The sequence below is a fragment of the Pseudomonas sp. Z1-12 genome, assembly GCF_051132015.1.
Taxonomy (GTDB): Bacteria; Pseudomonadota; Gammaproteobacteria; order Pseudomonadales; family Pseudomonadaceae; genus Aquipseudomonas; species Aquipseudomonas zanjanensis.
The window spans coordinates 2126206-2240331 of record NZ_CP071647.1 but is presented as its reverse complement, the minus strand read 5'-3'; the positions used below and the strand labels follow the sequence as shown (position 1 = coordinate 2240331).

The 114126-nt window shown below is 60.8% G+C and carries 103 protein-coding genes, 3 tRNA genes and 1 pseudogene (1 of these 107 only partly in view); 38 read left to right on the top strand and 69 right to left on the bottom strand.

The features are described from left to right. The first annotated feature begins 90 nt into the window (after positions 1-90). Positions 91-639: a cytochrome b gene (locus tag J3P85_RS09970; RefSeq protein ID WP_434705662.1), complete on the top strand. Its 549-nt coding sequence runs from the start codon at positions 91-93 to the stop codon at positions 637-639. A 6-nt stretch (positions 640-645) separates the two neighbouring features. Here the strand turns inward: J3P85_RS09970 and J3P85_RS09965 are convergent, their stop codons facing one another. Next, positions 646-1554: a 1-aminocyclopropane-1-carboxylate deaminase/D-cysteine desulfhydrase gene (locus J3P85_RS09965; RefSeq protein WP_434705661.1), complete on the bottom strand. Its 909-nt coding sequence runs from the start codon at positions 1552-1554 to the stop codon at positions 646-648. Between the two features lie 166 nt (positions 1555-1720). After that, positions 1721-3760, bottom strand: coding sequence for an FAD-dependent oxidoreductase (locus tag J3P85_RS09960; protein WP_434705659.1), 2040 nt, complete (start codon positions 3758-3760; stop codon positions 1721-1723). A gap of 241 nt (positions 3761-4001) precedes the next feature. Between J3P85_RS09960 and J3P85_RS09955 the strand changes: the two genes are divergently transcribed. From J3P85_RS09955 to J3P85_RS09945, 3 genes are all read left to right on the top strand, one after another. Then, the gene (locus J3P85_RS09955; protein WP_411385133.1) at positions 4002-5219 is read left to right on the top strand and encodes a DUF3422 domain-containing protein; all 1218 of its coding nucleotides are present in this window, start codon (positions 4002-4004) and stop codon (positions 5217-5219) included. A gap of 172 nt (positions 5220-5391) precedes the next feature. Next, positions 5392-6522, top strand: a complete 1131-nt coding sequence (locus tag J3P85_RS09950; RefSeq protein WP_434705658.1) for a carbon-nitrogen hydrolase family protein — start codon at positions 5392-5394, stop codon at positions 6520-6522. Positions 6523-6524: 2 nt separating this feature from the next. Next, on the top strand, positions 6525-7562 hold the full coding sequence (locus J3P85_RS09945; RefSeq protein WP_434705657.1) for an AraC family transcriptional regulator: 1038 nt from the start codon (positions 6525-6527) through the stop codon (positions 7560-7562). A gap of 34 nt (positions 7563-7596) precedes the next feature. Here the strand turns inward: J3P85_RS09945 and J3P85_RS09940 are convergent, their stop codons facing one another. The 11 genes from J3P85_RS09940 to J3P85_RS09890 form a co-directional block, all read right to left on the bottom strand. Further along, complete coding sequence (locus tag J3P85_RS09940) at positions 7597-7731, bottom strand: hypothetical protein (protein WP_264083855.1); 135 nt, start codon at positions 7729-7731, stop codon at positions 7597-7599. 119 nt (positions 7732-7850) lie between these two features. Continuing rightward, positions 7851-8747, bottom strand: coding sequence for a DUF2242 domain-containing protein (locus J3P85_RS09935; RefSeq protein WP_434705655.1), 897 nt, complete (start codon positions 8745-8747; stop codon positions 7851-7853). 229 nt (positions 8748-8976) lie between these two features. Next, positions 8977-9249, bottom strand: a complete 273-nt coding sequence (locus tag J3P85_RS09930; RefSeq protein ID WP_434705654.1) for a DUF971 domain-containing protein — start codon at positions 9247-9249, stop codon at positions 8977-8979. Beyond that, the gene (locus J3P85_RS09925) at positions 9246-10208 is read right to left on the bottom strand and encodes a HEAT repeat domain-containing protein (RefSeq protein ID WP_434705653.1); all 963 of its coding nucleotides are present in this window, start codon (positions 10206-10208) and stop codon (positions 9246-9248) included. The genes J3P85_RS09930 and J3P85_RS09925 overlap by 4 nt, the downstream gene beginning before the upstream one ends. Continuing rightward, positions 10205-11053 (bottom strand): ABC transporter ATP-binding protein, encoded by an 849-nt coding sequence (locus tag J3P85_RS09920; protein WP_434705651.1) that lies wholly within the window; start codon positions 11051-11053, stop codon positions 10205-10207. The genes J3P85_RS09925 and J3P85_RS09920 overlap by 4 nt, the downstream gene beginning before the upstream one ends. Beyond that, the gene (locus J3P85_RS09915; RefSeq protein ID WP_434705650.1) at positions 11053-11835 is read right to left on the bottom strand and encodes an ABC transporter permease; all 783 of its coding nucleotides are present in this window, start codon (positions 11833-11835) and stop codon (positions 11053-11055) included. The genes J3P85_RS09920 and J3P85_RS09915 overlap by 1 nt, the downstream gene beginning before the upstream one ends. 127 nt (positions 11836-11962) lie before the next feature. After that, positions 11963-13369 (bottom strand): ABC transporter substrate-binding protein, encoded by a 1407-nt coding sequence (locus J3P85_RS09910; protein WP_434705649.1) that lies wholly within the window; start codon positions 13367-13369, stop codon positions 11963-11965. A 238-nt stretch (positions 13370-13607) separates the two neighbouring features. Continuing rightward, a complete protein-coding gene (locus J3P85_RS09905) occupies positions 13608-13853 on the bottom strand; it encodes a 4Fe-4S dicluster domain-containing protein (protein ID WP_003180418.1) in 246 nt (81 codons plus the stop codon). A gap of 24 nt (positions 13854-13877) precedes the next feature. Continuing rightward, positions 13878-15608: a fumarate reductase/succinate dehydrogenase flavoprotein subunit gene (locus J3P85_RS09900; protein WP_434705647.1), complete on the bottom strand. Its 1731-nt coding sequence runs from the start codon at positions 15606-15608 to the stop codon at positions 13878-13880. Further along, positions 15605-16357 (bottom strand): GntR family transcriptional regulator, encoded by a 753-nt coding sequence (locus J3P85_RS09895; protein WP_434705645.1) that lies wholly within the window; start codon positions 16355-16357, stop codon positions 15605-15607. The genes J3P85_RS09900 and J3P85_RS09895 overlap by 4 nt, the downstream gene beginning before the upstream one ends. A gap of 84 nt (positions 16358-16441) precedes the next feature. Further along, positions 16442-17485 carry an AraC family transcriptional regulator gene (locus J3P85_RS09890; protein ID WP_434705644.1) on the bottom strand — a complete coding sequence of 348 codons (1044 nt, stop codon included), beginning with the start codon at positions 17483-17485 and terminating at the stop codon, positions 16442-16444. A gap of 207 nt (positions 17486-17692) precedes the next feature. On the opposite strand from J3P85_RS09890, the gene J3P85_RS09885 reads away from it, so the two are divergent. Then, the gene (locus tag J3P85_RS09885; RefSeq protein ID WP_186710591.1) at positions 17693-18637 is read left to right on the top strand and encodes a SphA family protein; all 945 of its coding nucleotides are present in this window, start codon (positions 17693-17695) and stop codon (positions 18635-18637) included. A 196-nt stretch (positions 18638-18833) separates the two neighbouring features. Here J3P85_RS09885 and J3P85_RS09880 read toward each other — a convergent pair whose 3' ends face one another. The 3 genes from J3P85_RS09880 to J3P85_RS09870 all read right to left on the bottom strand — a co-directional run bounded on the left by J3P85_RS09880 (position 18834) and on the right by J3P85_RS09870 (position 21846). Then, entirely contained in the window at positions 18834-20132 is a 1299-nt protein-coding gene (locus J3P85_RS09880; RefSeq protein WP_434706347.1) for a D-arabinono-1,4-lactone oxidase, read from the bottom strand. 116 nt (positions 20133-20248) lie between these two features. Further along, the gene (locus tag J3P85_RS09875; RefSeq protein WP_434705643.1) at positions 20249-20620 is read right to left on the bottom strand and encodes a c-type cytochrome; all 372 of its coding nucleotides are present in this window, start codon (positions 20618-20620) and stop codon (positions 20249-20251) included. Positions 20621-20961: 341 nt separating this feature from the next. Then, positions 20962-21846, bottom strand: coding sequence for a LysR family transcriptional regulator (locus J3P85_RS09870; protein WP_434705642.1), 885 nt, complete (start codon positions 21844-21846; stop codon positions 20962-20964). A gap of 130 nt (positions 21847-21976) precedes the next feature. On the opposite strand from J3P85_RS09870, the gene J3P85_RS09865 reads away from it, so the two are divergent. After that, positions 21977-23620, top strand: a complete 1644-nt coding sequence (locus tag J3P85_RS09865; RefSeq protein WP_434705640.1) for a GMC family oxidoreductase — start codon at positions 21977-21979, stop codon at positions 23618-23620. Positions 23621-23824: 204 nt separating this feature from the next. Continuing rightward, entirely contained in the window at positions 23825-25447 is a 1623-nt protein-coding gene (locus J3P85_RS09860; RefSeq protein WP_434705639.1) for an MFS transporter, read from the top strand. 141 nt (positions 25448-25588) lie between these two features. Here J3P85_RS09860 and J3P85_RS09855 read toward each other — a convergent pair whose 3' ends face one another. Further along, complete coding sequence (locus J3P85_RS09855; RefSeq protein WP_434705638.1) at positions 25589-25996, bottom strand: response regulator; 408 nt, start codon at positions 25994-25996, stop codon at positions 25589-25591. A 239-nt stretch (positions 25997-26235) separates the two neighbouring features. Between J3P85_RS09855 and J3P85_RS09850 the strand changes: the two genes are divergently transcribed. Then, positions 26236-28182 carry a DNA topoisomerase III gene (locus tag J3P85_RS09850; protein WP_434705636.1) on the top strand — a complete coding sequence of 649 codons (1947 nt, stop codon included), beginning with the start codon at positions 26236-26238 and terminating at the stop codon, positions 28180-28182. 635 nt (positions 28183-28817) lie between these two features. Beyond that, positions 28818-29147, top strand: coding sequence for a hypothetical protein (locus tag J3P85_RS09845; protein WP_186710489.1), 330 nt, complete (start codon positions 28818-28820; stop codon positions 29145-29147). A gap of 62 nt (positions 29148-29209) precedes the next feature. On the opposite strand, the gene glsB is transcribed toward J3P85_RS09845, so the two are convergent. Next, positions 29210-30118, bottom strand: a complete 909-nt coding sequence (glsB, locus tag J3P85_RS09840) for a glutaminase B (protein WP_186710491.1) — start codon at positions 30116-30118, stop codon at positions 29210-29212. Positions 30119-30440: 322 nt separating this feature from the next. Here glsB and J3P85_RS09835 point away from each other — a divergent pair, with 322 nt between their 5' ends. Then, the gene (locus J3P85_RS09835) at positions 30441-30635 is read left to right on the top strand and encodes a hypothetical protein (RefSeq protein ID WP_053123348.1); all 195 of its coding nucleotides are present in this window, start codon (positions 30441-30443) and stop codon (positions 30633-30635) included. Positions 30636-30644: 9 nt separating this feature from the next. Here J3P85_RS09835 and J3P85_RS09830 read toward each other — a convergent pair whose 3' ends face one another. The 12 genes from J3P85_RS09830 to J3P85_RS09775 form a co-directional block, all read right to left on the bottom strand. After that, positions 30645-31649, bottom strand: a complete 1005-nt coding sequence (locus J3P85_RS09830; protein WP_434705635.1) for a hypothetical protein — start codon at positions 31647-31649, stop codon at positions 30645-30647. 223 nt (positions 31650-31872) lie between these two features. After that, positions 31873-33279 carry a saccharopine dehydrogenase C-terminal domain-containing protein gene (locus J3P85_RS09825; RefSeq protein WP_434705634.1) on the bottom strand — a complete coding sequence of 469 codons (1407 nt, stop codon included), beginning with the start codon at positions 33277-33279 and terminating at the stop codon, positions 31873-31875. Between the two features lie 115 nt (positions 33280-33394). Continuing rightward, positions 33395-34204 carry a DUF3618 domain-containing protein gene (locus J3P85_RS09820; RefSeq protein ID WP_434705633.1) on the bottom strand — a complete coding sequence of 270 codons (810 nt, stop codon included), beginning with the start codon at positions 34202-34204 and terminating at the stop codon, positions 33395-33397. Next, on the bottom strand, positions 34201-34632 hold the full coding sequence (locus J3P85_RS09815) for a phage holin family protein (protein ID WP_434705632.1): 432 nt from the start codon (positions 34630-34632) through the stop codon (positions 34201-34203). Before J3P85_RS09815 ends, J3P85_RS09820 begins: the two co-directional genes overlap by 4 nt. After that, positions 34632-35285, bottom strand: a complete 654-nt coding sequence (locus J3P85_RS09810) for a hypothetical protein (protein ID WP_186710501.1) — start codon at positions 35283-35285, stop codon at positions 34632-34634. Before J3P85_RS09810 ends, J3P85_RS09815 begins: the two co-directional genes overlap by 1 nt. A 343-nt stretch (positions 35286-35628) precedes the next feature. Then, complete coding sequence (locus J3P85_RS09805) at positions 35629-36129, bottom strand: ferritin-like domain-containing protein (RefSeq protein ID WP_434705631.1); 501 nt, start codon at positions 36127-36129, stop codon at positions 35629-35631. 154 nt (positions 36130-36283) lie between these two features. Further along, positions 36284-37213: a ZIP family metal transporter gene (locus tag J3P85_RS09800; RefSeq protein ID WP_434705630.1), complete on the bottom strand. Its 930-nt coding sequence runs from the start codon at positions 37211-37213 to the stop codon at positions 36284-36286. 64 nt (positions 37214-37277) lie between these two features. Next, positions 37278-38159 carry a manganese catalase family protein gene (locus J3P85_RS09795; RefSeq protein ID WP_434705629.1) on the bottom strand — a complete coding sequence of 294 codons (882 nt, stop codon included), beginning with the start codon at positions 38157-38159 and terminating at the stop codon, positions 37278-37280. Positions 38160-38417: 258 nt separating this feature from the next. Further along, a complete protein-coding gene (locus J3P85_RS09790; RefSeq protein ID WP_186710506.1) occupies positions 38418-38795 on the bottom strand; it encodes a general stress protein in 378 nt (125 codons plus the stop codon). A gap of 528 nt (positions 38796-39323) precedes the next feature. Beyond that, on the bottom strand, positions 39324-39572 hold the full coding sequence (locus tag J3P85_RS09785) for a metallothionein (protein WP_411385153.1): 249 nt from the start codon (positions 39570-39572) through the stop codon (positions 39324-39326). Positions 39573-39599: 27 nt separating this feature from the next. Next, positions 39600-39866 (bottom strand): hypothetical protein, encoded by a 267-nt coding sequence (locus J3P85_RS09780; RefSeq protein WP_434705628.1) that lies wholly within the window; start codon positions 39864-39866, stop codon positions 39600-39602. Positions 39867-39928: 62 nt separating this feature from the next. Further along, positions 39929-40438, bottom strand: coding sequence for a ferritin-like domain-containing protein (locus tag J3P85_RS09775; protein WP_434705627.1), 510 nt, complete (start codon positions 40436-40438; stop codon positions 39929-39931). Between the two features lie 177 nt (positions 40439-40615). Between J3P85_RS09775 and J3P85_RS09770 the strand changes: the two genes are divergently transcribed. Beyond that, complete coding sequence (locus J3P85_RS09770; RefSeq protein WP_434705626.1) at positions 40616-41443, top strand: NAD-dependent protein deacetylase; 828 nt, start codon at positions 40616-40618, stop codon at positions 41441-41443. A gap of 118 nt (positions 41444-41561) precedes the next feature. Here J3P85_RS09770 and J3P85_RS09765 read toward each other — a convergent pair whose 3' ends face one another. Continuing rightward, positions 41562-42452, bottom strand: a complete 891-nt coding sequence (locus J3P85_RS09765; protein WP_434705625.1) for a LysR substrate-binding domain-containing protein — start codon at positions 42450-42452, stop codon at positions 41562-41564. A 219-nt stretch (positions 42453-42671) separates the two neighbouring features. Between J3P85_RS09765 and J3P85_RS09760 the strand changes: the two genes are divergently transcribed. From J3P85_RS09760 to J3P85_RS09750, 3 genes are read left to right on the top strand one after another with little or no spacing between them, the layout of a single operon-like run. After that, positions 42672-43370 carry a CoA transferase subunit A gene (locus tag J3P85_RS09760; protein WP_003200117.1) on the top strand — a complete coding sequence of 233 codons (699 nt, stop codon included), beginning with the start codon at positions 42672-42674 and terminating at the stop codon, positions 43368-43370. Between the two features lie 35 nt (positions 43371-43405). Then, positions 43406-44071: a CoA transferase subunit B gene (locus tag J3P85_RS09755; RefSeq protein ID WP_003180355.1), complete on the top strand. Its 666-nt coding sequence runs from the start codon at positions 43406-43408 to the stop codon at positions 44069-44071. Between the two features lie 11 nt (positions 44072-44082). Next, entirely contained in the window at positions 44083-45264 is a 1182-nt protein-coding gene (locus J3P85_RS09750) for an acetyl-CoA C-acetyltransferase (RefSeq protein WP_434705624.1), read from the top strand. 1143 nt (positions 45265-46407) lie between these two features. On the opposite strand, the gene J3P85_RS09745 is transcribed toward J3P85_RS09750, so the two are convergent. The 3 genes from J3P85_RS09745 to J3P85_RS09735 all read right to left on the bottom strand — a co-directional run bounded on the left by J3P85_RS09745 (position 46408) and on the right by J3P85_RS09735 (position 49860). Continuing rightward, positions 46408-47295, bottom strand: coding sequence for a DMT family transporter (locus J3P85_RS09745; RefSeq protein ID WP_434705623.1), 888 nt, complete (start codon positions 47293-47295; stop codon positions 46408-46410). Positions 47296-47380: 85 nt separating this feature from the next. Next, positions 47381-48616 (bottom strand): aromatic ring-hydroxylating oxygenase subunit alpha, encoded by a 1236-nt coding sequence (locus J3P85_RS09740; RefSeq protein ID WP_434705621.1) that lies wholly within the window; start codon positions 48614-48616, stop codon positions 47381-47383. Between the two features lie 275 nt (positions 48617-48891). Next, positions 48892-49860, bottom strand: coding sequence for a LysR family transcriptional regulator (locus J3P85_RS09735; RefSeq protein WP_434705620.1), 969 nt, complete (start codon positions 49858-49860; stop codon positions 48892-48894). 333 nt (positions 49861-50193) lie between these two features. Here J3P85_RS09735 and proV point away from each other — a divergent pair, with 333 nt between their 5' ends. The 8 genes from proV (at position 50194) to J3P85_RS09695 (ending at position 60123) form a co-directional block, all read left to right on the top strand. Continuing rightward, a complete protein-coding gene (gene proV / locus J3P85_RS09730) occupies positions 50194-51354 on the top strand; it encodes a glycine betaine/L-proline ABC transporter ATP-binding protein ProV (protein ID WP_434705619.1) in 1161 nt (386 codons plus the stop codon). 94 nt (positions 51355-51448) lie between these two features. Beyond that, positions 51449-52402 (top strand): glycine betaine/L-proline ABC transporter permease ProW, encoded by a 954-nt coding sequence (proW, locus tag J3P85_RS09725; RefSeq protein ID WP_186728273.1) that lies wholly within the window; start codon positions 51449-51451, stop codon positions 52400-52402. Between the two features lie 54 nt (positions 52403-52456). Next, a complete protein-coding gene (gene proX, locus J3P85_RS09720; RefSeq protein ID WP_434705618.1) occupies positions 52457-53485 on the top strand; it encodes a glycine betaine/L-proline ABC transporter substrate-binding protein ProX in 1029 nt (342 codons plus the stop codon). 313 nt (positions 53486-53798) lie between these two features. After that, on the top strand, positions 53799-55118 hold the full coding sequence (locus tag J3P85_RS09715) for an NAD(P)/FAD-dependent oxidoreductase (RefSeq protein WP_434705617.1): 1320 nt from the start codon (positions 53799-53801) through the stop codon (positions 55116-55118). Between the two features lie 132 nt (positions 55119-55250). Beyond that, a complete protein-coding gene (locus J3P85_RS09710; protein ID WP_434705616.1) occupies positions 55251-56153 on the top strand; it encodes a dihydrodipicolinate synthase family protein in 903 nt (300 codons plus the stop codon). A 1-nt stretch (position 56154) separates the two neighbouring features. Further along, positions 56155-57645, top strand: coding sequence for an aldehyde dehydrogenase (locus J3P85_RS09705; RefSeq protein WP_434705614.1), 1491 nt, complete (start codon positions 56155-56157; stop codon positions 57643-57645). A 164-nt stretch (positions 57646-57809) separates the two neighbouring features. Continuing rightward, on the top strand, positions 57810-59156 hold the full coding sequence (gene dddP / locus J3P85_RS09700) for a dimethylsulfonioproprionate lyase DddP (RefSeq protein WP_434705612.1): 1347 nt from the start codon (positions 57810-57812) through the stop codon (positions 59154-59156). Between the two features lie 10 nt (positions 59157-59166). After that, positions 59167-60123: a GlxA family transcriptional regulator gene (locus J3P85_RS09695; RefSeq protein WP_434705611.1), complete on the top strand. Its 957-nt coding sequence runs from the start codon at positions 59167-59169 to the stop codon at positions 60121-60123. 165 nt (positions 60124-60288) lie between these two features. Here the strand turns inward: J3P85_RS09695 and J3P85_RS09690 are convergent, their stop codons facing one another. From J3P85_RS09690 to J3P85_RS09670, 5 genes are all read right to left on the bottom strand, one after another. Continuing rightward, positions 60289-60909, bottom strand: a complete 621-nt coding sequence (locus J3P85_RS09690) for a dimethylsulfonioproprionate lyase family protein (protein ID WP_434705610.1) — start codon at positions 60907-60909, stop codon at positions 60289-60291. A 40-nt stretch (positions 60910-60949) separates the two neighbouring features. Beyond that, complete coding sequence (locus J3P85_RS09685; RefSeq protein WP_434705609.1) at positions 60950-61948, bottom strand: Ldh family oxidoreductase; 999 nt, start codon at positions 61946-61948, stop codon at positions 60950-60952. Between the two features lie 85 nt (positions 61949-62033). Continuing rightward, positions 62034-62933 carry a glycine betaine ABC transporter substrate-binding protein gene (locus tag J3P85_RS09680; protein ID WP_434705608.1) on the bottom strand — a complete coding sequence of 300 codons (900 nt, stop codon included), beginning with the start codon at positions 62931-62933 and terminating at the stop codon, positions 62034-62036. Positions 62934-63280: 347 nt separating this feature from the next. Continuing rightward, positions 63281-64216, bottom strand: a complete 936-nt coding sequence (locus tag J3P85_RS09675) for an electron transfer flavoprotein subunit alpha/FixB family protein (protein WP_434705606.1) — start codon at positions 64214-64216, stop codon at positions 63281-63283. After that, positions 64216-64965 (bottom strand): electron transfer flavoprotein subunit beta/FixA family protein, encoded by a 750-nt coding sequence (locus J3P85_RS09670; protein ID WP_434705605.1) that lies wholly within the window; start codon positions 64963-64965, stop codon positions 64216-64218. The genes J3P85_RS09675 and J3P85_RS09670 overlap by 1 nt, the downstream gene beginning before the upstream one ends. Before the next feature lie 211 nt (positions 64966-65176). Here J3P85_RS09670 and J3P85_RS09665 point away from each other — a divergent pair, with 211 nt between their 5' ends. The 3 genes from J3P85_RS09665 to J3P85_RS09655 all read left to right on the top strand — a co-directional run bounded on the left by J3P85_RS09665 (position 65177) and on the right by J3P85_RS09655 (position 68998). Beyond that, positions 65177-67213, top strand: coding sequence for an FAD-dependent oxidoreductase (locus tag J3P85_RS09665; protein ID WP_434705604.1), 2037 nt, complete (start codon positions 65177-65179; stop codon positions 67211-67213). Between the two features lie 218 nt (positions 67214-67431). After that, on the top strand, positions 67432-68556 hold the full coding sequence (locus J3P85_RS09660) for an S-(hydroxymethyl)glutathione dehydrogenase/class III alcohol dehydrogenase (protein ID WP_434705603.1): 1125 nt from the start codon (positions 67432-67434) through the stop codon (positions 68554-68556). A 58-nt stretch (positions 68557-68614) separates the two neighbouring features. Further along, a complete protein-coding gene (locus J3P85_RS09655; protein ID WP_186708349.1) occupies positions 68615-68998 on the top strand; it encodes a VOC family protein in 384 nt (127 codons plus the stop codon). Positions 68999-69335: 337 nt separating this feature from the next. On the opposite strand, the gene J3P85_RS09650 is transcribed toward J3P85_RS09655, so the two are convergent. From J3P85_RS09650 to tig, 12 genes are all read right to left on the bottom strand, one after another. Continuing rightward, positions 69336-69605, bottom strand: a complete 270-nt coding sequence (locus J3P85_RS09650; RefSeq protein WP_186728263.1) for a hypothetical protein — start codon at positions 69603-69605, stop codon at positions 69336-69338. 96 nt (positions 69606-69701) lie between these two features. Beyond that, positions 69702-71813 (bottom strand): ATP-binding protein, encoded by a 2112-nt coding sequence (locus J3P85_RS09645; RefSeq protein WP_434705602.1) that lies wholly within the window; start codon positions 71811-71813, stop codon positions 69702-69704. A 222-nt stretch (positions 71814-72035) separates the two neighbouring features. Next, positions 72036-75113: an error-prone DNA polymerase gene (locus J3P85_RS09640; RefSeq protein ID WP_434705601.1), complete on the bottom strand. Its 3078-nt coding sequence runs from the start codon at positions 75111-75113 to the stop codon at positions 72036-72038. Then, complete coding sequence (locus tag J3P85_RS09635; RefSeq protein ID WP_434705599.1) at positions 75110-76531, bottom strand: Y-family DNA polymerase; 1422 nt, start codon at positions 76529-76531, stop codon at positions 75110-75112. The genes J3P85_RS09640 and J3P85_RS09635 overlap by 4 nt, the downstream gene beginning before the upstream one ends. 7 nt (positions 76532-76538) lie before the next feature. Further along, positions 76539-77171 carry a translesion DNA synthesis-associated protein ImuA gene (gene imuA / locus J3P85_RS09630; protein ID WP_250963988.1) on the bottom strand — a complete coding sequence of 211 codons (633 nt, stop codon included), beginning with the start codon at positions 77169-77171 and terminating at the stop codon, positions 76539-76541. Continuing rightward, positions 77171-77788 carry a transcriptional repressor LexA gene (gene lexA, locus J3P85_RS09625; protein ID WP_434705598.1) on the bottom strand — a complete coding sequence of 206 codons (618 nt, stop codon included), beginning with the start codon at positions 77786-77788 and terminating at the stop codon, positions 77171-77173. Before lexA ends, imuA begins: the two co-directional genes overlap by 1 nt. 564 nt (positions 77789-78352) lie before the next feature. Continuing rightward, positions 78353-80224 (bottom strand): SurA N-terminal domain-containing protein, encoded by a 1872-nt coding sequence (locus tag J3P85_RS09620; protein WP_434705597.1) that lies wholly within the window; start codon positions 80222-80224, stop codon positions 78353-78355. A 224-nt stretch (positions 80225-80448) separates the two neighbouring features. Next, a complete protein-coding gene (locus J3P85_RS09615; RefSeq protein WP_002552737.1) occupies positions 80449-80721 on the bottom strand; it encodes an HU family DNA-binding protein in 273 nt (90 codons plus the stop codon). 149 nt (positions 80722-80870) lie between these two features. After that, positions 80871-83267 (bottom strand): endopeptidase La, encoded by a 2397-nt coding sequence (gene lon / locus J3P85_RS09610; protein ID WP_014339302.1) that lies wholly within the window; start codon positions 83265-83267, stop codon positions 80871-80873. 161 nt (positions 83268-83428) lie between these two features. Continuing rightward, positions 83429-84712 carry an ATP-dependent Clp protease ATP-binding subunit ClpX gene (clpX, locus tag J3P85_RS09605; RefSeq protein ID WP_063322129.1) on the bottom strand — a complete coding sequence of 428 codons (1284 nt, stop codon included), beginning with the start codon at positions 84710-84712 and terminating at the stop codon, positions 83429-83431. Positions 84713-84824: 112 nt separating this feature from the next. Next, positions 84825-85460 carry an ATP-dependent Clp endopeptidase proteolytic subunit ClpP gene (clpP, locus tag J3P85_RS09600; RefSeq protein ID WP_186609760.1) on the bottom strand — a complete coding sequence of 212 codons (636 nt, stop codon included), beginning with the start codon at positions 85458-85460 and terminating at the stop codon, positions 84825-84827. Positions 85461-85553: 93 nt separating this feature from the next. Further along, positions 85554-86864, bottom strand: a complete 1311-nt coding sequence (tig, locus tag J3P85_RS09595; protein ID WP_122568033.1) for a trigger factor — start codon at positions 86862-86864, stop codon at positions 85554-85556. A gap of 264 nt (positions 86865-87128) precedes the next feature. Here tig and J3P85_RS09590 point away from each other — a divergent pair, with 264 nt between their 5' ends. Then, positions 87129-87278, top strand: coding sequence for a hypothetical protein (locus J3P85_RS09590; protein WP_411387019.1), 150 nt, complete (start codon positions 87129-87131; stop codon positions 87276-87278). Between the two features lie 9 nt (positions 87279-87287). Here J3P85_RS09590 and J3P85_RS09585 read toward each other — a convergent pair. The 3 genes from J3P85_RS09585 to J3P85_RS09575 all read right to left on the bottom strand — a co-directional run bounded on the left by J3P85_RS09585 (position 87288) and on the right by J3P85_RS09575 (position 87624). Further along, a tRNA-Leu gene (locus J3P85_RS09585) sits at positions 87288-87372 on the bottom strand. Between the two features lie 58 nt (positions 87373-87430). After that, positions 87431-87506, bottom strand: a tRNA-His gene (locus J3P85_RS09580). A gap of 41 nt (positions 87507-87547) precedes the next feature. After that, a tRNA-Arg gene (locus J3P85_RS09575) sits at positions 87548-87624 on the bottom strand. 281 nt (positions 87625-87905) lie between these two features. On the opposite strand from J3P85_RS09575, the gene folD reads away from it, so the two are divergent. After that, positions 87906-88760, top strand: a complete 855-nt coding sequence (gene folD, locus J3P85_RS09570) for a bifunctional methylenetetrahydrofolate dehydrogenase/methenyltetrahydrofolate cyclohydrolase FolD (RefSeq protein WP_053120836.1) — start codon at positions 87906-87908, stop codon at positions 88758-88760. A gap of 340 nt (positions 88761-89100) precedes the next feature. Next, the gene (gene pbpG, locus J3P85_RS09565) at positions 89101-90039 is read left to right on the top strand and encodes a D-alanyl-D-alanine endopeptidase (protein ID WP_434706346.1); all 939 of its coding nucleotides are present in this window, start codon (positions 89101-89103) and stop codon (positions 90037-90039) included. Between the two features lie 941 nt (positions 90040-90980). Here the strand turns inward: pbpG and J3P85_RS09560 are convergent. Together J3P85_RS09560 and J3P85_RS09555 are read right to left on the bottom strand one after the other, a co-directional pair. Continuing rightward, positions 90981-91178, bottom strand: a complete 198-nt coding sequence (locus J3P85_RS09560; RefSeq protein WP_053183400.1) for a DUF6021 family protein — start codon at positions 91176-91178, stop codon at positions 90981-90983. 101 nt (positions 91179-91279) lie between these two features. Next, positions 91280-91957 carry a peptidase C39 family protein gene (locus J3P85_RS09555; RefSeq protein WP_434705596.1) on the bottom strand — a complete coding sequence of 226 codons (678 nt, stop codon included), beginning with the start codon at positions 91955-91957 and terminating at the stop codon, positions 91280-91282. A gap of 224 nt (positions 91958-92181) precedes the next feature. On the opposite strand from J3P85_RS09555, the gene J3P85_RS09550 reads away from it, so the two are divergent. Beyond that, on the top strand, positions 92182-92346 hold the full coding sequence (locus J3P85_RS09550) for a hypothetical protein (RefSeq protein ID WP_434705595.1): 165 nt from the start codon (positions 92182-92184) through the stop codon (positions 92344-92346). Between the two features lie 87 nt (positions 92347-92433). On the opposite strand, the gene J3P85_RS09545 is transcribed toward J3P85_RS09550, so the two are convergent. Together J3P85_RS09545 and J3P85_RS09540 are read right to left on the bottom strand one after the other, a co-directional pair. Then, on the bottom strand, positions 92434-93183 hold the full coding sequence (locus J3P85_RS09545; RefSeq protein ID WP_053120828.1) for a TerC family protein: 750 nt from the start codon (positions 93181-93183) through the stop codon (positions 92434-92436). Positions 93184-93209: 26 nt separating this feature from the next. Continuing rightward, a complete protein-coding gene (locus J3P85_RS09540) occupies positions 93210-93461 on the bottom strand; it encodes a hypothetical protein (protein WP_024619156.1) in 252 nt (83 codons plus the stop codon). A 138-nt stretch (positions 93462-93599) separates the two neighbouring features. Here J3P85_RS09540 and nhaR point away from each other — a divergent pair, with 138 nt between their 5' ends. Next, positions 93600-94496, top strand: coding sequence for a transcriptional activator NhaR (nhaR, locus tag J3P85_RS09535; protein ID WP_092472701.1), 897 nt, complete (start codon positions 93600-93602; stop codon positions 94494-94496). On the opposite strand, the gene J3P85_RS09530 is transcribed toward nhaR, so the two are convergent. Next, a complete protein-coding gene (locus tag J3P85_RS09530; protein WP_434705594.1) occupies positions 94493-95653 on the bottom strand; it encodes an MFS transporter in 1161 nt (386 codons plus the stop codon). The two genes, nhaR and J3P85_RS09530, sit on opposite strands and share 4 nt — an antisense overlap. A gap of 282 nt (positions 95654-95935) precedes the next feature. On the opposite strand from J3P85_RS09530, the gene sstT reads away from it, so the two are divergent. Beyond that, positions 95936-97168, top strand: a complete 1233-nt coding sequence (sstT, locus tag J3P85_RS09525; RefSeq protein ID WP_434705593.1) for a serine/threonine transporter SstT — start codon at positions 95936-95938, stop codon at positions 97166-97168. A 209-nt stretch (positions 97169-97377) separates the two neighbouring features. On the opposite strand, the gene J3P85_RS09520 is transcribed toward sstT, so the two are convergent. Next, the gene (locus J3P85_RS09520; protein ID WP_434705592.1) at positions 97378-97887 is read right to left on the bottom strand and encodes a DUF1993 domain-containing protein; all 510 of its coding nucleotides are present in this window, start codon (positions 97885-97887) and stop codon (positions 97378-97380) included. A gap of 130 nt (positions 97888-98017) precedes the next feature. Between J3P85_RS09520 and J3P85_RS09515 the strand changes: the two genes are divergently transcribed. Then, positions 98018-98665, top strand: a complete 648-nt coding sequence (locus J3P85_RS09515; protein WP_053120815.1) for a YceH family protein — start codon at positions 98018-98020, stop codon at positions 98663-98665. Positions 98666-98671: 6 nt separating this feature from the next. Here J3P85_RS09515 and J3P85_RS09510 read toward each other — a convergent pair whose 3' ends face one another. Then, complete coding sequence (locus J3P85_RS09510) at positions 98672-99493, bottom strand: shikimate 5-dehydrogenase (protein ID WP_186728259.1); 822 nt, start codon at positions 99491-99493, stop codon at positions 98672-98674. Between the two features lie 256 nt (positions 99494-99749). Between J3P85_RS09510 and J3P85_RS09505 the strand changes: the two genes are divergently transcribed. Next, positions 99750-100100, top strand: a complete 351-nt coding sequence (locus J3P85_RS09505; RefSeq protein ID WP_063322141.1) for a hypothetical protein — start codon at positions 99750-99752, stop codon at positions 100098-100100. A gap of 110 nt (positions 100101-100210) precedes the next feature. Here the strand turns inward: J3P85_RS09505 and J3P85_RS09500 are convergent, their stop codons facing one another. From J3P85_RS09500 to J3P85_RS09480, 5 genes are all read right to left on the bottom strand, one after another. Then, positions 100211-101731 (bottom strand): nucleobase:cation symporter-2 family protein, encoded by a 1521-nt coding sequence (locus J3P85_RS09500; protein ID WP_411387013.1) that lies wholly within the window; start codon positions 101729-101731, stop codon positions 100211-100213. Between the two features lie 123 nt (positions 101732-101854). Then, positions 101855-102679 carry an arylamine N-acetyltransferase family protein gene (locus tag J3P85_RS09495; RefSeq protein ID WP_434705591.1) on the bottom strand — a complete coding sequence of 275 codons (825 nt, stop codon included), beginning with the start codon at positions 102677-102679 and terminating at the stop codon, positions 101855-101857. 101 nt (positions 102680-102780) lie between these two features. Continuing rightward, on the bottom strand, positions 102781-103575 hold the full coding sequence (xth, locus tag J3P85_RS09490; RefSeq protein WP_434705590.1) for an exodeoxyribonuclease III: 795 nt from the start codon (positions 103573-103575) through the stop codon (positions 102781-102783). Positions 103576-103645: 70 nt separating this feature from the next. Further along, positions 103646-106222: a bifunctional diguanylate cyclase/phosphodiesterase gene (locus J3P85_RS09485; protein WP_434705588.1), complete on the bottom strand. Its 2577-nt coding sequence runs from the start codon at positions 106220-106222 to the stop codon at positions 103646-103648. A gap of 204 nt (positions 106223-106426) precedes the next feature. Continuing rightward, positions 106427-107998: a diguanylate cyclase gene (locus J3P85_RS09480; RefSeq protein ID WP_434705587.1), complete on the bottom strand. Its 1572-nt coding sequence runs from the start codon at positions 107996-107998 to the stop codon at positions 106427-106429. A 278-nt stretch (positions 107999-108276) separates the two neighbouring features. Between J3P85_RS09480 and chrA the strand changes: the two genes are divergently transcribed. After that, on the top strand, positions 108277-109635 hold the full coding sequence (gene chrA / locus J3P85_RS09475; RefSeq protein WP_434705586.1) for a chromate efflux transporter: 1359 nt from the start codon (positions 108277-108279) through the stop codon (positions 109633-109635). A 156-nt stretch (positions 109636-109791) separates the two neighbouring features. Here chrA and arsN2 read toward each other — a convergent pair whose 3' ends face one another. Beyond that, positions 109792-110223, bottom strand: coding sequence for an arsenic resistance N-acetyltransferase ArsN2 (gene arsN2, locus J3P85_RS09470; protein WP_434705584.1), 432 nt, complete (start codon positions 110221-110223; stop codon positions 109792-109794). Positions 110224-110352: 129 nt separating this feature from the next. Here arsN2 and J3P85_RS09465 point away from each other — a divergent pair. From J3P85_RS09465 to J3P85_RS09455, 3 genes and pseudogenes are all read left to right on the top strand, one after another. Then, positions 110353-110667 (top strand): annotated as a pseudogene (locus J3P85_RS09465) (type II toxin-antitoxin system RelE/ParE family toxin). A 2-nt stretch (positions 110668-110669) separates the two neighbouring features. Continuing rightward, positions 110670-110957 carry a helix-turn-helix domain-containing protein gene (locus tag J3P85_RS09460; protein WP_058545613.1) on the top strand — a complete coding sequence of 96 codons (288 nt, stop codon included), beginning with the start codon at positions 110670-110672 and terminating at the stop codon, positions 110955-110957. Between the two features lie 144 nt (positions 110958-111101). Next, positions 111102-111590, top strand: a complete 489-nt coding sequence (locus tag J3P85_RS09455) for a hypothetical protein (protein ID WP_434705583.1) — start codon at positions 111102-111104, stop codon at positions 111588-111590. A 46-nt stretch (positions 111591-111636) separates the two neighbouring features. Here J3P85_RS09455 and J3P85_RS09450 read toward each other — a convergent pair whose 3' ends face one another. Continuing rightward, entirely contained in the window at positions 111637-111876 is a 240-nt protein-coding gene (locus J3P85_RS09450) for a hypothetical protein (RefSeq protein WP_434705582.1), read from the bottom strand. 143 nt (positions 111877-112019) lie between these two features. Next, a complete protein-coding gene (locus tag J3P85_RS09445; RefSeq protein WP_434705581.1) occupies positions 112020-113237 on the bottom strand; it encodes an MFS transporter in 1218 nt (405 codons plus the stop codon). A 230-nt stretch (positions 113238-113467) separates the two neighbouring features. On the opposite strand from J3P85_RS09445, the gene J3P85_RS09440 reads away from it, so the two are divergent. Next, positions 113468-114126: the 5' portion of an AraC family transcriptional regulator gene (locus tag J3P85_RS09440; RefSeq protein ID WP_434705580.1), read on the top strand. The gene runs 259 nt beyond the window's last position; 659 of the gene's 918 nt are visible here — the first part of the coding sequence; it begins with the start codon at positions 113468-113470; the stop codon falls past the right edge of the window.

The following is a 114126-nucleotide window of genomic DNA, read 5'->3' as shown; positions in this document are numbered from 1 at the left end:
TGGCTCAAGCAAACCCAACGAAACGGGCATACAGTGGAGACACAACGCCGCTCTAGACGGCGCTTTGCCCTGATTGTTGGAGATACCGCGATGCCCTGGAAAAACTCGGAAAACCGCTACAGTACCGTCACGGTAACCTTGCATTGGCTGATGCTGGTGCTGCTGGCCGTGGTTTATGCCTGCATTGAGTTGCGGGGAATTTTCCCCAAGGGCAGTGGTGGCCGGACCCTGATCAAGGAAGCGCATTTCATGCTTGGCCTGACCATGTTCCTGCTGGTCTGGCTGCGCCTGTTCGCCCGCAGCAGGGGCAAGGCACCGGCAATTTTCCCGGCCTCCCCCGCCTGGCAAACCCTCCTCGCCCGCCTGATGCACTGGGCGCTGTACATATTCATGATCGCCATGCCGCTGCTGGGCTGGCTGATCACCAGCGCCGAAGGGCACCAGGTGATGTTCTACGGTTTCGATTTGCCGTTGCTCATCGATCAAGACAAGGATTTTGCCAAGCAATTGGAAGGCTGGCACGTGCTCGGCGGCACCATCGGCTATTGGTTGATTGGCCTGCATGCCTTGGCGGGGCTGTATCACCACTACGTGGTACGCGACAACACGCTGTTGCGGATGATGCCCAAGCGCGGCTGACCGGCGTCAGTCGAACCCTCGGCGGCCTTGCAGGCCGCCGGTGTGGACAAAGATCAAACGGGTGCCAGGAGCAAACCTTCCGGCCTCGACCTGCGCCTTGAGCGCCATCAAGGCCTTGCCGGTGTACAACGGTTCCAGTTCGATGGCCGCCGTGGTTTCGATGAAGGCAGCCAGTTCGGCATCGACCCGGGCGAAGCCACCACGGCTGCCGTCGAGCAATTCATAACGCGGATGACAAAGCCCCGCCTCCCCCACGATGCGCTCGACCTGCTGGGCCACGCCATGGTCCGGGGGCACCGCCAGCACACCGTAGACCGCACGCTTGCCCGCTTCGGCCAGTACCAGCCCGGCCAGTGATGTTCCCGTGCCGCAGGCCAGCCACCAGCCGTGATAATCCGCCCACCCCAACGCCGCCAATTGTTGATCGACACTGGCCGCCCAGGCCATGCAGCCTTGTGCCCCGGGCAATCCCGAACCGCCCTCGGGCACCGGGTGCAAATGTGGATAGCGGGCCTGCCACGGCCCCCAGAAACCTGGGGCATGTCGCTCTCGGTATCCGCCATACCCCAACCAATGCAATTCCATGCCGAATACTTTCAGGTCGCGCACCGTCGGCGTGTCCTGGGGCTGACCGCGCAGCAGCCCGACCGTGGGAAACCCGAAGCGCTTGCCGGCCGCCGCCAGCGCATGCAAATGATTGGAATAGGCACCGCCCAGGCTCATGACCCCCTCGGCACCGGCCTCATGGGCGGCGCGCAGAGGGTGGACGAGTTTGAACCACTTGTTGCCGCTGATCAGTGGATCGATCCGGTCCAGGCGCAACACCGCCACTTCGACACTGGCACGGGCGAGCCAGTCCAGGTGAAGGGGTTCGAGTCGGGGTTGGGGATGCCAGTCGAGGGCGGGAAGCAGCATGGCGGCAGGTCGGAGGAAATAGGCTGGCATCTTACCAGCTTGGTCGCGAAGGACCTGACACCAAAAGAATCTGTGGGAGCGAGCTTGCTCGCGATAGCGGCAGGTCAGCCAATATCCAGATGGCTGACAAGCTCGCTCCCACAAAGGATTTCCTGGGGTTGTGGGTTTACAACTGCGCCGCCAACCGCGAGCCCTGGTTGATCGCCCGCTTGGCATCCAGCTCAGCCGCCACATCGGCACCGCCGATGAGGTGAACGGTCTGCCCTGCCGCTTCCAGGCCTTCCTGCAACTCACGCAGCGGATCCTGGCCGGCGCAGATCACGATGTTGTCCACCGCCAGCACTTGCGGCTCGCCGGTTTCGCCGATGCGAATGTGCAGGCCGTCGTCGTCGATCTTCAAGTACTCGACGCTGTTGAGCATCTGCACCTGCTTGTTCTTCAGGCCCGTGCGGTGAATCCAGCCAGTGGTCTTGCCCAGGCCGTCACCGACCTTGGACGCCTTGCGTTGCAGCAGGAACACCTGGCGCGCCGGTGCATGGGGTTCGGCCTTGATCCCGGCGACGCCGCCACGCGCTTGGAGATGGGTGTCGATCCCCCACTCCTTCCAGAACGCCTCACGGTCCTGGCTGGTGGCGACGCCCTGGTGAACCAGGAATTCCGACACGTCGAAGCCAATACCGCCGGCACCGATCACCGCGACACTGCGCCCCACCGGCTTGCGTTCGAGGATCACGTCCAGGTAGCTCAAGACCTTGGCATGCTCCACCCCCGAAATCGCCGGCACCCGTGGGGCGATGCCGGTGGCGAGGATGATCTCGTCGTAACCGCCGGCCACCAATTGCGCCACATCCACCCGGGTGTCGAGGCACAGCTCGACATGACTGGTCTGCAATTTGCGCTTGAAGTAGCGCAGGGTTTCGAAGAACTCTTCCTTGCCAGGCACGCGCTTGGCGACGTTGAACTGGCCACCGATTTCGCTGGCCGAATCGAACAGCGTCACCTGGTGCCCGCGCTCGGCCGCCACCGTGGCCGCGGACAACCCGGCCGGGCCAGCGCCAACCACGGCGATTTTCTTCACCTGGGTCACCGGCAGGTAGTTCAGCTCGGTTTCGTGGCAAGCCCGCGGGTTGACCAGGCAACTGGTGAGCTTGCCGCCAAAGGTGTGGTCCAGGCACGCCTGGTTGCAGCCGATGCAGGTGTTGATTTCATCGCTGCGACCGGCAGCGGCCTTGTTGACGAACTCCGGATCGGCCAGGAACGGCCGCGCCATGGAAACCATGTCGGCATCGCCTTCGGCCAGGATCTGCTCGGCCACTTCCGGGGTGTTGATGCGGTTGGTGGTGATCAAAGGGATGTTCACCGAACCGCGCAGCTTGGCCGTGACTTTGCTGAACGCCGCCCGTGGAACCTTGGTGGCGATGGTGGGAATCCGTGCTTCGTGCCAACCGATACCGGTGTTGATGATCGTCGCGCCGGCCCGCTCGATGGCCTTGGCCAACTGGACGATTTCGTCCCAGGTACTGCCGCCTTCCACCAGGTCGAGCATCGACAGGCGAAAGATGATGATGAAGTTCGGGCCTACCGCCTCGCGCACCCGACGGACGATTTCCACCGGCAGGCGCATGCGGTTTTCATAGCTGCCGCCCCAACGGTCGGTACGGTGGTTGGTATGGGCCGCCAGGAACTGGTTAATGAAATAACCTTCCGAGCCCATGATCTCGACGCCGTCATATTCCGCCTTCTGGGCCAGGACCGAGCACGTGACGAAATCGCTGATCTGCTTCTCGATGCCTTCCTCATCCAGCTCCTTGGGCTTGAACGGGTTGATCGGCGCCTGGATCGCACTCGGTGCCACTTGCTTGGGGCTGTAGGCGTAGCGCCCGGCGTGAAGAATCTGCATGCAGATCTTGCCGCCGGCCTCGTGCACGGCCCGGGTTACGATCTGGTGCTTGAGCGCCTCTTCTTCGGTGGTCAGCTTGGCCGCGCCGGAGTAGACACCGCCTTCGTCGTTCGGCCCGATCCCACCGGTAACCATCAGGCCCACGCCGCCCCGGGCGCGCTCGGCAAAATACGCCGCCATGCGTTCGAAGCCGCCGGGTTTCTCTTCCAGGCCGGTGTGCATCGAGCCCATCAGGGTGCGGTTGCGCAACGTGGTGAAGCCCAAGTCCAGCGGGGCCAGCAGGTGCGGGTAATGAGAGGCGGTCATCGATAACTCCACAACGGGCGATCACGGGAATAAAGGGCAAGCTCTGCGGCTTGCGTCTGTCATGGCTCACAGCGTAAGAGTCCGGCTGCGGCTGCTCAATGACCGTAACTGACAACTTAATGATCCAAATGCGCAGTACCCATCAGGTGCCGCGTGACTCTCGGTGGGGTAAGCCAGTCCTACCAACGCTGGCTCACGTGCTCAAACCAAAAAATAACGCTAATAACAGAGTCGTCATTGCATGCATCCCCAACGAAAAATGCTGCACAACGAGTTGCACGCCCGCCCGTCGTTGTATTTCGACGAACCGGCCCACGTCTTCCACTTGGCATTCCTGGGCGATAACGCCCAGTGCAACGCACTGCTCGAGCGACTGTGCCCCGATACCGTCGCAGCAGACGCCGCACAAGGCATCACCCGCCTGGAAGGCCATCCGCTGAAGTGGGAGCGCCACGCCGAATTCTTTACCCTGACCCTGGTCGTGCCTGCCAGCAGCAACGAGCTGCAATGGACGACACTGCCCGAAAGCCTTGCCCGGGGCATCGAAGGCCACACCCAGCACCTCATCAATGCCGTTCAGGTGGTGGTGCGTGCCGAAGCCGGCCTCGACCTGCCCAGCTACGGTTTCAAGGACCCTTGCGGCTCATGCGTGGGCGGTGGCGATGCGGTGGTCTGGAGCGATTTTCGCCTGACCGAGGACGGCACCAATCGCCTCTTGTTCATCAACCGACGGCTCAACGCCTATCGCCAGGGGCGCATGATCCGGCGCCTGTTGGAAATCGAGACCTATCGCATGATGGCCTCCTTGTCCCTCAGTATCGCCAAGGCACTGGACCCGCAACTGAATGAATTCGATCGTACCCTGGTGAGCCTCTCCGAGCGCAACGCCAACGCCAGTGGCGTGCATGCCAAGGCGCTGTTGGAGGATATCGCCCTGCTGTCGCGCCAGGTCGTCAGCAGCTCGGTCAGGACTCGCCACCGTTTCAGCGCGACCCGCGCCTACGCGCAATTGGTGTTCGAGCGCCTGGGGGAGTTGCGCGAAAGTCATTTGGGCGATTGCCAGCGTTTGGGCGTGTTCATCGAACGCCGTTTCAAGCCCACGGTGCGTTATTGCGCCGCCACTGAACAGCGCCTCGAACAACTGGCCATGAGCGTCGCCAACCTGGGCGACCTGCTGCAAGCCCGCGTGCAAGTCGAGATGGAAGACCAGAACGCCGAGATCCTGCGCAGCCTCAATGCCCGCGCCGATGCCCAGATCAAGATCCAGCGCGCCGTGGAAGGCCTGTCGATCATCGCCATCACGTACTACCTGATCAACCTGTTCAAGTTGGTCTACAGCGGGTTGCACACCTTGGGTGCGCACCTCTCGGCCCGTGACGCGCTGCTGGGCATGACGCCACCGGTGCTGTTGATCATGTTGCTGATTCTGATCCGGATCAGGAAGGCCAAGAGTCACTAGCCGCCCTGCCCAGCGCCAAGGGCGTCCACGGGTTCCATGGACGCCTTTGCGTACGCTTGCCGTGCGTACAAATCCTCACCCGCCCTTCGCTAATCCCTTGTTTTACCGTACCCTGCCCCGTGACTCTTGATGAAAAATCACGAACCTGAACACGGCCGCTGACTGTTCCCCCATGCGCAAATTTCTGTACTTGCTGTTTTCACTGGCCTTGATTGCCGCCCTGGTCACCTACGCACTGTGGACGACGGATCGGCCGGCCGGCCATTACCTGTCAGACCTGCGGATCACCCTGGCGGTCGACCAGGGCACGCCGGCCGACCGTGGCAATCTGCTGGGCATCCAGCCCGAACTGTTCCCCACCGACTACCAGAGCCCCGAGCGCCTGCATCGCAAACTGGCGGCCTATCTGCAGGCGGCCCGCGACCAGGGTTTTCTCAATGCCAAGACCGTCGTGGTCCTGCCCGAGCACATCGGCACCTGGCTGATGGTCGGTGGCGAAAAAGACGAGTTGTACCAGGCCACCACCCTGAAGGAAGCCATGAACTGGCTGGCGGTGAGCAATCCGCTGGCGTTCGTCCAGGCGCTGGTAAGCGCCGAGGGCGATAACCGATTGGACGATGCCTACCTGCGCATGAAAGCCGAGCGCATGGCCCGTGATTATCAAACACTGTTCGGCGGGCTGGCCAAGGAGTTCGGCATCACCCTGGTGGCGGGCTCCATCGTGCTGCCCGAACCCAGCGTCAACGAAGGCCAGCTGAAGATTGGCCGTGGCGCGTTGTACAACAGCAGCCTGGTGTTCGGCAGCGATGGCCGGCCGATCGGCCAGCCGCAACGCCAACGACATCCGGTGTTCGAGCAACAGGATGTGCTGGGCGCCGAGCATCCGGCCGCCCCCCTCGTCATCGACACGCCTGCCGGGCGCCTGGGCGTGCTGATCGGCAGCGACAGTTGGTACCCGCTCCACTACCGGCAGCTCAATGAACAGGGTGCGCAACTGATCGCGGTACCCGCCTTTGTCATCGGTCGCGGCACCTGGGACAAGCCTTGGAGCGGTTATAAAGGCCTGTCCACGCCGAGCGAAGTGAGCCTCAGGCCTGGCGAAGTGAGCGAGGGGCAAGCCTGGCATCGCCTGACACTGACCAGCCAGTTGCCTATCAGCCAGGCCCGGGGCGGCGTCAGCGTGTTCCTGCGCGGGCAGTTCTGGGACAGCGGCAGTGCCGGCCAGAGCTTCATCAGCCACAACGGCCAGCACTTCCCCGACGGCGAAGCCCGTGGCGCCCGCCTGTTGAACTTGTGGTTGTAAACATGAAACCGCAGCCGATGCGCCTGGGGGATCTGTCGGTAGGCTTCGTCCATAGCCTGGCTGACGCGGTCGCCAGCCATGGGCAGGACCCCAAGCCCCTGCTTGAACAGTACGGCCTCGACGCCGCGCGCCTGGCCGAGCCCGGGGCACGCCTGTCGATTCCACGGTACATGCGCCTGGGCCACGCCGCGATTCAACAGACCCAGGACCCGGCCCTGGGCCTGCGCATGGGTCAGCTCGGCCGTTTGAGCCAGGCCGGGCTGGCCGGCGTCACCGCTGCGCAGGCGCCGACCGTACGCGAGGCGGCCCGCTGCATGATCCGCTTCGAGCCGCTGTACGGCTCCAACTATCGCGGCCAATCGAGTTTCCATGAAGATGCCCGCGGCGCCTGGCTGCGGTTCTATTCCATCAGCCCGTATAACGCCTACAACCGCTTCGTCGTGGACTCGATCATTGCCGGCTGGCTGGCGCAATTATCCAGCGTCAGCGGCGTCGCGCTGCGGCCCGAACGCATAGACATCGAATTCGAGGAACCGGCGTATCTGGAGGCCTACCGCACACTCGGTGACTGCCCGATCCAGTTTGGCGCCGAACAGAATCAACTGCGCCTGGGCCTGGACAGCCTCGCCCAGCGCAACCCGCAGCATTGCCCCAGTACCTGGCATCACCTGGTTCAGTTATGTGAACGGGAACTGGAACAGCTGACCCGCACCCGCAGCCTGCGCGAGCGCATCATCCAGCTGCTGGGACCGTTACTCAGCGGCGGCCGGGAACCCGACCTGGAAGAAGTGGCGGCTCGCCTGAAGCTGCCGACCTGGACCCTACGTCGCAAGCTGGCCGAGGAAGGCACGCAGTTTCGCGCCATCCTCAACGATACCCGTCGCGACTTGGCCATGACCTACATACGCGATACCGAGCTGGCGTTCGGTGAAATCGCCTACCTGTTGGGGTTTGCTTCAGCCGAAGCCTTTCAACGGGCCTTCAAGCGTTGGAATGACCAGACGCCTGGGGAGTTTCGCCGTAGCCACAGAGGGGTTTAAGCTTCAAGATCCTAGCTTGCAGCTTGCAGCTGCGTTACAACTCCGTTGCATCTTCGGCGGGTTCCAGCGGGTCCAGTTCGTAGGCCTGGTATTCCAGCAGCTCTTCCTGATAATCATCCATTACGCGTCCTTCCCCTGTCGTTGAACCAATGCCTGATGGCGCTGGCATCAGCATAAAGCTGCTTTATGAACAAAACATGAAGCAAAGGCTTCATGAATTAAACGTAGCACAGGGTCGGGAAATTACTGCGTGAAGTGTGGCAGGAAGTAACTCCCTGCCACGGGATCTCAGGAGGCCGGAAGCGGCTGGATCGGCTCGGTCGGGGCCGGCAACGAGCTGGAAGGTGGTGGTGGCGGTGTCACGGTTTCTGTCGTCGGCGCAGACTCGAACGATTCAGGCGCAATCGGCGCGGGCTCGCTCGGCGGTGCGACAGGCTCCGACACCGCAGGAGCGGTTTCGACGGGGGCCGGCGCAGCCTCCTCGACGGGTGTGGCCGCTGCGGGCGCAGGCGCAACAGGCTCGGCCGCTGGGGCTGGAGCTGGAGCTGGGGCCGGATCTGGAGTCGGTGCAGGCATCAAGGCGGCCGACTCGGCCTTGGTTTCCGGTACACCCAGCTCAGCCTTCGGCTTGTCGGCATTCTCGGCGGCTTTCTTCGCTTCGGGAGGCAGGAACAGCTCTACCAAGGCAAAGAAACGCTCATAGAACTTGGCCGCCGACACGGTTTCGCTGGCGACCTTGACCATCGAATCATCCGAGGAGCCGATCGGCATCGACACCGAACCCAGCACGCCCACGCCCAGGCTGGCGGAGTTGTTGGTTTTCTTCAGGGCATAACGGTCCTGCAAGGCGTTGGCGAACATGGTCGCCCGGTGCCCGGTACCGCCATCTTCGGCACAGACCAGGTTGAAACTGATCTCCATATGGGTTTCGCCGGTCTGCTGGAAACTCTTGTGACCGCTGACCAGCTTCGGATCGCTGCTGGTGATGATATAGCCCTGGCTGAGCAACGCCCGGCGCCCGGCTTCGCAGGTGGCCGCGTCACTCACCGGATACGTGCGCGAGAACGTGCCGGAATCATCGAAGTTCTCGTGCTCATAGATGGCGGTTTTCTTCGACGAGCAACCGGCTGCGGCGGCCAGCACCAATGCAAGCCCTACGGTGCGCATGGGAAATGATCTGAACATTGAACATCCTGAGAGAAACGGTCCGGGGCGTATTGTGCAACAGAACGCGACCAGGCAGCGTGGCTAATCTTGTTTCATGGGGGGTGCGAGTTTACTGGGGGTTGTTTGCAGGAAAAAGATGTCAATCCGATAGATCGACGAACACCCGCTTCAGGCAACAAGCAGACACAAAAAACCGGGGTTTTGGCCCAGTGCTGTTCACTTGAACCGTTAGCGGGGACTTTGATTGTCACAAACCCGCCAGATAAACCCAGGGGAAAATCCCCCGCTCATGCCCGTCACTGAACACCAACTGCACCCCATAGCCTTGGGCATTGATTCCAACCACCCGGACCCGCGGATCAACCTGAACCGTCAGCCCCTGCAAACGAAACGCCCGGCACTGGGAACAGGGACATTGCCGGCGCAGCTGGGCATGGTCCAGGCATTGTTCACGGCCGTCGGGCCAGTTGAGCTTCAGTTGCCCTCTGTCCCGGGAATTGCCCATCGCCAGCGGGCTCATTGCAACTGACCCAAGGCAATGCGCACGGCTTTGCGCACTTCCGGGTCCCCATCGTCCCGGGCCGCTTGCAAGGCAGCAATGGCGCCGTGATCGTTCAGTTCTCCCAAGGCCAGGGCCGCCTCCTTGCGCAGATTGCTGATGCGATGGCCCAGGGTTTCGATCAAGGCCGCCAGCGCCGGGACATAGCGCAAACGCCCCAGGCTGCGGGTCGCCCGCAAACGCACTTGCCAGTAATCATCGGCCAGCGCCTCGACCAGGGCCGGGCCGGCATCGGCGTGACCGACCTTGCCCAGGGTAGTGGCGGCCTCTTCGCGCACCGCCCAGGCCGGGTCCCGAAGGGCCTGGCGCAGCGCCGGCAAGACTTGCGCATCCGAAGCCAGGCCAAGGGCCCCGGTGGCGGCACGGCGCACATCGGTGTCTGGGTCATCACTGGCCAGCCGGGCCAGGGCCGGCAAGGCGTCGAGGTGCTTGAGCCAGCCCAGCACGCCGACCGCTTCGCGGCGCACGCTGGCCTCGCTGTCGACCAGGGCGACGAGGGCCGCCGGCGCAGCGTCGGCCAGGCGCAGTTCACGCAAGGCCCTGAAGACCGCGACGCGCACACCGGCCTCGGCATGTGCCGTCCAGGGCAGGATCACCCTTCCCGCCGCCTCGCTCTTGAGCAGGCTCAGGCTCTGGGCGGCAGCGGCCTGAACGCTCGGCGATGGATCGGTCAGGGCCTCGCACAGGGCCGCCACCACCGGCGCGTCTTCCCAGGCTTCAAGCAAGCGCGCGGCTTCGGCCCGCACGTCGGCGCTGGGGTCCCCGGCGAGGCGGTCCACTAGCCACAGCAGGCCTTCAGGCTCCTCAAGGTCGGCCAGTTCGATCAGGGCGATACGGCGCACGCCCGGGTCTTCGTCGGTCAGGCGTGGTTGCAGGGCGAGGATGTCGTCGTTGTCGGTGTTTTCGAATAGAGAGGTCATAGGGCAAATCGCGGCAAGGAGGTTTCAGGGGGAAGCCCGAGGGGATTGAGGCGCGGCAACTGCCGGCCGTCTTCATGGCGCAGCAGGTCGAGGCAGTGGCGCTTCAAACGGGAAAATTCAGGACGGGTCACCAGTTCAGTCGTGCGTGGCCGTGGAAAGTCCAGGCGCAGGTCTTCGATGATCCGTCCCGGACGCGGGCTCATCACCAGCAAGCGATCGGCCAGGAACAACGCCTCGTCGATGTCGTGGGTCACAAACACCACCGTGGTACGGATGCGGGTCCAGATGTCCAGCAGCAGCGCCTGCATGTTCAAGCGGGTCAGGGCATCCAGCGCACCGAAGGGTTCATCCATCAGCAGCAACCGTGGACGGTTGACCAGCACCCGGGCGATCTCCACCCGCTGCTGCATGCCCCCGGAGAGCTGGTCCGGCCAGTGCCCGGCGAAGCCTTCCAGGCCCACCAGCGCGAGGATTTCATCAGCGGCCCGGTGCCGTTCGACCTTGCCCAAGCCGCGCATCTTCAAGCCGAACGCGACGTTGTCACGCACGCTGCGCCAGGGGAACAACGTGTGTTGCTGGAACACCATGCCGCGTTGGGGGGACGGGCCGGAAACGCTCAAGCCGTCGACATTCAAACTGCCGGAATGCGGTTGCAGATGCCCGGCCAAGGCCCCGAGCAAGGTGGACTTGCCGCAACCGGACGGGCCAAGGACACAGACGAACTGGCCCGCCTCGATCTGGCAATCGAGGCCCTGGACCGCTTCGAACGCCTGGTTCCCCTGGCCAAGGACAATGGACAGTTGACGGATATCGATCCGCCCTTCGGGTGTTTGCATCACGCTCATCAGGCTTTCCCTCGTGGTCGATGCCAAGGTGTGAACAACCCGCCCAGGCGTTTGATCAACAGGCTGCTGCCCATGCCCAACACACCGATCAGTAACATGCCGACCACGATGTCGGCGTAGTTCTGCACCGTGTAGGAGGCCCAGGTGTAGTAGCCGATGCCGTACTGGCCGGCGATCATTTCCGCGGTCACCAGGCAGAACCAGGACGTGCCCATGCCGATGGCCAGGCCGGTGATGATGCTCGGCGCGGCGCCCGGCAGAATCACTTCCAGCAGGATCGCCCGGCGTCCGGCCCCGAGGCTTTTCGCCGAGGCGATCAGCCGCCGGTCCACGCCTTCGACGCCGTGCACGGTGTTGAGCAGGATCGGGAACAGCGCGCCGGTGAAGGTGATGAACACCATCGACAGTTCCGACGAAGGGAACATCAGGATCGCCAGGGGAATCCAGGCCACTGCCGGGATCGGCCGCAGCACTTCCAATGGCGGCAGCAACAGGTCTTCGGCCCATTTCGAACGGCCGATGGCCAGGCCCAGCGCCACGCCGATCAACAGCGCCGCGCCATAACCGGCAAAGACCCGGCCCAGGCTGCTGCCCAGGTGCCGGGCGAGATTGCCCGATTCCCCCAGGCCGAGCGCCGCCTGGACCACCGCCAGTGGCGACGGGACGTTGGCGAAGGTCACCAGGCCGAGGTCCCAATGGCCGTTGGCGGCGAGCTGCCAGAACAACAGGCAGAGCAGCAGTGAAGCGGCTCGCAGGAGCCAGCGTTTGGATGATGGGTACACAAATCTTCCTCCGGAGTGGAATCCTTGAGGGAGCGAGCTTGCTCGCGATGGCGTCAGGTCAGTTGAAGTTGATGTGACTGACACACCGCCATCGCGAGCAAGCTCGCTCCCACAGGTTATTTGCAAGTCAGCGAGCAGCGACCGCCTGGGTGGTGGCTTCGCTGAAGTCGAACACCTTGCCGCCCTGGGCCGTGGCAAATTGCTGGGCCTGGCCCTTGAGCAGGAACGCGCTGAGTTGGCCCTTGGCATCGCTGGCGAACCATGCTTGCTCGGCCAGCAGCTTGATCCCGCTGTCGCTGGCCTGGGCATAGACGGCGCGGATGCCCTTGCCTTCCTGCTTGAGGCTCACCAGCGCGGCGAAAGCCGATTGCGCCGAGGCGTAATGGCGCACTTTCGCCTCTCCGCGCACCCAGATTTCGGCCACATGGCGGGCATCGGTGATCGCCTGGCCGGTCGACGCATCGCCGTTGCCCAGCGGCGTCTGGGCGTAGTTGGCCAGTTGCGCGGTGTAATCGAGGTTCGACGCCTTGAAGGCGGCGCGGATGTACTGGTCATCGATGAAAGTGTTGAGGTCCAGGCCGCGATCAGCCTTTTTCAGCAGCTTGAGGGTGTCGATGGCCGTGCCGACGGCCTGGCGGTATTCCGGTTTCCAGGTCAGGTCGCGGGTCTGCACGCCCAGGGGTCCGTGGAACAGGTAGTTGACCTCTGCATCCACCCCGGTGACCTTGGCGATCAGCTCGCTGTACTTCTCCGGCTCGGCGGCCAACAGTTGATTGGCTTCGATGGTCGCGCGCAGATAGGCGACGACGATTTCCGGGTACTTCCTGGCATAGGCCTGGTCCACCAACGCGCCATGGAACGTCGGTGTGTTGGCCTGGGCACCGTCGTAGATCTTGCGGGCGAAGCCCCGGCTGGGGAACAGTTCGGCGAATGGCACGAAGTCGGCGTGGGCGTCGATCTTGCCGGCTTGCAACGCGGAGCCGGCCACCTCCGGCGGCTGGGCAATGATATTGACGTCCTTGAGCGGGTCCCACCCCTGGGCCGCGACGGCGCGCAACAACATGCCGTGGGCGGTGGAGGCGAACGGCACGGAAATGGTCTTGCCCTTGAGCTCGGCCAGTGACTGCACGCCAGACGCGCTGGGCACGACGATGCCGTTGCCGCTGCCCTGGGTGCTGCCCGACAGCACGCTGATGAACAGGCTGTGCTTGCCGGCGGTTTCGAACGCCACGCCGTTGAACGCACCGGGGAAATCGGCCATGGCGCCGAAGTCGAGTTTGCCGGCGACCATCTCGTTGGTCAGTGGCGCACCGCTGGTGAAATTCTTCCACTGGATATCGTATTGGGCGTCCTTGTAGGCACCCTCATGGGGCAGGTATTTATCCAGCAGGCCCAGTTCCCGGATCAGCAACCCGCCGGCGGCGCAGTTGATGGTGGTGTCCTGGGTGCCGATGGCGATGCGGATGGTTTCTGCCCGGGCAGGCAAGGTCAATGAAGCCAGTACCAGACCGGCGAGTGCTGCACGCAATAGCATGGGTGTGTCCCCTCGAATCATTTATTGGTTTTTCGTCTCCGCCGCGATCAGGGCGCGGTGGGAAACGAGGGGTGTTCTGAGTTTGGCGTCCGGGGGTGGCCGGATGGCTTTTTGTGGTGTCTGTGGTGGCCTCATCGCGAGCAAGCTCGGCTCCCACAGGTTTATAGGTGTGCAGAACAATCGCGGCTGGCTTCGATCCCCTGTGGGAGCGAGCTTGCTCGCGATAGCGTCCTGTCAGTCAGCGCAACAGATACGGAATCTCGACTTTCACCGCCCCGGTCGGGCAGTCCTTTTCACAGGGCATGCAGTACCAGCATTCGTCGAACGCCATGTAGGCCTTCTGGGTCGCCGGGTTGATCGCCAGCAGGTCCATGGGGCAGACATCCACGCAGACGGTACAGCCCTTGTGGGCGATGCATTTGTCCTCGTCCACGGTGACGGGGGCATTGGAGCGAAAAAAGATTTCCTGGGGTTGATAGGCCATGGGCGTTTTCTCTGGGTGAAGGGGTCACGCCGCGTCGGCACCGACCCGCAGCCGGTCGTAGGCCTGCAGTTCGTCGGCATCGAGGGCGATGATGTAGGGTTCGACAGCTTTCTTGAATGAGGTCATCGCGCCGTCATCGCCCTTCTTCAAATGGCAATGGCAAAACCAGTCGCTGTCGTTGCGTTGCGGATGATCAACCCGATAGTGGTACAGGCCCCAACGACTTTCGGCGCGAAACAGCGAGGCGCGGGCGGCCATTTCGGCGCAGTCGCGGATCATGCTGACTTCCATGGCCCGCATCAGTTCATGGGCGTTGTGGGCCTTGATCTGATCCAGGTCACGCTGGATATCGCTGAAGCGTTGCAGGCCGATCTGCATTTTTTTGGTGACTTTGGGCGGTTGCAGGTAATCGTTGACGAAGCGGCGCAGCTTGTATTCCACCTGGGCCGGCGGCAGGCCATGCTCGCGCTCCAGCGGCGCGTAGACACGTGCCCTCTCCCGTTCGATCTGCCCGGCATCCAACGTCGAGAATTCCTTGCCTGCCACAAAGTCCGCGGCATTGTTACCGGCAAACCAGCCGTAGGTGAACGCACCGAGCATGTAGTTGTGCGGCACCGCCGCCATGTCGCCGGCCGAGTACAGGCCCTTGACCGAGGTCTCGGCCCGTTCGTTGACCCATACCCCCGACGCCGAATGACCGCTGCAAAAACCAATCTCGGAGATGTGCATCTCCACCATCTGCGTGCGGTAGTCGGTGCCACGGTTGGCATGGAATTGACCGCGACTGGGTCGTTCGTTGCTGTGCAGGATCTCTTCGATGTTCTGGATGGTTTCCTCGGCGAGGTGATCGAGCTTGAGGAACACCGGACCATTGCCGCCTTCGAGCTCCTGGTGGAACTCCCACATCATCTGCCCGCTCCAGTAGTCACACTCGATGAAGCGCTCGCCCTTGTTGTTGGCGGTGTAGCCGCCCAGGGGGCCGGTGACATAGGCGCACGCCGGGCCGTTGTAATCCTTGATCAGCGGGTTGATCTGGAAGCACTCCAGGTTCGCCAGTTCGGCACCGGCGTGATAAGCCATCGCATAACCATCGCCGGCATTGGTCGGATTCTCATAAGTGCCCATCAGATAGCCCGAGGCCGGCAATCCCAGGCGCCCCGCGGCGCCGCAGCAGAGAATGACCGCCTTGGCCTTGATCACATGAAAGTCGGCGGTGCGGCAATCGAAGCCCATCACACCGTTCACCGCACCCTCCTCGTCGGTCAGCAGCCGCGTGCAGACCAGCCGATTGGTAATACTCACCCGCGCCCGTTTCAGTTGGCGATAAAGCACCTTCTTGATGTCGTGCCCTTCCGGCATCGGCAGCACGTAGGCGCCCATGTGATGAACCTTTTTCACCGCATAGTCGCCGGTTTCGTCCTTCTCGAACTTCACACCCCAGCGGTCCAGTTGCTCGATCGTTTCGAAACTGTGGGTCGCATAGGCGTACACCGCCGCCTGGTTGACGATGCCGTCGTTGGCGATGGTGATTTCCTTGGTGTACTGCTCAGGGGTGGAATGGCCGGGGATGATCGCGTTGTTCAAGCCGTCCATGCCCATACTGATGGCGCCGCTGCGCTTGACGTTGGCCTTGTCCACCAGCAGCACGCGCAGATCACGGTTGCGCTCCTTGGCCTTGATCGCCGCCATGGGGCCAGCCGTACCGCCGCCGATGACGACGATGTCGTATTCCTGTTCCAGGGTGTTCCGAGTCATGCCTGCGTTCCTTTTTGCCGGTCGATCCGCAAGCGGTACTGGAAGGCATCGCCACGGTAGTAGAGGTGTTCGAAGTCCAACGGCTGGCCGTGGTCGTCATGGGTCAGGCGCTCGATGCGCATGATCGGCGAGCCTGGTTCGACCTCCAGCGCCTGGGTCAGGTCGCTGTCGGCCAGTACCGCATCGATGGCCAGGTCGGCATGTCCCAAGGTCAAGGCGCAGTCGTTTTCCAGGATCAGGAATATGTCCCGGGTGACCAGGTCGGCCTTTTCCAGTCGTTCACCGAGGACCTTCGGCAGGTAGGTGATCTCCAGGGAAACCGGCTCGCGGTTGATCAAGCGCACCCGTTTGATCTGCGCCACCACTTCCCCTTCGATCAACTTCAGGCGCTCGGCCACGCGTTTGTCGGCCGCGATGAACTTGAAACTGATCAAGCGGTTGAGCACCTCGAACCCGCGCCCGGTCATGGACTCGGCCAAGCCTTGGAGGGTGCTGACGTTCTGGAAGGTCTTGGGCTTGGCCACGAATGTGCCTTTGCCGTGGATCTTAAAAATCAGGCCTTCCTTTTGCAGATCGCCCAAGGCCTGGCGCACGGTGATGCGACTGACCCTGAACAACGCGCCAAGCTCGCTTTCCGAGGGCATCTGGCTGCCTTGGGGGTATTCACCGTCGAGAATCCGCGCACGCAGCACGTCTCGCAGTTGCGTGTGCAGCGGTACGCTATTGAGGGATAGAACGTTGTCGGACATGGCCCTTATCACTTGTCATAACGAGTTATGACGTGATCTTAGGGAAAGCCCCCACGGCTTGAGAAATATTGTTTGGACATATCCTTAGAGCCGAGCGTCAGCGCTCTCATTGCGAAACGCGCTGGGGCTCATGCCGGTCCAGCGCCGGAACGCCCGGCGGAAGCTGCGCACATCGCTGTAGCCGACCTCTTCGGTAATGCGCTCGATGGACAGCTCCGGGTTGGCCAGCAGGTTCAGGGTGCGGCCGCGGCGCACCTGTTCGAGCAAGGCCTCGAAGGTCAGGCTGTGTTCGGTCAGGCGTCGACGCAGGGTGCGGCTGCTCATGTTGAGGTCGCTGGCGATTTTCTCGATGTGGCTGCCCCGGGTCAGGTCCCGGGCAATCGCCCGTTCCACGGTCTGGATAAGGTCGATCTTCTGGTGGACCTCGCAGGCCTCCTGCTCGAGCAAGGCCAATGCCTGGCGCAGGGCCAGCGGGTGATGATTGGGCAAACGCATGTCCAGCCAGCGCACGTCGATCAGCATGCGGTTGTGCCGGCAACCGAAGCGCACCTCCGGCCCCAGGATCCGCTGGTAGGCCTGGGCATAGGACGGCGCGGCGTGCATGAATTCCACGGCCTGGGGCTTGAAATCGGCCCCCGCCAGCGCCCGGCCGTAGACCATCAGGCTGGCGAAGAACTCTTCCACGGCAAACACCTGGATCTCGGCGAAAGGCAGGCGGCAAGTGGCCTCGACCCTGATCCGGTCAGTGGCCTCTTCGACACGGGTCACGGCGATGCCGCCGGTGGTGTGCTGGTAACGAACCCCGAGGGCGAAGGCATCGCGCAGGGTTTCGCACAGCGACAAGACGTGACCCAGCAGGCCTAGGGTGCCGAGCACGTTGCGATCACCCACCCATAACCCCAGCCCCTGGTCAGGCAACAGCTTCAGTGCACGTTGGATCATGACCACGGCCTGGCGATAGGAAATGCGCTGGGCGGGATCTTGCAGGTCATCGAGGCCGAACCCCAGGCCGCGACACAGGCTGGCGGCATCGAAGCCCTTGTCCGCCACCACCTCGGCCAACGTTTGCAGCAAAAATGGCGATACCAGCGCCAATTCATAGGTGGGGTCGATGACTTTCATCTGCATGGGGCGGGTTCCGGAGCACGTTAGGTGGCGTTTTTGTAACCGGTTATTTCTTAAAGTTAGCATGAGCCGCTGGATAGAGGGGTAGAAAAATCTGGCCGCCCAAGTCCCCTGTCTGGCCGCCAATACCCTGCCCTGTCGGCGGCGAACGGCTTATTTGTATGACTCGGACCTCCGGTGCATTTCCAACAATAATAATGAGCTCCCCACATGAACCCGACCCGCACGACATTCGCCTTGCAATTGACCCTCGGCCTGGCCTGCGGCGCAGCCCTGCCCGCCCTGGCCACCGAATCGGGGGTCGACAACATCGGCCCAGGCACCGATGGCTTTTTCGTGTTGCCGCTGGAAGTCGACAGCCTTCCCGACCACATGGTCGCGTTCAACCTCTACTACAACCATTACAAGGCCCGGAAATTCAACATCAGTTCGTTGGGCGGCGAAGTGCCGGACGTCGAAATCGAATCCACGGCAGTGGTCCCGCGTATCGATTACCTGAGCCCGTTGCGAGTGGCCGGTGGACGCGCGGGGATCTACATCGCCCAACCCTGGCTCAAGCAGGAAGTCTCGGTGTTCGGCCTGCATGACACCCGTGAGGGCATGGGCGACACGACCATTTCGCCCATTGTGCTCTGGGATATGGGCAAGCACCTGACCCTGGCCGCGGCGGTGGAAATCACTGTACCCACCGGCGAATACAGCACCGATCGACTGGCCAACACCAGCAACAATTTCTACACCTACAAACCGCTGTTTTCCTTCACCTGGTTGCCCACGGAAGACACCGAGGTGTCGATGAAGACCACCTATAGCTTCAACCGCAAGAACAAGGACACCGACTACCGTTCCGGGCAGATTTTCCACTTCGACTATTCCGCCAGCTACCGCGTGACCGACAACCTGAGGCTGGGGCTCAACGGCTACTACCTCAAGCAGACCACCGACGACAAACAGTACGGCCGCACCGTGCAATTCGCCGGGCAGGATGTGGACGACGGGGTCCGCGGCCAGGTCTTCGCCATCGGCCCGGCGCTGCACCTGACCTTCCTCAAGTACGCCAGCGCCGAGATCCGCTGGGCCAAGGAGTTCGAAGTGGAGAACCGCACCGAAGGCGAAATGCTCTGGGCCAAGATCAGTATTCCGTTTGCGTTCTAGAGGGCCTTTGTGGCTTTTGTGGCGAGGGAGCTTGCTCCCGCTCGGCGGCGTAGCCGTCGTAAGCCGGCTGAGGTGATCTGTCTGGAAAATTGCGTTATCCGATTTGGGGTTGCTGCGCAGCCCAGCGGGAGCAAGCTCCCTCGCCACAAGGGTTGTGCCTGGCAGGATAGAATCAGCCAACCAGCCATTTGAAACCTCAGCTCACCCCCAGAATCGATGCAAGGTGCCCATTGAGAAACTTGCCGCCAGGGTCCAGCGCCTGGCGCACCTGGGTGAATTCAGTCCAGCGCGGGTACAACGCCTGGAGTGCCTTGGCGTTCAGCGAGTGCAGCTTCCCCCAATGCGGACGACCCTGGTACTTCCAGAAGATCGGCTCGATGGCGGCAAAGAAATTGTGGTGGTCCATCTGGTAATGCTGGTGCACGGAGATTGAGCAACTGTCCCGGCCTTCGAACATGCTCAAGGCAATGTCGTCGGCCTTCACGTAGCGGTATTCGATGGGAAACCAGGTGCGCAGGTCCTTGTCGCGGATCAGCGCAAGGATTTCCCGCAAGCACGCCGGGCCGTGTTCGGCCGGGACTGAATATTCCATCTCGTTGAAACGCACGGTGCGGGCGTTGGCGTAGATGTCATGGGAATCACCGACGCGGTCATCGAACTCGGCCACCAGCCGCAGGCTGTTGAGCAGCGCGCGCCGGATCGCTGGAAAATCGCTGCCGTACTTGTCGAGGTTTTCGATCAGGGAGACGAACTCGTTGCCGCCCTCCTCCTCGGGACTGATCGGCGGCGTGGCCGGATCGGTGGTTTCGTTCAGGGTGATCGACAGCGCATAGTCGGAATGGGTGACGACTTGCATTTCCCAGTGCTGGTTGTCCCGGGTGTTGGTATGCACGTCCTCGAGCAACTCCTCGGTTTTCGCCACCCACTGGTGCTCGCGCAAGCGATAGGCCGCGCGGTTTTGTAACCGCACGCGGGTCACCAGCCCCAGCGCGCCAAGGGACACCCGGCCGGCCTGGAACACCTCGGGATGACGCTGGGCATCGCAATCGAGGACCTCGCCGCTGGCCGTCACCAGTTGCAGGCCGACCACTTGGGAGGCGTATGAGCCAAAGGTCTTGCCAGTGCCATGGGTCGAGGTCGCGATGGCACCGGCCAAGGTCTGGTAATCGACGTCGGCCATGTTCGGCAGTGCCTGGCCGATGGCCTTGAGCGCCGGGCCCATGCGGGACATGGGCGTGCCGCCGCCGAACTCGGCTTGCAGGCTGGCACCATCGTGGTCCAGCAGGCCACTGAAAAAACTCAGCGACAACAAGGTGCCGTCGGTGGGCACCAGGGCGCTGAAGGAGTGCCCGGAACCCACCGGCCGAATCCGCCCTTCGGCGCGGCGCACCACCTGCACCAGTTCGTCGAGGTCCTTGGGGGCCAGGCGCGCCGCCGGCAGGCAACTCTGCGCACCGGACCAGTTGCGCCACGGGATCAAGCGAGGCGCGCGCATCAGCTCGGCCAGGGCGCCCTGGCTGCCCAGTGCGGTAAAGGCGGCGACAACGCTGGCCTGTTGCAGCAACCGACGCCGTGAGTAGTCCATCGTCATGCCGAAAGTACCCGTATTTATTATTGGAAGTGTTGGCCGGACATGAAGGCGATCAGGGCCAGGAACTGCTCTTCGGAACAGTGCATGCACAGGCCCATCGGCGGCATGCCGTTGTAGCCGTTGATCGCGTGGTCCAGCAGGGTCTCGGCGCCTTGGGCGACCCGCGGGGCCCAGGCGTTCGTATCGCCGGTCAACGGCGCCCCGGCGCCGGGGTTGGCGTGGCAGAGTTTGCAACTGCTGTCGTAGACCTGGGCCAGCGCCGCATCGCTGGGCATCGCCGTGAACACCGTGGGCGCGGGGGGCTTGGGCTCTTCGCCGCAGCCGGCGAGCAGGCTGCCGAGCAGCACGATGACGGCGGAGTGAAGCAAGGTTGAAGGCGTGGTTGCCAACATAGGGCCCCTCTTGGCTGCGCTTTTCTTGTTGTGGCTCAACACTAAGGCACGCCAGCGCGTCGGCTGAGGTCATTGGGGGCCAGAAAAGGGGGCTTGGGCGGCCAGGGCATTCACTGAGCCCCCTGTGGCCAGAGATTGCTCCCGCTGGGGTGCGAAGCAGCCCTGAGCCTGTCGCCTCGGAAAACGGCGGGTCGAGATTGAGCAACCAGCACTGCCCTCTGTGGGAGCGAGCTTGCTCGCGATAGCGGTCTGTCTGTCTGTCGCTTATGTGTTGAATGCGCCGACGTCATCGCGAGCAAGCTCGCTCCCACAGTTTTTGTTTTGGGGCTGTCGCATAAAGCTCAGGGCAACAACAACCCCTGCTCCCGCTCGCACAACTGCACCACGTAATCCCACAACACCCGCAGGCGTACGGATTTGTGCAGTTCACGACGGGTGCTGATCCAGTAGCTGCGGCGGATGGTTTCGTCCGGCAGCAGCGGCACCAGCGTCGGGTCGCCGCTGGCCATGTAGCACGGCAACACGGCGATCCCCAGGCCCGAGCGCGCGGCCTGTTGCTGGGCGATAACGCTGGTGCTGTGAAACACCACTCGAGGGTTGCGACAAAAACTGTTGAGGAACATCAATTCCTGGCTGAACAGCAGGTCGTCGACATAACCGATCCAGGCATGGCGGCCCAGGTCCTCGCGGCTGCGCAGCGCTGGCGAGCGATCCAGGTAGGCCGGGCTGGCGTACAGCGCCAGGCTGTAGTCGGTGAGTTTGCGGGTCACCAGCAGGTCGGCCGCCGGGCGTTCGAGGTGGATGCTGATTTCCGCCTCACGGTTGAGGATGCTGACAAAGCGCGGCACCGCCACCAGCTCCACCTCCAGTCCCGGGTAGCGCTGGAACAGCCCGTCCATGCGACTGGCGAGGAACATGATGCCCAGCCCTTCGGTCACCCCCAAACGGATCTTGCCCAGGGGTGCGCTGGACTGGGTGATGTCCTCCTGGGCCAGCAACGCCACGTTCTCCATGGCTTCGGCGTGCTTGAGCAACGTCTCGCCGGCCGGGGTCAGTTCATAGCCCTGGGCATGCTGGACGAACAGCGCAGTGCCGAGGCTCTTCTCGATGGCCTCGATGTGCCGGGCCACCGTGGCGTGGGTGGTGTTCAGCCGTCGGGCAGCCGTCAACAAACGCCCGCTGCGTTGCAGTTCCAGGAAATAGCGCAGGTCATTCCAGTCGAACATGGGGCGATCCTTGAACACGCCTGAAGGCAGGACTGTTTATAAACGCACAGCGGCTGCGCAAAAACTAACATTCTTTTGACGAAAACTAACAACTAGGATGGCTCCCACAACAACAAGAATGAGGTCGCGAATGCAACCTGTCGTCGATGAATACGATTACGTGATCGTGGGCGCCGGCCCTGCCGGGTGCTTGCTGGCCAATCGGCTTTCGGCCAACCCGCAACACCGGGTCCTGCTGCTCGAAGCCGGTGGGCGCGACAACTATCCATGGATTCACATTCCGGTCGGCTACCTGTTCTGCATCGGCAATCCACGCACCGACTGGTGCTTCAAGACCGAAGCGCAACCGGGCCTGCAAGGCCGCGCCCTGAGCTACCCGCGCGGCAAGGTCCTGGGCGGTTGTTCCTCCATCAACGGCATGATCTACATGCGCGGCCAGGCTGCCGATTACGACGACTGGGCCGCCGAAGGCAATCCCGGCTGGGCCTGGAAAGACGTCCTGACGCTGTTCCGCCAGAGCGAAAACCACTTTGCCGGCGCGTCTGAATTCCACGGTGACGGCGGCGAGTGGCGGGTCGAACGCCAGCGCCTGTCATGGCCGATTCTCGATGCCTTCCGCAGCGCCGCCGAGCAGAGCGGCATTCCCAACGTCGACGACTTCAACAGCGGCGACAATGAAGGCTGCGGCTATTTCCAGGTCAATCAGAAAGCCGGGGTGCGCTGGAACGCGGCCAAGGCGTTTCTCAAGCCGATTCGCCAGCGCGCCAACCTCACCGTATTGACCGACGTCGAGGTCGACCGGGTGTTGCTGCGTGACGACCGCGCCCATGCCGTCAGCGCTCGCTGGCAAGGCAAGGGCATGACCTTCAAGGCCCGCAAGGAAATCGTCCTGTGCGCCGGCGCCGTGGGTTCGCCGGGGATCCTGCAACGCTCCGGGATCGGCCCGCGCAGCTTGCTGCAACGCCTGGGCATCGGCGTGACCCATGAGTTGCCCGGTGTCGGCGGCAACTTGCAGGACCACCTGCAACTGCGGCTGATCTATCAGTTGGAAAATGCCCGCACCCTGAACCAGATCGCCGGCACCCTGTGGGGCAAGATGGGCATGGGCCTGCGCTATCTGTACGACCGCAGCGGGCCGCTGTCCATGGCCCCCAGCCAACTCGGCGCGTTCGCCCGCTCGGGCCCGGAGCAGAGTTCGGCCAACCTCGAATACCACGTGCAACCGCTGTCCCTGGAACGCTTCGGCGAACCGCTGCACAGTTTCCCGGCGTTCACCGCGTCGGTCTGCGACCTGCGCCCGCAAAGCCGTGGCCGGGTGGACATTCGTTCGGCCGACCCACACGAGGCGCCGCTGATCCAGCCCAATTACCTGAGTCACCCCGAAGACTTGCGAGTCGCCGCCGACGCCATCCGCCTGACCCGGCGCATCGTCGCGGCGCCAGCCCTCAGCGCGTTCAAACCGATGGAGTACCTGCCGGGCCCCAGCCTGCAGACCGAAGAGGAACTGCACCAGGCCGCCGCCCGCATCGGCACGACGATCTTCCACCCGGTCGGCACGTGCCGCATGGGCCAGGACGGCGACGCCGTGGTGGATGCGCAACTGCGCGTGCATGGCATCAAGGGCCTGCGCATCGCCGATGCCTCGATCATGCCGCGCATCACCTCGGGCAATACCTGCTCGCCGACGCTGATGATTGCCGAGAAGGCGGCGCAGATGATGCTCGAGGCAGACACCCGAATCAGCACGCCGCAAAAGGAGCCTGCCACGGTCTGAAAAACCACCGAATCCCCTGTGGGAGCGAGCTTGCTCGCGATGACGGCGTCACCTTCAACACCTAGGTGCCAGACAGACCGCTATCGCGAGCAAGCTCGCTCCCACAGGGGGATGAGTCGATTCAAGGAAAGTGTGTCAAATCAGGAGACGCCACCCCGGCGTCGCAGTGGAACAACAAAAACAATCACTGTGAGGGATACCGCTATGTCCGAGCATGTTCAGCCCCTGGAAGCCACGCGCAGCGCCGGCACCAGCCAGGAAACCCAGAAAGTCATCTTCGCCTCGTCCCTGGGGACGGTGTTCGAGTGGTACGACTTTTTCCTCTACGGCGCCCTGGCGGCGGTGATCAGCAAGCAGTTCTTTGCCGGGGTCAACGACACCACCGCGTTCATCTTCGCCCTGATGGCCTTCGCCGCCGGTTTCATCGTGCGGCCGTTCGGGGCCCTGGTGTTCGGGCGGCTGGGGGACATGATCGGGCGCAAGTACACGTTCCTGGCCACTATCGTGCTCATGGGCCTGGCGACGTTCTGCGTCGGCCTGCTGCCCAACTACGCCAGCATCGGCATCGCCGCGCCGATCATCCTGGTGGTGTTGCGCATGCTCCAGGGCTTGGCCCTGGGCGGTGAGTACGGTGGCGCGGCGACTTATGTTGCCGAGCATGCGCCAATGGGCAAGCGCGGCTTTCATACCAGTTGGATTCAATCCACAGCCACCCTTGGGCTGCTGCTGTCGCTGCTGGTGGTTTTGGGCTGTCGCTACTTCACCGGCGATCAGTTCGAAGTCTGGGGCTGGCGCATTCCTTTCCTGCTGTCGATCCTGCTGCTGGGCATCTCCACCTGGATTCGCCTGAGCCTGCATGAGTCGCCGGCCTTCTTGAAAATGAAAGAGGAAGGCAAGTGCTGCAAGGCGCCGATCCGCGAATCCTTCGGCAAATGGGAAAACCTCAAGGTGGTACTGATCGCCCTGTTCAGCATCAACGCCGGGCAAGCGGTGACCTTCTACGCCGCGCAATTCTATGTGCTGTTTTTCCTTACCCAATTCCTCAAGATGGACCCGGCCCTCGCCAATAGCCTGCTGATTGTCAGCGTGGTGATCGGCGCACCGTTCTTCATCTTTTTCGGCTGGCTGTCGGACAAGGTCGGGCGCAAACCGGTGCTGATGATCGGCCTGCTGCTGGCGACTGCGCTGTACTTCCCGATCTTCAAGACCTTGGCTCACTACGCCAACCCGGCCATCGACCTGGCGAGCCGCCAGGCACCCATCACCGTGATCGCCGATCCGGCCACCTGCACCTTCCAGTTCGACCCGGTGGGCAAGGCGCGTTTCGACAGCCCTTGCGACAAGGTCAAGACCTTCCTGGTCAAGCAAGGCCTGCCCTACAGTAGCGTCGCGGCCCCGGCCGGCAGCACGGTGCAGATCAGCGTCGGTGACGTGAAACTCGAAGGCTACGACGAAGCGGCCCTGCGCGGTGCGGTGACCCTGGCCGGCTACCCGCAACAGGCCGATGCGCAGCAGATCAACCGCCCGATGATCGTGGCCTTGATCGTCGCGCTGATCATCATCTCGGCGATGTGCTACGGACCGCTGGCGGCGTTGATGGTCGAACTGTTCCCGACCCGGATTCGCTACACCTCAATGTCCCTGCCCTACCACATCGGCAACGGCTGGTTCGGCGGCTTCCTGCCCACCGTGTCGTTTGCCCTGGTGGTCTATACCGGGGATATTTTTTATGGGCTGTGGTACCCGGTGGTGATCACCGGGGTGAGCCTGGTGGTGGGCATGATTTGCCTGCGGGAAACCCGCAACGTGGACTTGGATACCAACTGAAATTTAGACCCGGTTGATCCCGTGGCGAGGGAGCTTGCTCCCGCTGGACTGCGCAGCAGGCCCCTTCTGGCGATGGCTGCGCAATGAGCGGGAGCAAGCTCCCTCGCCACAAGGTCTGCACCTGTCTTTCGGATCAAGCCATCAGTGGGTCTGGTGATTTTTCACCGTGCTCTCCACCAGGTCCAACATCTGCCCCAAGGCCCAAGGCTTGGCAATGAACGACGCGTGGTGCTTGATTCCGGCGCTTTCCGGCGTCTCGAAACCAGACATGATCAACAGCGGGATCTGCGGCCAGCGATCCCCCGTGAGGTTGGCCAGCTCCGCACCGTCGATCTTGCCGGGCATGGTGATGTCCGTGAGCAACAGATCGACGTAGTGGGCGCTTTCTTCGAGGAACGTCAACGCCGCATCGGCGCTTTCCCGAGGCTCCACGACGAACCCTTCGTCCTCGAGGATTTCACAGAGGAACTCCAGAATGGTTGGATCATCTTCCACAACGAGAATCAAACGTGTAGTCGCCTGGCCGTCGCCATTTGGCATCGAATTCATGAAAGTGACTCTCCTTGACCTCATAAACCTGCTTTGCGGTTTCAACCGCCTTGAAGTTATGAGCGATGCCCTTTCGAGAAATTCATTCTGCGTGCCAACCGAGCGCCGAATGTCACGCCAGCCCCCTTGGCAACGCAGCGCAACGCTTTTATCTGTATATCCATACAGATAAAACTTGCCCTGGCGCGCATCCATGACCATGCTACAAGCCTATGAAATCTGCTCAGGAAAAGGGCGCTATGCAGCTGTACCTGTGTGAAAAACCGTCCCAGGCCAAGGACATCGCCGCCGTACTCGGCGCCACGCGCCGTGGCGACGGTTGCTGGCTGGGCCCTGGCGTCACGGTCACCTGGTGCATCGGCCACCTGCTGGAAACCGCTCCACCCGATGCCTACGACGCGCGCTACAAGCGCTGGGTCCTGGCCGACCTGCCCATCGTGCCGGCGCAATGGAAAATGACCGTCAAGCCGAAAACCGCCAGCCAGTACAAGGCGGTCAAGCGCCTGTTGGGGGAAGCGAAAGAACTGGTGATCGCCACCGACGCCGACCGTGAGGGCGAAATGATCGCCCGGGAGCTGGTGGAACATTGCCGTTATCGCGGGCCGATCCGGCGGTTATGGCTATCGGCCCTGGACGAAGCGTCGATCCGCAAGGCCCTGGCCGCCCTCAAGCCGGGGGTCGAAACCTTCAACCTGTATCACTCGGCCCTGGGTCGCTCCCGGGCCGACTGGCTGATCGGCATGAACATGAGTCGCCTGTTCACGTTGCTGGGGCGCCAGTCCGGTTACCAGGGCGTGTTGCCGGTCGGTCGCGTGCAGACACCGACGCTGCGACTGGTGGTGGACCGCGACCGCAGCATCGCCAACTTCGTGCCGGTCGCCTATTGGGCCATCGACGTGCAGCTCAGCCACGACGGCACGGCGTTTACCGCCCAGTGGCGCGCCGACCCGGATGCCTGCGACGACCAGGAGCGCTGCCTGAACCAGGCCCTGGCCCGGAACGCCGCCCAGGCCATGAGCAACGCCGCCACCGCCCGGACGCTGAAAGTACGTACAGAGCGCCTGCGCGAAGCGGCGCCGTTGCCCTTCGACCTGGGCACCCTGCAGGAAGTCTGCTCGAAGAAGCTCGGCCTCGGCGCCCAGGAAACCCTGGACATCGCCCAGTCGCTCTACGAGACCTACAAACTCATCACCTACCCGCGCAGCGATTGCGGTTTCCTGCCCTTGAGCCAGCACAGCGAAGCACCGGCCATCCTGGCCGCCCTTGCCCAGGCCGACCCCAGCCTCGCACCACTGCGCGAGCATTTGCAGGCGCAGCGCAAGTCCAGGGCCTGGAACGACGCCAAGGTCAGCGCCCACCACGGCATCATTCCCACCGCCGCCGCCAGGAACCTGGACAAACTCGCCGGCAAGCAGCGCGCGGTCTATACGCTGATTCGCGCGCGCTACCTGGCGCAGTTCCTGCCCAACCACGAATACGACCGGACCCAGGCCGACTTCGACTGTGCCGGCCAGGCGCTGCGTGCCGTGGGCAAGCAGATCGTCGAGCCCGGCTGGAAACGCGCCCTGCCCGAAGCACTGGCGCCGGCCAGGGGCCGTGAAGCACCGGCGCCGCAGGTCCTGCCGGCACTGGCCGAAGGTCGCGATTGCGCGGTGGACGAGGTGAAACCCAAGGACCTCTGGACCCAGCCACCCAAGCCCTTCACCGAAGGTGACCTGATCAAGGCGATGAAGAACGTCGCCAAGCTGGTGGAGGACCCGTTGCTCAAGCAGAAGCTCAAGGACACCACCGGCATCGGCACCGAAGCGACCCGGGCCTCGATCATCCAAGGGCTGCTCGACCGCGGTTACCTGGTGAAAAACGGCAAGGCCCTGTGTGCCACCCCGGCGGCCTTCAGCCTCATCGACGCCGTCCCCCGGGCCATCGCCGACCCAGGCACCACCGCTATCTGGGAACAAGCCCTGGACATGGTGCAAAGCGGAGAAATGAGCCTGGAAGAATTCGTCACCCGGCAAGCCGCCTGGATGAGCAAGCACGTCGCCCGCTGCCAGGGCATGAGCCTGACCATCAGCGGCCCGGCCAGCCCCGCCGGGCGTGGCGCAACACCGTGGAAAAACAAGCGCAAGCCGGCCAAGCGCAAGGCTGGCGGTGCACCGCGCAAGGCGAGCAAGGCCAAGGCCACTTGAACAAAATCAGACCCATCCCGAATCCCCTTGTGGGAGCGAGCTTGCTCGCGATAGCGGCGCATCAACCTCCAGATAATTGATTGCCACACCGCCATCGCGAGCAAGCTCGCTCCCACATTAAATGGGGGATGGCTGGAAATTCTCATACCCAAACCGTTTTGTCCGACAAGATGTAGTGACCAAAAATATTCACTACAAAACCGTTGACGCCTCCGATTTGCCCTTGCATGATGCAGACGTCTCCCCGATCGGGAGTACAGGCAACTGTTTGAGCAAGCTCGTCTGACCGCCGAGCTGTTTTTTGGATAAGGGACTGCCCACAAGGCAGATTGAAGGTGCTGACCTGGCATGACCGTCCGGTAACAAGGACGAGAAACGCTAGCGAAGATCCTCATGACGCGCGTGGTCGACCCTCGAAAGTTGACACTGCCTGAGATTCTTCGCTGTTTCTCTTCGTTGTAGCGCATTTGCGTAGCAGCCCTTCGATAACACTACACAACCGATGCACGACCCCGTCGAAGTCAGGCGGACGAACGCTGACGGCCTGGTTTCGGTAGCAGGCAGGCACTTACCGAGTAGCGAAGTTTTTTTGCGAACCACCAGACAGATCAACCAAATGGTCAAGGGGCTTACACATGAATCTGAATAATCAACCATCTATTGATGAACTGGCTCGCATGTTCGCCGCACACAAGGACACACTCGACAGCCATATCCTGTGGATCAGCAAGACTGGCCAGGTGCGTATGGACTGCCTGTCGCCCTACACCCAAGAAGACGAGTTCGAAAAGAACACGCAAGAGCTGTGCGCCCGGCTGAAGATGTACCGCCGTGGCCAGGGCTATGTGGGCAAGAAGGCCGCGGCTGACAAAGACTTCATGGGCCGCGTGCTGCAAACGCTGACCCAGGCCTGGCAGTCGATGCAGAACACGTCCGAGGTCCGGGTTATCGACCGCCTCTGCTGAAATCCCCTAACAAAAGGGCCCGCGCCTGAACCAGGAGCGGGCCCTTTTTTTGTGAGACGGAACTAGAACACCGACCAGCCGATGCGCTGGCTCATCATCTCCAGCGCCGCCATGCCGGCCAGGGAGTTGCCGGCGGCGTTGAGTTCCGGCGACCAGACGCAGACGGTGAACCGGCCCGGTACCACGGCGACAATCCCGCCACCGACACCACTCTTGCCCGGCAGGCCGACGCGATAAGCGAAGTTGCCAGCCTCATCGTACAGACCGCTGGTGGCCATGATGGAATTGACCTGCTGGGTTTGCCGGGCGCTGAGGATCTGTTCGCCGCTGTGTTTGCAGAATCCGTCGTTGGCCAGGAAGCAGAACGCCCGCGCCAGGTCGATGCAGCTCATCCGCAGGGCGCAGTGGCTGAAATAACTGCGCAGCACCGCTTCCACGTCATTGTGGAAGTTGCCGAACGATTGCATCAGGTACGCCATCGCCGCGTTGCGGGCGCGGTGCTGGTACTCCGACTCGGCGACCTTGCCGTCCACCATCACCTGGGGGTTACCCGACAGGCGGCGCACGAAATCGCGCATCGACAGCGCTGGCGCGGCGAAACGGGACTGGTTGATATCGCAGATCACCAACGCGCCGGCATTGATGAATGGGTTACGCGGGCGGCCGCGCTCGAATTCCAATTGCACCAGGGAGTTGAAAGGCTGGCCGGAGGGCTCATGGCCCAGGCGCTCCCAGATCGCTTCGCCGGAATGCCCGATGGCCTGCACCAGGCTGAACACCTTGGAAATACTCTGCACTGAAAACGCTGTTTCAGCGTCGCCGGCGTAATACAACTCGCCATCATTGCCGTACACGGCAATGCCCAACTGATTGGGCACCACGGTGCCCAGGGCAGGAATGTAGTCGGCGACCTTGCCCTGACCGATCAGGGGGCGAACCGCATCGAGGATCTCGTTCAACAGTGCTTGCATATGCGCGGGGTCCAGTCATTCCCCGTTCGAGTGCGGGGATACAGACGCTAGACGCTGGTGGGCGGGATCAGAGCACACTGAGTTGCGAGGAAAAAACGTGGCGAGGGAGCTTGCTCCCGCTGTGCTGTGAAACAGCCCCATCGATGATCGCTGCAACCTGACGGACCGAGTGGATGGATCAGGGCCGCTACGCGCCCCAGCGGGAGCAAGCTCCCTCGCCACAACAGCCGTGTTCGCCGCAATGAATGCAAGCGTTTTCAGTGGCGCTGGTCGTCGAATCGAGCGGTCTATAGTTCAAAGGATCAATCGGCAGGAGTAGACGATGCGTCAGATCATGCAAAAAGAACCCTGGTGGGCCTCGCCGCCCCAGCCCGGGCAGGATGAAAGCGAACTGGAATGGGGCTGGCTGGTGATCTACAGCGAAGGCGAACCGCGCTTCGAGTTCATCAAGGAGCGCCCATCGGACGAACAGATCCGCCATCGCAAGGGTTGTCGCGTCACCCTCGGCTCGGAATGAGTCGGCCCGTCATGGCTTGAGGTCCGGCAAGACCACCGCTCGATTGGCCAGGTCAGCCTCCATCAGGTTGCCTTTGATTTCCTCGTCCAGGTAATACACCGGTGCCATCACTCCGCTGAGGGGATGCTTGAGTGACTTGAACCAGGCTTCGTCGAACGCCGCGCTCAGGCTCTTGCGGATCTGCGCCTCCATTTCCGGCCGCTCACCCTCGTGGATGATCGCGCGAATACCCGCCACGCCCACCGAAATCAACGCCCCGGCCGCCTTCCCGGCCACGGCCGCCGCCGCACCGGTTGCCCCACGCGTGACGAACTGGGCCTCGATTTTTTCGCTGGTGCGTTGCGCCACTGTTGTAATCACCGCCTCCGATGGCCCGGCCCCCGTGCTTGCAGCCTTGTTGACGTGATCGATCAGGGCCGCATAGGCCGGTAAGGTGTTCAGCGGCTCGGCGTGAACCATCTCGTACAACGAAGCATCACGCGCCGCCGGCGGGCCCAGGCGGATGGCAGGGATGCCATGCAGGCGTCGGTTCATCAGTTCATTCGGAATTCGATGCCGCTGGGCGATGACCTGGGCCTGTAGATTGAGCTGACGGATGTAGTAGCCCGTCGCGTTGGCCCTGATCGCCTCGGGATCGATTTCCACCGCCACCGGCGCCAGCACCTGCTCGCGATATTGCTCCTGCAGGTAAACCGCCAGGCGCTTGGCCGAAGAATCCGCCTCGCCCTCGGCACTGGCCGCGTACCAGCTGACCTTCACCGCCAGCCATTCCTGGGTCCAGTAGCTGCTGAACCAAGGGATGAATTCAGCCTCGGTGCGTTCATACACCAACACGCGCCAATGCTCCATCGACCCGCGTGCATAGACGGCCGCCTGTTCGAGGGCGCCCTTCGACGCCGCGATGATCTGCTGGTCTACCTGTCGCCAGGTGTCCTGGGCAATCATCACCGTGGCAACCGGTGGACCGCGCTGTGGCGTGGCGCACCCCGCCAGAACGAGCACAACGGCCAACATCAGCGAACGCCGCACAGTCGCGCCACCCCGGATTCCTGTCATCCATGGGGTTGAGTATAGGTCGCCTCGCTCCACAGGTTTCGCCGGTGTTCAAGCAATCGGCATCACCCCAGATCCCCTGTGGGAGCGAGCTTGCTCGCGATGGCGTCCTGTCAGTCACTTCATCATCGACTGAACTGGCGCTATCGCGAGCAAGCTCGCTCCCACAGGGATTGTGTATCTCTCAGAACCGGGTGAAATGCTCGAACTGCCAATCATCGGCCGCTCCATCCCCGCGAGCCTTGTGAAGGGCACCGGTCGGCGTCCAATCGGTGCGTTTGCCCACCAACGTCCCCAGGTAAGGCCGGGCGACTTCCAGCACGCGTTCATAGTCCATTTGTTCCGGCTCGACGATGCCACGATCCGGATGTTCAATGGCCCAGACGATTCCCGCCATGACACCGGCCGCCACTTGCAGGCTGGTGGCGTTATTGAAGGGCACCAGGGCCCTCGCCTCGTCAATGCTCAACACCGAACCGAACCAGTAAGCGTTCATTTCATGTCCCATCAGCAAGACCCCCAAGGCATCCACCCCACCGGGGTCGATTTCGCCGTTGAGGATCCGCTGCCGGGCCTGGGTTTCCCAGCCACGACCGATCAGCTCATGGACTGACAGCCAGGCATCGTTGCAAGGATGATAGGCGTAGTGCAGGGTCGGTCGATAAACCAACTTGCGCTGGTCCTTCACGGTCAGCAAATCGGCCGTCGAAGCGGTTTCGTGGTGGGTGATCATCAGCCCCAGGCATGGCCCGCCCACCGGCGTCCAGGTCTTGATCAAGACGCTGGCGCTCGGACGTTCCAGATAGATCGCGTTGCGGCTCCCGAAACCATGACGCCGGGCAGCCGTTGGCCAAGTCCGTTCATGGGACCCCCACCCCAACTCGGCCGGCTGACGGCCCTCGCTGATGAACCCCTCCACCGACCAGGTGTTGACGAACTCGTCGTCTTCCTTGGGACGCTGGGAGCGTTGGCTGTCGCGTTCGGCAAAATGAATGACCTTGATCCCCAACGCCATGCTCAGCCTGGCCCAGTCCACACCGCCCGGTTTTTGCGGCAGCGGCTGCTTCAATTGCATCGCCAGCTCAACCAGCCCGGCCTTGAGCAAATGGGTGATCAAACCGGGATTGGCGCCATGGGCCACCACTGCCGTCGGGCCTCTGCCCAGTTTTTTGCGCAGGCCCAGCACTTGATAGCGCAACGCGTAGTTGGTCCGATGGGAAAGGTCCAGGTGCGGATCCTCGTAGCCTCCCGCCCACGGCTCGACGCAGGTGTCGAGGTACAGCGCGCCCTTCTCGAACGCGTACGCCATGAGGTCCAGGGAGCTGACCTCGACGGACAGGTTGACGATGAAATCACCACGTTTGACGAAGCGATCGAGGATTTGTGCATAGTTCCGTCGGGTCAGGGCCTTGGGGATAAAACGGATTCCCCGCTCCTTGAACCAGATGTTGTGGTCGATCACCGGTGCGATGACGGTGATCTGCTTGATCTCGACGTGATCCTGCCCCAGCAGCAAGGGCAACGTGGCCCGGGCGATGGAGCCGAAGCCGATGAAGATCAGGCGGCCGGTGAACGGGGTCTGACGTTTCATGTGCTGCCTCCTTGAGAAGGGTGTACGGCCCATGAAATAACCGAACGGTGATCGAGGCTACTGTCAAGGTTGACAGGTGCGGCGCAGATCGCCCTGCGCCGCACCTCGCGTGCGCCTACGAAGTGCCCAGCCCGCCGGACAGATCCGTGCCGGAGTGGGCCCGTCCGTTGGCCGGCGTAACGGCGGGCTCGTCACGGTGTTCGGTGGTTTTGCTCACCGTATCGCGCACCGTTTCATAGCCTTCCCGCGCCGTGCGCTTGACCTTGTCGGCCAGGTCGGCGCTGGTCTTGCCCATCGTTCGCTGTTCGGTAGAGGTGCTGGGCAACGCCGCGCCCAGCATCGCCCCGAGGGCGATACCCGCCGCCGCCATCATCAACGGCTGCTCCTTGAGCAGACGGCTGAACTGATCGCCCAGATCCTGCGAACCGTGGGCCATGCGCTCACCGGTCTGCTGGGCAGTGTGCCGCGCCTGTCGGGCACCCGCCCCCAGGCCATCGGCTAGATGCGAGGCCTTGTCCTTGAGCTGATGAAAGCCTTCACGCAACGAGTCGGTGGTGTCGTGCAAGTGCTCCCTGGCACTGCCCAGCCCCCCGGCAAGGCCCTCACCCCAACCGCCGGAATCCTGGTCCGGCCCGACGCGATACCCCACCCGTGGCGGATGGTTCTGCCCAAGCATCAGCCAGCACAAGCCAACCGTGGTCAACACGGTCGGCACCGGGTTGTTGCGCACCGTAGTGCCCAGGTTGCCGAAAAACTCGGCGCCATTTCCCTTCACGAGCCCCAGGGCCTGATCCAGCATTTGCCCTGGCGTGAACTTGCTGCCCAAGGCATCGACGATATGGCTGATATGGGCGCGCTGCTCGTCGATTTCGCGCTCGATGGCCTCTGGGCTCTTTTCGGATTCGGTTTTGAATTCATCCTTCATGAGGCTTTCCTCCGCAGGGCTTCCTGGTCTTTGTTCAAGGCATCGAGCGTTCGGTCAGGCTTGAAGTGGGACGGTTCGAACTGTTTCTTGCCCGACTGGACCATGACAAAACCAATGATCATCACCACCACGCCGACGATCAGCGCCGCCAGCCAGGGCGCCATCATCGTACTCAGGCCATACACCGCCGCCATCAACAGGATGATGAAGCCGGCCATGAGCACCATGGCGCCACCGGCCACCGCAGCAATGCCCGCCTTGAGCGTGTTGAGGCTCGCCTGGAATTCAGCCTTGGCCAGCGCCAACTCCTTGATGAAGAGCGAGGGGACTTCGTGGGTCAATTGCCTGAGCAACCCCATGACCGAGGCATCGCTTTCGGGCGTCGACGCGCTGGCGGTACGCTGCATATCTGGGTCTGGTCGGTTCATCACAACTCTCCTCTGGTATTGGCCGAACCCGGCAGCGAGCCGGTGGCTGAATCACTGGGATGGTCCTGGACACTCGGTGAGGTCGGGGTGACACCGGTGGCCAGGCCGCTGCGGGTGGCGGCACCGGGGCCGATGGGATCAGGGGTCGATTCAAAAGGCCGCTGGGCGCCGAATCCTCCGGCGGGAGGGTTTGAATGCCCGGCGGCAGGTTCGTCGGCCTCGGTGGCGACCGGCGAGGCACCGGCCTTGAGGAATCGCGACAGCCCAAAGCCCACCGCGATGCTGCCGGCGAGGAACAGACCGGGGTTATCCCGCGCCAGGCGAGAACCGTCATGCAGCAACTGTTCGGCACTCTTGTTGCGCAATTTGCCGGCCAGGCCGCTCATGCAGTCGGCCATGTCCGCCAGATAATGGGATAAGCCGAGGGTGTCGTTGGCTTCGAGCTCCGACATGGCGGATTTGGCGCCACGCGCCAAGGCATCGATCTGGTCCGCCGCGGTATCGCGGTACTGGCCGAAATGCGCGTCGGCCTTTTCGCGGGCGCTGCCGATCGCTTCGTTCACGTCCTCCTTGATGTGGTTCAGGGATTCCTCAGGCCGACCTTGGCTTGAAGTGCCGCTTTGTCGCTCGGGGTTGTTGTCCGGGATAGTCATGTCTGTCCATCGCCTCCGTGATGAAAAACTCAACGACAGGCAGTCGCTAAGCGATGCCTGGATAAGTGCCTCTCAGAACAAATGACGGGACGCGATGCGGGCTAGTTCCAACGAGTTTCAAGGCTGGACGCTGTGTGGTCGTTGAAGCCGCTTGATGGGTTTTTACGGCAAAAAAAATGGGCATTGGTTGTGAACACCGATGCCCAATGCAGAGCTGTGATGAGGGCTGCTCATGTGCCCCTGTGGGAGCGAGCTTGCTCGCGATGGCGCCGGATCAGCCAGCATTGATAGTGACTGACACACCGCCATCGCGAGCAAGCTCGCTCCCACAGGTATACAACCATCAGGACTCCATCGTCGCCGCCTGGTTGCCGCCCTGCTCGGCAATCTTCGAGAGTTTCTCGTCGGTGGCTTTTTCTTCCTTGAGGGTCGCCAGCAGCAGGCCGACCACTTCATCGCCCAGGTTCAAGTGCTTGGCCATGGCGATCAAGGTGCCGTAACTGGCGATTTCGTAGTGCTCGACTTTCTGCGCCGCGCCGATCAGCCCCGCATCGAGCACCGCGCCTTTTTCGATTTCCTCGATCAGCTCCTTGGACTCTTCCACCAGTCCTTCCATGGCAATACATTTCATGCGCTTGAGCTTGATACCCGCCACTTCGACAAGGGTATCGATGCGCTCAATCTGCCCCTGGGTTTCCTCAAGGTGATCGTGAAAGGCTTGTGCGAGCAAGGGGTTGGTGGTGGCCCGAGCCATGCGCGGCAAGGCACGGGTGATCTGTTTTTCAGCGCTGTAGACATCGGACAGTTCGTGGATGAACAGGTCTGTCACGGTTTTTCTGGCCATTTCAATCTTCCTCTGTTCAGAAGGCGAGCCTCGAAAGGGTTGATGGGGTGAAGCCGGCAGAGGCGGCTTCACCTGTCATCAACACTGACCCAGGGGAAATTTCGGATGTTCCGGAAATTTGCCGAAACGTTGACAGAGGGTATCGGTGACGCGCTCAACCCAACGCCGTGTCGAGAAACATCATCACCCCAAACCCCATCATCAAGCCGAGGGTGGCCGGGGTTTCATGGCCGTTGCGATGGGTCTCGGGAATCACCTCGTGGGAGACCACGAAGATCATCGCCCCCGCCGCCAGCCCCAGGCTGATGGGGTACGCGACGGACACGCCCGACGACATGCCCAGGCCGATCACCGCCCCCAGTGGCTCCATCAGCCCTGAACCGACCGCGATGAGCGCGGCACGCAAGGTGCTGATACCGGTGACGCGCAGCGCCATGGCAATGGCCAGGCCCTCGGGAATGTCCTGGATGGCGATGGCGGTGGTCAGGGGCAAACCGACCTTGAAATCGCCGTCGGCAAAACTGACGCCGATGGCCATGCCTTCCGGCAAGTTGTGCAAGGTGATGGCAAGTACAAACAACCAGACACGATTGATCCGCTCGGCCTGGGGACCACGCCGGCCACTGAGTTCATGTTCGTGGGGAACGAAGCGGTCCAGGCCGATCATCAGGGCCACGCCCAGCCCCAGGCCCACCACCACGACAAACGCGGCGAGCAACTGATTGCCACAGATAATCTGTGCCGCCTCGATGCCCGGCAGGATCAATGAGAACGAACTGGCGGCGAGCATCATGCCGGCGGCAAACCCCAGCATGATGTCCTGGGTACGCGAGGAGATATCCCGCAGCACCACCGCCATCATCGCCCCCAGGGCGGTGGCGGCAAAACCCGATGTTCCGCCCAGCACGGCATAGCCGAGGTTTTGACGATTGGCGCCAACCAAGGCGTTGTAGCCACTGTAGAGCAACAACGCGGCCACCAATGCCAGCCCGAGCCAGAACGTCAGCCCCAACAAGAGATTCTCTTGCACGGGGTTCAGCCAAGTGCGCCAGGGCGATCGAATCCGGGAAGTGGGCTGGTCCATCGAATGTCCTTACGGGTCTTGGCTCGAAATATCAGGCGAGGGAGTCGCCTCCCTCGCCATTTGTTTACAGTTTGTCACCTTGCATCCCCGAACCCAAGTCGGCGCCCGTGGTGGGGTTGCTTTCAGGGTTGGACATCGTCCGCGCCTTCATGTCCATCAACAGTGCTTCGTCCTTTTCACTCAACTGCACGCTGGCCAGGCCATCGCCACCGTCGACCGCCGGAACCGGGTTCTCGACGAATTCCCAATCGTCGCCCTGGTTCCATGGGCCACGCACGGTAGGTTCACCCTGGGACATGTTGAAGTACACGTTAGTGAACTCCGGCATGCCGGGCAGCTTACCTTGTGGGAAGTTGGGCTGGATGGCATGCAAGGCTTTTTCGAACGACAACTGATGGGCGATTTCACGGGTCATCAAAAAGCCCAACGCTTCCTTAACCCCCGGGTCGTCAGTGACGTTCATCAATCGCTCATAGACAATTTTTGCCCGGGCTTCAGCGGCGATGTTGGAACGCATGTCTGCCGTCGGCTCACCGATCGTGTCCACATAAGCAGCAGTCCACGGCACCCCGGCGGAATTGGTCAATGGCGAGCCGGCACCGTACAGGAGGCTGGTGATGTGGGAGTCGTTACCGGCACCGTTGATGTCCCGGTACAGTTGGCCCTCCTTCTCCACCCCTTCAGCCATCTTGCCCTTGGCGCCCTTGTTCAACATGACGATGATCGAGCCGATCACTTCCAGATGGCTGAGTTCTTCGGTGGCAATGTCCATCAGCAGATCCTTGCGCCCTGGATCGTCCTCGGACAAGGCCTGGGTGAAATAACGCGACGCCGCCGCCAATTCCCCCTGGGCGCCACCGAACTGCTCGAGCAGCAGGTTGGCGAGTCCAGGATTAGGCTCGGCGACACGCACGGTGTACTGCAATCGTTTGTTATGTAGAAACATGATTGAACTCCTCGCTCAGGCACACTTCATGAGCACACTGCCGACCGGCAGGCTCATGAAAATATGAAGAAGTTAAATGAATAAAATTTAGTTTTTATTCAAGACGAAAGACGAGTGGTTAATTGCAACTCAAGCCCCTCGCTCATCTCTTGAACAATCAATAGCGCAGCGAAGCCGGGCATGAAATACCCGACTTTTAATATCAAGGCCGGAACAGGTCCCATGCCAACGGCACGGGACCTGCGAGACCACGGGACATTACGATTTACGACCGCCACCGTGGCTGTTTTCACCGCCTTTCTTGCCAGCTTCGGAAGCTTTTTCCCGGTCGTTGGCAAAGTTGCCACCCGACGCCTGGCCACCTTTGCGGCCGGCTTCCGAAGCGCGCTCAGGGTCGTTGGCAAAATTACCACCCGAGGCTTGCCCGCCTTTGCGGCCGGCCTCTGCAGCACGTTCCGGGTCGTTGGCGAAGTTACCGCCAGACGCCTGGCCACCCTTGCGTCCAGCCTCGGATGCGCGTTCCGGATCGTTGGCAAAGTTGCCGCCCGACGCCTGGCCGCCTTTCTTCCCGGCTTCCGATGCCTTCTCACGATCGTTAGCGAAATTGCCAGGGTTGTTATTGCCTGTGTTAGCCATTTCATTCACCTCGTTAGTTGATGTCAACGAACCAGTTGGCTCGTATTATTCGGAAAATCTGACGCCGCCAAGGTTTGAAAAAAGAGCAGCAAACGGCGACGAACGGTCAACGGCTTTATTTATATCCCCACTGCCCGGGTATTTATTGCGCCAGCCTATTAAACAAGCGGCGGTTGATTAGCAGCATTAAATACCGAAACTTCGTCCAGCGAAGAAACCTGTGGGAGCGAGCTTGCTCGCGATGGCGTTGGATCAGCCTGCATTGATGTTGATTGACACACCGCTATCGCGAGCAAGCTCGCTCCCACAATTGCCCCGCCTTCAACATTAAAAAACAGTGCGTGTCTTTCCACGCTGTCCGCCAAGGGCCCGGTGGCGCCGGCACCCCATTGCACCGGTCTCGTCACCCAAGCCTCGCGCCGTTCCAGGAAGCCAAAACTCGCGGGCTGCCGGTGTTGTCTTGCACCACCGCACTGACCGGCTTGCGGTGTCCGGGCACCCTGTCGCCGATGCCCGGATAGAGCAATGTCAGGGTGAAATCGGGTCACTGGCCGGGAACGTTTCTTCCAGTGCTTCATCCAGTTGATTGTTGGTAATGTCCCGCTCGCCGACCTTGCCACTTCGTTCGCAATGACAATCCGCCGCCGGACACGGCTCGCCATTGGGGTGTTGTTCTGCGCAGGCCTGGCTGCAATAGGCCTCGCCGTCATGATTGAACACCCGCTCGGGATCTACCTCGCAATGGCAGCCGGGGCAGCCACAACGCAGTTCGCTCATGTTCGTCCTCCTGGGGACCGGGTGTTGTCACGATCCCACCAGTAATTGAACCTCCAGGTTGGCCGCCGCGACGCCGTGCTTCGCTACATACACCTCGTCGGCCCAACCTTTGGTCAGGTTGCGATACGTCTGGGTGCCAAGGGCCGATGTGTCCCATTCCATGACATCGCCGATGTCGACGTCATTGGCGGGCCCCAGTTCAAGCACTGTGTGGCCCTCCTCTTCCGACACGTAGACACCTACCCTGGCGCTCTGTCGATTGATGGCTCTTACCTCACCGGTGGTCTGCTTCATACCTGTCCTCTTTTCTTTTGACGGCAGGTTTGGCGCGGTCGGGCCGCGCCACACTTTTCACCTCAGCGCTTGGCTTCGGTATGCGGATTGGCCGAACGCTCCAGGAACGCTGCGGTAATCTGCGGAAGGTGCTCGCGCAGCCATTCAGCCATGGCGATTTCCTGGGGCAGAATCTGCTCGCAAGCCCTTTGGGTTTCCACATCGCCGGCCACTTTCGCCGCTTCGATCAGCACCGTGTACGAAGCGATCTCAAGGTTCTCGAAGACGTAGCCGCTCATGGCACCCTTGACCACTTCGTCACTCATCGCCATGCCGCCCATGGCTTGGCCGAACGCCATCAGCTTGCCGGCCATGTCCTTGAGCATCGACGGGCTACCGCCCAGGCGCTGGATGCACTGTTCCACCAGCTTCTGCTGCCCGAGCGTCTCCTCGATGTGCTGTTCGATCCGGGCCTTGAGGACCGGGTAATGTTCCAGGCGTTCGGCCTGGGCCTTGAGCATTTTCTCCGCTTGCTGTTCCATGGCATGGGCATCGTTGAGCCAATCCAGCAGGTTCTCTTTAGGGGTTGCCATTGCGTTCTCCTTATCAGTGTCATTGACGCACTGCAGTGCGAGAGCTTTGAGATAGCGCACATAAGGTGGATGTCCCTCGTGTGGGGAAAGTTTGAAGAAACACCCTCGGAGGGCGACGAAAGGCGTGTGGCAAGCCTGCTGCTAACCTCAACGATTCCAGGCCAGCGGAGAACCCACATGCCCGACGATCTTCAGCGTGACCCCGTCGAACAACTGCAGCAGTACATGGCCGGACGCCGTTTCCTGGTGCTGACCGGCGCGGGAATCAGCACCCCGTCCGGCATTCCCGACTACCGCGACAGCGACGGCGTGCGGCGGGGCAAGCAACCGATGATGTACCAGGAGTTCCTCGCCAAACCCGAGGCGCGACGGCGCTATTGGGCGCGAGCGATGCTGGGCTGGACACGCCTGCGTCAAGCCCGACCGAACCAGGCCCACGACGCCTTGGCGGCATTGCAAGGACAGGCTCGCATCAGTGGCCTGATCACCCAGAATGTCGACGCCTTGCACGACCGGGCTGGCAGCCAAGGCGTCATCGAACTGCACGGCAGCCTGCACCGTGTGCTGTGCCTGGATTGCGGCCAGCGCAGCGAGCGACAGCAGATTCAACACTTGATGGAAGCTGAGAACCCTTACCTGGTCGGCGTCGATGCGGTGCAGGCACCCGATGGCGACACCCTGCTCGACCCGGCGTTCGAGGCGCGCTTCCAGGTGCCCCGTTGCCCCCATTGCGAGGGCGAACGCTTGAAACCCGATGTGGTTTTCTTCGGTGAAAACGTCGCCGCCGCCACCGCGGCCCGCGCCACCCAGGCGGTGGAACAGACGGATGGGCTGTTGGTGGTGGGCTCATCGTTGATGGCGTATTCGGCGTTCCGCCTGTGCCGGGCGGTCAAGGACCAGGGCAAGCCGTTGCTGGCGATCAACCGAGGCAAGACCCGGGCTGATGAGTTGCTGGACTTGAAGGTCGAAGTACCGTGCGAAGAACTGCTGCCCTTGCTGATTTGACGATCACAATGCCCCCTGTGGGAGCGAGCTTGCTCGCGATGGCGGCGGATCAGCCAGCATTGATATTGACTGACACACCGCCATCGCGAGCAAGCTCGCTCCCACAGGGATTGGGTGGTTAACGTACGGGCAAATCCTGATCCCTCAGCGTATCGAACAGCGCCTGCGCCGCCGCCGACAGCTCATGCCCCGGCTTGGTCAGCACCCCGATGGCCCGTTCGATCACCGGATCGCTCAACGTGATGCAGCGGGCCCCCAACTCATGCATCTGCCCGACACACAGGGCCGGCACGGCACTGACACCCAGGCCGCTGGCGACCATCCGCCCGACGGTCGCCAGTTGATGGCTCTCGAACTCCACGGGCAGTTTCATACCTCGGGCCTGCAGATGCTCCTCCAGCATCACCCGAACGGTGGAGGGTCGTTGCAACGTGATGAATGGCTGCTCCAGCAAGGTTTCCCAGTGGACTTCGTCGCGCTGGGCAAGCGGCGAGTCCAGCGGCACCACCGCGACGAAGCGATCGAGATACAAGGGCGTGAACGCCAACGACGAACCCTGCATCGGTTCGAACGCCACGCCCAGTTCCACATGACGATCACGGACCATTTCCAGCACCTGTTCGTTGATCACGTCGTTGACCGTGACGTTGACATTCGGATAGCGGGCGCGGAAGGTCTTGAGGATCGGCGGCAGCAGGTTGCCGGCAAACGACGGCATCGCCGCCAACGTCACGCGACCGCGCTGCAAGGTGAAGCGCTGGCGCATTTCATCCTCGGCGTTGTCCCAGTCGGCCACCAGCCGCCGGGCCAGGGGTAGCAAGGACTCACCTTCGGGGGTCAGCGCGACGTTACGAGTGCTGCGGCTGAACAGGCGGCCACCGAGGCCTTCTTCCAGGGCCTTGATGGTCAGGCTCAGGGCCGACTGGGACAGGTGCAGCCGCTCGCCGGCCACGGCGAAGCTCAGGCTCTGGGCCACGGCGAGGAAGGCGCGGATTTGCTTGAGGGTCATGGTCGTTCTATGTCCGGTTACGTAGGAGCTGCCGAAGGCTGCGATCTTTTGATCTTTATCTTTCGCTTGAAACTTAAGTGTCTGGGGAAAGATCGCAGCTACGGGCAAGCACTATTGAGTTTTATCAATCAATCCAATCTAAAAATCAACTTAACAAATATATGACTTGGCGCAACACTGCATTCCATTGCGACCCCATCAAGAATAAAAGAGGTGTCTATGGCAGGTTTCGACAAACGCGTGAGCTCTTATGAGGAAGCGCTGGAAGGCTTGAAGGATGGCATGACTGTCATCGCCGGCGGCTTCGGCCTGTGCGGTATCCCGGAAAACCTGATCGCCGAGATCAAGCGCAAGGGCATCCGCGACCTCACCGTGGTGTCCAACAACTGCGGCGTCGACGGTTTCGGCCTCGGCGTGCTGTTGGAAGACCGGCAGATTCGCAAAGTAGTCGCCTCCTACGTCGGCGAAAACGCCCTGTTCGAGAAGCAGCTGCTGAGCGGCGAAATCGAAGTCGTGCTCACCCCCCAAGGCACCCTCGCCGAAAAAATGCGCGCCGGTGGCGCAGGCATCCCGGCGTTCTTCACCGCCACCGGCGTCGGCACGCCCGTGGCCGAAGGCAAGGAAGTCCGTGAATTCCATGGCCGCCAGTACCTGATGGAAGAATCCATCACGGGCGACTTCGCCATCGTCAAAGGTTGGAAGGCCGACCATTTCGGCAATGTGATCTATCGCCACACCGCGCAGAACTTCAACCCGCTGGCCGCGACGGCGGGCAAGATCACCGTGGTGGAAGTCGAAGAAATCGTCGAACCCGGCGAGCTGGACCCGACGCAGATCCACACCCCTGGCATCTACGTCGACCGGGTCATTTGCGGCACGTTCGAAAAGCGCATCGAACAGCGCACCGTGCGTAAGTGATCCCCTGCCCCCGGCCCGAATGAAGGAATAACACCATGGCACTTTCCCGCGAACAAATGGCTCAACGCGTCGCCCGCGAAATGCAGGACGGCTACTACGTGAACCTGGGCATCGGCATTCCGACCCTCGTCGCCAATTACATTCCCGAAGGCATGGAAGTCATGCTGCAATCGGAAAACGGCCTGCTCGGCATGGGCGCGTTTCCCACCGAAGCCGAAGTCGATGCCGACATGATCAACGCCGGCAAGCAGACGGTCACTGCGCGCATTGGCGCGTCGATCTTCTCTTCGGCCGAATCGTTTGCCATGATCCGTGGCGGCCACATCGACCTGACCGTGCTGGGTGCGTTCGAGGTGGATGTCGAAGGCAACATCGCCTCGTGGATGATCCCCGGCAAACTGGTCAAGGGCATGGGCGGCGCGATGGACCTGGTGGCCGGTGCCGAGAACATCATCGTCACCATGACCCATGCGTCCAAGGACGGCGAGTCGAAACTGCTGCCCCGTTGCAGCCTGCCGTTGACCGGTGCCGGTTGCATCAAGCGCGTGCTGACCGACCTCGCCTACCTGGAAATCCAGGACGGCGCCTTCATCCTGAAAGAACGTGCCCCGGGCGTCAGCGTCGAGGAAATCGTCGCCAAGACCGCCGGCAAATTGATCGTGCCGGACCACGTCCCTGAAATGCAGTTCGCTGCCCAGTGAGGAGAGATTCGATGCAAGAAGTCGTGATTGTCGCCGCCACCCGTTCCGCCATCGGCAGCTTCCAGGGTTCGCTGGCCGCCATTCCCGCACCGGAACTCGGTGCCGCGGTGATTCGTCGCCTGCTGGAACAGACCGGTTTATCCGGCGAACAGGTCGATGAAGTAATTCTTGGCCAGGTGCTGACCGCAGGTTCCGGACAGAACCCGGCACGCCAGGCGTCGATCCTCGCCGGCCTGCCCCATGCGGTGCCGGCACTGACGCTGAACAAGGTCTGCGGCTCGGGCCTCAAGGCGTTGCACTTGGGCGCCCAGGCGATTCGCTGTGGCGACGCCGAGGTGATCATTGCCGGCGGCATGGAAAACATGAGCCTGGCCCCGTACGTCCTGCCGGCCGCTCGCACCGGCCTGCGCATGGGCCACGCGAAGATGGTCGACAGCATGATCACCGACGGTTTGTGGGATGCCTTCAACGATTACCACATGGGCATCACCGCCGAGAACCTGGTGGACAAGTACGGCATCAGCCGCGAGGAGCAGGACGCCTTCGCCGCCGCGTCCCAGCAGAAGGCGGTCGCCGCCATCGAAGGTGGGCGATTCGCCGACGAGATCACGCCAATCCTGATTCCCCAGCGCAAAGGCGATCCCGTGGCGTTCGCCGCGGATGAACAACCGCGCGCCGGTACCACCGCCGAGTCCCTGGGCAAGCTCAAGCCCGCCTTCAAGAAGGACGGCAGCGTTACGGCGGGCAATGCGTCCTCGCTCAACGATGGCGCCGCCGCGGTGATCCTGATGAGCGCGGAAAAAGCCAAGGCCCTGGGCTTGCCGGTGCTGGCGAAAATCAGTGCCTACGCCAATGCCGGCGTCGACCCGGCCATCATGGGCATTGGCCCGGTCTCGGCCACCCGTCGCTGCCTGGACAAGGCCGGCTGGTCCCTGGACCAGTTGGACCTGATCGAAGCCAACGAAGCCTTTGCCGCTCAATCTCTGGCCGTGGCCCGAGAACTGAAATGGGACATGGACAAGGTCAACGTCAACGGCGGCGCCATCGCCTTGGGCCACCCTATCGGCGCCTCGGGGTGCCGGGTCCTGGTGTCGCTGCTGCATGAAATGATCAAGCGCGACGCCAAGAAAGGCCTCGCGACCCTGTGCATCGGCGGCGGCCAAGGCGTGGCCCTGGCGCTGGAACGGGCTTAACCGACACGGGTTCAACAGGGGTTGTGCGGACCCACGAATATCCGCGCAGCCACTGGCACCACCCCCGGCGCGACCTCGGTTGCGCCGGTTTTTTTTTTGCCTGATTTTATCTGTATGGCTGTCGCCGCCATCGCGAGCAGGCTCGCTCCCACAGTGGATTTGTGGTGTCAGCCATATCTGCATTCACCACAAAACCCTGTGGGAGCCGAGCTTGCTCGCGATGGCGGCGGTACATTCAGCATCCCCCGTGACAGGCACACCGCTTTCGCGAGCAAGCTCGCTCCCACAATGGACTTGAGCTGTACGCAATGTCTGTGTTCACCACAAAACCCTGTGGGAGCCGAGCTTGCTCGCGATGGCGGCAGTACATTCAGCATTACCGGGACAGGCACACCGCTTTCGCGAGCAGGCTCGCTCCCACAGTAGACTTGAGCTGTACGCAATGTCCGTGTTCACCACAAAACCCTGTGGGAGCCGAGCTTGCTCGCGATGGCGGCGGTACATTCAGCATTACCGGGACAGGCACACCGCTTTCGCGAGCAAGCTCGCTCCCACAGTGGACTTGTGGTGTCAGCCATATCTGCATTCACCACAAAACCCTGTGGGAGCCGAGCTTGCTCGCGATGGCGGCGGTATATTCAGCATTCCGTGAACAGGCACACCGCTTTCGCGAGCAGGCTCGCTCCCACAGTGGACTTGTGGTGTCAGCAAGATCTGCATTCACCACAAAACCCTGTGGGAGCCGAGCTTGCTCGCGATGGCGGCAGTACATTCAGCATTCCCGTGACAGGTGCACCGCTTTCGCGAGCAGGCTCGCTCCCACAGTGGACTTGTGGTGTCAGCCATATCTGCATTCACCACAAAACCCTGTGGGAGCCGAGCTTGCTCGCGATGGCGGCGGTACATTCAGCATTCCCGTGACAGGCACACCGCTTTCGCGAGCAAGCTCGCTCCCACAGTGGATTTGTGGTGTCAGCCATATCTGTGTTCACCACAAAACCCTGTGGGAGCCGAGCTTGCTCGCGATGGCGGCGGTACACTCAGCATTCCCGTGACAGGCACACCGCTTTCGCGAGCAGGCTCGCTCCCACAGTGGATTTGAGCGGTACGCAATGTCTGTGTTGCTCGGTATCTGCCAGGCCACTACCCTTTCGCCTTGATCGCATACATGCCACCGGCAATCACCAGACACGCCCCCACCACCGTCCAGGTGTCTGGCAGTTCGCCGAATATCAACAGGCCAATCAGCGTGGCAAACACCAGCAGCGTGTAGTTGAACGGCTGGAGCGTGGCCGCGGTTGCATACTTCAGCGCCTGGAGAAATAACAGCTGGGCCACCACGCCTGTCGTGGACAGCACCGCAATCAGGCCCCATTGCGTCGGGCTCGGCGCCACCCATCCGGGAAGGCCTACCGAAGTGATGGTGATCGCGCCGAAGAAGCCCATGTACAGCATGTTCGTGGCGAACGAATCATGCTGGCTGATCCGACGCGTCAGCACACTGAAGACCGCGAAACCCAAGGCAGACGCCAGCGGAATCAGCGCTACAAGCTCGAAGACACCAGTGCCAGGCCGAAGGATGACCAGCGTCCCCGCGAAGCCTACGGCGGCGGCAACCCATCGACGCACGCCGATGAATTCACCCAGGAACCCCCCAGCCAACGCCAGTGTCATCAAAGGGAACACCGCATACAGGGCATGCATCTCGGCCAAGCCCAGATAGCGCAGCCCCCATCCAAACAGCACGATTTCACCCACCCCGATCAACGCACGGATGACCTGCAGGTAAGGATGGCGGCTTCGGCACGCGGTCCGCAGGCTGCCCTGATAGACGCTATAACCCACTGCAAAAGCCAGGAACGCCCAATAGCGCACCATCACCAACTGCGCGACGGGAAGGTCTTTGACCAGCACCTTGGTGATCCCGTCCTGGCTGGCAAACACCAGCATGGAGAGCAGGCACAGGAGAATGCCGAACTGGGGCCTGGGAACCTCGTAAGCACGTGCGGCACTGTCCAACTGATTGCTCATGGATCATTCCATTTGGAGGGGCCTTGCAGCGTCGTGACGACACGCATCGTTCGCGCCCGGCACGTCATTCGGGTGATCGAGCAAATCAATCCACCGATTTAAGTGGAATCTGGGCCTGGAGGCGCGTCAGCAGGGTTTCGCAGTACCAATCATCGAACTGGCATACGCCATTTTCCGCGATGTCCGAAAAGGGTCCCGGCTCATAAGTCGGCGAGGTCACACCGGCCTGCGTGCCTTCTACCAAACGACGGTCTTGATCGTTGGTGGCCAGCCAGACCTTCGTCAGCCGGTCAATCTCATAGTCCACACCTTCAACGGCAGTATTGGGCACCAGCCACTTGGTCGTCACCAGCGTTTCGCCGGGGCCGATCGGAAGCACCCGGAAGCTCAAGGCGTGATCGCCGAGAAAGTGGTTCCAGGTAGACGGGTAGTTGAAGTAGAGCAAGGCGCCAATATCCGGCTCGCCGCTTTTATCCAGGCGCCCCGCCACGGCAGGTCTACCGTCCATGGTGTAACTCACGGCGCCTGCGGACAGTGGAATGCGCGTCATACGAAAACGGCCATTCGGATCCATGACCAGCCTGCTGGGCATACCCGCGGTTTCGCAGCGATTCCAATGGGCGGTCAGTTCTGGATCATCTTCGCCCCCGACCCCGGCCACCGAAAGGTTCTCGACAAAAGAATTCATCAACTCGGGATGCGTACCATCACAGTGGAAACACTCGCGATTGTTTTCAAATACGAGCTTCCAGTTACCCTTTTCGATGAGGTTTGACTCGAAAGCCACCTTGCAGTTATCGAGGAAATGAGGGGCGATGAAAGGACTTACAGAGTGCCTGAAACTTTCGAACTCAGGCGCCTCGTCAGCAACGCAGACATAAATGTAGGTATGAACAATTTCACAATGGACAGGTTTCAGGTTGTATTGCGTCCTGTCGAATTCGGCCCCCATGTTACCGGCAAACAAAAGACTGCCATCCAGTTCAAACGTCCACTTATGATAAGGGCAAACGAGTTTCGCGACTTTACCTTGGGTGTGTTCGCAAACTTTAGAACCACGATGACGACAGGCATTGTGAAAAGCCCGGACCTGGCCACTTTTATCCCTGATGATCAAGACAGGATAGTCGCCGATCTGCAGCGTCAAGTATTGCCCGGGCTTTTCAAGCTCAAAAGTATGCCCGGCAAAGATCCAATCCTTGTGCCAAATCTGCTCAAGATCCTGACGAAAAACCTCAGGTTCAATATACAGTTCACGGGGAAGCGCGTGGCGCGCCTTACGTTTTTCAATCAGGCCGATCACGGATGCCTTGGTATTCATTATTATCCTCTTCACATCAACCTGACGGTTAATGGCAAGTACGCCCAGAAAACGGTGTCATGGCCAACGGATCCTGCGCGCTGAAATGTCCAACGCAGCCGTTGAATTAATATTTTTTCAACCATGTTTAACACGAAGGGTACGGTAGCCTGCCCAGCCGGCAAAACTACATTTTCGTCGCTCAACTGATAACTTGGCGTTATGACCCAGCGAATTCAGAAAAGACCGTGCCGACCATCGCTACCGACTGAGAAGACTTGAAGGAAACGGGGAATTTATACGCTCCACCTGGAAAATTTCGAAAGGATCCAGTCGCGCACTCTTCGACAGGCGTCTTCGTATTCAGTCCGTTCATTGCAGGCCACGTAATGAAGGCTGTTTCGAAGCGTCACTTGATGCTCGACAGGGCGAACGAGCTGCCCTCGCTCGACCATTGCCCCGACCAGCTGGTTCCACCCCAGTGCGACGCCTTGATGGGTCAGGACCATGTTCATGATCAGATTGTAATCATTGGCATGAAAAACAGGCGGACAGTCGGAAGGACGTTCATCGATATCAACGTTCAGAAAAGCCAGCCATACCCCCCAATCCACATGTTCAGCCACGCCCGACCGTCCATAGGGACTTAGATTGAGCAGCGAAGAATCGCGCACCCCTTCCAGCGAGGTCAGTTCGGGATGCGCGTCCAAAAACGCTGGGGAGCAAACAGGATAAATAATATCGTGGCACAACTGATAACTCTTGTACCCGTCTCCCACTTTGCGAATTTTTGAAATGATGATGTCCGGCTCTACGCCCGGCTCCATATTCACAAAGTTCTGCGTGGTAATCAGGTTGAACTCAATATCCGGATTAGTCGCACGAAACTCCGGAAGATGCTCTGACAGCCATAATGCAGAAAATGCGGGTGAGCAACAAACCGTCAGGATATGTTTCTGCGTCGGCGCGGTACGAATCCTTTCAGCCGCCTGTGCGATATTAACGAAGGACAGTTGCGCCGCCTCGAAAAAAATCTTTCCTTCAGCGGTTAGTTCTACCGTGCGCCCGGCACGCATGAACAGTTGAGCGCCCAACGAGTCCTCCAGTTCTCGAATCTGCCGACTGATCGCTGCTTGCGATACGCACAGCGCCTCCGCTGCCCGCGTGAAGCTTTCATATTTAGCGGCGGCGACAAATGCTCTGACAGCCCGAAGGGAAGGCATTCTAAGCAGCAATGTATCAGGGTCTACGTGTCTGCTGAGCATGGTAAGCCCTCATCCTCCTGTCATCCGCGGAAGCGGCGGAGCCTAACTCAATAGCCTAGCGCAGGCCATACCAACGCGTCGTGATTGGGCCAAGGCGGTCGTTTCGGCGGGTCTCGATAACGTTAGGTTATCCATAAAGCCCTGTAAATGTTGTTGGATTTAAAACCAGGATACTTATAGATTGAAAAAAAGCCCGAGCCCAAGGGCAAACAATAAAAAACAGGTACATGTCATGCGCAGATCCATCTTTTATTACTGCCCGCCTAAATTACCAACGTTCGAATTCAATTCGATTTCGTGCGCTTGTAGCGTTATACGCAAAGGAGGGACGCAATGACGAGTCCAGACGAAATCATTTCAGTTAAGAATGTTTTTAAGATATTTGGCGCACAACCCGACGCGGCGATGAAAATGCTCGCCGCAGGGGCCAGTAAAAAAGATGTCTTTGAGAAAACAGGTCAAGTGATTGGTGTTTTCGACGCCAGCTTTGCCGTCAAGCGCGGTGAAATCTTTGTGATCATGGGGCTCTCAGGTTCTGGGAAGTCGACGATGGTGCGACTGTTTAACCGCCTTATCGAACCCACGTCAGGCAGTATTTACCTGAATGGTCGAGAAATTACCGGGCTGGATGATAAAGCCCTCCTGGATGTCCGTCGCAAAGAGATGGGCATGGTGTTCCAGTCCTTTGCCTTGATGCCACACATGAGCGTCCTGGAAAACACCGCCTTTGGCCTGGAGATTTCCGGCATCAGTGAAAAGGAACGGCATAGCCGCGCCAGGGAAGCCCTCAGCCAAGTCGGTCTTGCCGGACAGGAGCACAGTTATCCGCATCAACTTTCCGGCGGCATGCAGCAACGGGTAGGCCTGGCCCGCGCGCTGGCCAACGACCCGACCATCCTGCTGATGGATGAAGCCTTCTCCGCCCTGGACCCGCTTATTCGCAGCGAGATGCAAGGGGAGCTCATCCGCCTGCAGGCAGAACAGAAGCGCACCATCATCTTCATTTCCCACGACATTGAGGAAGCCGTTCGCATCGGCCACCGCATCGCGATCATGGAGGGCGGTCAGGTGGTCCAGATCGGCACACCTCAAGAGCTGATCAGCCAACCGGCCAACGACTATGTGCGCACGTTCTTCAAAGGCTTCGACAGCTCACGGATTCTCAAGGCAGGCGACGTGGCCAGGCTCGATCCGGAATGGGTCCGCAAGCTGAACGGCCAAGCGCCACAGTTCAAGGCCGGCCTACCGTTCGGTTACTTGATCGATGAAGGCGGGCAATTGCTCGGGGTCGTGGATATCGATACCAGCGGCGCAGGTGGCAGCACGCATTACACCCAGCACCAACAGCACCCCATCTTTACCGATACCCCCCTGCACGAAGTACTGGAAATCGCAGCCAACCTGCCCTACCCGGTGCCTGTACTCGACCGTTCGGGGGCGCTCACCGGAACCCTGTCGAAGAGCCAGTTGCTGCAAACGCTGAGCCGCCATTAATACAGGCGCGCCATTCTATGCTGGCGCGTCCCTGACCTGAAGTACCTGCGGCCTTCATAACGCCGCTGCGGTGACGATGAAGAGGTAAACCCTGATGTCCGAGTTCAGTTTTCTCGACCCGTTTCAAGTCCTCACTATTCCATTGGGTGACTGGGTGGAAAGCACCCTCAATTTCCTGGTACACAACTTTCGCGATGTGTTCCGCGCCATCCGCTGGCCGATTGACCAAGTACTGAACGGCGTCGAATACACACTGCAGAGCATCCCACCCAGCATCGGGATCATTCTGTCTTCCTTGCTGGGATGGCAGCTAGCCGGTAAACGCATGGCTCTGCTGTGTTTTGTGACGCTCACACTGCTGGGCCTTATCGGTGTCTGGTCCGAGTCGATGACCACGTTGGCGCTGGTACTGACTTCGGTGTTCTTTTGTGCCCTGCTAGGGATACCCCTGGGTATTCTCTGCGCCCGTAGCGACAACTTGGAAAAGCTCCTGCGCCCCCTACTCGACGCCATGCAGACATTGCCGGCGTTCGTTTACCTGGTGCCTGTCGTCATGCTGTTCGGCATCGGCAACGTGCCGGGCATCCTGGTGACCATTGTCTTCGCCCTCCCCCCGCTGGTGCGCCTGACAAACCTGGGCATCCGCCAGGTACCGGAAGACAAGATAGAAGCCGCCCGCGCGTTTGGCTGCACGCCCCGGCAGATGCTGACCCGCGTTCAGTTGCCATTGGCAACCCCCACCATCATGGCGGGGCTCAACCAGACCCTGATGCTCTCGCTGTCGATGGTGGTCATCGCGTCGATGATCTCGGTGGGCGGCCTTGGCCAGATGGTCCTGCGCGGCATCGGCCGCCTGGACATGGGCTTGGCCACGGTCGGCGGGACTGGCCTGGTGCTGCTCGCCATCTTCCTTGACCGCCTGACCCAAGCCATGGGCGCACGCACCGGAGCCGACCCAAGCTTGCGCTGGTATCACACCGGTCCTGTCGGCTTTGTCCTGCGCCTGTTCGGGGCGAAACAACCCGTGGGACGGAGCAAGACAGCTTAACCCTCGTATTCGATCTGCCGCACACGAAGATAAAACCAAAAAAGGTACGCGAAGATGTCTGAGTTCAAGCTTTCCCGTAGCATTCTCAACTGCGCTGCAGTCCTTTCCATCGCGGCGATGTCGCTTGGCGCAAACGCTTCGGCCAACCAACCGGGCGACGGTGTAAAGATCACCCCCATCTTCCCCTCTATCGCTGAAGAACGATTCCGCGGCGAAGTGGCGATGGAAGGCCTCCGAGAGCTGGGCTACAAAGTGCAGGAACCCAAGGAGACCGAGTACGGCGTCATGATGATGGCCCTGGGCAGTGGTGATGCGGACTTTACGGTGCACTTGTGGGACAAATTGCACGATAAGTTCTATCAGCAGGCCGGGGGCGACAAGACCATGGTCAAGGCGGGCGACATCATGCCCGGCGTGCTCCAAGGTTACTTGATCGACAAGAAGACCGCTGAAGCTCATAACATCAAGTACATCACTGACTTGAAAAAACCGGAAATCGCCAAACTGTTCGACACCGACGGCGACGGCAAGGCAGACATGACGGGGTGCAACCCCGGATGGGGCTGCGAGCTGATCATCTCCCATCACATGAAGGCCTATGGTCTGGATAAAACGGTCACCGTTAACCAAGGCTCCTATTTCGCACTGATGGCTGACACCATTACGCGTTATAAGGAAGGGCAACCGATTCTCTACTTCACGTGGGTTCCACAATGGATTGCCAATGTGTTGGTCGAAGACAAGGATGTGGTCTGGCTGGAAGTACCGAAAACCGACCTGCCTGATGGCAAGAATGATGTCGACACGATGTACAAGGGCAAGAATCTCGGTTTTGCAGTCGATAAGGTCGAGGCCGTGTTGAACAAAGACTTCGCCGATAAGAATCCAGCGGCGTTGAAGTTCCTTTCGGTGATGCAAATTACCACCGCTGACGAAAGCGCCCAGAACTTGAAAATGCAACAGGGCGAGAAAAAGCCTGCTGATATCCGCCGTCACGCCAAGGAGTGGGTTGCCGCCCATCGGCAGCAATTTGACGCCTGGTTGCAAACGGCTCGCGCTGCGGCGACACAAGCCAGCAATTAATACGAATAAGAGGCGGGACAAGTCGATGACGGCCCCGCCTCTTAGTAACGTTCTCTGTACGCAAAATTTAACGGGTGCAATCTAACCGAAAGGCCTCGTTTCGATTATTTATAACGAAGGGTTAACTTTTTTCTCTTTAAATGTTGTTGGATATCAAGCATTCACCAGAATAAATTTGGCGCCTGACCTACAGCCAATTAGAACTGCACACACTTAACCGTTATGCCCGCTAGACACCAAGTTTATGTGAAGTGACCCAGCACCCTTTTTTCCATGATTGGTGTCGGATCGGTTGAATGAACAGGATCTTGAAATGTTAAAAGTATCTTCATTGCCTGCCGATGATCAATCTTGCGGGTGGTACCACTTGAGCAAGGGGCGCCAGATCAAGCCCGCCCATCAAGGCCATGGCAGCGCCCGTTGGGTGATTGTCGGTGCCGGCTTCACCGGGCTTGCCGCCGCCCGTCAGCTCGCGACTCATTTCCCCGACGATCAGATCGTGTTGATTGACGCTCAGGAAGTGGGCTTTGGCACTTCCGGTCGTAATGCAGGGTTCGCTATCGACCTGCCCCATGACATCGCCGCCGAGGATTACATCGGCGATATCGCCACGGCGAAAACCACACTGAAACTTAATCTGAGTGGCCTGAGCTATTTAAAAGAATTGGTTGAACGCCACGGCATCGATTGCCAAATGAAGCATTGCGGCAAATATCAGGCGGCCGTTGAACCACGGGGCATCGCCGTCCTGGAGGCCTACCGTCGCGGGCTCGATAAACTCGATCAGCCCTACCAGATGATCGAGGCTGGCGAACTGCCCGAACATATCGGCACGCATTTCTACCGCAAGGCGTTATTCACGCCGGGGACGTCTTTGCTTCAGCCTTCGGCGCTGGTCAAAGGCTTGGCCGACAGCCTCCCCAGCAACGTGACGCTGTACGAAAACACCGCGATCACCCATGTGGAGTACGGCACCAAGACGGTACTCACGCACGCCGCGGGCTCAATTACCGCGGACAAACTGATTCTGACCAATAATGCCTTTGGCATGAGTTTCGGCTTCCTCAAGGGCCGTATGCTGCCGGTGTTCACCTACGCCAGCCTGACCCGCCCCATGTCCGAGCAGGAACAAGCTCGCCTCGGTGGCCGGCCTTATTGGGGTGTCATTCCTGCGGATCCATTCGGCACCACAGTACGTCGCACACCGGACAATCGTCTTTTGATCCGTAACAGTTTCAGCTTCAACCCGGACGGCCGCAGCGATTCAAAATACTTGAAACGTTTTGTCGCCCGGCACCAGGCCTCTTTCGAACAACGCTTTCCCATGCTGCCTGAAATGAACTTCGAATATACCTGGGGCGGCGCACTGGCTCTTTCACGTAACCATATGGGTTATTTCGGCGAACTTTCACCCAACGTCTATGGAGCACTGTGCTGCAACGGACTAGGTGTTACCCGCGGGACGGCGACCGGCAAACTCTTGGCGGATTGGCTGGCTGGAGAACAATCCGAGCTCATTGATTTTGTCTTGAAATCACCCGGCCCCTGCCCTAACCCACCCGCCCCGCTGGTTGCAGCGGGCGTCAATATAAGTTTGCGCTGGGGGCAATACCGCGCGGGTAAAGAAAGTTAACCATATCGAAGAAACTTGAAGACGTTGGAGCTGCTCGCTCGATCTTCTGCGAGCGGTTCTCTTGGTTAAAAAAGGCTGCGCTGACTGGCTAGCGCCGCTTGATAGGCAGTGACACTAACTGGAGCGAGATGAATGAAATTTGAAGGCATTTACACACCGGCCGTTACGCCTCTGACCTCTGACGGCAGTATCGATAAGACCGCCTTCGCCGAAGTCCTGGAGTATCTGGTGGACTCCAAGGTCCACGGCATCATTATCGGCGGCTCGACCGGCGAATATTATGCCCACACCGCCCAGGAGCGTTTCGACCTGGCGGCCCAGGCCAAGGACGTTCTGCGCGGTCGCCTGCCGCTGATCGTCGGTACCGGCGCCATCCGCACCGAAGACTCGGTCGCCTACGCCGAAGCGGCGAAGGCCATCAAGGCCGATGCGTTGTTGGTGGGCTCGCCACCCTATGCATTGCCGACGCAAAAAGAGATCGCCCTGCATGTCAAGGCGGTGGACCGCGCCGCCGACCTTCCCATCATGCTTTACAACTATCCAGGCCGCATGAGCGTGAGCATGGGCGAGGAGTTCTTTGATGAAGTCGGCGATGTGAAAAACATCGTTGCCATCAAGGAAAGCTCCGGTGACATGGCCCAGATGCACCGTCTGGCCTGCAAATACCCGCGCATCGCCCTGTCTTGCGGGTGGGACGATCAAGCCCTGGAATTTTTCGCCTGGGGCGCCCGCAGTTGGGTGTGTGCCGGTTCCAACTTCATTCCCCGCGAGCACGTCGCGTTGTACGAGGCCTGCGTTGTCGAGAAAAACTTCGACAAAGGCCGCCGCATCATGGCGGCGATGATGCCGCTGATGGACTTTCTGGAGGGCGGGAAATTTGTCCAGTCCATCAAGTACGGATGTGAACTGAACGGCTTGCGCACCGGTGGCCTGCGCGCCCCCCTGCACGGCCTGGACCCTGAGGAAAAGCAGGCGCTGCAAGGCGTCGTCACCGAGCTCAAGCGCAACATCGCGCAGATCACTGGAGGTGTCTGAAATGGCTGATTTACTGAGCAAAGAACACTACGCGGCCATCGCCGCCCAGTTGAAATTCCCTACCCAGGCGTTCATCAACGGCGAGTTCCGCGATGCCCTCTCTGGAAAAACCTTCATCACGACGAACCCTGCCACGGGTGAACAGCTTGCCGAGATCGCGGCGTGCGATAGCCGTGACGTCGACGTTGCCGTAGCCGCCGCCAAGCAAGCCTTCGAGGATGGTCGCTGGCATAAGCTGTCACCCGGCGCACGCAAACAGGTGCTCCTGCGTTTCGCCCAATTGCTGGAAGACAACGCCCACGAACTCGCCGTGCTGGAAAGCCTGGACAGTGGCAAGCCCGTCAGCGAATGCCAGAACGTCGATGTGCCTGACACGATCCATACCCTGCGCTGGCACGCGGAGTTGATCGACAAGGTGTACGACAGCACCGCGCCGACCGGCCACGGTGCGGTCACCCTGGTGGTGCGCGAAGCGATCGGCGTCGTCGGCCTGGTCCTGCCGTGGAACTTCCCACTGTTGATGCTGGCCTGGAAAATCGGTCCATCCTTGGCCGCAGGCTGTTCCATCGTGGTCAAGCCGGCCAAGGAAACCACCCTGACCGCGCTGCGTGTGGCCGAGCTGGCCCATCAGGCCGGTATTCCGCCAGGCGTGTTCAACATCACCCCGGGTGGCGGCCGGGAGGCTGGCGAGCCAATCGGTCGGCACATGGATGTGGCGATGGTCAGCTTCACCGGTTCGACCGACACGGGCCGGTTGTTCCTCAAGTACGCGTCCGAGTCGAACCTCAAGCGCGTCGTGCTGGAACTGGGCGGTAAAAACCCCGCCGTGGTGATGAATGACTGCGAAGACCTGGATCAGGTTGCCCAGTATGTGACGGCTGGCGCGTTCTGGAACATGGGCGAGAACTGCTCGGCCTCCTCGCGGCTGATTGTTCATAAAGACGTCAAGGATGAACTGCTGCAACTGATCGGCAAGCACCTGCGCGATTGGAAAATGGGCGACCCGCTGGATCCTGAAAATCGCCTCGGCGCCATGATCAGCAAAACCCATTTCGACAAAGTCCGTTCTTATCTGGAATACGCAGCCGAGCACAAACTCAATGTGATGCAAGGGGGCGAGACCGAGTCCGGTGTGTTCGTGCAGCCGACGATCATCGATGGCGTCGAACGTGACAGTCGCCTGTTTATCGAGGAGATCTTCGGGCCGGTCCTGAGCGTGACCGGCTTCAGCACGATCGACGAAGCCATCGAGCTGGCCAACGACACGGTCTACGGCCTGGCGGCCTCCGCCTATACCGGCAGCCTGCGCAATGCCTTGCGCCTGTCGCGGGAGATTCGGGCGGGCGTGGTCACGGTCAACTGTTTCGGTGAAGGCGACGCCTCCACGCCGTTCGGCGGCTACAAGGAGTCTGGCTTTGGTGGTCGCGACAAATCGGTCTGGGCCCATGACCAGTACACCGAGCTGAAGACCATCTGGATTGATGCTTCATAACCTGTTCGAGATCGCGATTTTGTGGCGGCTGTACTGGCCTCATCGCGAGCAAGCTCGCTCCCACATTCTTCCGGCGTACACATGACCCTGTGGGAGCGAGCTTGCTCGCGATGGGGCCGGCACAGCTGGCAATACCTCAAGCAGACTGAACACTGGACGCCATCATGAAGACTTCACCTTTTTCGATTCCAGCCAATGCCCGGCGCATCGACCCGGCCAGGCAGCGCGCAACCGCATTAAAAAAAGATGGCTCCGTCAATGACAACGACCGCGTCGAAATAGGCCCCACTCCCCTGGCTTTCGCGGAGTGGGAACGTTTAGGCCTGGAGCCGCCCCACTTGCCCACCCTGCGCAAGTACCGGCTGCAACGAATTGTCGATCAACTGGTCGCCCGTGACCTGGGCGGCATTCTGCTGTTCGATCCGCTGAATATCCGCTACGCGACCGACACCACCAACATGCAGTTATGGACGGCCCATAACCCCGCGCGGGCCTGCTTCGTCGCCGCCAGTGGGCACGTCGTGTTGTGGGACTTCCATGGCTGCGATCACCTTTCCGCCCATTTGCCGCTGGTTACAGAATTGCGCAGCGGTGCATCTTTTTTCTTTTTCGAGACCGGCGAGCACACCGATCGACACGCCAGGCATTTCGCCGCGCAAATCGACGAATTGCTGCGCCAGCACGCCGGAGCCAACCGACGCCTGGCGGTAGACCGAATCGAAGTCGCCGGCGTACGCGCATTGGATGCCCTGGCCATCGAGATTTGCAGCGGCCAGGAAGTCACCGAATTCGCGCGCATGATCAAAGGCCCGGATGAAATCAAGGCGATGCGCTGCGCGGTGGCCGCGTGCGAAGCCTCAGTGGCCGAAATGCATCAGGCAATGCGCGCCGGTGCGACCGAAAACGACGTCTGGGCCGCCCTGCATTCGGGCAATATCCGCCGTGGTGGCGAATGGATCGAGACGCGCATCCTCAGTTCCGGTCCTCGCACCAACCCCTGGTTCCAGGAGTCTGGCCCACGGGTGTTGAGCGGCGGCGACCTGTTGTCGTTCGACACGGATCTGATCGGCACCTACGGCATGTGCGTGGACATGTCCCGCAGTTGGATTTGTGGAGGACTTGAGCCCACGGCCGAACAGAAACGCCTGTATCGAATTGCCCATGACCATATCGTCCATAACGCCGAGTTGATCAAGCCGGGCGTGCGCTTCACGGAACTGACCGCCAAGGCCCATCGGCTGCCCGAGTCCTGCCGCGCTCAACGCTATGGTGTGCTTTATCACGGCGTCGGCCTGTGCGACGAATACCCGAGCATTCGCTATCCAGAGGACCTGGAGTCCTACGGATACGAGGGCGAGCTGCAAGCGGGGATGGCCCTGTGTGTCGAGGCGTATGTGGGTGAAGTGGGTGGCCGCGATGGCATCAAGTTGGAGAACCAATTACTGGTCACTGAAACCGGCTATGAGTTGTTGACGCATTACCCCTTCGACGACAGCTTTCTGCGCATATGAAGCTTGATTGATGAGCCATTTAATTGAAGGCCATAAACCATCAAGCATCGGTTTTCTCTTGCTTGAGAACTTTTCCCTGACGTGCTTCACGCAATGCCTGGACGTGCTCGTGACGGCCAATCTGATCCGGCCAGGCTCGGTAAAAGTTCATACATTCAGTCGAAACGACTCCGAAGTCGTCAGCGACCTGGCCATCCCCATCAGGCCGGATACCCCCCTGACCGACATCAGGATCGCCGCCCTGGATCTGATGATTGTCTGCAGGGGGTTGCGCACGCCTAGAGTCGTGCCTGATGGATTGGTGAAACTATTGAACAAACTCGCCAGCATGCCCATCGCGCTCGGAGGGCTATGGAATGGCGCCTGGTATCTGGGCAAGGCCGGGCTGCTGGATGGCTACCGCTGTGCCATTCACGCAGAACAACGGATCGCGTTATCCGAGTTTTCGCCCAACACGAACGTCACGTTGGACGCCGTGGTATTCGATCGAGACCGGCTCACGGCGGCGAGCCCCGCAGGTGCTTTTCAAATGATGATGAAGTGGCTTTACAAAGCGCTTGATCAGAACGTCGCGAACGCGGTTTTTGACCTGTTGGATCATGACCAATCCAGGTTTCGGACTTCAGTACAGGTTCAAGACGGCAAGGTCAGCGCCCCGCTACGAGAAATCATCACCTTGATGGAGAGTAACCTGGAGGAACCGTTAGGCCCGGATCAACTCGCCAAGTGTGTTCAATTATCAAGACGTCAGGTGCAACGTCTTTTCCAAGAACAATTGGGCGTACCTCCCCAGCGCTATTACCTGGAGCTGCGACTTAAAGGCGCCCAACACCTGATACAGAATTCACGCTTGGCGATCATCGATGTTTCGATTGCCTGCGGCTTTGTCTCAACCCCGCATTTCAGTAAATGCTACAGCGCCTTTTTTGGTTACCCGCCGTCGAGGGAGCGTCGCCACGAACTATGAGCGCTGCCTGGGTACGCATCGCCTTCCCGGACCGTCACCGCCTCCGCGTAGACGGTGAGCAGATGTCGATGGAGCTCAAACGCGCAGAACCTACATCAACTCATGGCGGGCGACTTCGATAGGCTGTAGATGGGCAGTGAGTTCATCGTTTCTTATAACGAGGCATTAATGCATCAAGCCCCACAGGGCCAGAAGTGGAACATCCCTCGACTTCATTGCATGGACACAGGAGGGCGGGTTGAAAACCAAACCTCCCGCGCCAGGACTCCACCACCCCACCGCCTCCCGATACCACTCGCCCGGCGACAGGACGAGATAGAACTCGGCAGGCGGGTGTTGGTGATAGGGGTAGCAGGTTTCGGGCAGCATGAGCGCCAACCCCAAGGTCAGGGTGGAACACTCAAATAACCCTCCGGGGCCGGCGATCATCCCGTGGCGATGCCGCTCCACGAAAGCGCTGTCCTGGTCGGCCCGGGCCTGGCGATTCATCCAGGTGACATGGGGCAAGAGCGTGCCTAACGCATCCCGTATCGACAGCAGGTCATCATCGGTCCTGGGCGCAGCTTCGAGTGCCTCGGATAAGTGGGACTCCAAAAAGCCTGGCAGTGCATTTGAAGCTTGCGCAGCCGCCCTGATCGTCCATTGGGCCGACTTCAGAGACGCGACATGCGCTTGCGCCTCATTGCAATCGCTGCCCGACAGGACGTTTTGAAGCGAACGCCTGAGCGAGTCGCCGCTGCGGAGAATATTCCGGTCCCACGCTGGATTTTCTGTGTTGTTCATCATCGTTTTCGATCCCGTTTCCCGAGCGACGTATCGAACCGGCTTACAGACGGCTCAGTTGTTCCAGCAGGTCAACGGGAACACTGATCCCATCATTCTGCGCGGTGACCGTTGAATGTTGCCGTTCCCATCCCGGCCTGTGGACGCCCATCTGCGCCAGGCGGGTCAGTTGACTTGAGAGCCGCTGCTCGAATCCCGTCGAAAAGAAATCCGGCGCCAGGAGTTGGATCAACAGGCCGCAGCCTGGCGTCTGGTTTCCCTGGTTGAACTCCGGCGCATCCAGCGACCAGTTGGCCCCCGTGAGACCCGCCGCCAGAACCTCGACCATGAGCATCAGGTTGGCCCCACGGTGGCCGCCAAAAGGCAGCAGCGCACCGCCCAGCGCCGCCAGGGCATTACGTGTGCCGTTGCCCTCCTGGTCCACCGCCCAACCCTCGGGGATATCGTCGCCCGTCGAAGCGGCGTGGGCGATGTTCACGAATGCCGCGGCACTGCTGGCCTGGTCGAACAACAAGGGGATGCCATCGGCCGAGGGCGCGGCAAACGAGAGCGGGTTGGTCGAGTAGGTCTTGCCCTTGGCGCCAGGAACGGCCACCAGCGCCGGTCCGTTTGCGACCGCCAAGGCAATCAGCCCGGCCTGGGCAAACCGCAGCGTGTAGTCGCCCAACTCACCGCTGGTAAAACTGTTGCACTGGCTCAACGTGGCCATGCCATTGGCCTGCGCGGCATGGCACAGCGAATCGAAACAGCGATCGACACCCAACTGGGCAATTCCGCCTTGGGCATCGGATTTGAAGATCATCGCGCCGGCGCGGGAGATACGTGGCTCGGCACGTGGAGCGATGCGTCCGGAGGAAAAGCCCGACAAGTAATCGGCAAGATGCCGGAACCCCACGGCCTGGTTACCGCGCGCTTGCGCAGCCACGGTGGCGTGGGCCAATGAGAGGGCAACCGCGGCTGAGCAGCCCTTCGCTGCGCAGAGGTGCTTCACCCAGCCGACCGCTTCATCCAGGGTAAAGCGACGGTAAGCGGTGGTCTTCAAGGGGATCGCCTGAACGTTCGTTCGATGCAGCCGATGCCCCTCACAAAGGGCATCGGATGGCAACACAACTATTGGATGACGGCCATTACTGGGCCGGTGTCGCGGAGGCGGTCTGGCTGCCGAACATCGCCTCGAAGCGCGGCTTGTTGGCGGCGTAATACTCCGCAACGACCTTGTCCGCCGAACTGTCGCGGGCGGTCGCCATCAACTTCTCGAGGTCGGCCTTGGGGATCTTGAAATTGGCGAAGAACCGGGCGATATCGGGATGCTCGGCGCTAAAACCTTTGCGGGCAATCGCGTGAATTTGCTCGGCGCCCCCGAAAATCTGCTTCGGATCGTCCAGGTAGCGCAGCGGCCACTTGGCGAACATCCAGTGTGGGCTCCAGGCGTTGATCAAGGCCCATTTGTCACGCTTGAGGTTGCGATCCAGCTCGCTCAACATGCCAGACTCCGAAGAGGCGACCATCTTGTAGCCCTCGAGCTTGTATTCCTTGATGGCCTTTTCCGTGAGTTTGTATTGGCCATTGCCCACTTCCGAGGTCAGGATCTTGCCGCCGAGTTTTTCCCGTACTTCAGGCTTGTTCAGGTCTTCGACACTGGCAATCTCGCTGGTGGGAATGGACGTTGGCACGGCCATGCCGATCCGACCTTCATACAACACGCCAAGGTCTTCGAGCTTGTCCTGGTACTTGTCGTAAAACGCCTTGTGAGTGCTCGGCAGCCAGACCATCGGGATCAGGTCGATATTGCCGTTGGCCAAGGCCTGGAACTGAATGCCAATATCGGCGAGCACCAATTTGACCGGTTGCTTCAAGTGGTCGCGCAATGCGGTATCCGCCAGCTTTACGGCAATTTCCGTATCCGACCAATTCACCCATCCAATGCGGATAGGCGTGGGTTCCTCAGCGTGGGTCATCAGGCTGCTGGCGGCCATCGCCAGGCCGGCAAACCAGCCGATACACGTCTTACTGGACAACGTCATCATGGTGCATCTCCGCGTACTGTATTAATAGTTATTGGCAGGGCAGCAGAAGAATTAACGTTCCCTCATCAGAGCAGAGTGCCATCACCCTCCTCAAGGGATTTAATGTTATGCATGGATAAGTTTTAGTTATGGGAACAGCTCATGTATTTCGGTCGCTCGGCCCTCCTCCGCCCTTTGGCGAAACTCTTTTGGTAATGCAGATTCCCTTAAGACTGTCGACAGACCGTGGCGAGGGAGCTTGCTCCCGCTGGGCTGCGTAGCAGCCCTTTTGTGAGCGCTGCGCACTGGAGCGCCAGCCCGGTCAAGCGGGAGCAAGCTCCCTCGCCACGGGTTCAGCGTTTTGCCACTCACAACGCTTTTTCGAGTGCCGGCAATGCTTCGAACAGATCCGCCACTAACATGTAATCCGCCACTTGAGCGATGGGTGCTTCAGCGTCCTGGTTGATCGCGACAATGACCTTTGAGCCGCACATACCCGCCAAATGTTGAATGGCGCCACTGATGCCCGCCGCGATGTAAAGCTCTGGCGCGACGATTTTCCCGGTCTGCCCGACCTGCAAATCATTGGGGGCGAAACCCGAATCCACCGCGGCACGGGAGGCCCCGACGGCGCCGCCAAGCTTGTCCGCCACTCGCTCGATCAGGGCGAAATTTTCTTTGCTCTGCATCCCGCGACCACCGGACACGACGACACGGGCGCTCGACAAATCCGGCCGTTCGCTGGCCGTCAGTTGTTCGCTCACGAAACGCACATTGCTTGCGCTTTGCCCGCCCTCCACCGCCACCACTTCACAGCGATGTTCATGGGACAAGGCTTGGGCGAACGCCGAGGCGCGGACCGTGAGCAACTTGATCGGATCGAGGGACTGCACGGTGGCGATGGCATTGCCGGCATAAATGGGGCGCTGGAAGGTGTCCGCCGAAACGATGTGGGTGACGTCGGACAGCATGCCGACATCCAGGCTGGCCGCGACCCGTGGCAGCACATTGCGACCCATGCTGCTGGCATCGGCAACGACATGCGTATACCCATCGGCCACCAGCGAAGTGATCAGTGGCTGGACATTTTCCGCCAGGGCATGTTCGAACATCGCCCCTTGTGCGAGCAGCACCCGGTCCAGGCCCTGGGCTAGCGCTGCCTGTTGCGCCACTGCCGACGCATCCGCCCCGCCCATCACCAGCAAATCCGTCTTGGCGCCCAACGCCAGGGCGGCGGTCACGGCACTCCATGTACCTGCCGTCAGTTGACCGGCGCTGTGCTCGGCGATCACCAATGTGCGCATCAAATCACCCCCGCAACGTTCTTCAATTTATCCACCAGCTCGGCCACTGAACCGACGTTGATCCCGGCTTTGCGCACCGCCGGCGGGACCACGCTTAATAATCGAGCGTGTTCCTTCACGCTCGCGCCCAAGGTGTCGGCGGCAATGATTTCAAGCGGTTTTTTCTTGGCTTTCATGATGTTCGGCAACGAGGCATAGCGCGGTTGGTTCAGCCGCAAATCGCAGGTCACCACGGCCGGCATGGCGAGGGCGACCACCTGGCTGCCCCCATCGACTTCACGTTCGACGACCCATTGCCCGTCGACCTGATTGACGGCCGAGGCGTAAGTGGCCTGGCCGCTGCCGATCAACTGCGCGACCATTTGCCCGACCTGGTTGTTCTCCTGGTCGATCGCCTGTTTGCCAAACAGGATCAATTGCGGCTGTTCCTGATCGATCACTTTGCTCAGGTACTTGGCGACGTTGAGCGGTTCGAGTCGCCCATTCGTCTCGACCAGCAGCGCCCGGTCCGCACCGAGTGCCAAGGCCGTGCGCAGTTGTTCCTGCGCCGCCGACGTGCCCACCGAGACCACCACCACTTCGGATGCCAGCCCCTTCTCCTTGAGGCGAATCGCCTCTTCCACTGCGATCTCGCAGAACGGGTTCAAGGCCATCTTCACGCCATTGAGTTCGACGTCTGAACCGTCGGCTTTCACCCGGACTTTCACGTTCGGGTCGATGGCGCGCTTTACCGCAACGAGCACTTTCATGGTTCTTCCCATAGCCCCCTTGCACTGTGGATCGATGCGAGATGGCCGGCCGCACGGGCCGGACCACCCCTGTTTCGACTGGATGGTAATCCTGGTTTTTCCGTCACGCAAGAAAAATGTACACCTATGTCTCAATCATTGACACACATGAACATTCAACATACCGTTATGTCAAACCAAGCCTGATGTTCTGTTCCCGGAGCGCAACACCATGTCCAGCGATCCTCTGCTGCAGCCCTATAAGATCAAGCACCTGACCCTCAAGAACCGGATCATGACCACCTCCCATGAGCCCGCTTATCCTGTCGACGGCATGCCGAAGGATTTGTACCGCGCCTATCACGTCGAACGGGCCAAGGCTGGCGTGGCACTGACCATGACGGCGGGTTCCGCCGCCGTTTCCCGGGACAGCCCGCCAGTGTTCAACAACGTGCTGGCGTACAAGGACGAAGTGGTCAAATGGATGAAGGACCTGACTGACGAATGCCACGAACACGGCGCGGCAGTGATGATCCAACTGACCCACCTGGGTCGGCGCACACGCTGGGACAAGGCTGACTGGCTGCCGGTCGTCTCGCCGTCCCATCGCCGCGAGGCGTCCCACCGGGCCTTCCCGAAAAAACTGGAAGACTGGGACATCGACCGGATCATCAAGGATTACGTGGACGCCGCCGAACGCATGAAGGCCGCCGGTCTTGATGGCCTGGAACTGCAAGCCTACGGGCACCTCATGGATCAGTTCTGGTCGCCGCTGACCAACGATCTCGACGGGCCCTACGGCGGCTCGCTGGAAAACCGGATGCGCTTCACCTTCGACATCCTGCGTGGCATTCGCCAGCGTTGTGGCGAAGATTTCCTGCTCGGGGTGCGCTACACCGGCGATGAAGACCTGCCCGGCGGCTTCGGTGCCAGCGACGGCCTGCAGATCTCCCACATGCTCAAGGACAGTGGGCTGGTGGACTTCCTCAACGTGGTGCGTGGGCACATCGATACCGATGCTGGCCTCACCGACGTGATCCCCATCCAGGGCATGCGCAATTCGCCGCACCTGGATTTTGCTGGCGAGATTCGCTCGGCCACCGGTTTCCCGACGTTCCACGCAGCGAAGATCCCGGACGTCGCCACGGCGCGGCACGCCATCGCCTCCGGCAAGGTGGACATGATCGGCATGACCCGCGCGCACATGACCGACCCGCACATCGTGCGCAAGATCATTGAAAAACGCGAAGAAGAGATCCGCCCCTGCGTCGGCGCCAACTATTGCCTGGACCGCATCTACCAGGGCGGCGCCGCCTACTGCATCCACAACGCCGCCACCGGCCGCGAAACCACCATGCCCCACGACATTCCCAAGGCGTCGGTCAAGCGCAAAGTGGTGGTGATCGGCACCGGCCCGGCGGGCCTGGAAGCGGCGCGGGTGGCTGGCGAACGCGGTCATGACGTCACGGTGTTCGAAGTGGCGGATCAGCCCGGTGGACAAATCCGCTTGACCGCCCAGAGCGAGCGGCGGCGCGAGATGATCAGCATCATCGATTGGCGCATGGCGCAATGCGAACGGCTGGGGGTGAAGTTCCAATTCAACACCTGGGCCGAAGCCGAGACGGTGATGGCCGAGGCGCCGGACGTGGTGATCGTCGCCACGGGCGGCTTGCCCCATACCGAGGTGCTCAAGCACGGCAATGAGCTGGTGGTGTCGACCTGGGACATCATTTCCGGTGACGTCAAACCCGGCCAGAACGTGCTGATCTTCGACGACGCGGGCGACCACGCGGCGCTACAGGCAGCCGAGGTCATTGCCAACAGCGGTGCGAAACTGGAGATCGTCACGCCGGACCGGTCGTTTTCGCCGGAGGTGATGGCGATGAACCTGGTGCCGTACATGCGCAGCCTGCAAGACCTGAACGTCACCTTCACAGTGACCTATCGGGTCGATTCCGTAGAGAAGCGCGACGGTCAACTGATCGCCAACTTCGGCAGCGATTACGGCCAGGTGCACAAACAGCGCGTGGTCGATCAGGTGGTGGTCAACCATGGCACCCTGCCCCTGGACGACCTGTACTTCGAACTGCGCCCGCATTCGAGCAACAACGGCGCGGTCGAACAGCACAACCTGATCGCCGGGAAAACCCAGGACATCGTGACCAACCCTGAAGGTCGCTTCCAGCTGTTCCGGATCGGCGACGCCGTGTCGGCACGTAATACCCACGCGGCGATCTACGATGCATTGCGGCTGGTCAAGGACATCTGAAATATTGCCCTGATCGTCAGGGTCAGGGACTGATGTTGCATTCAAGACGTTCGATGAGACCGTGGCGAGGGAGCTTGCTCCCGCTGGGCTGCGCAGCAGACCCATTTTGTGAGTGCTTCGCACTGGAGCGCCAGCCCGGTCAAGCGGGAGCAAGCTCCCTCGCCACAGGTTCATCGTTTCTCAAGTAGATAGCGTTGCAACTAACACGAGGCTTTTCCATGTCAGCACAGACCTTGAAATCAAGGGCTGCGGTCGCATTCGCGCCCAATGAACCGTTGCGGTTGGTCACCATCGATGTGGCGCCACCCAAGGCCGGTGAGGTCCGAGTACGCATCGTCGCCACCGGGGTTTGCCACACCGATGCCTTCACCCTGTCGGGCAGCGATCCCGAAGGCATTTTCCCCACCGTGCTGGGGCATGAAGGCGGTGGTGTGGTCGAGTCCATAGGCGAAGGCGTGACCTCGCTGCAAGTCGGCGACCACGTGATCCCGCTCTATACCGCGGAATGCCGGCAATGCAAATTCTGCCTCTCGGGCAAGACCAACCTCTGCCAGGCCGTCAGGGCCACCCAAGGCAAAGGCTTGATGCCCGACGGCACCTCGCGTTTCTCCTACGAAGGCCAGCCACTGTTCCATTACATGGGCTGCTCGACCTTTTCCGAATACACGGTACTGCCGGAAATTTCCCTGGCGAAGATATCCAAGGACGCGCCATTGGAGCAGGTTTGCCTGCTCGGCTGCGGAGTGACCACGGGGATTGGCGCGGTCCTCAACACGGCGAAAGTCGAGGCCGGTGCCAGCGTGGCGATCTTCGGGTTGGGGGGTATCGGCCTGGCCGCGATCATTGGCGCCAAGATGGCCAACGCCGGGCGCATCCTGGCCATCGACATCAACCCAGCCAAGCGCGATGTCGCCCTGTCGTTGGGCGCGACGGATTTCATCAATCCCAAGGAGGATGACCGGCCGATCCAGGACGTCATCGTCGAACTCACCGACGGTGGTGTGGATTACGCCTTTGAATGTGTCGGCAACGTGCAATTGATGCGCGCAGCGCTGGAGTGCTGCCATAAGGGCTGGGGCGAGTCGATCATCATCGGTGTGGCCGGTGCCGGCCAGGAGATCAGCACCCGCCCGTTCCAGCTCGTCACCGGTCGGGTGTGGCGCGGCAGTGCCTTCGGCGGCGTGAAGGGCCGCACCGAACTACCCAGCTATGTGGAGAAGGCCAGCCGCGGGGAGATCCCGCTGGAAACCTTCATCACCCACAACATGCCCCTGGAAGCGATCAACGAAGCCTTCGAGTTGATGCACACAGGGCAGAGCATTCGTACCGTCATTCATTTCTGAAATCCGCTCGTAAACCCAATGACCCAATGACCCAAAGACCCAAAGAAAGGAAACTAAGATGTCCGTTTTTACCCATGTCACCGTCGGCACCAACAACCTGGCAAAAGCACGTGCGTTCTATGACGCCACCCTGAAAGAGATCGGCCTCAAGCGTGTTGCCGACCTCAACGAGGCCGGCTCCATCTGGGGCGTCGACAAGCCGTCGTTTTTTGTCCTCAATCCGGCCAACGGCAGTGCGGCCACCATCGGCAACGGTGTCACGGTGAGCTTCGAAGCGCCGAACCGCGCAGCGGTCCAGGCGTTCCATACGGCTGCCCTGGCAAACGGCGGCGTCTGCGAAGGCCTGCCTGGCCCGCGTGGTTGGGCGGACAACGCCTTCGCCGCTTATGCCCGGGACCTGGATGGCAACAAGCTGGCGGTGTATTGCTTCAAGGCTGAATAAACGCAGGCAGCACTACCGCTATCGCGAGCAAGCTCGCTCCCACAGGGATCGTGGGTGTTCATGAGACTCATATTCACCACAGGGATCTTGGGTGTTCATGAGTATTTCATTCACCAAAGGACCACTGTGGGAGCGAGCTTGCTCGCGATGGCGGCGGCACAGTCAACATTGATTCAAGCTGACCCACCGCTATCGCGAGCAGGCTCGCTCCCACAGGAATCTTGGGTGTTCATGAGTTTTGCATTCACCACAAGACCACTGTGGGAGCGAGCTTGCTCGCGATGGCGGCGGCACAGTCAACATCGAGCCAACCTGCCTCACGCGTTTGGCGACCAGCCTAGCCCCCATCGGTATCGATATCGGCATCCGTGCTGTCACCGGATTTCGGCCGGTCCGGATCAGGCTTGAAGCCGGGGCTGAAGGTGTTGTCATTGTCCTGGTGATGCTGCTTCTGATCGACCTCAGAGGCGGCGCTGTCAGCCTGGTCCGTTCCGGCTGGACTGACTGGCTCGGCATCAGACGCCTTGCCCGGAACCTGGGGGTCGATGGCCGGATCATTACGCGCAGACGGCGTCTGTGGCTGAGTGTTTGCGGGATCGTCGTTCATAGGCACCTCGTTCATGGCAGGGCCGGATGGTTGACCGGTCTTGAACATTCGAAGGCGACGCAACGGCTTCGGTTCCATTTGTTTAAAACGCAGCGATCAACCGCCCAACACGCTCCTGACCATCCGGGCCAATGCGTCCGGGCCGTAGGGTTTGCTCAACAAATGGGTGTCGGGGCTCAATTGATGGTTTCGGGAAATGATGTCCCGGGTATGGCCCGAGGTGAACAGCACCGGGACCGGCGGGCTCTGCACCTTGGCCCAGGCGGCCAGGTCGGAACTCTTGATCAGGCCAGGCATGACCACGTCGGTGAAAATCAGGTCCACCGCGGTGCCGTCCAGCAGCAGTTTCATCGCCTCATCGCCGTTGGCGGCCGTGAGGGTCCGATAGCCTGACTGCTCCAGCAGGTCCACCGACGCACTGCGCACCTCGTCGTTGTCCTCCACCACCAGAATCGTCTCTTGCCGTCCGGACTGAAGCGCGTCGTGTTGCTCGGTTTCCCCTACTTCAGGCGCAAGGCTTCGAGGGAAATACATCCGCACCCGCGTGCCTTCACCCAGGTCGCTGGAAATCTCGATATGGCCGCCACTCTGCTTGACGAACCCGAACACCATGCTCAATCCAAGCCCAGTGCCCTGGCCATCGGTCTTGGTGGTGAAAAACGGTTCGAACACTTGCTGCAGGACATCGGGCGACATACCGGCACCGCAATCGATCACCGACAGCCGGACATAGTCCCCGGTCGGGATTTCCTTACCGGCACAGAACGCTTCATTGAGCACGATGTTCTCGCCGAGCAGGCGGATCGTGCCCTCGCCGTCCATGGCGTCACGGGCATTGATTGCCAAGTTCAACAGGGCGTTTTCCAGTTGGTTGCGATCAACGTGGATGCACCATGGCGCCTGGGGCAGGCTCACTGCAATCTGAATGGTTTCGCCCAGGGCCCGTTGCAGCAACTCACCCATGCCCTCATAGATGCGCCGAGGGTTGTAGACCGCCGGTGACAAGGGCTGGCGCCGGGCAAATGCCAGCAACTGCGAGGACAGCTTGGCCCCCCGCTCCACGGCTTCGATGGAGGCACTGACCCGTCGCTGCACATTGGCATTGTCTCGTTCGTGGCGTGCCAGTAAATGCAGGTTGCCGGCGATCACCTGCAGCAAGTTGTTGAAGTCATGGGCCACGCCACCGGTGAGGCCGCCAATGGCCTCGAGCTTCTGCGACTGGCGCAACTGCTCTTCCGCTGCCAGCCGCGCCTGCACCTCGTCGGCGACGCGCTGCTCCAAATCGCGGGTGAACTTGAGCAGCGACGCTTCGGCCGTCTTGCGCTCATCGATATCAATCAGCACCCCCGGAAAACGCAGGGGCTTGCCCGTCCCATCGAACTCACATCGACCGCTGGCCAGCACCCAGCGATAGTTGCCGTCCAGGCGGCGAACCCGATATTCAGCGCTGTAAGGCACGCCGGTGCGCACGGTCAGTTCGACCCGCTGGTTGACCTCCTCAAGGTCGTCCGGGTGGATACCCTGGCGGGCAATTTCGATGGGCAATGCGTCCAGCGAACAGTCGGGTGGGTAGTTGAAAGTACGGGCGAAACGCTCATCGCCCGACAACGTGTCGGCCTGGATGTCCCAGACGAACGACCCCAACAAGGGCCCGGCCGAGAGCGCCAACTGGATACGTTCATTGACCGCGCGGTAACTGCGTTCGGCCGCTTGCCGGGCGCGCTCGGTCAATACGTGCTCGGTGGTTTCCACCACAATCGCCAACACCCCCGCCGGAGATTGGTCGTCATCGGGCACCGGGCTGTAGTAGAGGTCCATCCACACGTCTTCAGGCTTGCCATCGCGTAGCAGGACCAGCTCTTTGCTGCGGTAGGACAAGGTGCCGCCGGCCAGGCAAACGTCCAGGACATGGCGATTGAATTCGGCAACCTCCGGCCAGCCCAACTCCACCGCGCACCCCAGCAGGTAGGGATGGCGGCCGCCAGCGAACTCGGCGTAGGCATCGTTGTAGATCATGAAGCCCTGACGGCCCCACAACATCACCATCGGCAAGGGCGAAGCCAACAACAATTGGACAGCGCTGCGCAAGCTGGCGGACCAGTGCTCGATGGCGCCCAACTCGGTTCGGCTCCAATCGAACGCCCGGATACGCCCGGCCATCTCACCGCCCCACCCAGGGCACCCGTGATTCTGGGATAAAAACTGCATGGTCGACTCTGAGCCTCAAAATACCTGCAGGAATCGGCATACACAAATCCCTTGCGATCAGAGCTTCGAGCGTCGGGTTGGCGTTTGGTTTCATGCTGACCGGTTTGCGCACGATCCTTGTGGCAAAAGTAAAAATCTGTGGCGAGGGGATTTATCCCCTCGCCACAGAGTTCTTTGTTTGCCACAGGAATCATGTCCAGGAACCAGGCAGGGTTTGCAACCTCAGCGGAAATCGCGGCTTTGCACCTGGATACCCGCCAACAATTCAGTCAAGTCGCTCAAGCGCCCGGCGATCAAGTGGCGGACCTCGCCGACGCTTTCCCAGCGCCCGTCGACCTTGAGTAATTGCGAGCCCACCAGGGTCTTGCGCTGGCGCTCGGCCAGGTCGCGCCAGACCACCACGTTGAGGTTGCCGAATTCATCTTCCAGGGTGACGAAGGTCACGCCGCTGGCCGTGCCTGGGCGTTGGCGGCCAGTGACCAGCCCGGCGACGCTGACGTTGCGGCCATGCTCCACGTCCTGCAATTCCCGGGAGCTGCGGCAGCGCCGGGCGCGCAGTTCGGGACGCAGCAGGGCCAGCGGATGAGGGCCAAGAGTCGTGCCCAGCGTGGCGTAATCGGCAAACAGGTTTTCCCCCAGCGTGGGTTCGGGCAGGGTCACGGGCGGTTCTTCCTGGCTGGGCAAACCGGCGAAAAGGCCCAGTTGCTTCTGTACCCCGGCCACTTCCCAGCGAGCCCGATGGCGATCCCCGGCCAAGCCCTGCAAGGCCCCCGAGTCCGCCAGTTGCGCCTGGGCCCGGGCATCGAGTTGCGCGCGTTCACCCAAGTCGGCCACGTCGCTGAAGGGCCGCTGCCGGCGCGCCGCTTCGATACGGCGGGCATCCTCTTCGCGAAACCCCTTGACCAGGCGCAGCCCCATGCGGATCGCCGGTTGCCGGCCGTCCATGGGCTCTAGGCTGCACTCCCAATCGCTGGCGCGCACGTCCACCGGGCGGATCGACAGTTGATGCCGGCGGGCATCCTGGAGGATCTGGTCCGGACTGTAGAACCCCATCGGCCAACTGTTGATCAAGGCACAGGCAAACGCCGCCGGTTCGTGGCATTTGAGCCAACTGCTAGCGTAGGTCAGCAAGGCGAAACTGGCAGCGTGGGATTCGGGAAAACCGTAATTGCCGAAGCCTTTGATCTGTTCGAAGATTTGCGCGGCGAATTCAGCGGTGTAGCCATTGTTCTTCATCCCCTGCGCCAAGCGTTCCCGATGGGGCTCCAACCCACCGTGACGTTTCCAGGCAGCCATGGAGCGCCGCAATTGGTCGGCTTCGCCAGGGGTGTAGTCGGCCGCGACGATGGCGATCTGCATGACCTGCTCCTGGAACAAGGGAACACCCAGGGTGCGGTTGAGCACGGCTTTCAGCGCTTCAGAGGGATACGTCACCGCCTCTTCCTTGTTTCTGCGCCGCAGGTACGGGTGCACCATCCCTCCCTGGATCGGCCCGGGCCGCACGATCGCCACTTCGATGACCAAATCGTAGAACCTCTCGGGTCTCAGCCGAGGCAACATCGACATCTGCGCCCGGGATTCGATCTGGAAGACACCGATGGTGTCGGCCCGCGAGATCATCTGGTAGGTCGCCGGATCTTCCTGGGGCAACGACGCCAAGGCATAACGCTGTCCCCGGTACTGCTCGATCAGGTCGAAACAACGCCGAATCGCGCTGAGCATGCCCAAGGCCAGGATATCCACCTTGAGCAGCCCGACCGCGTCCAGGTCGTCCTTGTCCCACTGGATAATGGTGCGCTCGGCCATGGCCGCGTTTTCCACCGGCACCAGGGTGTCCAGGGGCTGTTCGGAAATCACGAAGCCGCCAGGGTGCTGGGATAGGTGCCGGGGGAAACCGATCAATTGCTGGGTCAGGCCCAAGACCCGGCGCAACACCGGGCTGTCCGGGTCGAAGCCGCCTTCACGCAAGCGCTCCACCGGCGGCGCCTCGTCGCTCCAACGGCCGCAGCAATCGGCCAGGGCATTGACCTGGTCCGGCGGCAGGCCCAGGGCCTTGGCCACATCGCGCACCGCCCCGGCGCCGTGGTAACTGCTGACCACCGCCGTCAAGGCCGCACGATGACGACCGTAGCGCTGGAACACGTACTGCAGCACTTCCTCGCGACGGTCGTGTTCGAAATCGACGTCGATGTCCGGCGGCTCGTTGCGCTCCCGGGACAGGAAACGCTCGAACAACAGGCTGGTGAGACTGGGGTCGATTTCGGTAATGCCCAAGGCGTAGCACACCGCCGAGTTGGCCGCCGAACCGCGCCCCTGGCAGAGGATATGGCGGCTGCGGGCAAAGCTGACAATGTCCTGCACGGTGAGGAAATAGCTGTCATAGCCCAATTCGGCGATCAGGCTCAGTTCCTTGTCGATCTGTGCCCGCACCTTGTCTGTCACGCCATCCTTCCACCGCTCGCGCATACCCCGCTCGGTCAGTTCCCGCAGCCAGGACGCCGGATCATGTCCCTCGGGCACCAGCTCACGCGGATATTCATAGCGCAGTTGGCCAAGGTCGAAGGTGCAGCGCCGGGCGATGGCCAGGGTTTCGTCGAGCAAGGCCCGCGGGTAGAACTCGGCCAGATCCTTGCGGCTGCGCAAGTGGCGCTCGCCGTTGGGGTGCAGGCGCTGGCCGGCCTCGGCCACCGTGACGTGGTAGCGGATGGCGGTCATGGTGTCCTGCAAGGCACGACGACCGCGCACATGCATGTGCACATCGCCGCTGGCCACGGCCGGAAGATCCAAGCGTTCGGCCAGCGCCAGGCAGCCCGCCAGCCGTCGGCGGTCGTCCTGCCCGCAATGCAACTGGACCGTCAGCCACAGGCGCCCGGCAAAGATCGGCTGGAGCCAACGCCCGTGCTCCTCGGCGTCCTTGCCCTCGGCGACCCACAACGCCAGCAGCCCCGGCAAGGGCTCGTCGAAGTCCTCTCGCACGATCCGATAGTGGCCCTTCTCGCTACGGCGCCGGGCGCGGGTGATCAACCGGCACAAGGCTTGATAGCCGTCCAGGTTTTCCACCAGCAGCACCAGTTTCGGACCATTCTCGACCTGGATTTCGCTGCCGACAATCAATTGCAGCGCCAACTCCTTGGCCGCCTGCCAGGCGCGGACGATCCCGGCCAGGGTGCATTCATCGGTGATCGCCAAGGCCTGATAGCCCTGCTGCTTGGCGCGACGGCACAATTCCAGGGCACTGGAGGCGCCGCGCTGGAAGCTGAAGTTCGACAGGCAATGCAGCTCGGCGTACTCAACGCTCATGCGAACCAGCCCTGCAGCCACAGCGGCCCGCCCTCGCCCACCGGTCGATAGGCCCAGCCCCGTTGTCCGCTGCGGGTTTCGATCAGGTAATAGTCGCGGCGCACATCCGCGCCGTCCCACCAACCGGTCTCGATACGCTCGGGCCCCATGAGGATCTGTGCCTGGCCTTGCGGCAAAACCTGGGGTTCATCCAACAGCCAGCCGGGACGCTGCACACCCTCGCGCGCCGGACAAGCCTGGGATCGAGGCTGGGGAGTCGTCTGCCAGGCGCACTCAGGCCGATGGTCGTCGCGAAACCCCAAGCCTTGCACGGCATCATCCCCCAGGCGGGCCCGTAGCCGTTCCCGCAGTTGCTCCCAGGGCAATGACTGTTGCGGGCGTTCGTCGAACAGCTCCAGGCGCTGGGGCACGAAGCTCGGCAGGTCTTCGGCACACAAGCGAAAACCCCGCACCGGGGCCTCGACCTGCACTTGCTCCAAGCGACCGCGGGCCAGTTCGAAGAGCATCGCCGGGTCGCGTTCGGCGCTGAGCAGGCCGACCTTGATCACCGTATCCGGCAACCCGGCGTGTTCCAGGTGCAAGTCGAAGCGCTGCACGCCGCTGTCGCGTCCGCAGAGGAAGGCCGACAGGTCACCGGTCAGGCGGCGCAACGGGAACAGCAGCGCCTGATGGGATTGCACGTCATAGTTGAGTTCGATGCGCACATCGAAACGGTCGGGCGGCAGGTAGAATGACAGCGCCAGGGTGCGGCTGCCCGTCAACGCGTCGAGGTGCTTGAGCACCTGGGCCTCGAAACGCCGAGCCAGGGTCTGTCGGGGCAAGGCCTGGACCTGGCTCAGGCGGCGCAGGCCCATGCGCGACAGCGCCGTGGCGACGTCGGGCTCCAGGCCGATGCGCTCCACGGGCATGTGGCCCAGGCAGTGCTGCAAAGTCTCGGCATCGGGCACCACCAGGGCGTCATAGGCATTGGCCAGCACCCGCGCCGCCACCGGGTTGGGGGCGGCGACGATGCGATGGCGAAAGCCCAGCTCGTTCAGCTCGGCTCGCAAGCGCGCCTCGAACACCGGCCAGGGTCCGAACAGGCCCAGGCTCGACTCGATCTCGAACAGCAGGGTACGCGGGTAATGCACGCTGACCTGGGAGCTGAAACGGTAGGCCCAGGCCGCCAGGAACTGTTGCCAATACTCGATCTGCGCCGCGTCGTACTCGGCGGTGGCAAAGCCTTTGCTCAAGGCCTGGGCGGCTGTCATGGTCTGGCCGGGACGCAAGCCCAGGGCCCGTGCCGGCGCGTTCACTGCTTGGAGGATCCGGCGCTGGGCCGGACCGGTCAGCAAGGCCAGGGGCTGGTCGGGATCGGGGCGCTGACGCAGCGCGGCGTCCAGCGCCAATTGCGGGAAAAGAATACAGACCCAACGCATCGCAACCTCAATGCCCGGTTTGTGGGGCGAGCGTGGCAAAGGCAATCGGCGCCGAACGGGCCAGCCCGCCCCGGCACTTGAGCACGCGCAATTGCGCCGGCCGGGTATCGATGGCGATGCGCAAGGCCGCCGGCGACGGGTTGATAGCCTCCTGGATCGGGCGCCAGGCGAATGCCAGGGTCTGGCCGGTTTCCGCCGCCACTTGCAAGCGGCGCAAGGCCCGGTCGTCCGCTTGGCGGGGCCAGCACAGCACCGCGCCACAACTGCCCGATCGCAGGCATTGTTCGGTGGCCCACAGGGCCTCACGCTCATCGGCACGGATGATCGACAACTGGCGTAGGTCGATGCCGGCGTTCTGCCAAGCCTGGGGATAAGGCACGAATGGCGGCGCCACCAACACAATCCGCTCCCCCGCCGCCGCCAGCCGCGCCAGGGTCGGCCAGACCAACTGCAACTCGCCCACGCCCGGCGCGGCGATGAGCAGCTCCGTCAACGCCGCTTCCGGCCAGCCGCCACTGGGCAACGCCGCGTCCAGTGCGTCATGGCCAGTGGGTTGCGGGCTGGCAGCCGGCGGCGCAGGCCGGCCCTTCCAGACCTGGCCGCCGTTGAACAGCGTGTCCAGCGCAACGACAGCGCCCATCAGCCTTGCCTCACCAGGCCACAGAACACCCCTTCTATCGCCAGGTCCTGGTCGGCCTCGACGATGATCGGCTGGTAGGCCGGGTTGCGCGGCAGCAAACGCACCCGCTCGCCAGTGCGCTCGAAGCGCTTGATGGTGACTTCACCGTCCAGGCGCGCCACGACGATCTGGCCGTTGGCAGCCTGCGGCGTACGCTGCACGCCCACCAGGTCACCGTCGAGAATGCCGTCCTCGATCATCGAATCGCCCTGGACCCGCAACAGGTAGTCCGGCGCCTTGGTGAAAATCGCCGGGTCCAGCATCAGGCGACTGTGGACCTCGGCATCGGCGCCAATCGGCAGGCCGGCAGCCACTCGCCCCAGCACCGGCACGTCAAGCAGTTCGGGCCGCAACGGCTGGTTCAGCAAGCGAATGCCCCGGGCCTGGTGCGGATTGACTTCGATGAAACCAGCCTCGGTCAACGCCAGCACATGCTTGCGCGCCACGCTGCGAGAGGCAAAACCGAATGCCTCGCTGATTTCAGCGAGGCTTGGAGGCTGACCCTGATCGGCGATGCGTTCGCGGATAAACGTCAGGATGGCGGTGCGGCGGGGAGAGAGAGTCGTCATGGAGTACATTTGTACTCTTCCGAGATTTTCCTGACAAGCGCCGCCAGTCAGTTCACACCGCAAAACCCTGTGGGAGCGAGCTTGCTCGCGAAGGCATCAGCACATTCAACACCCAGGCAAGCTGATCCACCGCCATCGCGAGCAAGCTCGCTCCCACAATGGGATCGAAGTACGACTGTCAGAACAGGTCGGTTGAAAGACCGTCTTCGCGAGCAGGCTCGCTCCCACAGGGGGAACGCGGTCACACCAAGAACCAGGTCGGCTATCAGGCCGCCTCGCTTTTGCTTTTGATCTTGAGGCCCCGTTAACCACGCTGGCCGAACGCAGGCATTGTGGAGTGGGCATCCCGGCATGGATGCCGGGATAGCCGCGCTGGGCCATGGATGGCCCTTCGCGGCGGGCCCACGGAGCAATGCCGGAGAGAGGGCATGCCGAGCCTAGGCGAGGCACCGAGCACACAAAACCCGACCCCTCTCAAAAAACCAAAAAAAAACGGCACTTCCCATTTCTGAAGAAGCACCGTTTTTTCCAGGTGAACAGCCCAGCCAGATTCGGCCAAGCCTCAACAAGCAATCAGAAACGCTTGATATCCGCCTGACTCTCCAACTGCTTGCGGTACGCCGCAAAGTCCTGCTGACCCACGCGGGACGCAAGGTAGCGGCGATATTGCGCCTTCTCTTCGTCAGTCGGTGCCGCCGCTTCGTTTACACCGTTCAGACGCACGACCACCAGACTGCCGTCAGGCAAGGTCACGCTGCTGAAGGTCGGCTTGTCCTTGGACTCAGGCTTGGGCATGCGGAACAGTGCTTGCAGCACAGCCGGGTCGATGCCTTCCTGGTTGCGGGTGACCGCCTCGGTGGCTTTCCAGCCCTGGCCGTCGACCGGTTTGTCCAGCGGCGTCTTTCCATCACGCAGGTTGGCGATCAACTCGTCGGCGCGGGTCTTGGCCGCTGCGCTGGCGTGTTCCTTGGTCAATTGAGCACGAATAGGGCCAGCCACTTTTTCCAGCGGCAGTTGCTCAGGCTTGCGGTGCTCCTTGGCACGCAGCACCACGACGGTTTCCGGGTCCAGCTCGATGGCGGTGCTGTTGGCACCCTCCTCCAGCACTTCCGGGCTGAACGCCGCAGTCACCACCGCGCGATTGGCCGCAATGCCTTCGCCGCCTTCACGACCGAACGGGGCCGATGTGTGGACGGTCAGCTTCAGGTCCTGGGCCGGTTGCGCCAGGTCGGACGCTTCGAACGAGGCATCTTCCAATTGCTTGGTCGCCTCCACGAAACGCTGCTCCACCTGCTGGGTCTTCAGATCGCGGGTCAGTTTGTCCTTGAGGCTGGCAAAGCTCGGCACTTCAGGCGCTTCGACACCCAGCAGCTTGATCAGGTGCAGACCGAAGTCGGTGCGCACCGGTGCCGAGACCTGATCCTTGTTCAAGGCGTACAAGGCCTTTTCGAACTCCGGATCGTAGACGCCTGGGCCGGCATAGCCGAGATCGCCGCCGTTGTTCGCCGAACCCGGATCCTGGGAAAACTCCTTCGCCAGGGCTTCAAACGATTCGCCTTTGGCCAGGCGAGCCTGGACCTCTTCGATCTTCGCCTTGGCCTGGGCTTCGGTGACCTTGTCGTTCACTTCGATCAGGATGTGCGCAGCCCGACGTTGCTCGGACAGATTGGCGATTTCTTTCTGGTAAGCCGCTTGCAGGTCTTCGTCCTTGACGCTGACCTGATCGAAGAAAGAGGCTTTCTTCAGCTCGAGGTAATCGATGACCACCTGGTCAGGCGTCATGAATTCCTTGGCGTGTTGGTCGTAGTAAGCCTTGACCTCATCATCGGTCAGCTTCACCGACGCCGGATCGGCCTTGATGTCCAAGGTGGCGAAATCACGGGTCTGCTTTTCCAAGCGGGCGAATGCCAGCACCTGGGCATCGGTGACGAAACCGCTACCTGCCAGGCCGGCGCGCAACTGACCGATCAGCATTTCCTGAGCCAGCATCTGGCGGAATTGCATACGGCTGTAACCCAGCTGGCGGATCACTTGATCGAAACGCTCGGCGCTGAATTTGCCATCGACCTGGAACTCAGGCGTTTGCAGGACCACTTGATCGAGCGCAGCTTCGGAGAAAGCGAATTTCGCATCGTGTGCGCCTTGCAGCAGCAACTTGCGATCGATCAGGCCCTTGAGTGCCGAATCGCGCAGCATTTTTTCGTCCAGCAGGGAGGCGTCGAAATCCTTGCCCAACTGTTGCATGAGCTGACGGCGTTGCATGTCGACCGCTTGGCTCAGCTCGTTCTGGCTGATCTCTTCGCCGTTGACCTTGGCCGCTTCATTGGTGTTCGAGGTGGCTTGAAAAATGGCTTCGAAACCGGTCAACGCCATCAATGCGACGATGATCCCGATGATGGTCTTGGCAATCCAGCCTTGTGAATTGTCCCTGATATTCTGCAGCATGCGTCCCCCAGAAACGGTTGAACTTCAAATTTAGGCAACCGTGGAGCGTGGGTAGAATCCGGATAGAAGAAAGGCGCATCCGAGGATGCGCCTTCTCGTAACTGGCGGAGCGGACCGGGCTCGAACCTGCAAGCCCTGGCGTGCCAGACCGGTAGCAACCGGTCGTATTACCGCTCCGCTGCCAAGCCAGGCATGACCCCGACCCGGATAAACTCAACGAAACCTTAGTTAACGGCTTCTTTCAGTGCTTTACCAGCTTTGAAGCCTGGCTTTTTGGCAGCAGCGATTTCCAGCGTCTTACCGGTCTGCGGGTTGCGACCGATACGAGCAGGACGATCGGTCACGGAGAAGGTGCCGAAACCAACCAGAACAACGGAGTCGCCAGCCTTGAGAGCGCCAGTGACGGATTCGATTACAGCGTCCAGCGCACGGCCAGCAGCAGCTTTCGGGATATCAGCGGATGCAGCGATAGCATCAATCAGTTCCGACTTGTTCACTCTAAGTCCCCTTATATCTATTTGAGATGATTCTAAGTTTTTTTGGTGAAAGCAAAAACGAGTGCTGAATGGCCTGCAGACACTTAAGAGCCGCTTTATAACAAGGGCTCTAAAAAACTGTCAAGGAAGGCCCCCCAGGCAAATGCGTATTAATGCGTGCTAATTCTTTCCTTAGAGTCAGACTCTCGCTTTTCTTCCTTCGCGACAATCTCCGGAGCCACATCCGGCAAGGGCTCCGGCGCGTATTGCAGCGCAATTTGCAGGACCTCGTCAATCCATTTAACCGGTTTGATCTGAAGATCTTGCTTGATGTTGTCAGGAATTTCCTTCAGATCGCGGACATTCTCTTCGGGAATGATCACGATCTTGATCCCGCCACGGTGTGCCGCCAGCAGTTTTTCCTTCAATCCACCAATCGCCAGCACTTGACCGCGCAGCGTGATTTCACCCGTCATGGCCACGTCGGCGCGCACCGGAATACCGGTCAAGGCCGAGACCAGGGCCGTGCACATGCCTACACCCGCGCTTGGGCCGTCCTTGGGCGTAGCCCCTTCAGGCATGTGGATGTGCGTGTCGCGCTTCTCATGGAAGTCCAGGGGAATGCCCAGGCTCCGGGCGCGGCTGCGAACCACCGTCAATGCCGCGGTGATCGACTCGACCATCACGTCGCCCAGGGAACCGGTCTTGATCAGTTGCCCCTTGCCCGGTACCACGGCCGCTTCGATGGTCAGCAACTCGCCACCGACCTGAGTCCACGCCAGGCCAGTCACCTGGCCGATCTGGTCCTGCTGCTCGGCCAAGCCGTAGCGGAACTTGCGCACGCCCAGGAAGTGCTCCAGCAGGTCCGCAGTGACCTTGACCGCGAAGCGTTTTTCCAGCGCATGTTCCTTGACCGCCTTGCGGCAAACCTTGGCAATCTGCCGCTCCAGGCCACGCACACCGGCTTCGCGGGTGTAGTAGCGGATGATGTCGCGAATCGCTTCCTCGTCGAATTCCAGCTCGCCTTTTTTCAGGCCATTGGCCTGGATCTGCTTGGGCGAAAGGTACTTCACGGCGATGTTGATCTTCTCGTCTTCGGTATAGCCCGGCAGACGAATCACCTCCATCCGGTCCAGCAATGCTGGCGGGATGTTCATGGAGTTGGAGGTGCAGAGGAACATCACGTCCGACAGGTCGTAGTCGACCTCCAGGTAGTGATCGTTGAAGTTGTGGTTCTGCTCCGGATCGAGCACTTCGAGCAATGCAGAGGCGGGATCGCCGCGCATGTCGCTGCCCATCTTGTCGATTTCGTCCAGAAGGAACAGCGGATTGCGCACGCCGACCTTTGTCATCTTTTGAATCAATCTTCCTGGCATCGAACCGATGTAGGTACGGCGATGACCACGAATTTCCGCCTCGTCACGCACGCCACCCAGGGCCATGCGCACGAATTTACGGTTGGTCGCGTGGGCAATCGACTCTGCCAGGGAGGTTTTACCCACCCCGGGAGGACCGACCAGGCACAGGACCGGACCGCGAATCTTCTTCACGCGCTTCTGCACGGCGAGGTATTCAAGGATGCGTTCCTTGACCTCTTCCAGACCGTAATGGTCGGCATCGAGGATGTCTTCGGCGCGTGCCAGGTCCAGACGCACCTTGCTCTGGGCTTTCCACGGCACCTGGACCAGCCAGTCGATGTAGGAGCGCACCACGGTGGCTTCGGCAGACATCGGCGACATTTGCTTGAGCTTGTTCAGTTCAGCCTGGGCCTTGGCCAAGGCATCCTTGGGCAAGCCGGCGGCATCGATGCGCTTTTTCAGCTCTTCGATTTCGTTGTGGCCTTCATCGCCATCACCCAGCTCTTTCTGAATGGCCTTCATCTGCTCATTCAGGTAGTACTCGCGCTGGCTGCGCTCCATCTGCTTCTTGACGCGACCACGAATGCGTTTTTCAACCTGCAACAGATCGATTTCGCCATCGAGCAATGCGAGCACGTGTTCGACACGGGCCGACAGATCGATGATCTCGAGAATTTCCTGCTTCTGCTCGATCTTGAGGGCCATGTGGGCCGCCATCGTATCAACCAGCCGTCCAGGCTCGTCGATGCTGTTAAGCGACGACAGGACCTCTGCAGGCACCTTCTTGCCCAATTGCACGTATTGTTCGAACTGTGACAGCAGGCTACGGACAAACACCTCTGATTCACGCTCGGGCGCATCGACTTCTTCGATCAGCGACACCTCGGCCCGGCAGTGGCCGTCCACTTCGCTGAAACGTTCGACAGTACCGCGCTGCTCGCCTTCGACCAGGACCTTGACGGTACCATCGGGCAACTTGAGCAACTGCAGAACCGTTGCAATCGTACCTACGCGATAAAGTGCGTCTTCGCCGGGATCATCGTCGGCTGGATTTCTCTGAGCCAGCAGCAGAATCTGCTTGTCACCCGTCATCGCAGCCTCAAGGGCTTCGATGGACTTCTCGCGCCCCACGAACAGCGGGATAACCATGTGCGGATACACCACGACATCGCGCAATGGCAGGAGAGGCAATTCGATGGTTGTCTTCATGATTTCGCCTCTACGGCGGCCCTAGGGCCGGAAACAGATGGAAGTAAGCTTGAAACCAAGATGGGGGCAGCCTTGAAAAAAAACAAGCGCTAAGACACGTCTAAAACGCGCTAAAAGCAAAGGGGCCCGAAGGCCCCTTCTTTATTCCGGCAGCGGGACGCTTAAGCGTCCGGTGCGGCCTTGGCAGCCGGCTCATTGTTTTCATAGATATACAATGGCTTGGACTTGCCTTCTATAACGCTTTCGTCGATCACGACTTTACTCACCTCGGACTGCGAGGGGATTTCATACATCGTGTCGAGCAATACGCCTTCGAGAATCGAGCGCAACCCACGGGCACCGGTCTTACGCTCCAGGGCACGTTTGGCGACCGATTTCAGCGCGTCGGAACGGAACTCCAGGTCTACACCTTCCATTTCGAACAGCTTGGCATACTGCTTGGTCAGGGCGTTTTTCGGCTCGGTCAGAATCTGCATCAACGCCGCTTCATCCAACTCATCCAGCGTTGCCAGGACCGGCAGACGACCGACGAATTCCGGGATCAGACCGAACTTGACCAAATCGTCAGGCTCGACTTCACGCAGGGACTCACCCACCTTCTTGCCTTCTTCCTTGCTGCGCACTTCGGCGTTGAAACCAATGCCGCCGCGGGTGGAACGGTTCTGAATAACCTTTTCCAGGCCGGAGAACGCACCGCCGCAGATGAACAGGATGTTACGGGTATCAACTTGCAGGAATTCCTGCTGCGGATGCTTGCGACCACCTTGGGGTGGAACGGAAGCGACCGTGCCTTCGATCAACTTGAGCAAGGCCTGCTGCACGCCTTCACCGGAAACGTCCCGGGTGATGGACGGGTTGTCGGACTTGCGGGAAATCTTGTCGATTTCATCGATGTAGACAATGCCCATCTGGGCCTTTTCCACATCGTAGTCGCACTTCTGCAACAACTTCTGAATGATGTTCTCGACGTCTTCACCGACATAACCCGCCTCGGTGAGGGTGGTTGCATCGGCGATGGTGAACGGAACGTTCAGCAAGCGGGCCAGGGTTTCGGCAAGCAGGGTCTTACCCGAGCCTGTCGGGCCGATCAGCAAGATGTTGCTCTTGCCGAGTTCGACCTCGTCATTCTTCTTGTCACGCTGGTTCAGGCGCTTGTAGTGGTTGTACACCGCTACGGCCAGTACCTTTTTCGCACGTTCCTGACCAATCACATACTGATCAAGGATGCCGCTGATTTCTTTAGGCGAAGGCAATTTATGCGCGCTGCTCTCGGCCTGGGCTTCCTGCACCTCCTCGCGGATGATGTCATTGCACAGGTCGACGCACTCGTCGCAAATGAAGACCGAGGGGCCGGCAATCAATTTGCGCACTTCATGCTGGCTTTTGCCACAGAAGGAGCAATAAAGCAGTTTGCCGTTGTCCTCGCCGTTGCGGGTGTCAGTCATTCGATCGATCCAAATCCGATAGGCTTGCAACACAAGATGAAGGCAATTGCGGGCTTTTTCAAGCCCGCAGGTGATCGGACCTGCCGATCAACCTCATTTTGAGCTGCTTATTTTAAGCGGGGCGCTGGCTGATCACTTCATCGATCAGACCATATTCACGTGCGGCTTCAGCGCTCATGAAGTTGTCGCGATTGGTATCGCGCTCGATTTCTTCAAGCGTGCGCCCGCTGTGCTTGGCCATCAAGGTGTTGAGGCGCTCGCGGATGAAGAGGATTTCCTTGGCATGGATTTCGATATCCGATGCCTGGCCCTGGAAACCGCCCAGTGGCTGGTGAATCATCACGCGCGAGTTCGGCAGGCAATAACGCTTGCCATGGGCACCAGCAGTCAGCAAAAACGCGCCCATGCTGCACGCCTGGCCGATACAGGTCGTCGAAACGTTAGGCTTGATGAACTGCATGGTGTCGTAGATCGACATGCCCGCCGTCACCGAACCGCCCGGGGAGTTGATATAGAGATGGATGTCTTTGTCCGGGTTTTCGGCTTCAAGGAACAGCAGCTGCGCGCAGATCAGGTTGGCCATGTAGTCCTCTACCGGCCCCACCAAAAAGATCACGCGTTCCTTGAGCAGACGCGAATAGATGTCATAGGCACGTTCGCCACGGGCGGACTGCTCGATAACCATCGGGACCAGGCCGCCTGCGGCCTGGATGTCAGAGCTCTGCTGATAAAAAGAATTGCGGGACATGTCTCGCAGTCACTCCCAAATAGTTATGTCTTGAATACGCATAAGCCAGCACGAAGGCTGGCTTATGGGTGTTTATTTCTTACCGCAGAACCATCAATCGGCTTGTGGAGCTTCCACCGGCTTGACCGCTTCTTCGTAAGAGACCGCTTTATCGGTCACGCTAGCTTTCTGCAGAACAGTATCCACAACTTGTTCTTCCAGCACAACCGAACGGACTTCGTTCAGTTGCTGGTCGTTCTTGTAGTACCAGGACACGACTTGCTCAGGCTCCTGGTAGGCCGAGGCCATTTCCTGGATCAGCTCGCGAACACGGGCTTCGTCAGGCTTGAGTTCGAACTGCTTGACCACTTCGGCGACGATCAGGCCCAGCACGACGCGGCGCTTGGCTTGCTCTTCGAACAGCTCGGCAGGCAGTTGGTCCGGCTTGATGTTGCCGCCGAACTGCTGAACAGCCTGCACGCGCAGACGGTTCACTTCGTTGTCCAGCAGGGCCTTTGGCACTTCGATCGGGTTGGAAGCCAGCAGACCATCCATGACCTGGTTCTTGACCTTGGACTTGATGGCCTGGCGCAGTTCACGCTCCATGTTCTTGCGAACTTCGGCGCGGAAACCTTCCAGACCGGTTTCCTTGATGCCGAACTGGGCGAAGAATTCTTCGTTCAGCTCAGGCAGTTTCGGCTCGGAAACGCTGTTGACGGTCACGGTGAACTCGGCGGCTTTGCCAGCCAGGTCCAGGTTCTGGTAGTCCTCAGGGAAGGTCACGTTCAGCACGCGCTCTTCACCGGCCTTGGCGCCAACCAGGCCATCTTCGAAGCCAGGGATCATGCGACCGGAGCCCAGTACCAGCTGGGTAGCCTTGGCGGAACCGCCAGCGAACACTTCACCGTCGACCTTGCCGACGAAATCGATGTTCAGTTGGTCTTCGTTCTGGGCTGCACGCTCGGTCACTTCGAAACGGGTGTTCTGCTTGCGCAGGATGTCCAGCATCTTGTCCAGGTCGGCATCCGACACATCAGCGCTCAGGCGCTCGACGGCGATGGATTCGAAACCGGCAACCGTGAACTCCGGGAACACTTCGAAAGTAGCGACGAATTCCAGGTCCTTGCCTTTTTCCAGCACTTTAGGCTCGACGGACGGAGCGCCGGCCGGGTTCAGCTTCTGCTCGACGACCGCTTCGTAGAACGAAGACTGGATCACGTCGCCCACGGCTTCCTGACGCGCATCAGCTTCGTAACGCTGACGGATCACGCTCATTGGCACTTTGCCTGGGCGGAAACCTGGGATTTTGGCCTTTTGGGCAGTCTGCTGCAGACGCTTGTTGACCTGAGTCTCGATGCGCTCAGCCGGCACGGTGATGCTCATGCGGCGCTCAAGAGCAGAAGTATTTTCAACAGAAACTTGCATGGATATTCCTCGTTGCACAGACGTTGGCCGGGCGTTTCCGACCCCAGAATCAAGGGCATGCATTCTAGTAGGTCAAACTCAAGAAGTCACCCTACTGAAAACGCGCTGGAAACAGGCGCCGGATTTAGGAAGGGACAAACGGTCATGCCCCACCCGGATTGCAAATACAGTCGATTCAGTCCAGGGCTCTGCGCCAACGCTTCTATATATAGAAGCGGCTTGTCCGATCGCGCAGCGCCCCGCCCCACAAGGAGACCGACGGGCATGCTACGCATCATCACGAAACATATTCGCGACAAACCGTCCGCTGCGCTCAACCGCAAAAAACAGCGCCGACGCCAGACACAGAACCACCGAAAACAAAAACGGCGCAGCCCTTTTCAGGTACTGCGCCGTTTTCTGCTATTTAAATAGCGACTTGTATGGTGCGGACGGAGAGACTCGAACTCTCACACCTTGCGGCGCTGGAACCTAAATCCAGTGTGTCTACCAATTCCACCACATCCGCGTATCAAGCTTTTAAAGCAAAGGCGCCAGATTGTTAGATCTGGCGCCTTTCTAGAATATGGGGTGGACGATGGGGATCGAACCCACGACAACGGGAGTCACAATCCCGTGCTCTACCAACTGAGCTACGCCCACCATATTGCCTTGTTGCCTTACTTGTGCCAAAGCTGCCTAATTGGCGCACCCGGCAGGACTCGAACCTGCGACCATCCGCTTAGAAGGCGGATGCTCTATCCAGCTGAGCTACGGGCGCCTTTTTAATCTGTATTCTTGGACGATTACAAACTAAGTGCTTTCAGTTTTGCCGAGTTGAAACAACCAACTCCGCTCGACCTTCTTAACCAGTGCTAGGCTGTGCCCGACAAGTGCGACGAATGTTATAGACGGCCTGATAGGTCGTCAACTCTTTTTTAAAAAAAATTCATTTAATTAAAGGGGTTAGGGGAATTTGCAGACCAAGCGCCTTTGCCCTCACGCCCCGGCGTGCGAGAATGCGCTCTCTTTTTTTCCCCTCTCGATGGTTAACCACGCGCAATGACTGCACAACTTATCGACGGCAAATCGATCGCCGCCAGCCTGCGCCAGCAGATCGCCCAACGAGTCACCGAGCGCCGCCAGCAAGGCCTGCGCACGCCCGGCCTTGCGGTGATCCTGGTCGGCAGCGATCCTGCCTCTCAGGTTTATGTCTCGCACAAGCGTAAAGACTGTGAAGAGGTCGGCTTCCTTTCCCAGGCCTACGACCTGCCTTCCGAAACCACCCAGCAAGCGTTGGCCGATCTGATCGATCGCCTGAACGACGATCCGAACATCGACGGTGTTCTGCTCCAGTTGCCGCTGCCTGAACACCTCGACGCCTCCAAGCTGCTGGAGCGTATCCGTCCAGACAAAGACGTCGACGGCTTCCATCCTTATAACGTCGGCCGCCTGGCCCAGCGTATCCCACTGCTTCGCCCCTGCACCCCCAAGGGCATCATGACCTTGCTGGAAAGCACTGGCGTGGACCTGTATGGCCTTGATGCCGTGGTGGTGGGGGCGTCCAACATCGTTGGTCGCCCGATGGCCATGGAGTTGCTGCTGGCCGGCTGCACCGTGACCGTGACCCATCGCTTCACCAAGGACCTGGCCGGCCATGTCGGCCGTGCCGACCTGGTGGTAGTGGCCGCCGGCAAACCCGGCCTGGTCAGGGGGGAGTGGATCAAGGAGGGCGCCATCGTCATCGACGTGGGCATCAATCGCCAGGACGACGGCAAGCTGGTGGGCGACGTGGTCTACGAGACCGCCCTGCCCCGCGCTGGCTGGATCACCCCGGTACCCGGCGGCGTAGGCCCGATGACCCGCGCCTGCCTATTGGAAAACACGTTGTACGCGGCCGAAACACTGCACAGCTGACAGCCCTCGACAAAGCCCCTGTGGGAGCGAGCTTGCTCGCGATAGCGGTAGACCGGCCAACCTCGTGGTTGACTGACACACCGTTATCGCGAGCAAGCTCGCTCCCACAAGTGTTTCTGGTGATTGGGATTTAGCCGCCAGGTATCGGTCGTTTGCACGGCTCGCGCAAACTACGAATTTTTCAGATTCGATTCGCCAGAATCCCCCTTCATTAAACTTTATTTATTCACAACCCCTGGCGGTACAGGCATATAGCGCTGCTGTCGCCCATACTCCTAGAATGCGACGTTTTTTTAAGTCGTTGCTCAACGGCACCTTCAACTCCATCGAGTCTACTCGCGTGAAAATCCATCTTTCGATCATCAGCCTGTTCATCGCTTTCACAGGCAGCCTTATCACGCAAAACGTCGTTGCACAGGAAACCATCGCAGCCCCTCGGGACACGGCCAAGCTGCAAGTCGCCTCGGGCAGCGCGATGTTGCTGGACTTGCAGACGGATAAAGTCGTCTATTCGAGCAACCCCGACGTGGTGGTGCCGATCGCTTCGGTGACCAAGTTGATGACCGGTCTGATCGTGCTGGATGCCAAACAGAACCTGGATGAATACATCTCCATCACCATCGCCAACACTCCGGAGATGAAGGGGGTATTTTCGCGGGTCAAGCTCAACAGCGAACTGTCACGCCGGGACGTTTTGCTGATCGCCCTGATGTCTTCGGAAAACCGCGCCGCCGCCAGCCTCGCCCACCACTATCCGGGCGGCTATGCGGCGTTCATTGCCGCCATGAACGCCAAGGCCAAGGCGCTGGGCATGACCAGCACGCATTACGTCGAGCCGACGGGCCTGTCGATCAACAACGTCTCCACTGCCAGGGACCTGACCAAGTTGCTGATCGCCGCCCGCAAGTACCCGCTGCTGAGCGAATTGAGTACGACCAAGGAAAAGACCGTTACCTTCCGCAAACCGGTGTATAGCCTGGGGTTTCGCAATACCGACCATTTGGTTCACAAGGCCAACTGGGATATCCAGTTGACCAAGACCGGCTTTACCAACCAAGCCGGCCACTGCCTGGTGCTGGTCACGAAGATGGGCAATCGCCCGATGGCGCTGGTGATCCTCGACGCCTTTGGCAAGTACACGCACTTCGCCGATGCCAGCCGGATTCGTAGCTGGGTGGAAACCGGAAAAAGCGCCGCCGTGCCGGCGGTGGCCCTGCAATACAAGGCCGCCAAGAATCTCAAGAGCCGCCAGAGTGGGGTGGTGGAAGCTTCCAAGTAATCCACGCGTCGTCATGCTGTTCACTTAGAAAAAGCGGCGCTTCTTTCAAGTAGAAATGGGGAGCGCCGTTTTTTGCTTGGGTTTTGAGTTTTGGGTGTATATCCGTTTCTTCGGTAACGGCTACTTAGGGTTCCGCTTTTACAGCGGGTCACTTTTGAGAAGCGCAAAAGTAACCAAAACGCTTTTGCCCCACCACTCGGTGCCTCGCTAAGGCTCGGCATGCCTTCACTCCGGCATTGCTCCGTGGGCCGCCGCGAAGGGCCATCCATGGCCCAGCGCGGCTAACCCGGCATCCATGCCGGGTTGCCCACGAACCAATGCCTGCGTTCAGCCATCGTGGTTAACGGGGCGCCCGAGATCAACGTCCACCGCGAGGCGGCCTGATAGCCGACCTGGCTCTATGGTGATCGCGTTTCTTCAGTGGGAGCGGGCTTGCTTGCGAAGGCGGTGGGTCAGTTTACGGCGATGTTGGATCGGCCGGCGTCATCGCGAGCAAGCTCGCTCCCACAAAGTTCTGTGGCGTATATGCATTTTGTGGCTGCCGAAAATCCATGTGGGAGCGAGCTTGCTCGCGATAGCGGTGGCTCAGCCACATAAATGTCGGCATGTGCCCCGCTCTTGCTCTTGCTCTTGCTCTGCTTCGGATCTTGATCTTGATCTGGACGCCCCGTTAAACCACGCTGGCCGAACGCAGGCATTGCGCAGTGGGCATCCCGGCATGGATGCCGGGATAGCCGCGCTGGGCCATGGATGGCCCTTCGCGGCGGCCCACGGAGCAATGCCGGAGTGAGGGCACACCGAGCCTAAGCGAGGTGCCGAGTGGTGGGGCAAAGCGTTTTTGGTTACTTTTGGCGCTTTTCCAAAAGTGACCCGCTGTAAGAGCGGAACCATAAGCCGCCGTTACGCAAAAAACGGATATACACACCAAACCACGCGTCTATCTACGGCTTCAGGTCACCCAGCGGATCATAAGACTTGGGCTTGCCCTCATCCTTCTTCTTGTCCAGAGGCGCCTTGGCCGGCCCGACCGGATCGACCTGGGGATCCTCAAGGTCCGGCGAGTCCGGATCGAACCCCAAATCATCACCACTGGAATGCTCGGATGAATGTGGCCCCGTAGGTGTTTTCGACTGTGCCATGCGTGCCTCCTCCTATCACGGTCGGAAAAATGCCCAACCCTGACGATAAGAGCCTCAGCCCTGCCAGGTCGTGCCCGGCAAGTGACGAACGGGATGAACGATCAATGCGCGGCGCTGAGCGCCTTGGTGGCCCGCGCCGCCGCTTGCTCCTGCCCTGCCCCGGCCAGATCAGCCGCCGCTTTCAGCCAACGCTGTGAGTCGACATTGGCCGGAAGCTGCGTAGGGCGCTGAACCAGCACCGCCCAGCCAGCCGCGCTCTGGAAGGCCGATTCGAAGGCACTGAAACTCATCAACTGCCGACGATTCATGCCTGCACGCAACAACACCGTCTGCTTCTGGCGGTTGTAGCCGGCGAGAATCCCATACCGAGGCGCGGCCCAAAACGCCGAACCATCGACATAGCGCACCAGCACCGGATAACCCGCCGCGACCTGCTCCAACAGCGCGGGCAGCCTGGCGTCGAGGGGATATACCAGCAGCCCGTACTCGCGCGCCAGTGTTTGCATATTTTTCTGCAAATGGGCTTCGCCACCGGGTAGGTGCAAGGGTTTTTCCAACAGCCCTGGGGTGATCACGGTGCCTTGCAACGTCAGCAAGGCGGCCAGGGATTGCGGGGCGCCCTGGTGCATTTCGCCACGATAGAACGGCACGCTGTTGAGCTCTACCCGTTCGGGCAGGCGCTGGATCTGCGGCGATACGCTGCCCGCGCAACCCGCCAGAGCGACGAGGCAGGACACCGCCAATACCAATGATCGAAACGATGGAATGACTGGCGACATGATGACTCTCTTGTTCAGGTACCCGGCATCCGGGCCAGGCGTGGGTCGACGATCATAAGGTGCGCACAGCCCTGGGTATAGCCATAACAATCGTTTTACAAGGGCGCTAGAACGAACCGATCCATACCCCAGCGCCATACATCGACAAGCTGCAACACTTGAGCGACTAGACTGTCCATTGTACTGGGTGCGTTATCCCGAACCGGGGATAGAAGGAGGCACAAATGAGCCTGACGACGACAATCCTGATGCTGATATTCGGCTGGCTGAGCGTAGCCACGGCCATGCTGTGGGGGGTGCTTCGAATCGCTCGACGCCACCATCACGCGCCACCTGCGCCATCGGGAAAAGCCGCCAAACCTGTCCGGCACCACGCCGCCGCGCACTGACCCCTCACGTTCAAACCCATCGTTCTGAAATCCAAAAAAAAAGCCACCCGGGCCTGGACCCGGGTGGCTTCTGCCTGCTGCCTGGAATCAGGCGTTGTCGGGCAGCGCCTTTTCCTTGGCCCTGCGGGACAACATGTTCAACACCTCGATCGCCGCCGAGAACGCCATGGCCGCATAGATATAGCCTTTCGGTACATGGGCGCCGAAACCTTCAGCGATCAGCGTCATGCCGATCATGATCAGGAAGCCCAGGGCCAGCATGACGACCGTCGGGTTGTCATTGATGAACTTGGCGAGCGGTTCGGCCGCCAGCAGCATCACCAGCACCGAGACGACGACGGCGATGATCATGATCGGCAAATGCTCGGTCATGCCCACGGCAGTGATAATGCTGTCGATGGAGAACACCAGGTCCAACATCAGGATCTGACCGATGGCCGCGGCAAAGCCCAGGGTCACACCGGACGTGGCCGACTTGGGATCATTCGGCGCCGGGTCCATGCTGTGGTGGATTTCAGTGGTCGCTTTCCACAGCAGGAACAGGCCGCCGGCGATCAGGATCATGTCTTTCCAAGAGAACGCCTGGCCGAGGATTTCGATGACCGGCTCGGTCAACTGCACAATGAAGGCAATCGTGCTCAACAGGCCCAAGCGCAGGATCAGCGCCATGCCGATACCGATCCGCCGCGCCTTGGCACGATGCTGTTCGGGCAGCTTGTTGGTCAGAATCGAAATGAAGATCAGGTTATCGATGCCAAGCACGATTTCCATCACGACCAGAGTCGCCAGGGCGATCCACGCGGTGGGGCTGGCGGCGAGCTGTAAAAGATAATCCATGGGTCAGTCCTGACTGATGTGACGCGTTAGATGGTTTTGGTCGGGGTTTGTGTTTCGTCAGCTTCGTCCGCTGGCTCTTTCTTCGGGCTGATCAAGCCGCCGGTGGCTTCGCTGATCGCCTGTTCGGCGGCCTTATGGGTATCGTCAATGGCCTGCTTGGCGGTTTCCGCAGCCTGCCCCATTAACTGCTGGGCACTTTTTTCAGCCTGTTCACAGCCCGCCAGTGTCGTTGCCGACATCACCAACAGGGCTGCAAGCCCCAGGGATTTATAGGTCATGGAATAAATGCCTCTTGAAGAATAGAAGGAGCTCGAAAGTGGCCCACCAATGGCCAGGCATTCTAGAGAGACGAATACTTCAGGAAAATTCGTATTTTCAGCGGTTATACTTCGGTTTTTACGAAGCAATGTGAACCCATGCTCAATTATCGACAACTGCATTACTTTTGGGTCGTGGCGAAAACCGGCAGCATCGTACGGGCGTGCGAGCAGTTGAACCTGACCCCACAAACCATCAGCGGGCAGATTTCCCTGTTCGAGCAAACCTATAACATTAAATTGTTTCGTCGTGTCGGGCGGCAGTTGGAACTGACCGAAGCCGGCCGCCAGACACTGCCCTACGCCGAACACATGTTCCAGTTGGGCGGTGAGCTGGAACTGATGCTGAGGGCCCAGCCCAACGAGCAGCAAACCCTGTTCCGGGTCGGAGTGGCGGATGTGGTGCCCAAGTCCATCGTCTATCGGCTCTTGGCGCCGACCATGGAGTTGAGTGAGCCGCTGCGCATCACCTGTCGCGAGGACAAGCTTGAACGGCTGCTGGCGGACCTGGCGATCCAGCGCCTGGACCTGGTGATTTCCGACAGCCCGATGCCGACCCACCTGGACATCAAGGGCTACAGCCAGAAACTGGGGGAATGCGGGATCAGTTTTTTTGCCACCGCCGCGCTGGCCGAACGCTACGGGCAGGATTTCCCCCATGGCCTCAATGACGCTCCGCTGCTGATTCCCGGGCCGGAAACCGTAGTGCGCAGCCGCTTGCAACGCTGGTTCGCCGAGCAACAGATCCAACCGCGCATCGTCGGCGAATTCGACGACAGCGCCTTGATGCAGGCCTTTGGTCAATCAGGCAGTGGGATTTTCATCGGCCCGAGCGTGATCGCCGAAGAGGTCAAGCGTCAGTACGGCGTAGAAGTGATCGGCCAGACCGATGCGGTGAGCGAATCCTTCTACGCCATTTCGGTGGAACGCAAGGTCAGCCATCCTGGCATCGTTGCGATTGCCGAAGGCGCCCGTCGCGAGTTGTTCAGCGCTTAGCTATCCAGGCAAGTCGCGCGGGGCTTGAGAGTCATCAGGAGCAACGCCAGCAGAATCGAGACGAAGATGAACCCGGCCGCCGCGAACCCGACACTGCCCAGGCCCAGGGTATCGATGACCCGGCCACCGATCATGGCCCCCAGGCCAATCCCGAGGTTGGCCCCGGCGATGTTCAACGAGGCGGCAAACGCCGGGGCTTGCGGGGCCGCCTTCATCAGCCGCACATGGCTGACCAGGAACAACGCGGCCTGGGTCACGCCCCAGATGCCCATCGCCGCCGCCAGCGCGAGGGGTGAATGAATGCTTGGGACCAACGCCACCATGCCGCCGATCAGGAACAGGCAGAACACCATCGACGCGATCAGCGGATGCCGGTCCACCGCACGGCCGCCCAAGGAGTTGCCCAACAGCCCGACGGCGCCGAAGCCCATCAGGCACCAGCCCACCAGGGTGCCATCGAATCCGGCGAGGCGTTCGAGGATATCCGCCAGATAGGTGTAGGCGGTGAACATGCCGCTGAACACCAGGATCGACAACAGCACGTGCCCTTGCATCAACGGGCTGCGCAGGATCTTCAATTGCGAACGGAAGCTCACCTGATGCTGGTGCAGGTTGGTTTTCGGCAAATAAATAAACAGCAACAAGGCCTTGGCGAAGGCAATGACCGCCAGGATCGCAAAGGCACTGCGCCAGCCAAACGCATCGGCGATCAACGTGCCCACTGGAATGCCGAACACGGTGGCACAGACGATGCCGAAGCCGATCCGGGCGATGGCCCGCCCGGCCAGTTGCGGCCCGACAATGTCCACCGCCGTTTCACTGGCCAGCGCCCAGAACACCGGCAGGCCCAAGGCCGGGATCAGCCGGGCAAGGGCCATTACCCAAATGTTGGGGGCAAAGGTGGCCAGCAGGTTGGCCAGGCCGAACATCACCAGCACGCTGATAAACAACTTGCGCCGCTCGAAGCGGGCGAACCAGGCCGTGAGGAACGGCCCGAACGCCGCCACCGTGAACGCAAACAACGTCACCAGCAGCCCGGCCTGGGGAATGCTGACGTTCAGGTCGCGAGCGATGGAGGGCAACAGGCCGACGATGACGAATTCCGTGGTCAGCACGGTGAAACCGGCGGCCGACAGCAGGAAGATGGGTAACAACATGTGGAACTCCAGCGAAACGACGACACCAGCGTTAGCCCTGGGGCCCGCTGGCAGAAAAAAAGTGAGAGTGACAAAGCCTAACAGAATGCGCGCGTCATACAAACGCTCGGCATGGCCCGGATAAGGGTGACGGACTGTCACAGGTCCGTCAGATTTTTCCCCGGCTGTGCTAAAGTCCGCGGCCTGCAAACGCCGTACTTTCTCTCGGTCCGCTCATGTGGCCTGCCCGCTTGTTGCCCTGATCTGTCGACCGTTGAACACAATAAAATCAGAGATGCCGCTATGACAGCTTCGTCCGTTACCCCTTTGCAACGCCTTAAACGCACCAGCCTGGTGACGCAAATCATCATTGGCCTGATCGCCGGTATTGTCCTGGCATGGCTGGCGCCCGACGTGGCGAAATCCACCGCCTTCATCGGCAAGGTCTTCGTGTCCGCGCTCAAGGCCGTGGCGCCGATCCTGGTGTTCGTGCTGGTCATGGCGTCGATCGCCAACCATAAGCACGGCCAGGAAACCCACATCCGCCCCATCCTGTTTCTCTACCTGCTGGGCACGTTCGCCGCGGCGGTGGTCGCGGTGGTTGCCAACACGCTGTTCCCGTCCAGTCTGGTGCTGTCGACCCAAGACGTCGCGGTCACCGCGCCCGGTGGCATCAGCGAGGTGCTGCAAAGCCTGTTGCTGAGCGTGGTGGATAACCCGGTCCGGGCACTGATGGACGGTAACTTCATCGGTATCCTGGCCTGGGCCATCGGCATGGGCATTGCCATTCGCCATGCTGGCCAGACCACGCGCACCGTGCTCGAAGACATGTCCAACGGCGTGACCGTGATCGTGCGCCTGGTGATCCGCTTCGCCCCGCTGGGGATCTTCGGGCTGGTGGCCTCGACCCTGGCCACGTCCGGCTTCGGCGCCCTGCTCGGCTACCTGCACCTGCTGACCGTGTTGATCGGTTGCATGCTGTTCGTGGCGTTGGTGGTCAACCCACTCATCGTGCTCTGGAAGCTGCGTCGCAACCCTTACCCGCTGGTGTTCACCTGCCTGCGCGAGAGTGGCATCACAGCGTTTTTCACCCGCAGCTCGGCGGCGAATATCCCGGTGAACCTGGAACTGAGCAAACGCCTGGGCCTGCACGAAGACACCTATTCGGTGTCGATCCCACTGGGCGCGACCATCAACATGGCGGGCGCTGCCATCACCATCACCGTACTGACCCTGGCCGCCGTACATACCTTGGGTATTGCAGTTGACTTGCCAACGGCCGTGCTGCTGAGCGTTGTCGCCGCCATTTGCGCCTGCGGTGCGTCCGGGGTAGCCGGCGGTTCGCTGTTGCTGATTCCCCTGGCGTGCAGCCTGTTTGGCATCCCCAGTGAGATCGCCATGCAAGTGGTCGCTGTGGGTTTCATCATCGGTGTCCTGCAGGACTCGGCGGAGACGGCGTTGAACTCGTCGACGGATGTGCTGTTCACGGCGGCGGCGTGCCTGGGTGAGGAAGCGAAGCTGGCGCGTACGGCGTAATCATTGCGGTGGTTGTTCGATTGTCATCGCGAGCAAGCTCGCTCCCACAGGGACAGCGGCGCTTGCACAATAGCCGCTACACAACAAATCTCCTGTGGGAGCGAGCTTGCTCGCGATAGCGGCAGCACATCCGCCGAGGATGTGCCAGACAGCCACAAAAAAGCCCGGGAACGGCCCAAACCGTCCCGGGCTTTTTCATGCCGGCGGGGTTAGAACGCGCCCATGTAGTCGCGCTTGCCCACTTCCACGCCATTGTGGCGCAGCAATGCGTAGGTGGTGGTGACATGGAAGAAGAACTGCGGCAGGCCGTAGGTCAGCAGGTAGTTCTGGCCACTGAAGCGCTTCTCCTTCGGCGTCCCCGGACGGGTAACGATTTCGATGCCTTCCTTGCCATCGATCTGCGCAGGGCTGATGCCATCGATAAAGGCCAATACCTTGGCGATCAGGGCTTGCAGCTCGGCGAACGTGGTCTCGCTGTCGTCATATTTCGGCACCTCGATCTCAGCCAGGCGCGCGGACACACCCTTGGCGAAATCCACCGCGATCTGCACCTGGCGCACCAGCGGGAACATGTCCGGGTACAGGCGGGCTTGCAGGAAAGCGTTCGGGTCGATGTTTTTCGCGGTGGCGTGGGCTTCGGCCTTGTTCAGAACGTCGCTCAACGCGTTGAGCATCTGCTTGAAAACCGGGACGGAAGCGGCGTACAGGGAAATAGTCATGGCAATCTCATGCAGGTGGCAGGAAAGAATGAATCAAACGGCAGCGATTATAGCCACGGCTGATTGCACGGCTTGTCTTTTATTGCGCAAGGATTAGGCTAGGCGGCTTCCACAGCATAGGGAACGCGCGATGAGCATCGAAGAACAACAGCAGGCTGAAGAACCACGGCTCAATAGCACGGAAATCCGCATCCTCGGCGCGCTGGTCGAGAAACAGGCCACCAACCCCGAGACCTACCCGCTGACCCTCAACGCCCTGGTACTGGCCTGCAACCAGAAAACCAGCCGCGAACCGGTGATGAACCTCAACCCCGGCCAGGTTGGCCAGAGCCTGCGGGCGCTGGAAGGTCGCGGCTTTACCAAGCTGGTGATGGGCAGCCGCGCCGACCGCTGGGAACATCGGGTCGACAAAGCCCTGGAGTTGGTGCCGGCCCAGGTGGTCCTGATGGGCTTGCTGTTCCTGCGTGGCCCGCAAACGGTCAATGAGTTGCTGACCCGCAGCGGACGGATGCACGACTTTGAAGACGCCGAACAAGTGGTGCATCAACTCGAACGTCTGATCGCTCGGGGGCTGGCGCTGCTGGTGCCACGCCAGGCCGGCCAGCGCGAGGACCGCTATGTGCACGCCATGGGCGATCCGGCGGACATCGAAGCGATTCTCGCCGCCCGCCAGCACCCGGTGGAGCGTGGCGCGGGCGGCGGTGTCTCGCTGGAGCGCATCGAAGAGCTCGAAGCGCGGATCGCCGCACTGGAAGAACGCCTGGCGCGGCTGGAATAGCAGCGCCTACGCCGACCGGGCGAAAGCGACGGCTTTTTCGAATTGCTCCAGGTTGGGCCGCACGCCGGTGTACAGCACGAATTGCTCCAGGGCCTGGATCGCGATGACTTCCAGCCCGGTGATGACCCGTTTGCCTTCGGCCCGGGCGCGCACGATCAGGGGCGTTTCCGACGGGATCGCCACCACGTCGAACACGGTCTCGGCGGCGGCGATGGTCTCGGGCTCGAACGCCAACTGGTCGGCTTCCGGGCCGCCGGTCATGCCGATCGGCGTGACGTTGATCAGCATCTGCGGCCGTCGCGCCCCCAGTTCAGCTTGCCATTCATACCCCAGGGATTCGGCCAAGGCTCGCCCTGCGGCTTCATTGCGGGCGACGATCAGCCCGTTTCTGTAGCCACCATCGCGCAAGGCACTGGCCACCGCCTTGGCCATGCCGCCGCTGCCGCGCAGGGCAAAGGTGGCGTCCTTGGGCACGGCGTGGCTTTGCAACAATTGGGCAATGGCAATGTAGTCGGTGTTGTAGGCCTTCAGATGACCGTTGGTATTGACGATGGTGTTGATCGACTGGATCGCGGCGGCAGAAGGGTCCAACTCGTCCACCAGGGCGATGCAGGCTTCCTTGAACGGCATCGACACGCCGCAGCCACGAATACCCAAGGCGCGGATACCGCCCACCGCGCCAGGCAGGTCCTGGCTGCTGAACGCCTTGTAATAGAAGTTCAGGCCCAGTTGCTCATACAAATGGTTATGAAAGCGCAGGCCAAAGTTTCCGGGACGCCCCGAGAGCGACATGCACAGCTGGGTGTCTTTGTTGGGGTTGATCTGCATGCGTGTCTCCTTGCATTCACTTTCGGACAAACGGAACGCCGCCCCGAAAGGTCTGTTGGATGATGATACCGCCAGGTCCGGCCAGATCCAGGCTGCGGGATGACGCGGCGCGGTAAAAAAAGCGCTACAGACCTTACACAATATTTACCCAACGGCGGCGCAAATCCTGAGAAAATCGCTGTCATAGCAGTATCCCCGCAACGCTCATCGGGTCTGTCGCAGACCACAGGCGCCGGGGCCGAAACGAGGAACAGCCATGAATCGTAGACTTCCCATCATCGCCCTGCTCATGGGGGCACTCGCGGTCACCGGCCAGGCATCCGCCCACGGTCGTGGTGGTTGGGAGGGGCCTGCCGTGTTTGGTGCCATCGTCGGTTCGGCCATTGTCGGCTCGGCCATTATCAACCGTGATCGTCCAGTGTATGTACAGCAACCGGTCTACGTGCAACCGCAACCGGTCTACTACCAGGCACCACCACCGGTCTATTACCAACCGCAGCCGGTGTATGTAGAGCGGCCAATCTACTATCGCCCGGCACCGGTGTATTACGGGCCACCACGGGGCTACTACTATGGCCCACCCCGGGGTCATTACGGCCGTTGGTAACCCGCCTCCGAGTAACACAAAAAAGCCTGTGATCATTGATCACAGGCTTTTTCATGTCCGCTGGATAAACCATTTGGGGAGGGAGCTTGCTCCCTCGCCACAGGGCGTTGTCAGACGTGCTCGCTGCTTTTCAGTCGGGTCGGCCCATGTTCCGCCGGTTCGTGCACAGGCTCCGCTACCACGGGAATCTCGTTGCCGTCACAATCATGCAGCTTGCCGTCGCTGAAATAATCGCCTTCGCGCAGCGCCGCCAAGTCCTGGTAGCGCAACACCCGCTCGGTGCCGGCGGCGAAGACTGACTGCTGGTCGGAATTGCCCGTGGTGAAGTGGTTGAACGCCAGGTTCAGCATGATCGCCATGATCGCCGAGGAACTGATGCCTGAATGGAAGATGGTCGCGAACCAGCTCGGGAAATGATCGTAGAAGTTCGGTGCGGCGATGGGAATCATGCCGAAGCCGATAGAAGTGGCGACGATGATCAGGTTGACGTTGTTGCGGTAGTCGACTTTCGACAGGGTGCGAATGCCACTGGCCGCCACCGTGCCAAACAATACGATGCCGGCACCGCCCAGCACCGAGGTCGGCACCGCGGCGATCACACGGCCCATGAACGGCAGCAGGCCGAGTACTACCAGGAATACCCCGCCGGTTGCCACCACGAAACGGCTCTTGATCCCGGTAACCGCCACCAGCCCGACGTTCTGGGCGAAGGCACTCTGGGTGAAGGAACCAAAGATCGGCGCGATCATGCTCGACAGCATGTCGGCCCGCAGACCATTGCCCAGGCGCCTCGAATCGACCTTGGTGTCGATGATCTCGCCCACCGCCAGGATGTCGGCGGAGGTTTCCACCAAGGTCACCATGATCACAATGCACATCGACAGGATCGCGGCGATATGGAACGTCGGCATGCCGAAATGGAACGGTGTCGGGAAACCGAACATCGGGCCTTGGCTGACCGACGAAAAGTCCGCCATGCCGAGGAACACCGCGATGACCGTACCGATGACCATCGCCAACAGAATCGACAGCCGCGAGATGGTTGCGCTGCCCATCTTGCTCAGCAGCAGTACCAGCACCAGGGTCACCGCGGCCAGGCCAATGTTGGCCATGCTGCCGAAATCGGCGGCGTGGCTGTTGCCGCCCATCGCCCAACGCGCCGCCACCGGCATCAAGGTCAGGCCGATGGTGGTAATCACAATGCCCGTGACCAGTGGCGGAAAGAACCGGGTGATGCGAGAAAACACCGGAGTGATCAGCAAACCAATCAGGGACGCTGCGATCACCGCGCCGAGGATGGCTTGAAAGCCCCCCTCCCCGCCACTGCCGACAATCGCCACCATGGTCGCGACGCCCGAAAACGATACGCCCTGCACCAAGGGCAGTTGGCAGCCGAAAAACGGCAGGCCGAGGGTTTGCAGCAAGGTGGCCAGGCCTCCCGCGAACAACGACGCGGCAATCAACAGACCGATGTCCGCCGGCGAAAGCCCGGCCGCCTGGCCGATGATCAAGGGCACGGCGACAATGCCACCGTACATGGTCAACACATGTTGCAGGCCGTAAGCCATATTCGCGCCGACGCCGAGGTTTTCGTCCTCGGGCCGTGGGAGTGAAACATGGGGCGTTTTCATGGTTCGGGGATTCCCTGTTTTTTGTTATGGGCACACTGTATTCAAAACTCAGGACAAATGTCCATAGAGTTGTATACAACTTGTTGCATGCCCATCAGGAACAGCGCCCCGACCCAGCGCCTTTTATGACTGCAGCAACCCCACCACTGCGGGCCGCAACAGCTCGCGCGGCGGTATGCGCAGGCTGAATTCCTGCTCCAGCAAATCGATCAACTCATCGGCATCAAGGATCACGCGCCGCTCACTCTCCTGCCCTATCCGGTGTACGGCATAGCTGTTGCCGTTGAGGGTCTTGCGCAACCCGTCGCCGGTGCGGGCCACCATCAACCGGCCCATGAACGGCGACTCAGGGTGATTGCAGACGTACCAATTGCCGACGGTGTAGTCGATGTCTTCCTGGCGCTGCAGGTCGAACAGGTATATCGGTCGCCATTCGTCGGCGACGTTGGCGCGCAACAGGTAACCGTCCGCGTGGGTCTCGATGCGGTACGGCTCATGGGGCGTGACCTGGGCCTCACGACTATCGAGCAACAGCGGCGCGGTGGGCACCATGCCGCCAAAGCCGACGTCGGTGATGTAGCGCACACCCTCGATCGTCACCAGGCTCAGCCGATGGGTCCGGGCGGTCCAGGCGCCCTCAGGCGCATTCATCACCACGCGGCCGGTGATGCCGTGAGCGTCGTAACCCAGTGCTTGCAACAGCGCCAGGAACAGCTGGTTGAGTTCATAGCAATAGCCGCCGCGCCCCTCTTCGAAAACCTTGCGCTCGACCGATTCAAGGTCGATGGGCACGGGCTGACGCAGCAGCGTCGACAGGGTTTCAAAAGGGAATTCGGCCGTATGGCGCCATTGCAGCTGACGCAAGGTGTCGAGGGTCGGCGCCGGTGGTGCGTCGAAACCCAGGCGCCGTAGATAGCGAGCCGTATCGCTCAGTTGGGGATGACTCATGAGGGTGTCCTTTTCCGGGGTCGGCGCAGCGCTCACAAGCGCACTGCTATTGGGCGCCAGGTATAAGGCATTCCCCTCACAGAGACAACAATCGCCCCCGGTCAGCGCCGTTTGCGCGAAGCCAGCCGGATCCAGGTGGGTGCATGGTCGCTGGGGTGGGGCTGGTTCCTGACCCAGGCGTCCACGCCCGCCTCGCTCAGGTAGGCGCTGGCGGCCGGGTTAAGCAACAGGTGATCGATGCGCAGCCCGGAGTTCTTTTGCCAGTGTTGGCGAAAATAATCCCAGAAGGTGTAGATCCGCTCCTGCGGATACAGGTGGCGCAGCGAATCGGTCCAGCCCTGGTCCAACAAGCGCTGATAGCATTCCCGGCTTTCGGGCTGCAACAGCGCATCCTTGAGCCAGGAGCGTGGGTTGTAGATGTCCATGTCGGTGGGCACCACATTGTAGTCACCGGCCAGCACTACGGGATGATCACTGGCCTGCAACCCTTGGGCATAGTCGATCAGCCGTTCGAACCAGGCCAGCTTGTAGTCAAACTTGGGACCCGGTTGCGGATTGCCGTTGGGCAAGTAAAGGCACCCTACCAGCACGCCATGCACCGCCGCCTCCAGATAGCGACTGTGACTGTCGTCGTCCCCGCCGGGCAAGCCTCGGCGGCTCTCCAATGGCTGCGCACCGCGGGCCAGGATAGCGACACCGTTCCATGACGCCTGCCCGTGCCAGATCGCCCCATACCCCACCGACTCCAGCTCCGCCGCCGGGAAATCCTTGTCCCCCGCCTTGAGCTCCTGCAAACAGGCAATGTCGGGCTTCTCCCGCTCCAGCCATTCCAGCAGGTTGGGCAGCCGGGCCCGGATGCCATTGATGTTGAAGGTTGCGATCCGCAGGTTTTTCATAGGACCCGTACTCGAAATGCCACGTTACTGGCTGTGACCGTCAACCCGTCGCGGTGGTTGCAACGAGTCTTCAAGAGCCCGTTTTCGGTAAGGCCCGACCGTTCTCCAGCAACTGCGCAAAGGCCTGTTTATCGATCGGTCGGCTGAGGAAATAGCCTTGTACCTCGTGGCATTGGTCCGAGCCCAATGAACCGAGCTGGGCCAGGGTTTCCACGCCTTCGGCAGTGACCGTCAGCCCCATGGCCTTGCCCAGGTTGATGATCGCCTGCACCACGGCGCGGTCGTTGCTGCTGTTGCTCATGGAGGCGATGAAGCGCTTGTCGATCTTGATGCCGTCGAATGGATAGGTGCGCAGGTAACCCAAGGACGAATAACCAGTACCGAAGTCATCCATGTTCAAGCGCACGCCCAGTTCCTTCAGGGCATTCATGACCTGCAGGGCACCATCGACGTCGTTAAGCATCACGTTTTCAGTGATTTCGAGCTCCAGGCGACTCGCCGGGAAACGGGTTTCGATCAACACCTGTCGCACATCCTCCACCACGTCGCTGCGCTCGAACTGCGCTGGCGACAGGTTGACCGACACCATCAATTCCCCCGGCCAGGTCAGCGCGGTTTCGCAGGCCTCACGCAACACCCAACGAGACAGCGGGACAATCAGGTCGGTTTGCTCGGCCAACGGAATAAAGGCATCGGGGCCCAACAAGCCTTGCGTCGGATGCTGCCAACGAACCAATGCCTCGACCGCCACGATCTCCCGACCATCGACGGTGTAGCGCGGCTGGAAATGCAGGATGAATTCGTTTTTCTTCACGGCCTGGCGCAGGTCGCTTTCCAGCTGGCGACGGTGCTGGATCTGATCGTTCATTTGCGAGGCGAAATAGCACCAGGTTTTCTTGCCCTCGGACTTGGCCTGGTACAAGGCAATGTCGGCGCAGCGGATCAGTTCACCGGGCACGTAACCCTGACGGCGACTGACGGCGATGCCGATGCTGGCACCGATGTGCAGCGAATGGGTTTCGTAGAGGATCGGTTGCTGCAAACTGTCGATCAACCGCTCGCAGAATCGATCGATTTCCGTGGTGTGCTCCATGCCGTTGAGCACCACCACGAACTCATCGCCCCCCAGCCGCGCCACCAGGTCTTGCTCGCGGGTGCTGTCGCGCAGCCGTTGAGCCACTTCCAGCAACACCGCGTCGCCGGCCGGGTGGCCAAGGGAATCGTTGATCGGTTTGAAGTTGTCCAAGTCCACCATCAATAACGTCAGGGGGGCGGCATGTTCCTTGGCCACCAGCGCATCATCCAGGTACCGCGCCAGCTTGTTGCGGTTCGGCAAGCCGGTCAGCGCATCGTGCATCGACAGATGCTGGACCTGGGCGTGGGCCGCCACTTCATCGGTGATGTCACTGGCCGTACCGCGATAGCCCACCACTTCGGCCTTGGTGTAGATCGGGCGTGCCGACACGCGACAGAAGCGCAATTGCCCGGAATGATCGCGGTAGGAGCAGCGCAAGTTGCTGGTGCTCTGCCCCTCCGTCAGCTTGCCCAGCCAGAGGGCGATTGGCGTGGTGTCGCAATACAGCAGTTGCTCGATGTCCTGCCCCAGCCATTGCTGGTCGGAAAACCCGGTGACCGTATTGAAACGCGCCGACAGGTACGTGATGCGCTGCTGACCGTCGATTTCCCAGATCCAGTCGGAAGCCGCCTCGGCCACGGCCCGGAAGCGCTCCTCGCTGGCCTCAAGGGCGTGCGCGGACCTTTCCAGGCTGTCGTAACTGGCGTCCACATGCCGTGCCGTGCGCAACGCATAACGAAAGAAGTACGCGGTCAGCAGGGCCAGGATCAACAGCGCGGCCCCCAACGGCGGCACCAGGGACCAGAGCAATTGCTGGCCCGGACGCTCGAGTCGGGACACCAGGCTGTAGCCGGTACTGTCCAGCGGCACGGCCGGCTGGCCGGGCTCGAGCTCGGTGTCTTTCTTGAGATTCAAGTCGGTGAGTCCATAACTCTTGCCCATCTTGCGCAGCTTGACGGGGGTCAGTTGATCGACGAACAGCAACACCGAGGTGCCTTTGGCCTCGACCTGGGGCCTTTCGTCGTTGGGCAGGATCACCGACGCCGTGACGACGGCCGGCCAGCCCTCGAACAATGTGTAGAGGATCGTCGACATCGTCAGGTCGGGCTGTGCCTGGAGTTGCTCCACCAACTCCGCCAGCGGCGTGTCCATATAAACCGAGGCGTCATCCTCGACATTGCGTCCACGCACCACGGCATATTTGGTGCGTTGCCGATCGATGACAAACACGCCTTCGTATTCGTCATTGGTGAACAGGGTCTTGCCCATGTTCTGTTCGGCGTAGGCCCACTGCACATCGACTTCACCGTTGAGGTGGTCATAAGCCGTGGTCCAATAGGCATAGCTGGCGATGTAGTTTTTCGATGCGGTGATGCGATTCTCGAGGGCGCGCTCGATATAGAAATGCGTCTTGCGCACGTCCTCCGCGTCCAGCTTTTGCGCGATGTTGAACAGCGCGGCGATCGCCACCAGGACGCCCAGGACAAACAGTCCCGCGACGGCCACGACCAGGCGACGGGTAATGGGGGTGTGACGTGCGGTGCCTGAAGGGGTATCGGCAGTGGAATCCATTGACCTGCTCCTATCCTGTCAACGCTGGCCTCGGTGCCTGGAAAGATGAGGACCGGGGCCAGTCGTTCGTAACCTTAGCAGCCACTGCTCGATCCGTTGGCGAGCCCACGGTGTTTTGCGAAAGAGCCTACACGCTGCCGGAGACCCGCCCGCGCGATGCCTGAATAGTTGACCGTGGCAGGCTGCCGATGATTCCAACCGATCTCAACGATCCGAGCGCGCCAAGCTGTCGAACCCGCCTTCGGTCGATAACACCGCTACCCGGTTGCGGCCGCTGTGCTTGGCCTGGTAAAGCGCCGCATCGGCGCGCTGGATGAAGACTTCGATGCTGTCCAGGCTGCTGGGCACAAAGGCATAGCAGCCCAGGCTCACCGTGAGGTAGCCGGTCGGGGAGCCGGAATGGGTGATGTGCCTGTCGATGACAGTGCGCCGGATCTGCTCGGCCAGCGCCATGGCCCCCGGAAGATTGGTGTCAGGCAACAGCACCGCAAACTCTTCGCCGCCATACCGTACCGCCAGGTCGGCCTTGCGATGGCAACAACTCTTGAGCACCTTGGCCACTTCCGCCAGGCAATGATCCCCGGCCACGTGCCCATAGGCGTCGTTGTAGTGCTTGAAGAAATCGATGTCGAGCATGATCAGGCTCAAGGGGCTGCGCTGTCGGGCGCCCCGGCCGAACTCGATATCCAGGGCCCGCTCGAACAACCGCCGGTTCGCCAGCCCGGTGAGGCTGTCGTGAGTGGCAATCAGTGCCAGGGCTTCCTGGGCCTTGCGCAAATCCGCTTCGATCTTTTCGCTGTTACGGACCTGGCGCACGAATACCCAGCCGAACAAGCAGATGCCCAGGACCACCAAGCCCACGATGAGGCTGGATTGGAAAGCCCGGTCGTGCCAGCCCGCGAGAATCGCTTCTTCGGACATCGCGGCGGTGACCACCACCGGATAAGCCTGCAAATGTTGGTGCCCATACAACCTGATGACGCCATCGATGGTTGAGCGGATGGTCGCATCGCCAGACATCCCGCCGGTCAGGGCATGGTTGTAGATATGCTCCTCGTCCAACGGGCGGCCGATCCGCGCCTCATCGAAGGGGCGACGGGCCAACAGTGTCCCGTCAGACAAAGCCAGGGCCATCTCGCCTTGCTCATCCAGGCTGAAGCTTTTAAAGAACCGGTCGAAGTAGGACATCTTGATGCCGGCCATCAACACGCCCTGGAAGTTGCCGTCTTGATCATTCAGGCGTCGAGAAACCGGAATGATCCAGTCGCCGTTTTGCCGACTGCGGACCGCCGGGCCGATATGGGCGATCAGGGAAGCATTCTGTTGATGGAAAGCGAAATACTCTCGATCCGCCACCCCTGCGCCCCTGTGCAGGTAGTCGAAGGAGGTCGTGATCCAATGACCGTGCTTGTCGAACAGGAATAGCCCATGCAATTGCTCGAGCGATTGCACGCGGCGGGCGAGGGTTTGTTGCAAGCGTGGCAATACCGCGGGGCCGAATCCGTCGATCTGGATCCAGTCCGCCAGGCTGGCCAGGACCAGATCGGCCTGGAGGAAGGTGTCCTGGGCCTGCTGGGCCATGGCCCGGGTAAGGGTGGCCGAGGCGATGCGGGCCGACTCCAGATCGTGGCGACGGGACTGCTCCAACTGCAGGAAAAGCAAACCGCACAGGCACAGGCACACCGCCGCGATAAACGTCACCGCGGCCTTGAGCAACGGCAGGCGTTTCAGGGCGCCGGCAGGGGTATGGAAAGGGTCGTAAATGGAGATAGGCAAGCGAGTTCCTGGAGAGGGCAAAAGCATGAGCAAATTCGCCCATAACCCTTAATATTCGTGAGCTTAGCCTACCGCTTGTGAGGCGGCAATTTGCCTGTGCAACGGAGCCGATGGGTGGCTTGAGTGGATCCAAAACGCCGCCCGCCAGCCGACTGAAATGCGCGTTCCTGAATGAAGAAGTACCCGTGTTTACAAGCAAACCTTCCTGGGGGCTATCTAAATTGCGTAACGCCCCATAACGTATGGGCGCCCTTCGACTTTTAAGTGCCCCGCTGCCCATGAGCAAATCGACCCCAACCAATGACGAACAGCCCTTGACCCGACCTGGCGCCGTCAGCTTGCGCGAGGCTTTCTGGTTCTGGCTCAAACTGGGCTTCATCAGTTTCGGCGGCCCTGCGGGGCAGATCTCGATCATGCACCAGGAACTGGTGGAACGTCGGCGCTGGATCTCCGAGCGGCGCTTCCTCCATGCCCTCAATTACTGCATGTTGCTGCCAGGGCCCGAGGCCCAGCAACTGGCAACCTACCTGGGCTGGTTGATGCACCGAAGTTGGGGTGGCGTGATCGCCGGGGCGTTGTTCGTACTGCCTTCACTGTTCATTCTCATCGCCTTGTCGTGGTTGTACATCGCCTTCGGCGAAGTGCCGGTGGTGGCAGGTATTTTCTATGGGATCAAGCCGGCAGTGACGGCCATCGTGGTGCATGCCGCCCACCGGATCGGCTCCCGCGCGCTCAAGAACAATTGGCTGTGGGCGATCGCGGCGGCATCGTTCACGGCGATCTTTGCCTTTGATCTCCCCTTCCCGTTGATCGTACTGGGTGCGGCTGCCGTCGGTTATTTCGGCGGTCGCTGGGCACCGGATAAATTCAGCCTGGGCGGCCACGCTACCCAGCACAAGTCCTTCGGCCCCGCCTTGATCGACGACGACACGCCAACCCCGGACCACGCCCGGTTCAGCGCTACCAGGTTGGCCCGGCTGGTCGTCGTCGGCGCGCTGTTGTGGGTCGTGCCAATGGGCCTGCTAACCGTGTTGTTCGGCTGGGACGGCACATTGACGCAAATGGCCTGGTTCTTTACCAAGGCCGCATTGTTGACCTTCGGCGGCGCCTATGCGGTTTTGCCCTACGTCTACCAAGGCGCCGTCGGACACTTCGGCTGGCTGACCCCGACACAAATGATCGACGGCCTGGCCCTGGGCGAAACCACCCCCGGGCCGCTGATCATGGTCGTGGCCTTCGTCGGCTTCGTCGGCGGCTACGTGATGCAGGTGTTCGGCCCCGAACAGGCCTTTCTCGCCGGGGCCGTCGCGGCCACGCTGGTGACCTGGTTCACGTTCCTGCCCTCGTTCCTGTTCATCCTGGCCGGCGGCCCGCTGGTGGAATCGACCCACAACGCATTGAAATTCACCGCGCCGCTGACGGCGATTACCGCAGCGGTGGTCGGAGTGATCCTTAACCTGGCGTGCTTCTTCGGTTACCACGTGCTCTGGCCCAACGGTTTTGCGGGTGCCCTGGACTGGCCATCGGCAATCATTGCAATTGCCGCGGCCCTGGCGCTGTTTCGCTACAAGCGCGGGGTGATCCAGGTCTTGCTGGCGTGCGGCCTGGCCGGGCTGGCGGTGCATTTGCTGCGCTAGTGGCCTGTACGGTTAATTCGAGTACTCAAATTCGAGTGCCAGGGCTTGCCAGGCAAGGCGCAATGACGAGTCGTAGCCCGCTACGGCGAGGAATGGCAACGCAGACTGGCAAGTTCTGGCGCCGAAGTTGAGTGCACGAATTAGCCACACAGGCCACTAGACGAGGCGCTTGCTCAGGTACGTCGCCGAAGCCGGGCACAAGGTCTTGAACTGGGCCGTCGCGCTGATCGAAACGGGCGCCAGCGAGCGGTCCCCCGGCCGATAGCCCTGGCCGGTAAAAAACGCGGCGGCGCTCTCGGTCAGCAAGTGAAGCCGCTCTGCCCCCTCGCGCTTTGCAAACGCTTCGATAGCGGCCAGCACCGCCGCACCAGTGCCCTTGCCTCGCAGCCCCTCAAGCACAACCAGCGAGCGCAGCAACCGCTCGGCCCCCTCTCCTTCTATGCCGGCAAACGCCACTTCAACGCCTTGGTGGCTGAAGCTGAAGAACTGTCGGCCAGGATACGTCAGGTCGTCCACAGGTAGCCCGGCCAAGGTAAGCGCATCGCGCAGTGGTCCCAGGTCGTTATTGCTTAGAGCTGTCATACGCATGATTGATGCTCGGTCCTATGTCTTGTCCTGATCATGATGCGTTCCCGAATTTGGTTACAACTCACGAGGTGCATCGGAGGGCGGGGTTCAATAGGATTCTCAAAAGTAAGCCACTGGCGTACATTAGCAATGATTTTTATTGAAACTCCATTTTTTACCCGTCGGGTCAAAGAACTGATGGATGACGATGATTTCGCTGTCCTACAGAAAATATTGGTCTGCAACCCTTCCGCTGGTGATGTTATGGAAGCCACTGGGGGGATCCGAAAGATTCGTATCGCAGCCAAAGGCCATGGTAAACGGGGTGGGGCCAGGGTGATCTAATACCACTTCGTCCATGCTTCGCGGATCGCGTTACTGATGATATATCCGAAAAATGAACAGCAAGACTTGACTGCCGATCAACGCAAAGCATTGAAATTGATTGTCGAGCACTGGAGATAATCATGAGCAAATTTTTTGATGAGCTGATGGAAAGCGTACAGCAGATGGATGAAATCGTCCGAGGCGAACGCCAGCCGTCCCGGGAATTCATCGTCGATGCGTTGCAAGTGAAGGAAATACGCAAGGCTACCGGCCTGACCCAAGCCAAATTCGCGGCTCTGATTGATGTCCAACTGGGCACGCTTCGCAATTGGGAGCAGGGACGACGCGAGCCTACCGGCCCCGCTAAAGCACTGCTGCGGGCAATTCATAATGATCCGAAACACGTGATCAGCGCCTTAGCCGTTTAAGCGTTGGCGAAATGAACAGGACCTCCCAGGCACTGTTTCCTTATGGCGAAGGCGCTTGCTTCCAGCTCCACCCCATGACCCAGCGCAAACGAACACCCCAGCCCATCAGCTAAGCTCAACCTATCATCACGACAGGGAATCGACATGAGCAAGGCAGACGAGCTAGCGGCCAAACTGAGGAAAACCCAGCAGACCCGCGCGGATACCGACAACTGTGCCGACCTGGCAATCGAGCACTGGCCCGCCCAGGTCTACGAACTGTATCGCCAGATCGAAATCTGGCTGGCGCCCGTGTGCGAGGCCGGCCTGGATATTCGGCGCAATCCCACCCACGTATTTGAAAGTCATTCCAGCGGTTCGACGTACAACTACGCGATCGATCAACTGGTGATCGAAGGCAATCATCGCCGCATTTCATTCGACCCGATTGCGCGTTTTTCGCCCCAGGGCGAGGGCTGCATTGAAGTCCATATGAAGGGGCAGGAACACTGCATCGTGCGCTCGCTCGGCGAGCATGGCGAATCGCTTTGGCATCTCCAAGCCCTGCGATCGGCCGGGCAACCGCGTCCTGATCCTATCGTTCTGGACGAGGACATTTTGCTCGCGCTGATAGAAGAAGGCCTTGGCCTTTAACGCAAATGGGCGACTCTTGAGGTCGCCCTTTTTCATAGGGGATGAACTAGCCCTGCGGCGCAGATTCGAGTGTTGGATCTGTCCCAGGCACTGGTAGCGTCAGTTCCAGCGCCGGCCTTCCTACAAGGGCGTTCAAGGCATGGTCGATTTCGTCCACCGCGCCTTGGGCGTACCGGGCATCCGCCCAGCTCCAGTACGGATCGGATATCAGCCCGCCGACGGCGTGTGCGCACAATTCATCGCTGCTGATGCCCATCTTGCCGGCAGCGGCGATCACAGCCATCAAGGCTTGTTCTAATTGGGAAATTCGCTCGGTAGTCACAATCAATCAACATGCTGGATAAACAGACCCCGAGCATAACAAGCCATCAATGTGCCACCAAGCTCAGGCGCCCAACGGTCGCCCTCTCCTGGCTTACAGGACTGGCCTCAATCCGCCGCGCCATAAGAGGCCGTATCCGAAATCGATGAGGGCTCTCGGACCGCTGAACGAGCAGCCAGCACCGTCAGCACAGCGGCCATCCCCAATACGGCCGCACTGGTTTCGAACGTCGCGCGATAGCCATTCAGATCAAACAGAACGCCACCCACGGTCGCGCCTCCGGCGATGGCGAGTTGGACGATCGCCACCATCAGGCCGCCGCCGGCTTCGGCATCTTCCGGCAGCGTTCGCGAAAGCCAGGTCCACCAGCCGACAGGCGCAGCCGTGGCCACCAGGCCCCACAGGCCGAGCAAGAGGGTCGTGACCGTCACCGACCCGCCGAACCCCACCAGCGCAATGGCAATCGCGGCCATCAGCAGAGGAATGACGATGAGCGTCCGATAGAGGTTGTTTTTCAAGCAGGTGCCGATCAGGAAAGTGCCCAGCAGCCCCGCCACACCGATCACCAGCAGCATGAAGGACAGCATGGATACGCTCACTTGTGTCACCGACTCGAGGAACGGTCGCAGATAAGTGAACAGCATGAACTGCCCCATGAAAAACGTGCTGACCGCCAGCATCCCTAGCGCGACCGGTGTCCGGGCCATCAATTTGAAGGAATTGGTGGTGCCCTGCTTCCCCTGCGACGGCATGGCGGGCAGGCGTAACAGCAGCCAGATCAGGGCGATGGCAGCAACAGGCACGATGCAGAAAAACGCACCACGCCAGCCAATAATCGCCCCGAGGAAACTGCCCAGCGGCGCCGCGAGCACCGTCGCCAAGGCGTTGCCGCCGTTGACGATGGCCAGCGCTTGCGGGACTTTATCTTCCGGCACGAGCCGCATGGCTGTGGCCGCCGACAGCGACCAGAAGCCGCCAATCGCCACGCCGATCAACGCACGTCCGACCATGAATACCGCGTAGTTTGGCGCGAACGCCACCACGGTACCTGAAACGATCATCAGCAAGGTCAGTCCCAGCAGGAGCCATTTGCGGTCGACCCGGGCGGCGATCGAGGCGATAAACAGACTGGTGATCAGGGCAAAGGCGCCAGAGACGGCAATGCCTTGACCGGCGTGCCCTTCGCTGACCTGAAGATCCGCCGCCACCGGCGTCAGCAAGCTGACCGGCATGAACTCTGAGGCCACCAGCACGAACGCGGCGAGGGCCATGGCAAATACCGCGCCCCAGGCGGGCGGGTCTTGTGGCAATGATTTATCGGTCATTGAATGACAATCCTGTATTTCTTGATGAACCTTTGGGAGCCGTTTTGAATGGCGGCGTTCACCTATTTCGTGCCCGCTATCTTCGTCGTCCAGATCATGTGCAGGTAGTGCATACCGATGAGATTCTTGCCTGATCCTGGGAGTTGTTCCCGTGCATATAGGCAACGCTTCGCTTAGCGCGTTAATGTCCTGCCTATAGCGATTGAGCCGAGACGACACCCGGAGCCGACATGGCCACCCAGCGCAGATCCATACAAGAAACATTGACCGCCATCATCGACGACTGGGCTCCACACCCGGGCGACGTCGAAACGCCCATCCCCGGCCTCGCCTTCTTCCGACGTGAAGCCCCGGCACCGCCGGTGATTTGCATGATCGAACCGAGCATCGTGCTGGTGGCCCAAGGCGTGAAGCAGGTCTGGATCGGTGGCGAGGCCTATGGCTACGACACCGGGCGGTTCCTCATGACGTCCCTGGACATCCCGGCCAATTCCGAAGTGCTGCAGGCAAGCGCCGAACAACCCTGCTTGGGTCTGGTCCTGAAGCTCGACTTGCGCATGGTGGCCGACCTGATCGCCCAAGGCAGCCTGTCGCCCCCGGGTGATCGAGCGGTCGGGATCGGCGCGGGCATCGGCACCGCGACGCCCGACCTTTTGGCGCCGTTCGCACGCCTGCTGGCGTTGTTGGAAGAACCCGAAGCGATCCCCATACTGGCACCTTTGATCCAGCGCGAGATCCACTACCGTCTACTGCTCAGCGACCAGGCCGCGCGGCTACGGCAGATCGCCTCGGTCGATAGCCAGGGCTACCGGATCGCCAAGGCCATCGACTGGTTGAAACTGAACTACACCGAGCCCGTGCGCGTAGACGACCTCGCGGCGCGGGTGCA

What these genes read in the sequence shown, in the direction of transcription:
- J3P85_RS09970 (WP_434705662.1), top strand. Translation starts at nt 91, where the DNA reads ATGCCCTGGAAAAACTCGGAAAACCGCTACAGTACCGTCACGGTAACC.
- J3P85_RS09965 (WP_434705661.1), bottom strand. Translation starts at nt 1,554, where the DNA reads ATGCTGCTTCCCGCCCTCGACTGGCATCCCCAACCCCGACTCGAACCC.
- J3P85_RS09960 (WP_434705659.1), bottom strand. Translation starts at nt 3,760, where the DNA reads ATGACCGCCTCTCATTACCCGCACCTGCTGGCCCCGCTGGACTTGGGC.
- J3P85_RS09955 (WP_411385133.1), top strand. Translation starts at nt 4,002, where the DNA reads ATGCATCCCCAACGAAAAATGCTGCACAACGAGTTGCACGCCCGCCCG.
- J3P85_RS09950 (WP_434705658.1), top strand. Translation starts at nt 5,392, where the DNA reads ATGCGCAAATTTCTGTACTTGCTGTTTTCACTGGCCTTGATTGCCGCC.
- J3P85_RS09945 (WP_434705657.1), top strand. Translation starts at nt 6,525, where the DNA reads ATGAAACCGCAGCCGATGCGCCTGGGGGATCTGTCGGTAGGCTTCGTC.
- J3P85_RS09940 (WP_264083855.1), bottom strand. Translation starts at nt 7,731, where the DNA reads ATGCCAGCGCCATCAGGCATTGGTTCAACGACAGGGGAAGGACGCGTA.
- J3P85_RS09935 (WP_434705655.1), bottom strand. Translation starts at nt 8,747, where the DNA reads ATGTTCAGATCATTTCCCATGCGCACCGTAGGGCTTGCATTGGTGCTG.
- J3P85_RS09930 (WP_434705654.1), bottom strand. Translation starts at nt 9,249, where the DNA reads ATGAGCCCGCTGGCGATGGGCAATTCCCGGGACAGAGGGCAACTGAAG.
- J3P85_RS09925 (WP_434705653.1), bottom strand. Translation starts at nt 10,208, where the DNA reads ATGACCTCTCTATTCGAAAACACCGACAACGACGACATCCTCGCCCTG.
- J3P85_RS09920 (WP_434705651.1), bottom strand. Translation starts at nt 11,053, where the DNA reads ATGAGCGTGATGCAAACACCCGAAGGGCGGATCGATATCCGTCAACTG.
- J3P85_RS09910 (WP_434705649.1), bottom strand. Translation starts at nt 13,369, where the DNA reads ATGCTATTGCGTGCAGCACTCGCCGGTCTGGTACTGGCTTCATTGACC.
- J3P85_RS09905 (WP_003180418.1), bottom strand. Translation starts at nt 13,853, where the DNA reads ATGGCCTATCAACCCCAGGAAATCTTTTTTCGCTCCAATGCCCCCGTC.
- J3P85_RS09900 (WP_434705647.1), bottom strand. Translation starts at nt 15,608, where the DNA reads ATGACTCGGAACACCCTGGAACAGGAATACGACATCGTCGTCATCGGC.
- J3P85_RS09895 (WP_434705645.1), bottom strand. Translation starts at nt 16,357, where the DNA reads ATGTCCGACAACGTTCTATCCCTCAATAGCGTACCGCTGCACACGCAA.
- J3P85_RS09890 (WP_434705644.1), bottom strand. Translation starts at nt 17,485, where the DNA reads ATGCAGATGAAAGTCATCGACCCCACCTATGAATTGGCGCTGGTATCG.
- J3P85_RS09885 (WP_186710591.1), top strand. Translation starts at nt 17,693, where the DNA reads ATGAACCCGACCCGCACGACATTCGCCTTGCAATTGACCCTCGGCCTG.
- J3P85_RS09880 (WP_434706347.1), bottom strand. Translation starts at nt 20,132, where the DNA reads ATGCGCGCGCCTCGCTTGATCCCGTGGCGCAACTGGTCCGGTGCGCAG.
- J3P85_RS09875 (WP_434705643.1), bottom strand. Translation starts at nt 20,620, where the DNA reads ATGTTGGCAACCACGCCTTCAACCTTGCTTCACTCCGCCGTCATCGTG.
- J3P85_RS09870 (WP_434705642.1), bottom strand. Translation starts at nt 21,846, where the DNA reads ATGTTCGACTGGAATGACCTGCGCTATTTCCTGGAACTGCAACGCAGC.
- J3P85_RS09865 (WP_434705640.1), top strand. Translation starts at nt 21,977, where the DNA reads ATGCAACCTGTCGTCGATGAATACGATTACGTGATCGTGGGCGCCGGC.
- J3P85_RS09860 (WP_434705639.1), top strand. Translation starts at nt 23,825, where the DNA reads ATGTCCGAGCATGTTCAGCCCCTGGAAGCCACGCGCAGCGCCGGCACC.
- J3P85_RS09855 (WP_434705638.1), bottom strand. Translation starts at nt 25,996, where the DNA reads ATGAATTCGATGCCAAATGGCGACGGCCAGGCGACTACACGTTTGATT.
- J3P85_RS09850 (WP_434705636.1), top strand. Translation starts at nt 26,236, where the DNA reads ATGCAGCTGTACCTGTGTGAAAAACCGTCCCAGGCCAAGGACATCGCC.
- J3P85_RS09845 (WP_186710489.1), top strand. Translation starts at nt 28,818, where the DNA reads ATGAATCTGAATAATCAACCATCTATTGATGAACTGGCTCGCATGTTC.
- glsB (WP_186710491.1), bottom strand. Translation starts at nt 30,118, where the DNA reads ATGCAAGCACTGTTGAACGAGATCCTCGATGCGGTTCGCCCCCTGATC.
- J3P85_RS09835 (WP_053123348.1), top strand. Translation starts at nt 30,441, where the DNA reads ATGCGTCAGATCATGCAAAAAGAACCCTGGTGGGCCTCGCCGCCCCAG.
- J3P85_RS09830 (WP_434705635.1), bottom strand. Translation starts at nt 31,649, where the DNA reads ATGTTGGCCGTTGTGCTCGTTCTGGCGGGGTGCGCCACGCCACAGCGC.
- J3P85_RS09825 (WP_434705634.1), bottom strand. Translation starts at nt 33,279, where the DNA reads ATGAAACGTCAGACCCCGTTCACCGGCCGCCTGATCTTCATCGGCTTC.
- J3P85_RS09820 (WP_434705633.1), bottom strand. Translation starts at nt 34,204, where the DNA reads ATGAAGGATGAATTCAAAACCGAATCCGAAAAGAGCCCAGAGGCCATC.
- J3P85_RS09815 (WP_434705632.1), bottom strand. Translation starts at nt 34,632, where the DNA reads ATGAACCGACCAGACCCAGATATGCAGCGTACCGCCAGCGCGTCGACG.
- J3P85_RS09810 (WP_186710501.1), bottom strand. Translation starts at nt 35,285, where the DNA reads ATGACTATCCCGGACAACAACCCCGAGCGACAAAGCGGCACTTCAAGC.
- J3P85_RS09805 (WP_434705631.1), bottom strand. Translation starts at nt 36,129, where the DNA reads ATGGCCAGAAAAACCGTGACAGACCTGTTCATCCACGAACTGTCCGAT.
- J3P85_RS09800 (WP_434705630.1), bottom strand. Translation starts at nt 37,213, where the DNA reads ATGGACCAGCCCACTTCCCGGATTCGATCGCCCTGGCGCACTTGGCTG.
- J3P85_RS09795 (WP_434705629.1), bottom strand. Translation starts at nt 38,159, where the DNA reads ATGTTTCTACATAACAAACGATTGCAGTACACCGTGCGTGTCGCCGAG.
- J3P85_RS09790 (WP_186710506.1), bottom strand. Translation starts at nt 38,795, where the DNA reads ATGGCTAACACAGGCAATAACAACCCTGGCAATTTCGCTAACGATCGT.
- J3P85_RS09785 (WP_411385153.1), bottom strand. Translation starts at nt 39,572, where the DNA reads ATGAGCGAACTGCGTTGTGGCTGCCCCGGCTGCCATTGCGAGGTAGAT.
- J3P85_RS09780 (WP_434705628.1), bottom strand. Translation starts at nt 39,866, where the DNA reads ATGAAGCAGACCACCGGTGAGGTAAGAGCCATCAATCGACAGAGCGCC.
- J3P85_RS09775 (WP_434705627.1), bottom strand. Translation starts at nt 40,438, where the DNA reads ATGGCAACCCCTAAAGAGAACCTGCTGGATTGGCTCAACGATGCCCAT.
- J3P85_RS09770 (WP_434705626.1), top strand. Translation starts at nt 40,616, where the DNA reads ATGCCCGACGATCTTCAGCGTGACCCCGTCGAACAACTGCAGCAGTAC.
- J3P85_RS09765 (WP_434705625.1), bottom strand. Translation starts at nt 42,452, where the DNA reads ATGACCCTCAAGCAAATCCGCGCCTTCCTCGCCGTGGCCCAGAGCCTG.
- J3P85_RS09760 (WP_003200117.1), top strand. Translation starts at nt 42,672, where the DNA reads ATGGCAGGTTTCGACAAACGCGTGAGCTCTTATGAGGAAGCGCTGGAA.
- J3P85_RS09755 (WP_003180355.1), top strand. Translation starts at nt 43,406, where the DNA reads ATGGCACTTTCCCGCGAACAAATGGCTCAACGCGTCGCCCGCGAAATG.
- J3P85_RS09750 (WP_434705624.1), top strand. Translation starts at nt 44,083, where the DNA reads ATGCAAGAAGTCGTGATTGTCGCCGCCACCCGTTCCGCCATCGGCAGC.
- J3P85_RS09745 (WP_434705623.1), bottom strand. Translation starts at nt 47,295, where the DNA reads ATGAGCAATCAGTTGGACAGTGCCGCACGTGCTTACGAGGTTCCCAGG.
- J3P85_RS09740 (WP_434705621.1), bottom strand. Translation starts at nt 48,616, where the DNA reads ATGAATACCAAGGCATCCGTGATCGGCCTGATTGAAAAACGTAAGGCG.
- J3P85_RS09735 (WP_434705620.1), bottom strand. Translation starts at nt 49,860, where the DNA reads ATGCTCAGCAGACACGTAGACCCTGATACATTGCTGCTTAGAATGCCT.
- proV (WP_434705619.1), top strand. Translation starts at nt 50,194, where the DNA reads ATGACGAGTCCAGACGAAATCATTTCAGTTAAGAATGTTTTTAAGATA.
- proW (WP_186728273.1), top strand. Translation starts at nt 51,449, where the DNA reads ATGTCCGAGTTCAGTTTTCTCGACCCGTTTCAAGTCCTCACTATTCCA.
- proX (WP_434705618.1), top strand. Translation starts at nt 52,457, where the DNA reads ATGTCTGAGTTCAAGCTTTCCCGTAGCATTCTCAACTGCGCTGCAGTC.
- J3P85_RS09715 (WP_434705617.1), top strand. Translation starts at nt 53,799, where the DNA reads ATGTTAAAAGTATCTTCATTGCCTGCCGATGATCAATCTTGCGGGTGG.
- J3P85_RS09710 (WP_434705616.1), top strand. Translation starts at nt 55,251, where the DNA reads ATGAAATTTGAAGGCATTTACACACCGGCCGTTACGCCTCTGACCTCT.
- J3P85_RS09705 (WP_434705614.1), top strand. Translation starts at nt 56,155, where the DNA reads ATGGCTGATTTACTGAGCAAAGAACACTACGCGGCCATCGCCGCCCAG.
- dddP (WP_434705612.1), top strand. Translation starts at nt 57,810, where the DNA reads ATGAAGACTTCACCTTTTTCGATTCCAGCCAATGCCCGGCGCATCGAC.
- J3P85_RS09695 (WP_434705611.1), top strand. Translation starts at nt 59,167, where the DNA reads ATGAGCCATTTAATTGAAGGCCATAAACCATCAAGCATCGGTTTTCTC.
- J3P85_RS09690 (WP_434705610.1), bottom strand. Translation starts at nt 60,909, where the DNA reads ATGATGAACAACACAGAAAATCCAGCGTGGGACCGGAATATTCTCCGC.
- J3P85_RS09680 (WP_434705608.1), bottom strand. Translation starts at nt 62,933, where the DNA reads ATGATGACGTTGTCCAGTAAGACGTGTATCGGCTGGTTTGCCGGCCTG.
- J3P85_RS09675 (WP_434705606.1), bottom strand. Translation starts at nt 64,216, where the DNA reads ATGCGCACATTGGTGATCGCCGAGCACAGCGCCGGTCAACTGACGGCA.
- J3P85_RS09670 (WP_434705605.1), bottom strand. Translation starts at nt 64,965, where the DNA reads ATGAAAGTGCTCGTTGCGGTAAAGCGCGCCATCGACCCGAACGTGAAA.
- J3P85_RS09665 (WP_434705604.1), top strand. Translation starts at nt 65,177, where the DNA reads ATGTCCAGCGATCCTCTGCTGCAGCCCTATAAGATCAAGCACCTGACC.
- J3P85_RS09660 (WP_434705603.1), top strand. Translation starts at nt 67,432, where the DNA reads ATGTCAGCACAGACCTTGAAATCAAGGGCTGCGGTCGCATTCGCGCCC.
- J3P85_RS09655 (WP_186708349.1), top strand. Translation starts at nt 68,615, where the DNA reads ATGTCCGTTTTTACCCATGTCACCGTCGGCACCAACAACCTGGCAAAA.
- J3P85_RS09650 (WP_186728263.1), bottom strand. Translation starts at nt 69,605, where the DNA reads ATGAACGACGATCCCGCAAACACTCAGCCACAGACGCCGTCTGCGCGT.
- J3P85_RS09645 (WP_434705602.1), bottom strand. Translation starts at nt 71,813, where the DNA reads ATGCAGTTTTTATCCCAGAATCACGGGTGCCCTGGGTGGGGCGGTGAG.
- J3P85_RS09640 (WP_434705601.1), bottom strand. Translation starts at nt 75,113, where the DNA reads ATGAGCGTTGAGTACGCCGAGCTGCATTGCCTGTCGAACTTCAGCTTC.
- J3P85_RS09635 (WP_434705599.1), bottom strand. Translation starts at nt 76,531, where the DNA reads ATGCGTTGGGTCTGTATTCTTTTCCCGCAATTGGCGCTGGACGCCGCG.
- imuA (WP_250963988.1), bottom strand. Translation starts at nt 77,171, where the DNA reads ATGGGCGCTGTCGTTGCGCTGGACACGCTGTTCAACGGCGGCCAGGTC.
- lexA (WP_434705598.1), bottom strand. Translation starts at nt 77,788, where the DNA reads ATGTACTCCATGACGACTCTCTCTCCCCGCCGCACCGCCATCCTGACG.
- J3P85_RS09620 (WP_434705597.1), bottom strand. Translation starts at nt 80,224, where the DNA reads ATGCTGCAGAATATCAGGGACAATTCACAAGGCTGGATTGCCAAGACC.
- lon (WP_014339302.1), bottom strand. Translation starts at nt 83,267, where the DNA reads ATGAAGACAACCATCGAATTGCCTCTCCTGCCATTGCGCGATGTCGTG.
- clpX (WP_063322129.1), bottom strand. Translation starts at nt 84,712, where the DNA reads ATGACTGACACCCGCAACGGCGAGGACAACGGCAAACTGCTTTATTGC.
- clpP (WP_186609760.1), bottom strand. Translation starts at nt 85,460, where the DNA reads ATGTCCCGCAATTCTTTTTATCAGCAGAGCTCTGACATCCAGGCCGCA.
- tig (WP_122568033.1), bottom strand. Translation starts at nt 86,864, where the DNA reads ATGCAAGTTTCTGTTGAAAATACTTCTGCTCTTGAGCGCCGCATGAGC.
- J3P85_RS09590 (WP_411387019.1), top strand. Translation starts at nt 87,129, where the DNA reads ATGCTACGCATCATCACGAAACATATTCGCGACAAACCGTCCGCTGCG.
- folD (WP_053120836.1), top strand. Translation starts at nt 87,906, where the DNA reads ATGACTGCACAACTTATCGACGGCAAATCGATCGCCGCCAGCCTGCGC.
- J3P85_RS09560 (WP_053183400.1), bottom strand. Translation starts at nt 91,178, where the DNA reads ATGGCACAGTCGAAAACACCTACGGGGCCACATTCATCCGAGCATTCC.
- J3P85_RS09555 (WP_434705596.1), bottom strand. Translation starts at nt 91,957, where the DNA reads ATGTCGCCAGTCATTCCATCGTTTCGATCATTGGTATTGGCGGTGTCC.
- J3P85_RS09550 (WP_434705595.1), top strand. Translation starts at nt 92,182, where the DNA reads ATGAGCCTGACGACGACAATCCTGATGCTGATATTCGGCTGGCTGAGC.
- J3P85_RS09545 (WP_053120828.1), bottom strand. Translation starts at nt 93,183, where the DNA reads ATGGATTATCTTTTACAGCTCGCCGCCAGCCCCACCGCGTGGATCGCC.
- J3P85_RS09540 (WP_024619156.1), bottom strand. Translation starts at nt 93,461, where the DNA reads ATGACCTATAAATCCCTGGGGCTTGCAGCCCTGTTGGTGATGTCGGCA.
- nhaR (WP_092472701.1), top strand. Translation starts at nt 93,600, where the DNA reads ATGCTCAATTATCGACAACTGCATTACTTTTGGGTCGTGGCGAAAACC.
- J3P85_RS09530 (WP_434705594.1), bottom strand. Translation starts at nt 95,653, where the DNA reads ATGTTGTTACCCATCTTCCTGCTGTCGGCCGCCGGTTTCACCGTGCTG.
- sstT (WP_434705593.1), top strand. Translation starts at nt 95,936, where the DNA reads ATGACAGCTTCGTCCGTTACCCCTTTGCAACGCCTTAAACGCACCAGC.
- J3P85_RS09520 (WP_434705592.1), bottom strand. Translation starts at nt 97,887, where the DNA reads ATGACTATTTCCCTGTACGCCGCTTCCGTCCCGGTTTTCAAGCAGATG.
- J3P85_RS09515 (WP_053120815.1), top strand. Translation starts at nt 98,018, where the DNA reads ATGAGCATCGAAGAACAACAGCAGGCTGAAGAACCACGGCTCAATAGC.
- J3P85_RS09510 (WP_186728259.1), bottom strand. Translation starts at nt 99,493, where the DNA reads ATGCAGATCAACCCCAACAAAGACACCCAGCTGTGCATGTCGCTCTCG.
- J3P85_RS09505 (WP_063322141.1), top strand. Translation starts at nt 99,750, where the DNA reads ATGAATCGTAGACTTCCCATCATCGCCCTGCTCATGGGGGCACTCGCG.
- J3P85_RS09500 (WP_411387013.1), bottom strand. Translation starts at nt 101,731, where the DNA reads ATGAAAACGCCCCATGTTTCACTCCCACGGCCCGAGGACGAAAACCTC.
- J3P85_RS09495 (WP_434705591.1), bottom strand. Translation starts at nt 102,679, where the DNA reads ATGAGTCATCCCCAACTGAGCGATACGGCTCGCTATCTACGGCGCCTG.
- xth (WP_434705590.1), bottom strand. Translation starts at nt 103,575, where the DNA reads ATGAAAAACCTGCGGATCGCAACCTTCAACATCAATGGCATCCGGGCC.
- J3P85_RS09485 (WP_434705588.1), bottom strand. Translation starts at nt 106,222, where the DNA reads ATGGATTCCACTGCCGATACCCCTTCAGGCACCGCACGTCACACCCCC.
- chrA (WP_434705586.1), top strand. Translation starts at nt 108,277, where the DNA reads ATGAGCAAATCGACCCCAACCAATGACGAACAGCCCTTGACCCGACCT.
- arsN2 (WP_434705584.1), bottom strand. Translation starts at nt 110,223, where the DNA reads ATGCGTATGACAGCTCTAAGCAATAACGACCTGGGACCACTGCGCGAT.
- J3P85_RS09460 (WP_058545613.1), top strand. Translation starts at nt 110,670, where the DNA reads ATGAGCAAATTTTTTGATGAGCTGATGGAAAGCGTACAGCAGATGGAT.
- J3P85_RS09455 (WP_434705583.1), top strand. Translation starts at nt 111,102, where the DNA reads ATGAGCAAGGCAGACGAGCTAGCGGCCAAACTGAGGAAAACCCAGCAG.
- J3P85_RS09445 (WP_434705581.1), bottom strand. Translation starts at nt 113,237, where the DNA reads ATGACCGATAAATCATTGCCACAAGACCCGCCCGCCTGGGGCGCGGTA.